Origin of the sequence: Variovorax sp. EL159, from assembly GCF_900100965.1 — a bacterium.
In the GTDB taxonomy this organism is placed as follows: Bacteria; Pseudomonadota; Gammaproteobacteria; order Burkholderiales; family Burkholderiaceae_C; genus Variovorax.
On record NZ_FMUJ01000004.1, the window covers coordinates 1 to 110,728 of the forward strand.

The following is a 110,728-nucleotide window of genomic DNA, read 5'->3' on the forward strand; positions in this document are numbered from 1 at the left end:
TCTTGCGACTTGTTCCGAAGAACTTACGCAATTACCTTCAAACGCCCACGCTTATCGGCTGTAAATTTTTAACGATCACCGAAGCAACTTATCGTTTACTTCGTCTTGCTTGCTGCGATCAGCGAAGCCTTGTAGTCTAACACGATTTTTTAAGTACCGTCAAACTTTTTTCGCTTTCAACATCTTCTTTTTTAGCACCCCGCAATCTTCATTGCGAGACGCTGAAGCTGTTTCAGCGGAGCCTGCTAGTCTAACACGACTTTTAAAGTCTCATCAAACTATTTTCGCTTTCTTCAACTTCTTCCAGCACCCCGCAACTTTCATCGCAAGACGCTGAAGCTGTTTCAGCGAAGCCTTCGATTATGCACTGCTTTTTCAAGCACCGTCAACTTTCGAGGACTTTTTTCTCAACCCGCATGCAGATCAATCCCTAGAGACCTCACCACCTGCACATCACATCGCTGCAATATCTGTCGAGCCCACGATTATCTACTGTTTTTTGAGCCCTGGTCAACTTCCGCCAACTTTTTTCGCTTCGGCACTCCAGCCCCAGAAAACCTCGATCGGGAGACTGCTTCGTCCGCCCTCAGTGCGAGCCTGCCGCCGCCTCGGCCGCACACCCTCTCAGCGAGAGTCCTCCTCGCCAACTAGCAACACAGGCTATTGGAGGATGGCCTCCCAACCAGGCGAAGTCCTCTTGGCATGTTCAGCCTGCAATCCCACACATATATATGGAGGACTCAGCGCTATTACCTGGCCCCTCTCGAAAGAAGGCTCTACATCGCCCCAGTCAGAGCAAGCACAGCAAACAATGAAAAAAGCCGCCCGAAGGCGGCTTTCCGTTGAATGCATCGCTGCTACTTAGTAATAGCGCGAGTTGTTCATGCGGCGCATCGCTTCATACAGCGTGGGCATGCGCACTTCCTGCGAACGGCTGCTCATGCGGGCCACCGCGTCGATCTTGGCGACTTCGGACACCGACACGGTGCCTTCCGACTGTTGGCGCCAAACGGCGGCCTGCAGTTCCTGCATCACGCGCGGATCGCTTTGCGCGGTTTGCAGGAAGCGGGCATCGGCGCGAGCCGAAGCACGACGCTGGGCAGCTGCGCGCCAGGCGGCAGCAAGGCTCGTCTTGCGCACCGAACCCGCGAAGACCGCGAACAAGGCGATGGCGGCAACGCAGAACACGGTCCATGCAGCCAGCAGACCACCTTCGTTCCAGTTCGAAACGAGCGAGTCGGTCACCACCAGCACGGCGGCCGCGATGGCGACGATCAGCAGTGCGATGAGCGGACGGGCGCCGTTGGCACCGGCGCGCGCGGCCTGGATCTGGCCGAAGAGAACCTCGGCGCGATGCACGCCGGAGTGAACAGTAGGTTGGTCAACGTGAACGAAGCTGGTCATGATGCATCCCTCCTGGGACAGTGAAGATCAGTGGTGGCAAAGAGTGCCGATGGGGTGATATTAGGGATTACCCCAGTGTTTTGCCACTTTATCTTTCTGATGTTTATCATTCACAGCACTGATGGACGTCAACTTTCGCACGCTCGACCTCAACCTGCTCCGCGTCTTCGACGAGGTGATGGCAGAGCGCAACCTCACGCGCGCCGCCCGCAACCTGTCGATCACCCAGCCGGCCGTGAGCAACGCACTGCGGCGCCTGCGTGAAGTCCTGGGTGACGAGCTGGTGCGCCGCTCGGGCGCCGGCGTGGAGCCCACGCCGCGAGCGCTGGCCCTGTGGCCAACCGTGCGCGACGCCCTGCGCCAGTTACAGCACACCCTGGCGCCCGGCGAGTTCGATGCCGGCACCGCCGACACCACTTTCCTGCTGGCAATGGCCGACGCCACCGCAGCCGAACTCATTCCGGGCCTCGTGCAGATTGCCGAAAGGGAGGCGCCCGCCATTTCGCTGCGCGTGCTGCCGCTAACGACGCGCGATCCGCGCCGCATGCTGGAGCAGGAAGAGGTCGACATGGCTGTCGGCTACTTCCCGGCGGTGATCGCCAGCCTCGCAGCGCGCGGGCAGTCAGGGGTGGGGGTGGCTTTCGAGACCCAGCGGCTCTACCTGGGCCAATATGTATGCGTGATGCGCCGCGATCATCCATTGGCAGGCGCGCCTTTGACGCTCGACAACTACTGCGCCGCGCGGCACCTGCTAGTGAGCTTTTCGGGGCGACCTTATGGCTTCATCGACCAGACGCTGGGCGCCATGGGGCGCGAACGACGCATCGTGGTGACGGTGAACCAGTTCTTCACGGCAGGCCGGGTCGTGGCCAATTCAGACTTGCTGACCGTGCTGCCGCGCCACTTCGTGACCGTGACCGGCATCGACGATCAGTTGGTGCTGCGCGACTTGCCTTTCGACCAGCCGCCGGTGCATGTGGATGCCGTCTGGCACCGGCGCGCCCAGCACGGGCACGCGCATGAGTGGCTGCGCACCGCGCTATTGCGCTCGGCGGCAGCGGCTTTCGCCGGATCGGTCTTGGGACAGAAAATCCCGCAATAGCCCGAGGCCCTTCATGAAACACCAAGATGCCAGGTTTCGCTTGGCCTCGGGTGTTGCCCCCGGCAGGGGTTGGCGAAGCGACACGAGGTGCGCAACGCCCAGGGGGCGAGAGTCGATTACCTGACGACGCTGAGCCAGGCGCTGGCTGCGGCGCGCAGTTCCTGCGCGTGGTGGGCACCACGGCCGGCGCGAACGTCGGCGCTTTCCATCAGGGCGGCCGCGTGGCTGGCGGGGGCGTCGACGGGCGTGGAGCGGAAGAAACGGGCCACTTGGGCAATGAGGCTGAACATGACAGTGCGCGGCTTTTGGCTGCGCTGGAGTGGTTGATGCTCCAAGATTAAGGGTTATCCCTAATAAAACAAGCCCCGCCTTATGCACTTCATGCATGGGGCAATTCACCTAGACTGGCCCGACGATGAAGCTGCAACTGCTCTCCGACCTGCACCTGGAGTCCCACCCCCACTTCCGTGCCGAGCCCGTTCCGGGCGCCGACATGCTGATCCTGGCGGGCGACATCGGCTCCTACCAGCAAGGCTCCCGCCTCACCGACACCGACTTCGGCCTGGGCCGCTTTTCGCCCCGCAATGGCTGGCCCGTGCCAGTCGTCTACGTGCCGGGCAACCACGAATACGACAACGTCGACTTCGACGAAACCCACGCGCGGCTGCGCACGCTCTGCGAAGAGCTGGACATCCTCTGGCTGGAGCGCGAGACCCGGGTGATCGACGGCATCCGCTTCGTCGGCACCACGCTTTGGGCCGATTTCGACGCGCTGGTCGAGCCCACCGATGGCCTGGCCGAGGCGCTCAAGAAGCGCGGCAAGGCGATGCGAGCCGCCGATTTCTACCTTGAAAAAGCGGCCACCATGCGTAACGGCGAGCTGTTCCTGGCCGCGCAACTGCGCGAACAGGCGCTCGCCTGCCAGGCATGGCTCGAGCAAGCGCTGACCGAGCCCTTCGACGGCACCACGGTCGCCATCACCCATTTCGCACCGAGTCTCGCGAGCGCCGATCCGCGCTATGGCCTGACGCCCGGCACGGCCGGCTTCTGCAATGCGCTCGACGATCTGTTGCCCCACGCCAAGCTGTGGCTGCATGGCCACCTGCACAGCCCCTTCGACTACATGAAGAACGGTTGCCGCGTGGTGGCCAATCCGCTGGGCTACAAGCGCAATGGCGAGCAGGAGGGCTTTCGCCCCGACCTGCTGATCGACGTGCGCTGACCGAACCGCGGCGCCGTAACGGCCCGCAACCTTCCCACCATGCCGGCTGTGTAGACTGCCGCGAGCCCATCCCATCCATCCCCGGAGGAGAGCGCCATGACCTCGCAATCGTCACCCCAACCGCGCCGCACCTTCCTGCAGCACACGGCAGGCGCCGCGGCAGCGGTCGGCATGCTGTCCCTGCTGCCCAAGGCGCTGGCGCAGACACAAATGCAAGCGCCCGATGCCGCCGGCAAGGCGATGGGCCAGCTGTCGATGAGCGAGATGGCGCGCCGCCTCGCGGCCGGCACGCTCAGCAGCAGCCAGTTGGTCGAAGAAGCACTGGCCGCCATCCAGAACCCCTCCGGCGAAGGCGCGCGCACCTTCATCCAGGTGCATGCCGAGTCGGCCCGCACCGCCGCCGCCCGGCTCGACGCCGACCGCAAGAGCGGCCGCGCCGCCGCCTCGCCCATCGCGGGCATCCCCGTCTCACTGAAAGACCTGTTCGACGAAGCCGGCATCACCACGCTTGGCGGCTCGACGGTGCTGATCGGCCAGCCGCCGGCCGCGCGCGATGCGGTCGTGGTCGAGCGGCTGCGGCGCGCCGGCGCGATCATCGTCGGGCGCACCAACACGGTCGAGTTCGCCTACACGGGCCTGGGCATCAACCCGCACTACGGCACGCCGAAGAATGTCTACGACCGCGCGACCGGCCGCATCCCAGGCGGCTCGACCTCGGGTGGCGCCATCTCGGTGGCCGACGGCATGGCGGCCGGCGCGATCGGCACCGACACCGGCGGCTCGCTGCGCATTCCTTCCGCGCTGAATGGGCTGGTGGGCTTCAAGCCGACGCAGCGCCGCATTCCGCTCGACGGCGTGATGCCGCTGTCGACCTCCTTCGATTCCGCCGGGCCGATGGCCTGGACGGTGGAAGACTGCGCCCTGCTCGACGCGGTGCTGGCCGGCGAACTGCCGCGGCCGCTCAAGGTGCCGCCACTGCGCGGCCTGCGCTTCGCAGTGCCCAAGACCTTCTTCCAGGACGACCTGTCGCCCCAGGTCGCCACGGCCTTCGCGGCAGCGCTGTCCAAGCTGTCGGCCGCCGGCGCCACCGTCACCGAGTTGCCGATGGCCGAGTTCGCGAAGGCCCCGACCATCAACCCGCGCGGCATGATCACCGCCGCCGAGGCCTTCACCTGGCACCGCGAGTTCATCAAGACCGGCGCGGCCAAATACGACCCGCGCGTGCTGGCCCGCATCAAGACCGGCGAAACCATCACCGCGCCCGACTACCTGCAGCTGCAGGCGCTGCGCCGCCAGTTCATCCGCTCGATCAACATGGCAGCGGCCGGCTACGACGCGATGCTGATGCCCACCACGCCCGACATCGCGCCCCCGATTGCCGAGGTGCTGAAGGACGACGACACCTATTACCGGATCAACGGCCGCATGCTGCGCAACCCGTCGGTGGTGAACCTGTTCGACGGCTGCGCGCTGTCGGTACCCTGCCACGAGGCGGGCGCGGCGCCGGTCGGCCTGATGGTCGCCGGCATCGGCAACACCGACCACCGGTTGCTGGCGGTCGGCGCGGCGGTCGAGGCGGTGGTGACGCCGCGGCGCGCGTTCAGCAGCTGAAGCGTTTTGCTCAGCGCGCGGCCAGGCCGTCGAAGCAGATCACGAGCACCAGCTCGACGATCTGCTCGTCGCTCTGCTGCCCACCCGCCTTGAGAAAACCGAGCACCGGATCGCAGGCGCGCGCGAACAACGTGTAGAGCACCGCAATCGCCGGCAGCTTCGGGTTCAGCGTGCCATCGGCCTGCGCGGCCTGGATCCAGCCGCCGAGCTGGTCGCTGATCGTCACGAGGCGGTCGAGATAGCCCTTGTTGTTCATGAGCGTGGCGCGCAGGGTCGAGTTCTGGTGCGGCAGCGAAGGCATCTCGCCGGCCAGCTGCACCTGCATAGCCCAACGCACCACGGCGCGCAGCTTGGCGACCGGCGCGTCGGCGGCGGGCACCGACGCCAGAAAGTCCAGCGTGCGCTGCATAACCCGCACCATCGCGGCGGCGGCGAGGTCTTCCTTGCTCGGAAAGTGCTTGTAGAGGCTAGCTTTGGCGATGCCGACCGAGGCGGCGACCTCGTCGACCGTCATCGACTCGAAGCCCTTCTCGGCCAGGAGGCGGTTCGCGGTCTGAACGATGGCCTCCTCGCGGGCCAGCAGCATCTGTTCCTTGAATGAGGTCTTGGCGGGGGCAGCGGCATTCATGCCGGAAATTCTAGTCTTGGGCGTCGCCGACCAGACGAGGCGGATGCCGAAATACCACTCGGTCTTTTACAGACCGATCAGTTGCAACCACCGGACTCAGGCGTTGCGACCCTTCGAGACAAGCCGGATGCCCGGCATCAGCTCCGCCGCCAGCTCCGGCCGCTCCAGCGCGTAGTCGAGGTTCATGCGCGCGATCTCCACGTGCTCCTCGCCCAGCGCCTGCGCGCGCGAACCCTGGCCGCGCTCGATGGCCTGCACCATCGCATGGTGCGTGCGGTGCGCCTGCCGCATCCATTGCTGGCCCTCTTCCATCGACGACTGCATCGGCAGCATCGCGCTCGGCGCGGCGAATGGCTGGCCGCCGAGCATGTCCATCACCCGCTTGAGTGCGAGGTTGCCGCAGCCTTCGAGGATCAGTTTGTGGAAGCGGTCGTTCATCTCGACGTAGGCCGCGTAGTCGTCGATCTCCATGCTGGGCTTGTTGACCGCCCGGTCGCCGTCCTCGAGGCATTCCTTCAGGTCGCGCAGCAGCTGGCGCGAGGCGCCGTCTTCCGCCAGCAGGCGCGCGGCAAAGCCTTCGATCACGCCGCGGACGCGAATGGCGTCGGCCACTTCCTGCGAGGTGAAGCGGCGCATCTGGTAGCCGCCACTGGGCGATTGTTCGATCAGGCCTTCGTGCTCCAGGCTGGCGAGCGCCAGGCGCACCGGCGTGCGCGAGGCTTCGAGTTTCTCGGCGAGCGGGATCTCGGCCAGCCGCTCTCCGGGCACGAATTCGCCCTTGAGAATCAAGTCGCGCAGCTGCACGAGCACGCGGGATTGTTGGGAGTCCATCGGGAGGCGCCAGGGAAGAGGAATGAGCGGATTCTAGGAGACCCGTCCAACACTGCACGCAGCATGTTTACCCTGGCTCGCTTGTTGCATGCATTTCTTCGCAACAAGTGTCAAAAACACACGCTATGCTCAGCGTTTACCCTGAATTTTGGCTTTCCAAGCCCCAATTCGGGGCGAAATCGCAGATGAAAGTTTGACCCGGATCGAGGATCACCAAGACAATGCATACAGTTGCATGCAATGCCTGCAAGCCTCTTTCCAAAGAACCCACGATGGAGCCCGCACGATGATCAGCGCAGAGCAAAACGATTTCATCACCCGCGTCGGACGCGACGCCCCCGCCGGCAAGCTGCTGCGCCGCTACTGGCAGCCGGTGGCCCTGGTCGACGAACTGGCGGGCCCGCGCCCGGTCAAGCCGGTGAAGCTCATGGGCCAGGACTTCGTCCTGTTCCGTGACGAGAGCGGCCAGCTCGGCATGCTCGACCGCGACTGTCCGCACCGCGGTGCCGACCTCGCCTTCGGCCGCCTCGAAAACGGCGGCATCCGCTGCGCCTTCCACGGCTGGCTGTTCGACGCCAAGGGCAACTGCCTGGAAACGCCCGCCGAGCCGCCCACCAGTAAGCTGTGCAGCCGCATCAAGCAGTCGGCCTACCCGGTGGTCGAAAAGAGCGGCGTGGTGTTTGCCTACATCGGCGAGGGCGAGCCCCCGGCCTTTCCCGAGTTCGACTGCTTCGTGGCGCCCGACAGCCACACCTTCGCGTTCAAGGGCCTGTTCGAATGCAACTGGCTGCAGGCGCTCGAAGTGGGCATCGACCCCGCGCACGCCTCGTACCTGCACCGCTTCTTCGAGGACGAAGACACGTCGGAAAGCTACGGCAAGCAGTTCCGCGGCGCCTCGGCCGACTCCGACATGCCCATCACCAAGGTGCTGCGCGAGTACGACCGGCCCGACATCAGCGTGGAACCCACCGACTACGGCTTCCGCCTGAAGGCGCTGCGCAAGCTGTCGGAAGACACCACCCACGTGCGCGTGACCAACGTGGTGTTTCCGCAGGCCTTCGTGATTCCGATGAGCGCCGAGATGACCATCTCGCAGTGGCACGTGCCGGTCGACGACACGCACTGCTACTGGTACGCCATCTTCACCAGCTTCACCGGCCCGGTCGACAAGCAGCAGATGCGCGACCAGCGCCTGAAGCTCTACGAGCTGCCCGACTACACCTCGCGCAAGAACAAGCGCAACAACTACGGCTTCAGCGTCGAAGAGCAGCTGACCGAAACCTACACCGGCATGGGCGACGACATCAACGTGCACGACCAGTGGGCGGTGGAGTCTCAAGGCGCTATTCAAGACCGCACGCGCGAGCACCTGGGCAGCACCGACAAGGGCATCATTGCCTACCGCCGCGTGCTCGTGAAGGCCATCGAAGCCACGCTGGCTGGCGAGACGGCCCCCATGCTGATCGACGCCGCGCAAGCCAGCGCGATGACCGGGCCGCCCTCCATCGACGGCATCGGCCACGTCAGCGACGAAGCCGCCACCGAGACCTACTGGCAAGAGGCCGACCGCGCGCGGCGCCTGAAGTCCGACTGGGCCGCCGCACGGCTCGCCGCCTGAGCACGCACGCCATGAGCAGCAGCAATAACAACAACGGCAGCGGCAACAAGTTCGTCGACCGCTTCGGCCTCTGGTCCGACGACCAGCATGCGCAGGCCCGAGAGCTGGTGCGCCGCATCGACAGCGGCGAGGTCGACGTGGTCCGCTTCGCCTGGCCCGACCAGCATGGCCTGCTGCGCGGCAAGACGCTGGTCGCCAGCGAGGCGCGCTCGGCCCTGTGGGAAGGCGTGAACCTCACCTCCACGCTGCTGGCCAAGGACACCTCGCACAAGACCGTGTTCCCGGTGTTCAGCGCCAATGGCGGCTTTGCCATCGAAGGCCTGCAGGGCGGCGCCGACTTCACCATCGTGGCCGATCCCGCCACCTTCAAGGTGCTGCCGTGGGCGCCCCGCACCGGCTGGGTGCTGTGCGACGCCTACATGGCCGATGGCAAGCCCTGCCCCTTCGCGACGCGGCAGATCCTGCAGCGCGCCGTGCGCCAGATCGACGAGTTCGGGCTCGACTTCATCGCCGGCCTCGAAGTCGAGTTCCACGTCTTCAAGCTCGAAGACGCGCGCATGGGCCTGGCCGATTCGGGCCAGCCCGGCGAGCCGCCGCGCGTGTCGCTGCTCTCGCACGGCCACCAGTACCTCACCGAGCTGCGCTACGACCGCGTCGATGAACTGATGGAGCTGCTGCGTTCGAACCTCATCGCGCTCGGCCTGCCGCTGCGCTCGCTCGAGATCGAATTCGGCCCGAGCCAGTTCGAACTGACCTTCGGCCCTACGGCGGGCGTGATGCCGGCCGACACCATGGTGCTGCTGCGCAGCGCCATCAAGCAGATCTGCCAGCGCGCCGGACTGCACGCCACCTTCATGTGCCGCCCGAAGATTCCGAACGTGATGTCCAGCGGCTGGCACCTGCACCAGTCGCTGCGGCGCAAGAGCGACGGCGTCAACGCGTTCATGCCCCAGGCCGAAGGCCAGGACCTGAGCGACATCGGCATGCACTACCTCGGCGGCCTGAAGGCGCATGCCTGCGGCGCAGCCGCGCTCGCGAGCCCCACGATCAACGGCTACCGGCGCTACCGCCCGTTCTCGCTCGCGCCCGACCGCGCGATCTGGGCACGCGACAACCGCGGCGCGATGCTGCGCGTGCTTGGCGGCATGGGCCAGAGCGCATCGCGCATCGAGAACCGCGTGGGCGAGCCGACGGCCAACCCGTACCTGTACCTCGCGTCGCAACTGTTCTCGGGCCTGGACGGCATCCGCAACAGCATCGACCCCGGTCCCTCCGCCGATGCACCGTACGAAACACCGGCCGAGCAACTGCCGCGCTCGCTCGGCGACGCCCTCGCCTGCCTGCGCCGCGACGAGATGCTCAACAAGCAGATGGGCAAGGTCTTCATCGACTACCTCTGCCACATCAAGGAAGCGGAAATCGCCCGCTTCAACCTCGAAGTCTCGGAGTGGGAACACCGCGAGTACTTCGACATGTTCTGAACGAGCCCCAAGAACAACAATGCCCACGATCCACTACATCCTCAAGGACGGCACCACGCGCGAGGTCGACGCCAAGATCGGCGCCAGCGTGATGGAAACCGCCATCCGCGGCAACGTGCGCGGCATCGACGCCGAGTGCGGCGGCTGCTGCTCCTGTGCCACCTGCCACGTCTACGTGGACGACGCCTTCATCGACCTGCTGCCACCACCGGACGACATGGAGAGCGCGCTGCTCGACGCCGTCGCCTCCGAGCGCAGGTCGGGCAGCCGATTGAGCTGCCAGCTCAGCGTGACCGCGGCCTTCGATGGCCTCACGGTGCGCGTGCCCGATACACAGGTTTGACGGGCGGCTCGGGCATCATCGCCCGCTGCCGCACATCCGGTTACACGACAGCAGCGCCCGACGGGGCGCATTCCATTCCACCTGAAAGGCCCTTTCGAATGACGCCAATGACGATGACCAAGAGAACCATCCTCTCGACCCTGCTGCTGGCGAGCCTCGGCGTATGGGGCACGACCACCGCGCAAGCCGCCGACGAGCCCCTGCGCATCGGCCTCATTGCCACCTACTCCGGCCCTTATGCCGACTACGGCCGCCAGTTCGACGCCGGCATCGCGCTCTATCTGAAGGAGCACGGCGGCAAGGTGGGCGGCCGCACAGTCGAGATCATCAAGAAAGACACCGCCGGCCCCGCGCCCGACGCCGCCAAGCGCATCGCGCAGGAACTGATCGTGCGCGACAAGGTGAGCGTGCTCACCGGCCTGGACTTCAGCCCCAACGCCTATGCCGTGGGCGCCATCGCCACGCAGGCCAAGATCCCGACCCTCGTGATGAACGCGGCGTCGTCGGCCATCACCACCAGCTCGCCGTACGTGGCACGCCTGTCGTTCACCGTGCAGCAGGTCACCGACCCGATGGCGCGCTACATGCTCAAGCAGGGCATCAAGGACGCCTACACCGTCGTCGCCGACTACGCCTCGGGCGTCGACGCCGAGACCGCGTTCAAGAAGACCTTCACCGCCGGTGGCGGCAAGGTCTCGGGCGAAGTGCGCACGCCGATGAACAACCCCGACTTCTCGGCCTACGTGCAGCGCATCAAGGACACCAAGCCCCAGGCCGTGTTCTTCTTCTTCCCCTCGGGCGTGATGCCGCCGGCCTTCCTCAAGGTGTGGAAGGAGCGCGGCATGGAACAGGCCGGCATCAAGCTCTTCGCCACCGGCGAGGCCACCGACGACAGCTACCTCGACGCCACCGGCGACGTGGCGCTGGGCCTGGTCACCAGCCACCACTACTCGTTCGCGCACCCCTCGCCCAAGAACCAGAAGTTCGTGAAAGACTTTGCCGCCGACAACGGCACCAAGCTGCGCCCGAGCTACTTCGCCGTGACCGCCTACGACGCGATGGCCGCCATCGACCTGGCGCTCGCCAAGACCAAGGGCGACACCGGCGGCGACAAGTTCATGGAAGCGCTCAAGGGCCTGAGCTTCGAGAGCCCGCGCGGCCCGATCGAGATCGACCCGGTCACGCGCGACATCGTGCAGACCGTCTACATCCGCAAGACCGAGCGCGTGAACGGCCAGCTGGTGAACGTCGAGTTCGACAAGTTCGACCGCGTGAAGGACCCGGCCAAGGAAGCCGCCAAGTAAACAGCCAGCAAGCAAGCAACCCGGGCCGCAAGGCCCTGGCAGCAGCGACGGGAAATCCATGGGAATCGTGATCTTCGACGGGGTGGCCTACGGCATGCTCCTGTTCCTTATCGGGGTGGGCCTGTCCATCACGATGGGGCTCATGAACTTCGTCAACCTCGCGCACGGCAGTTTCGCGATGGTGGGCGGCTACGCCGCGAGCGTGCTGATGAACCAGTGGGGCGTGGGCTTCGGCCTCTCGCTGGTGGCCGCCTTCGTGGCGGCGGCGCTGGTGGGTGCAGCGCTGGAGTTCGTGTTCTACCGGCGCCTTTACCGCGCGCACCCGCTCGACCAGGTGCTGCTGTCGATCGGCGTGGTGTTCGTCTCGATCGCGGCCTTCACGTATTTCTACGGCCCGACGATGCAGCCCTTCACGCTGCCGCCGGCGCTCGACGGGCAGGTCTCGCTGCTGGGCCTCGAAGTGGGCCGCTACCGGCTCTTTCTGATCGGCTGCGGCGTGGCCGTGCTCATCGCCTTGCTGCTGGGCCTGGGCAAGACCCGCTACGGCGCGATGGTGCGCGCGGCGGTCGACAACCAGCGCGTGGCGGGCGGCACGGGCATCAACGTGCAGCGCCTGTTCTTCTTGACCTTCTCGCTGGGCTGCGGCCTCGCGGGCCTGGGCGGCGCGCTGAGCCTGGGCATGCTGGGGCTGGAGCCGTCGTTCCCGCTCAAGTACCTCGTGTACTTTCTGATGGTGGTGTGCGTGGGCGGTGCGGGCACCGTCACCGGGCCGTTCATCGCGGCGCTGCTGGTCGGCATCGTCGACGTGGCGGGCAAGTACTACCTGCCTGAAACCGGCGCCTTTCTCATCTACGTCTTCATGATCGTCATGCTGCTGGTGCGGCCGAACGGCATCGTGGCGAAGAAGGGGCTCGCATGAAAACCTTCACAGCCTCCCCTGCGCAACTGCGCCTTGCCGAAGCCGTCTTCTGGCTCGCGCTCGCGTCGAGCTTCTTCCTGTTGCCCGACAAGCTCACGCTGATGAGCCAGATCATGATCTTCGGGCTGTTCGCGGTGTCGCTCGACATGGCGCTCGGCTACGCGGGCATCCTCACCGTCGGCCATGCGGCCTTCTTCGGCGCAGGCGCGTACGCGGCGGGCCTCCTGGCCAAGTACGGCTGGAGCGAGCCCTTCACCGGCCTCGTGTTCGCGCTGGTCGTGAGCGGCCTGCTCGGCTATGCGCTGAGCTACCTCGTGGTGCGCGGCGCCGACCTCACGCGGCTGATGATCACCATCGGCGTGTGCGTGCTGCTGTTCGAGGTGGCCAACCGGCTCTCGGGCATCACCGGTGGCACCGACGGCCTGCAGGGCGTGGTCATCGCGCCCGTGCTCGGCCTCTTCGACTTCGACCTCTACGGCAAGACCGCGTTCGGCTACGCCTTTGGGGTTGTGCTCGCGATGTTCCTGCTGGTGCGGCTGGTGCTGCGCTCGCCCTTCGGCCTGGCGCTGCGCGGCATTCACGACAGCCGCAAGCGCATGTCCGCCATCGGCTCGCCGGTGGAAGCGCGGCTGCGCATGGCCTACGCCTTCTCGGCCGCGGTGGCCGGCGTGGCCGGTGCGCTGCTGGCACAGACCACGCAGTTCGTCGGCATCGAATCGATAAGCTTCAACCGCTCGGCCGAGGTGCTCATCATCCTGGTGCTGGGCGGCACCGGGCGCCTGTACGGCGGCATGATCGGCGCCATCGTCTACATGCTGGTGCACGACTGGTTCGCGGACATGAACCCGCAGTACTGGATGTTCTGGCTCGGCATCTTCCTGATCGCGGCCGTCATGCTGGGCCGTGGCGGCATCATGGGCGCGCTGTCGCGCTTCGTTCGCACGGGGAAGGCGCGATGACCGCGAGCACCACCACCACGCACACCCTGCGCACGCAGGGCCTGGGCATCCGCTTCGGCGCCTTCCAGGCGGTGAGCGACGTCAACCTGTCGCTCGAACCCGGCGCGCGGCAGGCGTTGATCGGCCCCAACGGCGCCGGCAAGACCACGCTCATCAACCTGCTGACCGGCGTGTTCAAGCCCACGAGCGGCAGCATCCACATGGGCGGGCGCGACATCACGCGCCTGTCGGGCGACAAGCGCGCCCGCATGGGCCTGGCGCGCACCTTCCAGATCAACACGCTCTTTCCCAGCCTCACGCCGCTGCTGTCGGTGGTGCTCGCGATCAGCGAGCGCGAAGGGCTGGGCGCCACCTGGTGGCGCCCGCTCAGGGGCTGCACGGCGGTGTTCGACGAGGCGCATGCGCTGCTCGGTACGCTCAAGCTCGACAGCCTGGCCGACGTGCCGGTGGCCGAGCTGGCCTACGGCAAGCAACGGCTGCTCGAGATCGCGCTGGCGCTCGCGGCCAAGCCACGCATCCTGCTGCTCGACGAACCGGCGGCCGGCGTGCCCGAAGACGAAAGCGGCGAGCTGTTCGAAGCCATCGCGGCTTTGCCGGACGACATCAGCGTGCTGTTCATCGAGCACGACATGAAGCTGGTGTTCCGCTTCTCGCGCCGCATCTCGGTGCTGGTGGGCGGCCGCATCCTCACCGAAGGCACGCCCGCCGACATCGGTTCCGACCCGCGCGTGCGCGAGGTGTATCTGGGAAGTTCGCATCACCATGTCTGAAGCAGTACTCGCCTTCGACCACGTCACCGCCGGCTACGGCAATGCCGTGGTGCTCGACCGTCTCGACTTTTCGCTGCAGCAGGGCGAAAGCCTTGCCGTTCTCGGGCGCAACGGCGTGGGCAAGACCACGCTGCTCGAAACGCTGATGGGCAACACCCGCGTGATGCAGGGCGCGATCCGCTGGCAGGGTGCGGACATCACGCGCTGGCCCTCGCACCAGCGCGTACGCGCGGGGCTGGGCTGGGTGCCGCAGGAGCGCGAGGTGTTCCCTTCGCTCACCGTCGAAGAAAACCTCACGGTGATCGCGCGGCTGGGCGGCTGGAACTTGAAGCGCGTGTACGACTTCTTTCCGCGCCTGCGCGAGCGGCGCGGCAACTACGGCAACCAGCTGTCGGGTGGCGAGCAGCAGATGCTGGCCATCGGCCGCGCGCTGATGACCAACCCCAAGTTGCTACTGCTCGACGAGCCGATGGAAGGCCTCGCGCCGATCATCGTGGAAGAGCTGGCTGTAGCGATTCGCCGGTTGTGCGAGTCGGAAGGGCTGGCATCGATCGTGGTCGAGCAGCATCCGGTGCTGGCGCTGGAGATGACGCACAAGGCCATCGTGCTGGAGCGCGGCACCGTGGTGCACGCGGGGCCCAGTGCGGCGCTCGCGTCCGACAAGGGCTTGCTCGAAGGGCTGCTAGGCGTGGGGATAGCCGAAGAACAGGCGGCCTGAACAGCCTGTGCGCTGGGCCGTGTGAAGGCTCTTGGGCTTTTGTTCGGGGCGCGTGCGGATGACACCGGGTACTCCCCTCCGCGAATGTCCCCCGGGGCTGCGCCCCTCCTCCTTTATTTCGCTGCGGGGAGCACCCGATGCCATTCGCACTTGGGCACGCTGCCGGTGTGCAGCCGATCAACCAGTGCTCTGACAACGCTCACGCCGTCGGCGTGAGCGCCACCCTGAACAGCAGCGCAATGCGGCCAGCGACGGCCGCACCGACGCAATCAGCTCAGCATCTGCCCACGGCTACCGATCACCGCCACGTCCACGAACTGCCCGCCTTCGCGGTTGGTGCGGCCGTAGTTGATCTTCACGCCACCCAGGTCGAAGTTCTCGATGCTGGCCAGCCCCGACATCACCGACGCGCGCGTGAGCGAGCCGCCCGCGCGGCGCATGCCTTCGGCGAGCACCGCCGCGTTCATGTAGCCCTCGAGGCTGGTGAGCGAGAACTCCTTGACGCCGCTGGCCACCATGTCGGCCTGGTAGCGGCGAACGATCTCGTACTTGGTCGAGTACGGCGACGGCACCACGATCACGAAGCCCAGGCCGCGTGCCAGGTCACCCATGGCCGAGAGCGCGCTCGCCGTGATCGACAGGCCGTAGGCAGAGCTGCTGTTGCCCGCGCCACGCAGCGCCTTCAAGAACACCGGCGCCGTGCCCGCCAGGCCGACCACCACCACCTGCGGCTTGGCCTTGGCGATGGCCTCGGCGGCCGGGCCCACTTCCATGCTGGTGGTGTTGGGCGTGGTCGCGATCACGGCCGGCTCCAGCTTGGCCTTGGCCAGCGCGTTCTTGAACGCCGCCAGCACCGACTGCCCCAGCGGATCGTTCGAGTGCACGAGGCCGATGCGGCTCTGGCCCAGCACGGCCGCCGTGCTCACAAGCTTCTCGACTTCCTGGTCGTAGTTGGCGCGCACCCAGAAGGTGTTGGGCGACGTCTTCTTGCGCAGCGAGATGGTGCCGGTGATCGGGCCCACCACCGCCATGCCGGGCACGGCGTCCATCACCTCGGCCGTCTGGCGCGTGCCGAGCGGGTGCACCAGCGCGAGCACCGAGCTGTCTTTCTCGAAGGCCAGTGCGTTGGCCTTGGCCACTTCGGGCTTGAAGGTGTCGTCGGCCATCACCAGCTCGACCTTGGTGCCGTTGATGCCGCCCGCCTTGTTCAGCGCGGCGAAGAACGCGCTCGAGCCCTGGTACAGCCCCTGGCCGTTGGCCTTCTCGACGCTGCTGTTGTCGAAGGTGGCCCCGACGCGAACCGGCCGGTTCTGCGCCAGCGCCGGAAATCCCAGACCCGCGGCAGCAGCGGTTGCGGCCAGCCCGGTCAGCGCACGGCGACGGCTGGTGGAAAGCGGCGCAATCGATTCGCGCGGCACGGGAACGGTCATGATCGAAGTCTCCAGAAGACGGTGACAAAAGTTCACATTTGAGCTAGAAATGTAACGCGCATTGTGGCATCGGCGATGACAACCCGCAGCCCCCACTGTCCGGCCGGGCCGGCTGCATGCGCGGCTACTTGCCGGCCGGCTTCGATGCCGCCGTTTCCATCGGCGGCATCGCGGCCACATAGGGCGCGTCGGTCAGCGTGCGCAGGAAGGCGCTGATCTCGTCGATCTCCTCATCGCTCAGCGCGGGCGTGCGGCCGGGGCGCCGGTTCATCGGGGTGGAATTGACGTTGATGTTCGCGCGGTAGGCGGCCGGCACGTCGTCGAAGGTGCTCTTGCCGTGGTACCACTTGGCCGGATCGGTCGAGCGCGTGGCATAGAAGGCCACGGCGTCGCGCAGCGTGGTGAACACGCCGTTGTGCATGAAGCTCTGGCGCACCGCCACGTTGCGCAGCCCCGGCGTGCGGAAGTAGCCGCACCACTGGTCGGGCTCGGGCCAGCGCAGTTGCGCGGCCGTGCGGCACAGGCCGTTGTCGAAGCGGCGCGGGTTGCGGTTGGCGGGCAGCGACAGGTTGCGCGGCACCGCGATCGCGTCGTAGCCGAAGTCCGTAAAAAGCGAGCGCTCGGGCCGGCTCGCGGTGTCCGACAGCGTGTGGCACGACATGCAGTTGCCCTTGTCCGGGTTCTTGAACAGCGCCAGGCCGCGCATTTCCTGCGGGCTCAGTGGTGTGCGCTTGCGCAGGTAGTCGTCGAAGCGCGAGCTGAACGGCGCCATCTCGTCGCTCTGCAGAAACGCCTGCAGCGCCAGGCCGATGCCCTTGACCGCGCGCTCCGGGTCGCGCAGCACCTGCGGCCCGAAGGCCAGCGACATCGCGGGCGCCAGGTCGGTGCCGCGCAGCTTGCGCAACAGGCTCTGCGGCGACGTGTTGTTCATCTCGTCAGGATCGAACAGCGGGCCGCGCGCCTGCTCGGCCAGCGTGTCGGCGCGGCCGTCCGCGAAGAGGCCGCCGAAGGGCGACGCGAAGGGTGCGTCGTCGTCCTGGTTGAAGTGCCGCCGGGGCACGTAGCGCACGTACAGCAGCGACGGCGCGGTGCGCGCGCTGAAGTGGCCGGGGCGGCTGCCCTGCGGCGTGCGCGGCCCCGCCAGCGACGGTGCGTTCAGGGTCGAGGTGAAGGCGCGCAGCGGATCATGGCAACTGGCGCACGACGTGCCCTGTGGCTGCGACAGGCGCGCGTCGAAAAAGATCCGCTTGCCCAGCGCGGCCAGCGCCGGGTCTGGCTTGAAGACGGCCTCGGTCGCATCGATGCGCGCGGCGATCTTCGACGTGGCGCCGATGCGTTCGATCACCACGCTCGGCGGCCCGCCGGGGTTGATCTGCACGTTGCTGCTGTCGGACGCGGCGATGGCGCCGCCCATCCACCCGGCGCAGGCGGCCAGCAACGCCAGACCGCCCCCGATCAGGCTTCGCTGGCGCGCCGGGCCACCCATCACGGCGTGAGAAAGCCGGTCTTGTCGCAGGCCACGGTACGGCCGGTCTGCGCGCAGGTGGCCAGCAGCTTGCCCGCCACGGTATAGGCCTTGAAGGTCCAGCCCACGCCAGGCGAGGGCTTGCGCTCCATCAGCATGAAACCGAAGCTGTTGTGGTGCGTGATGCGGTCGATGGTCACGCCCGGCGCGGGCGTGGCGTCGCTGGGCAGCGGGTCGGCCAGCGCCACGTCGAGGTTGTCGCCGCCGTTGCCGGTCACGATGGTGGCCGGGTGGTCGGACGAGAAGTTCAGCGCCTGGAAATCATGCACGTGGCCGTGCAGGGCCACCTGCACGCCGGCCGGGTAATAGGCCTTGGGGTTGAGGCTGCTCATGACCGACTGCAGCGCGAGATTGCCCGGCGCCGGCTTCTGGCCCGCGATCGGCGCGAACGCCAGGATCGGGTGGTGGTTGGTGAACATCGTGGTGGTCATGCCCGGCTTGGCGGCCATCGCCGTCACGGCCTGGAACTGCTTCTGGTAGGCGATGAACTGCGGGTCGTCGGTCTTCAGCGCCGAAGCGCCCGCCTTGGCCGAATCGAACACGATGATCTGCGAGCCGGTGCCCAGCGCGACGGCGTACGGGTCGGCGTAGTTGCCGGTGCTGTCGTTGGCCGGGTCGTTGCACGAGCTCTTGTCGGCGTACGGGCGCGTCTCGAGGAAGCGGGCCCAGCCCTGGCCGGCGCGCGCGCATTCCTCGTGGTTGCCGCGCACCACGATCCACGGTGCCTTCGCCAGCAGCGGCGCGGCGGGCGCGAAGAAGTCGGCCTGCCAGGTGTCCCAGCCGTAGCCCCACGGGCTGTCCTTGCAGCCGGCGATGTCGTTCGGGCAGGCGTTCTCGCGGTAGTGGTAGTCGCCGATGTGCAGCACGAGGTCGGGGTTGAAGCCCGCGCCCGTGGAGGCGATGGATGCGAACGGCCACGCGGTGGTGTCGTTGCAGGGCTGGAAGGCACTGCCGGCCTTCTTGATGCGGCAGCCGGTATCGGCCAGCACCAGCACGCGCTGCGGTTCGGCCTTGGGCAAGGGCAACGTGCGGCTGCCGATGGCGGCCTGCTTCGCGTCGGCCGGCAACGTCGCCTCGCAGGTCGACACTGGGAAGGCGGAAGGCTTCGAGTCGACCGGGTCGCTGGCCGTGGTGCGCAGCGCCATCGTGCCGGCACCGATGCGCAGGGTCATGCGGGTCGTGTTGCCGTCCACCGTCATTTGCGGGCACGCGGCATTGGCATTGGCCGTCGTGGCGGCCGCCGGCGCGTTGTAGCTGGTGATCGCACGCGCGATCACGGCGTTGTTGCCGCCGATCTCGACCCAGGTGGCCTGCAGGTTGGCGTCGGCGCTGGCGGCGTCCGGTTCGGGAGCCGGTGGCGCGGGAGGCGGCGCCGGCGGCGTGACGGCAGCGGGCGGCGGCGGAAGGATCGACAGGTTGTTGCTGCTGCCACCGCCGTTGCAACCCTGCAGGAGCACGGCAGCCGCCAGTCCTGTGAGTGCGGCGAACGAGCGCAGGTGCCGCGAATCGGGCAGGACCCGCGGCAGGGTGAACACGGCGTGCATATCGGAATCCCTCTGGTTGTTGTACGTGGGACGCCGAAATCTAGAGGGGCAATGTGCAAGCCTGATTACAGGCCCGGCTGCGTGAAGCGAGGGCCTTGCGCCACCCTCGCGCGGTGCGTGCGTGCTTGCTTGCCTGCGGCTACAGCAGCTCTTCGCCCACGATGGGCAGCAGCAGCCAGTTCTTGAAGCGCAGCCAGAGAAACTCGCCCGGCTCGTCCTCATGCACGATGTCGCCGCCGGCATCGTCGTACTCCAGCCACTGCACGCGCCGGCCGTCGGGCGCCAGGCGCAGCCGGTAGCCGAGGTTGACGCGGTCGCCGCTCATGAGCTTGTCGTAGTCCTTCACCAGCTCGGGGCTGTCGATGACCACGCCCATCTCGGTGTTGACGGCGGCCGAGCGGTGGTCGAGGTTCATCGAGCCGACGAAGAAGCGGTCGTCGTCGATGATCGCGAGCTTGGCGTGCAGGCGGCTGATCGACTTGCCGAAGTCGCCGAACCGCCCCGAGCGCCCGGTGAGCGTGGGCGCGATCTCGTAGATGGTGACGCCGATCTTCAGCATGTCGGCGCGGTAGCGCTCGTAGCCCGCGTAGGCCAGCGGCTCGTCGGTGGCGCCTAGCGAGTTGGTCACCACGGTGATGCGCCCGCCCTGTGCGATGGCCTTCTTCATCATCGCCATGCCGCGCGCGCCCGGAATGAAATACGGCGAGCCGATCTTGACCTCGCGCTTGGCCGAATTGATGACGCTCAACGCGCCTTCCGTCACGCTGCCCTCGTAGGCCTCCTCGGCCTTGCGCGTGATCTTCTCGGGGTCGTCCACGAACAGCGTGGCCGGGGCCCAGTAGCGCTCGACGTTACCCGCGATGAGCTCCTGCCCCACCGGTGGCTTGTTCAGCACGTCGCGCTGGTGCATGGGCACGTCGGGCACGGCGGTGCGCGCGATGGCGTCGAAGCGCTTTTGCGCCTCTTCCACCGGCATGCGCAGCGGCGCGATGGTCTCGATGGGGCGCACGTGCTCGCTGTTCCAGTAGCGGTCGAAGCCTTCGGACATCTGGCGCACGACCGGCCCGCTGGAGAGCACGTCCATGTCGATGAAGTTCGCCGCCGTGCTGCGCATGAAGTACTCGTTGGCGATGTTGCGCCCGCCCGAGACCGCGAAGCTGTTGTCGGCCACCAGCAGCTTGTTGTGCATGCGGTGGTTGATGCGGCCGAAGTCGGTCAGCGAGAACAGCAGCCGCGCCGACAGCGAATTGGCGCGCGAAGGCAGCGGGTTGAACAGCCGCACCTCGATGTTGGGAAAGGCCGAGAGCGTGCTGAACACCTCGTCCTCGCCGGCCGTGTAGAGGTCGTCCACCAGCAGGCGCACCCGCACACCACGCGCGGCGGCTTCGCGCAGCTCCTTCAGGAACAGCAGGCCGACGTCGTCCTTCTGGATCAGGTAGTACTGCACGTCGAGCGACTTCTCGGCGTGCCGCGCCAGCGAGATGCGGGCGTCGAAGGCAAAGGCCGCCTCGGGCAGCAGCCGGAAGCCCGACAGCGCCGTGGAGCCGCCCGGCGTGCCCTTGAGGGCCAGTTGGCCCAGCTCGGTGTTCGCCACGTCGGTGATGGCCGTGACCACCGGGCGCGGCTGCGGCGGCGGCAGGCTCGCGCATCCGGCCAGCCAGAAAGCGGCTGTGCACAGTGCCAGTGCGGCGAGTCTGCGGACGATGGAAGCGGCGGAAACGGCCATGGGCCGCACTGTAGCTCGCGCCGGCCCGACCGTATTAGCGCCCTATGATCGGCCGCACAAAAAAGGGAAAAGAAACGTGCTCAACGGCTTGTGGCTGGGGTTCTTCGGGGTGGCGGCGATCGCAGCGCTGGGGCGATGGCTGGTCGGCGGCGACCCGGCCGTGTTCGCGGCGCTGGTCGAAAGCCTGTTCACGATGGCGCGGCTGGCGGTCGAGGTTATGGTGCTGCTGTTCGGCACGCTGACGCTGTGGCTGGGCTTTCTGCGCATCGCCGAGGCGGCCGGGCTGGTCGGCTGGCTGGCGCGGCTGCTCGGCCCCCTGTTCCGGCGCCTCATGCCGGGCGTGCCGGCGGGCCATCCGGCGCTCGGCCTCATCACCATGAACTTCGCGGCCAACGCGCTGGGGCTCGACAACGCGGCCACGCCCATCGGCCTGAAGGCCATGCGCGAGCTGCAGCGGCTGAACCCCGACCCGGTCACCGCCACCAACGCGCAGATTCTGTTTCTAGTGCTGAACGCTTCGTCGCTCACGCTGCTGCCCGTCACCATCTTCATGTACCGCGCGCAACAGGGTGCGCACGACCCGACGCTGGTGTTCCTGCCGATCCTGCTGGCCACGAGTGCATCGACGCTGGTCGGGCTGCTGTCGGTGGCGTTCGTGCAGCGCCTGCGGCTGTGGGACCCGGTGGTGCTCGCCTACCTTGTTCCCGGCGCGCTGCTGCTCGGCGGCTTCATGGCGCTGCTGGGCACGCTGTCGGCGGCGGCCATTGCGTCGCTGTCGTCGCTGCTGGGCAACCTCACGCTGTTCGGCGTGATCATCATCTTTCTGCTGGCCGGCGCGATCCGGCGCATCAAGGTCTACGAGTGTTTTGTCGAAGGCGCGAAGGAAGGCTTCGACATTGCGAAGAACCTGCTGCCCTACCTGGTTGCGATGCTGTGCGCGGTCGGTGTGCTGCGCGCTTCAGGCGCGCTCGACTTCGCGCTCGATGGCCTGCGCTGGCTGGTGCAGGCAGGCGGCTTCGACGCGCGCTTTGTCGACGCCATGCCGACCGCGCTGGTCAAGCCCTTCTCAGGCAGCGCGGCGCGTGCGATGCTGATCGAGACCATGAAGAGCCAGGGCGTCGACAGCTTCCCCGCGCTGGTGGCGGCCACCATCCAGGGCAGCACCGAGACCACTTTCTACGTGCTGGCTGTGTACTTCGGTGCGGTCGGCATCCAGCGTGCGCGGCATGCGGTGGCTTGTGCGCTGCTGGCCGAGCTGGCGGGAGTCGTTGCAGCGATCGCTGTCTGCTACTGGTTCTTTGGGTAAGGCGCTCGACGTTGTTCAGGGCGACGCCCACGCCGACGGCGTGCTCCCCTCCGCGAATGTCCCCCGCTTCGCTCCTCCTTTATTTCGCTGCGGGGAGCACACCGTCGACGTGAGCGTTCAGCTCAGTCAGTGAACTGGCACAACACAGCACGGCACGGCACGGCACTGACGAGGCCAGCGCGCGGCGCAGTGCGGAAGCTGCATTTGTTGGCGCTCATCGAGACTTCGTGCCGTGCGACACCGCCACTGCGCTGCGCTCTTCTCTAAAGTGATTGCCCCTGTCACTCAAAACCCCACCAAGGGGACTCGGAAGGCGCGACACACACAAAGCATTGAATGTTTGAAGGCTGCTTGCCTCGCGGCAGGTTGTCGGTGCGAAAGCAGCGATGCAAATGCGAGGTATCAAAAGGCGACGGCCGGGGTGGTTTCAGCACCCCGGCCGTCTAACCAAGTTCGTGCAACTACCTTGGAAGGAACCGCACAAAAATGGCTACCAAGACTATAGCCCGGCCCCGCACGCCGGTAGCTTCCGAAGACAACGCCCAAGACCCGGCGGATCTTCTCGAAAACACCCTCTCTCAACTCGAAGCTCTGCTGTGGGTCTGCCACGGGGAAGACATCGACTGGTGCAGCGGCGAAGGGCCTCGCCAACTGGACAACCTGCTTTGGCTTGCAGCAGAACTGGCGCGCAAGGCCAGGGAGTTTTTTCAGATGAGCGAGAAGGCGCGATGTGGGGCGCTTGAGACCGGCGGTTAGCGGCTGGTCTGCGGGCCGCGTGCTTCGCGGCCCGCTCTGGTGAACGGGTTCTTTCGGATACGACGGCTGAAGCCTTCGTGATGGAGGGAATTCGGTTCGGTTGAGGTTGCCTGTGGGGGTAGGCCTCGGTGGCAGCTATGCGCTCCGTGTTGATCGTCGGCAGACGATGCGAGCGGCTGCTTTGCAGCGGTTGCTGTCAGTCGTTGCTGCGAGATCAACTGACGCTGACTGCCACAAAGCGGCCGTTCCAGGCTGGCTCGAGCAGACGGTGTCGACGCCGATGCAGAACTGCCTTGTCACACCGCACTAGATCTGAACCACCTGGGGATGGTCACTCCCTATGTGGTTATGTTGGAAAGAGGTCGCGCACGCGCGCAAACGGCAGGCCGGTCTCTTCGGCTGCGCACCTTGCTTTCAAAGACGTGGTTGAGCGGCAGCTCGCAGCTGTGCGTTTCCTAGAGGTCGAGGCCGTCCATGCAGACCACGCACTTGCCCTTGCCGAAGGCGGCAAGGCCGTCTTCGGTGAGGCCGCTCTTGCTGACGAACGGGCCGCGGGTCCACACCTCCGTTGGTTCGAGCTTGCCGTGGAGCGTGTGCAGGTCGGCCGCGCCGGTCGGCGCCTCCTGCCACTTGGCCTCCACCAGATAGGTTTCGCCTTGGAGCACGAAGCCATGCGCGCCTCTTTATGATGACCACCACACTATCAAACTAAGGCTTACGCCAATACGGGAGACGACATGAAGGTTGTCCGGCTGACCATCTCGAATTTTCGCGGCATCAAATCGGCTGAACTCCTGTTCGACGGGCACACCTTGATGGTGGGCTCCAACAATGTCGGCAAGAGCACACTCTGCGAAGCACTCGACCTCGTCTTGGGACCGGACCGGCTCAACCGCTTCCCTCCGGTCGATGAGTTCGACTTCTACAACGCTGAATACTTGGCCCCTGCCGCAGAAGAAGGTGCGAAGCGGGTGCCGATTCCGCTTCGGATCGAGGCGGTCCTCATCGAACCCGGCGCCGAGATCGGAGCCAAGTGCGGCGGCAACATCGAGTTCTGGCATGTTGCCGAGCAAAGACTGCTCGGGCCGGGAGAGGCCGACGCCGCCAATCCACCCTATGCCGTCCCCTGTCTGCGGATAGAGACCATCGGCCAATACAACCTCGAGGAAGACGAGTTCGAGGCCCGCAGCTACTTCTCCCATAGTCCCGACGCTCCCCCCGGGGAGCTGACCAAGGTTCCCAAGCCGATCAAGCGGCTGTTTGGTTTCCTCTACCTGCGGGCGTTGCGGACCGGCTCGCGGGCGCTGAGCTTAGAGCGTGGGTCGCTTCTCGACATCATCCTGCGGACCAAGGGCGTGCGCACCAGCCTTTGGGAGAAGAGCATCGAGCGCCTGCGCGGCCTCGACATCGAAGCCGACGCGGCCGAGATCGCGCCGGTTCTGCGATCCGTGGAGAGGCGGCTGGCCCGCTACATCGCATTGGAGTCGCCCGGCAACGCCACCAAGCTGCATGTCTCGGAGCTCACGCGTGAGCATCTGCGCAAGACGATGACGTTCTTCTTGGCGCTGTCGGCGGACCAAGGACACGTCCCATTCCCCCATGCCGGCACGGGCACCATCAACACGCTGGTGCTCGCGCTGCTCTCCTTCATCGCCGATCTCAAGCCCGACACGGTCATCTTCGCCATGGAGGAGCCCGAGATCGCGGTGCCGCCGCACACCCAGCGACGCATCGCCCAATACCTGCTGACCAAGACGACACAGGCCTTCGTGACCTCCCACTCGCCATTCGTGATCGAGAAGTTCGAGCCATCCAAGACACTGCTGCTGGCTCGCAATGCCGGCGTAGTCACGGCGCGAAAGGTCTCCGACGCCACCGGCCTCAAAGACAACGACTACAAGCGCTTCTCTCGCTCCGGCCTGTCTGAATGCATGCTGGGACGAGCAGCCATCGTCGTCGAAGGCGTTACCGAGTTGCATGCGATGCCCGTCGTCGCACGGCGCATGGAAGAGAGCGATCCCAACTTGCAGCCGCTGGACATCGCGGGTGTGGCCTTCTTCGACGCTGATGGCGAGTCGAACATGCCCAAGTTCGGAAAGTTCTTCAAGACGCTGGGGCTACGCACCTTCGCCTTCTATGACCTTGACTACAAAAAGAAGCGCAAGGCCGAGCAGGCGCAGGCTCTGGCGGACAACTTCGAAATCAATGTCGAGCACGCCTACAAGGGCTTCGAAGACCTCGTCGTGGCGGAGGTGCCCGTGAATAGGCTGTGGTCCTTCCTGTCGGGCCTAAAAGCCAATGATGAGAACGGCAACGTTGCCATACCCGATGCGCGCCCGAACGACGACGCGGTCAAGGCCATCGCCAAAGAAGCCCTCGGCGGCAACAAGGGCGCCGGCTGGTCGGCGCGCCTGTTCGAGGAGTGCGAGCTCCACGAGCTGCCGGCCACGGTAACGAAGTTTCTGGCATCAGTATTCGCACTGTTCCCGCCTCCCCCCCCGATCGACGACGACGATGAAGCACCACCCGAACCGGCGGCCGCTGCTGCAGCTCCATGAACGAGCCTTGCAAGCTGCGCGAAAGCGTCATGGCTTGCGAAGGCCATGCCTTGGTCATCGGCGGCCCTGGCAGCGGCAAGACGACGCTCGCTCTGCGCAAGGCGGTCAAGCGGATTCGCGACGGCATGCTTCCGGGTCAGTCGGCCTTGTTCCTGAGCTTCTCGCGGGCGGCAGTGGCGCGCATCTTGGATGCCGCCAAGCTCGAGTCCACCAAAGCCGAACAGGAGCAGCTCTCCATCCAGACGTTCCATTCGTTCTTCTGGGACATCCTCAAAGCCCACGCTTACCTGCTTGGGGCGCCGCATAGGCTCTCGATCTTGCTGCCACACGACGAGAAGGCCCTGTCGGGCGGCCTCGACGACGAAGACGATGGCTGGGACGAGTGGCTCGTCGAGCGTGAGCGGCTGTTTCGCGAAGAGGGGCGGATCGCGTTCGATCTGTTCGCGCCCAATGCGACAGCTCTGTTGGCTCGCAGCTCGCATTTTTTGGCGTCGATCGCCCATCGGCACCCCATCATCATCGTGGACGAGGCCCAGGACACCGGCCAATACGCGTGGCAGTGCATCCAGATGCTCGCGCCACACACGCAGGTGCTGTGCCTGGCAGACCTCGAGCAGCAAATCTTCGACTACCTGCCAGGCGTCGGCCCGGAGCGCGTGATCGCCATTCGGGAGACGTTGAAGCCGCACGAGATCGACCTCGGGACGCAGAACCACCGCAGCCCAGACTCCGAAATCTTGGCGTTCGGCAATGACATCCTGACGGCCAACCCACGCGGCGCGCCCTACAAGGGCGTATCCGCCCTTACCTACCGCCCCGAGAAGCCACCGCCGAACTGGAATCATCTGCTACGCCGAGCCCTCGGGGAGCTCTTGAAATCAATTCGGGCTCAGAGCGACAAGAAGGTGGAGACGGTCGCGATACTGGTCACCAACAACCGCAGTGCGTTGAAGATGTCCAACGCCCTCAACGCGTTGGGGGCCAATGTCGGGAAGCCGGTGCGGCACAAGCTGCTGTTCGACGAGGCCGAAGCGCTGCTGTCAGCCCGTTTCGCGGCCTTTCTGCTGGAACCCAAGGACCTCGCCCAACTGGAGGCCGATGTCGCCACCAGTATGGAAATGATCGCCGCCGCGAGGCGCGCGACGGGACAGGGCCGGAAGGAAGTCGCCAAACTCTTGGAGCAGGCCAACAAAATCAAGGGTGGCAAGGCCCTGAACATCAACATAGCCAACGCGCTGCGCGGCCTGATTTCAGGCTTGGCAGTCAACGATTTCAGCGGCGATCCCGCCGAGGACTGGCTCACGGTCAAACATGAGCTGCGGGCGACCAATCAAGACGAACTCACGCGGGTCGCCGCGCAGTTGGACTTCTTGGTGGCGTTCCGTCGGGGACATCGCATCTCGGCTGCCCTCTCTGATGAATGGCTTCGCGACGGCGCCTACACCAATGCCCGCACCGCCCTCGACTTGGCTCTCGCACAGGAGCAAATCCTCGATGGCGTGGAGCCGCCGATGGGCTTGCAAGTCATGAATTTCCACAAGGCCAAAGGCAAGCAGTTCGACGGAGTCATCCTCGTCCGCGAAGCTCGTCGGACCGGCCCCGCCGTCGAATCATCTTTCGTTTGGCGAGGCGACAATGCCCCGTATCCCAAAAGCCGACGTGTGCTTCGAGTCGGCATCACGCGAGCAAAAGTCCACACGCTCATACTCGATCCGCTTTGGCCGCAATGCCCCCTGCTCAAGGGGCACAAGCTCTAGGGAAAACTCCTCGTCAGTCGGACCGGCACGTGGCGTTATGACGTAGGACGATTGGTGACGGAGTTTTGCACGAAGACCAAGGTCATTCCCTCTTGAGCCGACCGGCTGGCTACAGATTCCGACTGAGAGTTGTCGGTGGCGAGGGGAATCGCTTCGCACGAGGAAGGTCAATGACCGGTTCCGGCAGCCGCGGACATTCGCTTTAGAACGGCGAACGACCGTACCCAGTCTGAAGCGGGCACTGAATACAGTCGTGCCAATGTCGACCGACGCCGATGCCGGCCTTCGGCGTTTCGCTTGCCTAGCGCCCGTCGCTCGCGAATCCACCGCAGCGGTCGAATCGCCAACGCCACAGCCGCGCTCATCGTGCGCAGGGCACCGGGTGCTCCCCGCAGCGAAATAAAGGGGGAGCGAAGCGGGGGATATTCGCGGAGGGAAGTGCCCGGTGTCCTGTGCACGCGCCCCGAACAAGAGCGCCGAAAACCAAACTCAGCCTACTTCCGAGGCTCGACCACAGGAAACATCAGGTCGAAGTTGTCCAGCATGCCGAACAGCTCGCCCAGCTTGGCGCGGTTGCCGTCGATCTTCACCTGCCCCGACTGCAGCGCCTCCGGAAAGGTCGTCTGCTTGAGCGTGATCGCATCGAGCGTGGCCCGGCTCAGCGTGATGGTGGCGTCGGCGCTGGCGGTCTGCTGGTCTTTCAGGTGCGTGAGCGCCGAGTTCTCCAGCGTCAGCACGAACTTCTGGTTCGAGTCGGTGAAGTTCCAGTTGATCACCATCGTCTTGCCCTCCGCCTTGGCCGCGTTCAGCCGCACGCCGAGGAAGTCGAAGAACAGCTCGTTGCTCACCGCCTTGAGCGTGTCGCCGTTCGAGCTGCTGCCGCCTGGAATCTTCGGCACGCCGTTGCGCAGCTCCATCGCGCCCACCAGGTAGGCGCTGCGCCATGTCCCGGCCTCCGACTGATAGCCCATCTGTTCGAGCGCATCGGCACCGAGTTCGCGCGCTGCGCGGTTGGCCGGGTCAGCGTAGACGACCTGGCTCATCGCACTCGCCACCCAGCGGTACTCGCCCTTCTTGAAATCTTCGCGGGCCCGCGCGACCACCGCGTCGGCGCCGCCCATGTACTCCACCGTCTTCTTCGCCTGCGCGACCGGCGGCAGCGGGTTCAGGTTGGCGGGGTTGGCGTCGTACCAGCCCAGGTACTTCTGGTAGACCGCCTTCGCGTTGTGCCGCAGCGTGCCGTAGTAGCCGCGCGCCGACCACTCCTGCTCCAGGCTCGCGGGCATGCGCAGCGTCTCGGCGATGTCGGCCGGGGTGTAGCCCTCGTTGAGCAGGCGCAGCGACTGGTCGTTGATGAACTTGTACATGTCGCGCTGCTTCTTCAGCAGGTCGACGATGCGCGCCTGCCCCGTGGTGGGCCAGTGGTGCTGGGCGATGAGCACGTCGGTCTTGTCGCCGAAGGCCGCGCGCGCCTCGTCGATGTACTTGGCCCACAGGTTGCCGTCGCGCACCTCGGCGCCGCGGATCGTGTAGAGGTTGTGCATGTTGTGCGTCACGTCTTCCGCCATGTTGAGCACGCGGAACTGCGGCAGGTACATGAGCATTTCCGCCGGCGCCTCGGAGCCCGGCACGAGCTGGAACACGATCTCCACGCCGTCGATGGTGCGGCGCTCGGTGGTCTTGTCGATGGTCGAGGTGGGCGCGATCAGCGTCACGCTGCCGCGCGCAAGCGCCTTGCCCAGCCCGGTGTCGACCTGCCCGCGCACGCCCGGCGGCAGCAGCGTGCCGAACTGGTATTGCGAGCGCCGGTTCATCGCGTTGCCCGCGAGGATGTTCTCGGCCACCGCCGTTTCCATGAAGGCCACGGGCGCGATCACCTGCACCTTGCCGGCCGCCACGTCGGCCTCGGTGGTCACGCCCTTCACGCCGCCGAAGTGGTCGGCGTGGCCGTGCGAATAGATCACCGTGCCGACCGGCTTCTTCGGCCGGTGCTGGTAGTACAGCTCGAGCGCGGCGCGCGCGGTCTCGGCGGTGAGCAGCGGGTCGATGACGATGAGCGAGGTGTCGCCTTCGACGATGGTCATGTTCGCCAGGTCGAAGCCGCGCACCTGGTAGACGCGGTCGGTCACCTTGAACAGGCCATGAATGGCATTGAGCTGGGCCTGGCGCCACAGGCTCGGGTTGACCGTGTCAGCCGGCTCGTTCGCCTTCAGGAAGTCGTAGGGCTTCATCGTCCACACGGGACGCGGGCCGGTGCCGGGCACCAGCGCGTCGGGCACGGTGCCGATGAAGCCGCGCGTCGCGTCCTCGAAGTCCTGCCGGTTGGCAAAGGGCAGCGTCTTCGCCATGTCGGCGTTGGCCTTCAGCGTCGCGGGCTCGGGGGGCTTGGGTGCAATCTGCTGTGCGGCGGCGGATGCGGCGCCCAGTGCACAGGCCACGGCAAGCGCCAGGGCGCCAAGAGAAGGAGCGCCTGCCGGCGCGCGGGTCGAACGGTCACGGGTCATCGATGGGCCTGTCTGGGTTGGCTGTTGGGCGGAGAAGATTCATTCTCCGAAGCACAGGAACCATTGGCAAATGCAAAATATGACGTTCCTTTTTAACCAGAACGCAAAATGCAGCTGCGTCAGCTCCAGCACCTCCTGGCCCTTGCCGAGCAGGGCAGCTTCGGTCGCGCGGCGCAGGCGGTGCACCTGTCGCAGCCCGCGCTCTCGCGCAGCATCGACAACCTCGAAGAAGGCTTGCAGGCCCGCCTGATCGATCGCGCCTACGGCACGGTGCGCTTCACGCAGGCCGGCGAACTGGTGCTGGCCCGTGCCCGCGAGCTGCTGGCCGATGCGCAGCAGATCGAGCGCGACGTGCTGCAGCTCGAAGGGCTGGCCATCGGCAGCCTCAACGTGGGGCTCGGCCCATTTGCCGCCGGCATGCTGGGGCGCGTGGCCCTGTCGCTCATGACCCAGCGCCACCCCCAGCTGCTGATGCGCATGGAAGTGGCCGACACCACCACGCTGTGCGAGCGCCTGCACCGGCGCCAGCTCGACCTGTTCATCGCCGACACGCGCGACCTGAAGAAGCCGCCGGGCCTGAAGCTGGTGCGCCTGCCCAACGTGCCGGTGTCGTTCTTCGTGCAGCCGAAGCATCCGTTGCGCAGGCTCAAGCAGGCGACGCTCGAAAAAGCCATGGACTACCCCGTGGCCGGCCCCAACCTGCCGGCCGAGGTGGCGACGCATTTCGACAGGCAGATCAAGCGCACCGACCGCGGCGTCTTCAACGTGGTCTGCGACGACCCCGGTACGTTGCGGCACCTGGCACTGAACGCCAACGCGGTGATCCTTGCGCCCAACGCGCCGGCCCTGAACCCCGAGACCGAATCGCTCGTGCCCCTGCCGATCGCCGGCCTCACGCGCATGCAGACGCACTACAGCCTGGTGACGCTGGCGGGGCGCACACCCTCGGCCGCCGCCACCGTCTATACCCGCCTCGTGACCGAGTTGATGGACCCGGCCCAGCAGCCCGCCGGTCGCTGAGCCAAAATGACCCTCTTGCCTTCCACCGCCCTGCCCTTTCCGTGACCACTCCCCGCCGGGCCCAGCCGCCCACTTTTTCGCCCGACGAGTTTCGTGAAGCGCTCGGCATGTTCGCCACGGGCGTGACCATCGTCACCGCGCGCGCGGCCAACGGCACGCTGGTCGGCCTGACGGCCAATTCCTTCAACTCGGTGTCGCTCGCGCCGCCGCTGGTGCTGTGGAGCCTGGCCCGCGCGGCTGCTTCAATGGCCGCGCTGAGCGCGGGCTCGCACTACACCGTCAACATCCTGGCCGCCAACCAGAAGGCGCTGGCCACGCGCTTCGCCACCAAGGACATCGACCGCTGGGCCGATGTCGAGTTCACCGAAGGGCTGGGCGGCGCGCCGGTGCTGGTGGGCGCCGCGGCCAGCTTCGAGTGCTTCAACCGCAGCCGCTACGACGAAGGCGACCACGTGATCTTCGTCGGCGAGGTCGAGCGCTGCACCCACGACGCCGGCGCCTCGCCGCTGCTGTTCCATGGCGGGCGCTTCTACACGGAACACCCCTTGTGAAGCACGCTGCGCTCATGTCCGTCCTGCTGCTTGCCGCGCAGACCGCCATGGCGCAGGAAGCGGCAGGGCCGCTCAAGCAGAACTGGTTCGACGACCCGTTCTTTCCGGTGTCATCGGGCCTGCCCGCATGCCCGATGCCCGAGGGGCCTTTCTATACCGCCGAAGAGCGGCGCATCCAGATCCACTCGCGGCTGGAGCGCGGCACCAGTTGCTGGCTCGCCGGCAAATGCACCGACAGCAATGCCTACCGCTACGACAAGCCGCTCGCGCCCAAGGTGCGCGCCGCGCTGCAGGCCGTGCCGGGCGTGCGCGGCAGCAGCGTGTGGGTGATGGTGCAGCGCCGCTGGGTCTACCTGCAGGGCTGCGTGCCCAACGCCGCACTGGCCAAGAAGCTCGAACACGCCGCGCGTGCCCTGCCCGACGTCGAGGCGGTGGTGCCCGACCTCATGGTCGGCACCCGCGGCAAGCCGCCGTACCCACTGGCCGACAGATAGGCCCACGACGACAACAACAACCAGACGAATGATCCAGCGCAAGACACACCTCGACTCCCTCGCCATCGGCCTGCTCATCGCCTGTTGCGCGTTCTGGGGCCTCCAGCAGATCCTCATCAAGACCACCGTGACCGAAGTGCCGCCGCTGTGGAAGGCCTCGATCCGCATGGTCGGCGCGACGGTGTTGCTGTGGCTGTGGTGCGTGTGGCGCCGCGTGCCGCTCTTCGAGCGCGACGGCACGCTGTGGCCCGGCCTGCTCGCGGGCCTGCTGTTCTCGGGCGAGTTCGCCGGCATCTACCTGGGCCTGCAGAACACCAGCGCCTCGCGGCTCACGGTGTTCCTGTACACCGCGCCCTTCTGGGTGTCGCTGCTGCTGCCGCGCTGGGTGCCGGCCGAGCGCCTGCGCGGCTTTCAATGGCTGGGCCTGTTCATCGCCTTCGCGGGCGTGGTGCTGGCCTTCAGCGAAGGCTTCGGCCACATGAGTTCGTCGCAATTGATCGGCGATGCGATGGGCCTGGCGGCCGGCATGCTCTGGGGCCTGACCACGCTGACCTTGCGCACCACGAAGCTGGCCACGGCCAGCGCCGAGAAGACGCTGTTCTACCAAGTGGCGGTGACAGCGGCCGTGTGCCCCGTGCTGTCGCTGGTGCTAGGCGAGCACTGGAACTTTGCGTACTCGACCTGGGCCTGGACTTCGATCGGCCTGCAGACGGTGATCGGCGCCTTCGCGAGCTACCTCACCTGGATGTGGCTGCTGCGGCACTACCCGGCCACGCAGATGTCGTCGTTCACCTTTCTCACGCCGCTGTTCGCACTGGTGTTCGGCGTGGTGCTGCTCAAGGAGCCGCTCACGGCGCAACTGATCGTGGCGCTGATCGGCGTGGCGCTGGGCATCGTGCTGGTGAACCGGCGCCCGAACGCACAACGCGCCGCGTGACTCATCGAGTGGTGCACCGCATGACCCCCGCCATGAAATTCCAGCCCATCCTCGACGAGATCGTCGCCACCCTGCGCCCGCAACTCGGCCAGGGCGGCACCGTGGCCAGCTACATCCCGGCGCTGGCGCGCGTCGATGCGCGGCAGTTCGGCATTGCGCTGCGCACCTGCAACGGCGAAGAAGCCGGCGCGGGAGATTTCGAAACGCCCTTCTCGATCCAGAGCGTCTCGAAGCTCTTCACGCTCACGCTTGCGATGCAGCACGTGGGCGACGCGCTGTGGGAGCGCATCGGGCGCGAGCCCTCGGGCAATCCGTTCAACTCGCTGGTGCAGCTCGAGAACGAACAGGGCAAGCCGCGCAACCCCTTCATCAATGCCGGTGCCATCGCGGTGGCCGACCGACTCGTGAGCCAGGCACTGGCCACCGGCGGCAGCGCCAAGGCCGACATCCTCGCGCTGATGCGCAGCCTGTGCGGCGAGCCCATCGGCTTCGACGACGAAGTGGCCCAATCGGAGGCCGACACCGGCTTTCGCAACTTCGCGCTGGCCAACTTCATGAAGAGCTTCGGCAAGCTCGACAACGACGTCGCCACGGTGCTCGACGTCTACTTCCACCAGTGCGCGCTGCGCATGAGCTGCCGCCAGCTCGCACGCGCCGCCGCCTTCCTGTGCCGCGATGGCGCGCACCCCATCGACGGCGAGCCCGAGATCACCGGCGAGCGACAGACCCGGCGCATCAACTCGCTGATGCTGACCTGCGGCACCTACGACGCGGCCGGCGACGTGGCCTTCTCGATCGGCCTGCCCTGCAAGAGCGGCGTGGGCGGCGGCATCGTGGCCGTGGTGCCCGACAAGCTCACACTGTGCGTGTGGTCGCCGGCCCTCGATACGACCGGCAATTCGCTGCTGGGCATGAAGGCGCTCGAGCTGTTCGTCGCGCGCACGGGCCTGTCGGTGTTCTGAGCGTTCAAGCCGCCACGGCTAGGGGCGCGGCGCCAAGGCTGCCCATGCCGTCGAGCGCGGCTTCCACTGCCTCTTCGAGCGGCGTGTGCGGCTCGCGACCGAGGAAGGCCACCAGCTTCGCGTTGTCCATCTGCACCGGCGTGTTCCACAGGTAGCGCATCTCGCGCATTTCGCGGAAGGTGGTGACGAAGGGCGAGGCCAGCGTCACCAACCACCACGGAAAGGCCGACACGCGCGGCGCCTGTGCGCCCGTGCGGCGCACCACCACCTTGCGGATCGCACCGCTCATGCGCGTGCCGTCGGCATCCCAATGGCCGGCCATGTGGAAGCGCGCGAAGGGCTCCAGCCTGTCGCGGCGCGCCAGCAGCTCGACCATGGTGCGGGCCACGTCCGGCAGGTACGACCACTGGTGGCCCGTGTCGGGCCGGCCCGGGTAGCTCACGGCCTTGACCGGTTGCCCCACCTTCAGCAGCCCCTGCGAGAACCAGTTGTTGCCCGGCTTCGGGCCGAAGAAGTCGCCGGCCCGCACGATCAGCACGCGGACCGCGCCTTCACGGCTGGCGTCTTCGAGGCGTTTTTCCATCTCGACCCGGATCGCGCCCTTGCGCGTCACCGGGTGCTGCGGCGAATCTTCCTTCAGCAGCGGCAAGGCATCGGGCCCGAAGTTGTAGACCGTGCCCGGCAGCACGATGGTCGCGCCTTCGGCCTTGGCAGCGGCAATGGTGTTGTCGAGCATCGGCAGCACCAACTGCGCCCAGCCCCGGTAGCCGGGCGGGTTGACCGCATGCACGATGACCGAGCAGCCCTTCGCGGCCCGCCGCACGGCCTGCGCGTCCATCGCGTCGCCGGCGAACCAGGTGATGCCGTCCCGCTTGCCTTCGGCCGCGCCGCGCTGGAGACCCCGCACCTGCCAGCCCGCATCGCACAGCTGGCGAGCCACCTCGCCGCCGATGCCACCCGTGGCGCCCAGAACCAGAACCGTGTCGTTGCGTGCCATGAAATGCTCCAGAACAGTTGTCGATGGGTGAATTCTGGAAGCGGACGGGTTGGATTGGAATTGCCGAACATGAGCCAGCAGCTATACATTTATGCATGACTCCAGACATCGGCTGGGAGCTGTACCGCTCCTTTCTCAGCGTGCTGCGCGAGGGTTCTCTTTCAGGCGCGGCGCGCGCGCTGGGCATCACGCAGCCCACGGCCGGGCGCCATGTGGCCGCGCTCGAAGAAGCGCTGGGCGTGGTGCTCTTCACGCGCTCGCAGGTCGGGCTGCTGCCCACCGACGTCGCGCTGGCGCTGCGCACCCACGCCGAGGCCATGGAAAGCACCGCCGCGTCGCTGGCGCGCGCGGCCACCAGCCAGGGCGAAGGCGTGCGCGGCGTGGTGCGGGTGTCGGCCAGCGAAGTGATCAGCGTCGAGGTGCTGCCGCCCATCGTCGCGCGGCTGCGCGAGGCGCATCCGGCGCTGAAGGTCGAGCTGGTGGCGACCAACCGCGTGCAAGACCTGCTGCGGCGCGAGGCCGACATCGCCGTGCGCATGGTGCGCCCCAGGCAGGAGCAGCTGGTGGCGCGCCGCATCGGGCAGATCGAACTCGGCCTGCATGCGCACCGCGACTACCTCGCGCGCCATGGCACGCCGCGCAAGCTCGAAGAGCTCTCGGGTCATGCGGTGATCGGCTACGACCAGCCTTCGGCCTTCGTGCGCAATGCGGGCAAGGCATTCAAGGGCTTCGGCCGCGACACCTTTTCGGTGCGCACCGACAGCGACCTGGCGCAACTGGCGCTGCTCCGCGTCGGTGCGGGCATCGGCATCTGCCAGGTCGGGCTGGCCCGGCGCAGCGACACGCTGGTGCGCCTCGTGCCGCGCACCTTCTCGATGAAGCTGGAGACCTGGATCACGATGCATGAAGACCTGCGCAACAGCCCGCGCTGCCGCGTGGCCTTCGACGCGCTGGTCGAAGGATTGCAACAGTACGTGGGCGCGGCCGAGGCGGGCAAGCCACAGGGGAAAATAGCCCGCGCACGAACCACAGCACCCGAATGACAGACTCAGCAGACAACAACCTCCCCCTTCAGGAACCCCGCCTCTGGCGCGACGACCTCTGGACCGCCCGCGTCATCAAGAACGAAGAAGACGACGGCTGGGCCGTGGAGATGACCCGCCTGGGCGACCCCGAGCCCGCGCTCGTCGGCCCCTGGACGATGGGCCGCGACAAGAAGAACCCCAAGCCGCTCGACGGCCCCGCCTTCTCGACGCTGGTGAAGACCGCCGCCGAAGTCATCCGCCGCCACGAGCAGCAACTGCACGCCTCGCTCAACAAGAGCGTGACCGTCACCGCGCGCGACGACCGGCGCATCCGCGTGTCGCTGTCCATCGTGCCCGACGAGGACAACCCCTCGGCCACGCTCAGCGCGCACGACGACGAAGACGATGCGGAGCTGGCCAGCGTCAATGTCTCGCCCGCCTTCAGGCTCACGGCGTCCAGCGCCACGGCCTGGATCGAAGCGGACTTCGCACGCCCTCGCTGACGCGCTCTGACCACTCGTTGATCGCATCCACCGGAGACATTGCGCGCGAATAACACACGCCCCGCGCTTTCGCCAATTAGCGAAAAAGCGTATGTTCACGCCGGGGTGAGTTGAGAAGAATCCGCCCCAACGAGCAATCGTTACCAGTCATACGACACCCGCTGCCAGTGCTGCCAGCGAGGCGTCGGGCAATAAAGCCCGAATCGGTTTCAACACCGGTTCGGGCTTTTTTGTTTTTTCGGTCGCAACGAAGCCTTTTCAAAACGGATGCGCGTCATCCGGGGGCGGCGCTTTGCCCGAAGAAAAAGCACTGGCAACGCAGCGTTCGTTTGCAGGAGCCGCGCGGCGGGAGGAGACACCCAAAGCACGGCTTCGAAGGTCGGATGTTCCTGATGACTCGCACAAACACAAAGCAAAGGAATTTGACATGACGAACCCCTTCAACCGCCGCCAGATCGTGAAGACCGGCGGCTCGATGATCGTGCTGGGCGCCGCGGGCAGCGTGGCCCGTCTGGCCGCCGCGCAGGATGGCAATACCGTGAAGCTCGGCCTGCTGCATTCGCTCTCGGGCACCATCGCCATCGCCGAGGCCTCGCTGGTCGATGCCGAAAAGCTCGCCATCGAAGAGATCAACGCCGCCGGCGGCGTGATGGGCAAGAAGATCGAGGCCGTGGTCGAAGACGGCGCCAGCGAGAACCCGGTGTTCGCCGAGAAGGCGCGCAAGCTGCTGGAGCGCGACAAGGTCGCGGCCATCATCGGCTGCTACACCTCGGCCTCGCGCAAGGCGCTGCTGCCGGTGCTCGCGCAGGCCAAGGGCCTGCTGTTCTACCCCACCTACTACGAAGGCCAGGAGCAGGACAAGCGCGTGTTCTATCCCTCGCAGGAGGCCACGCAGTCGGTGATCGCGGCGGTCGAATGGATGGCGCGCGAGAAGGGCAAGAGCTTCTTCCTGGTGGGCTCCGACTACATCTATCCGCGCACCTGCAACAAGATCGCCAAGCCGGCCATCGCCAAGGCCGGCGGCAAGGTGGTGGGCGAGGAATACGCGCCGCTGGGCCACACCGAGTTCTCTTCGATCATCAACAAGATCAAGGCAGCCAAGCCCGACTGCATCTACAGCACGGTGGTGGGCGGCTCCAACGTGGCGCTCTACAAGCAGCTGCGCGCGGCGGGTCTCGACGGCGCCAAGCAGGTGCTGCTGTCGACCGTGGTGTCGGAGAACGAGATCGAAGGCATCGGCAAGGACAACGCCGCCGGCTACTACGCCTGCATGGGCTACTTCCAGAGCATCAAGTCGCCGGCCAACGAGAAGTTCGTGAAGGCCTTCAAGGCCAAGTACGGGCAGGACCGCGTGATCGGCGATCCGATGGAGGTGGCCTACAACTGCGTGTACCTGTGGAAGCTGGCGGTCGAGAAGGCCAAGTCATTCGACGTCGACAAGGTCACGGCCGCCGCGGCCGGCGTGGAGATCGAGGCGCCCGAAGGCACGGTGCGCGTGCACGCCACCAACCACCACGTGTGGAAGAAGGTGCGCGTGGGCCGCGCGCGGCCCGACGGCCAATTCGACATCGTCTGGGAATCGCCGCAGCTGGTCGAGCCCAACCCCTTCCCCAAGGTCTGAGCCGGGCGCCGACATGAATTTCGACATCGCGGTGATGCAGGTCTTCAACGGCGTGAGCCTGTTCACCATCCTGCTGCTGATGGCCATCGGGCTGGCCATCGTCTTCGGCCTGATGGGCGTCATCAACATGGCGCACGGCGAGCTGATGGCGCTAGGCGCCTACATGACCTACCTGGCGGCGCGCTTCTTCGAGTACTTCGCGCCGGGCTGGATGGGCCTGTACCTGTTCGCCGCGATTCCGTTCGCGTTCGGCGTGACCTTCGCATTCGGCTATGTGCTGGAGCGCGGCTTCATCCGCTTCTTCTACGACCGGCCGCTGGACACCCTGCTCGCCACCTGGGGCCTGAGCCTCATGCTGCAGCAGGCCTACCGCTCGATCTTCGGCGCGCAGGAGGTGAGCGTGCCGCTGGCCTCGTGGCTCGCGGGGGCGTGGGAGCCGACGCCGGGCATCCAGCTGCCGCTCACGCGCATCTTCATCGTGGGGCTGACGGCCATCGTCGCCATCGGCGTGTACCTGTTGCTGTACCGCACACCGTGGGGGCTCAAGGTGCGCGCGGTGACGCAGAACCGCGCCATTGCCGGCGCGGTGGGCATCGACACGCACCGCGTCGATGCGATGACCTTCGCGCTGGGCTCCGGGCTTGCGGGCATCGCGGGCGCGGTGTTCACGATGATCGGCTCGACCAACCCCGGCACGGGCCAGCTCTACATCGTCGACTCGTTCATCGTGGTGGTGTTCGGCGGCGTGCAGAGCCTGATCGGCACGGCCCTTTCGGGCTTTGCCATCGCGCAGTCGCAGACCTGGCTCGAATACCTCATGAGCGGCTCGATGGCCAAGGCCACGATATTGCTGCTGGTGATCGCGGTGCTGTACTTCCGGCCCAACGGGCTGTTCGCGACGCGCTCGAGGAGCTGACGGCATGGGCATGAAGAAGCTTTCTCCCCAACGCAGGAGCGACCTCGCCGGCATGGTGGCCGTGCTGTTGCTGCTGGCCGTGGTGCTGCCACTCACGCTCGACCCGTTCCGCCTGAACCTCGTGAGCAAGTACCTGGCCTTCGCGTTCGTCGCGATCGGCGTGGTGCTCACCTGGGGCTACGGCGGCGTGCTCAGCCTGGGCCAAGGCATGTTCTTCGGCCTGGGCGGCTACATGATGGCGATGTTCCTCAAGCTCGAGGCCTCGGCGCCCGAGCTGCCCGACTTCATGGTGTGGAGCAGCGTCGACCAGCTGCCTTCGTGGTGGGTGCCCTTCCACTCGCTGGGCTGGACCGTGGTGGGCATCCTCGCGATTCCGGCGGTGCTGGCGTATGTCTTCTCATACGCGATCTTCAAGCGGCGCGTGAGCGGCGTGTACTTTGCCATCGTCACGCTGTCGCTGGCGCTCACGCTCACCGTGGTGGTGGTCGGCCAGCAGGGCGACACCGGCGGTGCCAACGGCATCACCGATTTCCGCACGCTGCTGGGCTGGGACATCGCGGGCGACGATGCCAAGCGCGTCATGTACTTCATCGAGGTGCTGGCCGTCGCGCTGGTGATGGCGGTGTCGCTCGTGATCGTGCGCAGCCGCTTCGGCAAGATCCTGATCGCCATCCGCGACCGCGAAGACCGCGTGCGCTTCAGCGGCTACAACACGGCACACATGAAGGCCTTCGTGTTCGCGGTGGCGGCAGTCTTGTCGTCCATCGGCGGCGCGTTCTACAGCCTGCAGGTGGGGCTGATCGCACCGGGTGTGATCGGCGTGGTGGCCTCGGTGGAGATGGTCATTTACGCGGCGGTCGGCGGACGACTGTCGATCCCGGGCGCGGTGATCGGCGCGCTGCTCATCGGTTTTCTCAAGTCGTACCTGTCGGAGACCTTTCCCGAAGGCTGGCTGTACTTCCTGGGCGCGGTGTTCATCCTCGTGGTGTGGGCCATGCCGAACGGGCTCGCGGGCCTGGGCGACAAGCTGCTGCGCCGTTCGCGACGCGATGGCGCGGAGGCAACGCCATGAACACGGCGATGACCATGCCCAACAGCGGCATGCCGCAGGCGGCCACCGGCTTCTCGCATTCGAGCGAACAGATCCTGCGCGTCGAAGACCTTACCGTGTCCTTCGACGGCTTCAAGGCCGTGGACGGCCTGAGCCTCTCGGTCGCGCGCAACGAGCTGCGCGTGATCATCGGCCCGAACGGCGCGGGCAAGACCACGCTGCTGGACATGATCTGCGGCAAGACCCGGCCGAGCGCGGGCCGCGTGCTGTTCAACGGCCAGGACCTGGGGCGCCTGAACGAGTACGAGATCGTGCGCGCCGGCGTGGGCCGCAAGTTCCAGACGCCCTCGGTCTACGAAGACCTCACGGTGCTGGAGAACTTCGAGATCTCGCTGCCGCGCATGCACGGCCTGCTGCAGTCGCTGACGTTTCGCCGCACGCCCGCGCTGCGCGAGCGCATCGACGCTATGGCCGAGCAGGTCTTTCTGGCCGAGCGGCTCGGCCATCGCGCCGGGCAACTCAGCCACGGGCAGAAGCAGTGGCTGGAGATCGGCATGTTGCTGATGCAGGAGCCCGAGCTGCTGTTGCTCGACGAACCCGTGGCCGGCATGAGCCCGCGCGAACGCGAGCAGACCGGCGACCTGCTGCGCCGCATCTCGGCGGGCAAGTCGGTGGTGGTGATCGAGCACGACATGGACTTCGTCAAGCGCATCGCGCACCGCGTGACGGTGCTGCACCAGGGGCGCGTGCTGAGCGAAGGCACGGCGGCGCAGGTGCAGGCCGACCCGCGCGTGATCGACGTGTACCTCGGCCATTGAGCGAAGGAGTGATTCAGATGCTCGAAGTCTCCGAACTCAACGTGGCGTATGGCGAGTCGCACGTCATCCGCGATGTGTCGCTGCGCGTTGCGCCCGACGAAGCGGTGGCCATCATGGGCCGCAACGGCATGGGCAAGACCACGCTGCTGAAGTCGCTCATCGGCCTGTTGCCCGCGCGCGGCGGCAGCATCCGCCTGGGCGATGCCGACATCACGAAGCTGCCGAGCTACCAGCGCGTGGCGAAGGGCCTGGCCTTCGTGCCGCAGGGGCGCATGGTGTTTCCGTTTCTCACGGTGGAGCAGAACATCCTCTCGGGTGCCGCGAAGTCGGGCCACCGCACGGTGCCCGACTACCTCTACAAGTTCTTCCCGGTGCTCAAGGACATGAAGCAGCGCCGCGCCGGCAACCTCTCGGGCGGGCAGCAGCAGATGCTGGCGATTGCGCGCGCGCTGATCTCCGAGCCCAAGGTGCTGATCCTCGACGAGCCGACCGAGGGCATCCAGCCTTCGATCATCAAGGAGATCGCGCAGACGATGAACGTGCTGCGCGCCGAGCGCGGCTTCGCCATCGTGGTGTCGGAGCAGGTGCTGAGCTTCGCGCTCGACCTGGCCGACCGCTTTCTCGTCATCGACCGCGGGCGCCTCGTGCACGACGAAGCGCGCGCGACGCTCGACCAGGACAAGGTCCGATCTTTTCTGACCGTGTGACCCCTCTTTCATTTTTTCCTCAACCCCCATCAGGAGCAGCGTCATGAGACATGGTGATATTTCGAGCAGCAACGATTGCGTTGGCGTCGCGGTCGTCAACTACAAGATGCCCCGCCTGCACACCAAGGCCGAGGTGCTGGACAACGCCCGCAAGATCGGCGAGATGCTGGTCGGCATGAAGAAGGGCCTGCCGGGCATGGACCTGGTGATCTTTCCCGAGTATTCGACGCACGGGATCATGTACGACGCGAAGGAGATGTACGACACCGCCGCCGCCGTGCCCGGCGAAGAGACCGCGATCTTCGCGGACGCCTGCCGCCGCGCCAACGTGTGGGGCGTGTTCTCGCTGACCGGCGAGCGCCACGAGGAGCACCCGAACAAGGCGCCCTACAACACGCTGATCCTCATGAACAACAAGGGCGAGATCGTCCAGAAGTACCGCAAGATCATGCCGTGGGTGCCCATCGAGGGCTGGTACCCGGGCGACTGCACCTACGTGAGCGAAGGCCCCAAGGGCATGAAGATGAGCCTCATCATCTGCGACGACGGCAACTACCCCGAGATCTGGCGCGACTGCGCGATGCGCGGCGCCGAACTCATCATCCGCTGCCAGGGCTACATGTACCCGGCCAAGGAGCAGCAGATCCTGGTGTCGAAGGCCATGGCCTTCATGAACAACACCTACGTGGCGGTGGCCAACGCGGCGGGCTTCGACGGCGTGTACTCGTACTTCGGCCACTCGGCGCTGATCGGCTTCGACGGCCGTACGCTCGGCGAATGCGGCGAGGAAGAGATGGGCATCAACTACGCCGAGCTCTCGATGAGCCTGATCCGCGATGCGCGCAAGAACGGCCAGTCGCAGAACCACCTGTTCAAGCTGGTGCACCGCGGCTACACCGGCACCATCAACTCGGGCGACGGCGACAAGGGCGTGGCGGCCTGCCCCTACAACTTCTACACGCAGTGGATCAACGACCCCGAGGGCACGCGCGAGATGGTGGAGTCGTTCACGCGCAGCACGGTCGGCACGCCCGAATGCCCGATCGAGGGCATTCCGAACGAACCCGCGAAGCATCGCTGAGCCGAGGGACCCGCAAACCCATGGACTACGAGATCTTCGACCTCGGCGACGTCGTGCTGCAGCGGGGCGCGACCTTGCGCAACGCAAAGCTCGCCTACAAGACCTACGGCACGCTCAACGCCGACAAGAGCAACGTCATCGTCTACCCGACCTGGTACTCGGGCCAGCACTACGACAACGAATGGCTCATCGGCCCGGGCATGGCGCTCGACCCGGCGAAGTACTTCATCATCGTGCCGAACATGCTGGGCAATGGCCTCTCGTCTTCGCCCAGCAACACGCCCGAGCCCTACAACCTGGCGCGCTTTCCGAACGTCACGCTCTACGACAACGTGACGCTGCAGCACCGGCTGGTGACGGAGAAATTCGGCATCGAGCGCATCGCGCTGGTGGTGGGCTGGTCGATGGGTGCGCAGCAGACCAACCAGTGGGGCTGCCTGTACCCGGACATGGTCCGGCGCATCGCGCCCTTCTGCGGCTCGGCGAAGACGGCGCCGCACAACATCGTGTTTCTCGAAGGCGTGAAGGCGGCGCTCACGGCCGATGCGGCGTGGAACGGCGGCTGGTACGCCACGCCACCGAGCAAGGGCTTGCGAGCGGTGGGCCGCGTGTATGCGGGCTGGGGTTTGTCGCAGCCTTTCTACATGCAGGAACTGTGGCGCGAGCTGGGCTTCAGCTCGCTCGAAGACTTCCTGGTCGGCTACTGGGAGGGCTTCTTCCTGAAGAAGGACGCCAACAACCTGCTCGCGATGCTGTGGTCGTGGCAGAACGGAGACATCAGCGACAACCCGGTGTTCAAGGGCGACTTCAAGAAGGCACTGGGCGCCATCAAGGCGCGCGCGATCGTGATGCCCGCCGAGCGCGACCTGTACTTTCCGGTGGCCGACAACGAATGGGAGGTGTCGCACATGCCGAACGCCGAGTGCCGCCCGATCCCCGGCGTGTGGGGCCACTTCGCGGGCGGCGGCAGCAGCCCCGTCGACACCCGCTTCGTCGATACCGCCCTCAAGGAACTGCTCGCCACGCCATGAACGCCGCCCTCCCCCGCGCAGCCGATCCGCTCGCCAGCTACCGCATCGAGTCCGAGCCCTTCTACCGGCCCGCCGGCAATGAAGTGATGCTCTACGAGCAGGCCTACCGCCACCGCATGCCGTTGATCCTCAAGGGGCCGACCGGGTGCGGCAAGACCCGCTTCGTGGAGCACATGGCATGGTCGCTCGGGCGGCCACTGGTCACGCTGGCGTGCAACGAGGACATGACGGCGTCGGACCTCGTGGGGCGCTACCTGCTCGATGCGAACGGCACGGCCTGGCACGACGGCCCGCTGACGCTGGCGGTGCGCCACGGCGGCATCTGCTACCTCGACGAGGTGGTGGAGGCGCGGCAGGACACCACGGTGGTGATCCATCCGCTGACGGATGCGCGCCGCATCCTGCCGCTCGACAAGAAGGGCGAGCTGGTGCACGCTCACCCCGACTTCCAGCTCGTGGTGTCGTACAACCCCGGCTACCAGAGCAGCGCGAAGGACATGAAGCCTTCGACGCGGCAGCGCTTCGCGGCGCTGGAGTTCGACTACCCCGACAGCACGCTCGAAGCGGAGATCGTCGCGCACGAGGCCGGGGTCGGGCTCGAACTGGCCGCGAAGCTGGTGGCCATTGCGCGCTGCTCGCGCGAGCTGAAGCATCGCGGGCTCGACGAAGGCGTGTCGACGCGCATGCTGATCTATGCGGGCGTGCTCATCCGCGACGGCGTGTCGCCGCGCGACAGCTGCGACATGACGATGACCCGCGCGCTCACCGACGACCCCGACATGGCGAGCGCGCTGCAGGGCTTCGTGGCCGCGCAGTTCGGATGAGCGACGGGCACGCGCTCACGTTCGAGGCGCTGGGCCTGCTCGCGCGTGGGCTGGCCGGTGTCGATGTGGAAGTGCTGCCGCTGACGAAGTTGCCGGCCCGTGCGCCTGCTGCTTCGCCGGACGCGGCACCACGGCCCGCGCGGGCCGTGCTTGCAGCGAAGCGGCTGCTGCTGCCCGAAGGCGGCGATGCCCGCCTGCGCCGTGCGATGGTCGCGCACGCGGTGGCGCACCTGCGGCACTCGGTGCCCGCGCGACCGGCGCGCGCGCTCAAGCCCATGGGCATCGCGGTGGTGTCGGCCATCGAAGATGCGCGCGTCGAGCATCTGCTGTGTCGCGATTTCCCCGGCGTGCATGGCTGGTTCACCGAAGCGCTCGCGCCGGTGCCCGATGCTTCCGACCTGGGCTTTGCTGCGCTCATCGCGCGCATGGACCGCCTGCTGATGCTGCCCGCATGGCAGGACGACAACCACTGGGTCAACAAGGCGCGCCGCCTGTTCGACGAGACCGCGGCCACCGCGGGGCTGGAAGATTACGACGCCTTCCGCGCCATCGCATCGATCCTGGCCAACGACCTCGGCCAGATGCGCGTGCGCTTCGACCCGCAGCACTACGCGGTGCCTGCGCCCTGGCGCGACGACAACAGCTACCTGTGGGATTTCGGCGAGGCCGAAACGCCGCCGGACGACGCCATCGCGCTGCAGCAGTCAGGCGCGCGACCACCACCGCCCGCCGATGCCACCGGCGACGACCACGGCGGCCCGCCACCCGAAGGTGGCGCCGAACTCGAACTGGGCCGCTACAGCTACCCCGAATGGGACCGCAAGCAGGAGCGCCTGCGGCCCGACTGGTGCACGGTGATCGAGAAGCTGCCGGCATGGCAGGGCCTCTCGCCGATGCGTGAACAGTCTGCAGCCAGCAATGAGCGCCTGACCCCGCTCGCCCTGCCGCGCGCGCGCCACCTCGACCGCACCCATCGCCTGCGCCGCCAGTGGGAAGGCGACGACGTCGACCTCAACGCCGCCATCGAAGTGCTGGTCGACCGCCGCCTGCGGCTGCGGCCCGACCCGCGCCTGTTCATGCGCCCCGGCAAGGCGCCGCGCGCGACCAGCGTGCTGGTGCTGCTCGACCTGTCGGAATCGGTGAACGACGCGGGGCAAGGAGGACAAGCGCGCTCGCTGCTCGACATCGAGAAGCAGGCCGCGCTGCTGCTCGCCGCTTCGTCGAATTCGAATGCGCGACAGGGCGCCGACCGGCTGGCGATCCACGGCTTTTCATCCAACACGCGCGACGAGGTTTATTACTACCGTCTGCTCGAATTCGGCAAGCCACTCGAAGCCCCGTCGCGCGCCATGATCGGCGCGGTGCGCGGGCGCTATTCCACGCGCATGGGCGCCGCGCTGCGCCACGCCACCGCACACTTGCGCGCGGAGCCGGCCGGGCAGCGCGCGATCTTGCTGGTGACCGACGGCGCGCCTTCCGACATCGACGTGCACGATGCGCAATACCTGATCGAAGACGCCCGCGCGGCCGTGGCCGAGGCGCGCGAGGCCGGTGTGCGCACCGCCTGCATCGCGGTCGATGGCGCGGCCGATGCGTATGTGCGCCGCATCTTCGGCTGGCGCAACTATTGCATCGCCGACGATGCACGCAGCCTGCCGGTTCGCCTGGCGCGCATGAGCGCACGACTGGCCGCCGCAAACTGAGGAGAATGATGGCTCACACATCCAGGAGACACCCCAGTGGCTGACAAGGACCCCATTCGCGTCGGCATCCTTTACTCGGAAACCGGCGTCACCTCGACCATCGGGCTGTCGCAGCTGCAAGGTGCGCTGCTCGCCATCGAGGAGATCAACGAGGCCGGCGGCGTCGACGGCCGCGAGATCGTGGCCGTGCGCCACGACCCGCAATCGAACCCCGCACGCTATGCCCAGCTGGCCGAAAAGCTGATCGTGCAAGACCGCGTCAACGTGATCTTCGGCTGCTACATGTCGAGCAGCCGCAAGGCCGTGATTCCGGTGATCGAGAAGTGGAACAAGCTGCTGTTCTACCCCACGCTTTATGAAGGCTTCGAGTACTCGGGCAACGTGATCTACACCGGCGCCGCGCCCAACCAGAACAGCGTGCAGCTGGCCGAGTTCATGACCACGAACTTCGGCGCGCGCGTGTACCTGATCGGCTCCGACTACATCTACCCCTACGAGTCGAACCGCATCATGGGCGAGCTGGTGATGCAGCGCCCCGGCAGCGAAAAATTGGGCGAGCGCTACGTGGCGCTGGACGCCACCGAAAAAGACTACCGCGCGATCATGGACGACATCCGCGACAAGCGGCCCGACTTCATCTTCTCGACCGTGGTGGGCGATTCGACCGCGAGCCTTTACCGCGCATACGCCGAAGCGGGCTTCGACCCGAGGGCGATGCCGATCGCGAGCCTCACGACCTCGGAGGCCGAGATCTCGCAGATGGGCCATGGGGTGGCGACGGGGCACTTCACGGCGGCGCCGTATTTCCAGTCGATCGACTCGGCCGCCAATCGGCGTTGCCTGGCGCGGCTGCGCGAGCGTTTCGGCGATGGCTGCGTGCCCAACCTGTGCTGGGAGGCGTCGTACTTCCAGATGCACATCTTCGCCAATGCCTACCGCCAGGCGGGCAGCGATGGCATCGCGGAGATATTGCCGCACATCCTCGGCAGCGAGTTCGATGCGCCGCAGGGGCGCGTGAAGATCGACCCGTCCAACCACCACACCTGCCTGTACCCACGCGTGGGCCGGGTCGATGCGCACGGGCAGTTCACCATCGTGCGGCAGGCGACGCGCGCGGTGTACCCCGACCCTTACCTCGTCACGCATTCGCTGGGCGACTGGACGGCCAAGCTCGACACGCTGGAAGCCTAGGATGAAACCTTGTTCTTCCGTTCGTCGCGTTGTTCGGCTCGGGACGCGTTGGAAGCGCCGCTGTTCAGGGCGCGACCGCGCCGACGGGGTACCTTGCTCCGCGAATGTCCCCCGGCCTGCGGCCTCCTCCTTTATTTCGCTGCGCAAGGCACCCCGCCAGCGCGATCGTTATTCGGAGCAGTGGTTGATCGGCCAGCACGACGAGAGCGCTTCTTGTGCGCAGGGCATCGGGTGCTCCCCGCAGCGAAATAAAGGAGGAGGCCGCAGGCCGGGGGACATTCGCGGAGGGGAGTACCCGGTGTCCTGTGCACGCGCCCTGAACAGCCGTCTTCCAAACAAGAACCCAAGCGGCGCAACCCGGCAGGAGGCCTGAGCGTGGACGGCACAGCGCCCAAAAGACACACCCTGCGGGTCACGCCACCGCAGCTGAAAGAGCTGCGGCTGCTGAAAATCGCGGTGATCCACCCCGACGACGCGGACGGCCGGCAGCTCACGCAGCAACTGCAGCGCATCGGCTGCCAGGTGCAAGCCTTCTGGCCACCGGTGCAGTTCCTGCCTGAAGGCATCGACGTCGCCTTCATGGCGGTGCAGCCCGACTTCATCAACCTGCGCTTCGAGTGGACGCAGAACGAAGATGCGCCCGCCATCATCGCGGTCGTCACCTACGAGAACCCGACCATCGTCGAGGCCGTGCTGGAGATCGGCGCCAAGGCGGTGCTGCCTTCGCCGGTGCGCTCGTTCGGGCTGCTCTCGGCGCTGGTGGTAGCGCGCGAGGCGCACAAGGAAAGCCGCTCGCTCGCACGGCGCCTGCGCAAGGTCGAGGCCAAGCTGCTCGGCGTGCGGCAACTCGCCGAGGCCAAGGCCGTGCTGATGAAGACGCACAACGTGTCCGAGGGCCAGGCCTACGACCTGATCCGCGAACAGGCCATGAGCAAGCGCACCACCATGGAAGAGATTGCCGCCGCCATCGTCAACGCCAGCGAGATTCTTTCGCTGGGCGTGCGCAAGCCCGGCCTGGGCTGAAGACTGCGAACGCCGGGATCAGAGCTGGCAGAAAGTCGTCAGCACCTTCAGCACGCTTTGCGTGGCACCGTCGAGCGTGGCGCGCTGGCGGTGCGCAATGCCCAGGCGGCGCGTGAGCTTCGGCGAAATCGGCAGCACCTGCATGCGCGCGTTCAGCGCCGCGTCGGCGGTCTGCTGCAGCGGCAGCAGCGCGGCGCCATAGCCGGCGGCCACCAGGCTCTGGATCGCGGCGTCGTAGTTCAGCTCGATGCGTGCGCGCGGCGCAAAGCCGGCCGCGGCAAACCATTCCATCGACAGCCGGTACATGTGCGTGGTCGCGTCGTTGAAGATCAGCGGCTGCGCCGCGAGCCATGCCGGCGTGGCGCGCTTGGGCGCCTTCCAGCGCGGCGGCACGAAGGCCATCATGGGCTGGTCGCGCCACGGCGTGACGACCAGGTCACGCTGCGGCGGCTGCGGCATCGCGACCAGCCCGATGTCGAGCGTGCCGGCTGCCAGCCGCGTCATCGCATCGTTGGAGCCGAGGATGCTGACCTCGACGTCGATGCCCGCATGCGCCGCGCCCAGCGCTTCGAGCACCTGCGGCAGCAGGTCGACCACCACGCCGGTCGACGTGCCCAGCCGCACGCGGCCGGTGCGGCCTTCGGCCTGGCGCTTGACGGCATCGACCGCCTCGTCGGTGTCGCGCAGCAGCTTGCGCCCGCGCTCCACCAGTGCCGCGCCGGCCGCGGTGGGCGTGACGCGACGGTTGCCGCGCACCACCAGCGGCGCACCCAGGCGTGATTCGAGTTCGCTGATGTGCAGGCTCACCGTGGGCTGGGCGAGGTGCAGTGCATTGGCTGCCGCCGAGAAGGTGCCCAGGTCGGCAATGGCGATGAGCGTGCGCAGCTGGTAGAGGTTGAGTTGTCGCATCAGGAATGCTGATTGAAGGGTTCAGGAATCTCAACTTCCACAATAGCACGCAGCGCCGGAAGATGAGCGCTCCCCAACCAGGAGCCCATCGTGACCGCGCCGACGCACTCGCCCTTCCCTCAACGCCTGATGCACGCCCTGCGCCGCTGGCGCCGTCGCGTGGCGGAGCGCAGCCGCCACCGGGCGGACTCCGGGCACCTGGCCGGCATGAGCGAACGCGAGCTGCGCGACCTGGGCATCGGGCGCAGCGAAGTGCAGGGGCTGCTGGACCGCCACCGCTGACAAAATCCGGCGCATTTCTTCAGGGAACGCGCCGGTTTTGAGGTTCAATTCGGGGCGTGCCCACACTCGCAACCCCCGCCCCTCTTTCCATCGAACTCACCTCGCCGCAATCGGTCAATGGTCGGCGCGCGGCCTTCCAGTCGCTCTGGCTGCTGGTGCGCATGCAACACGCGCACGACGCCGAAGGCGGCCTCGTGCGGCTGGCCGACCTGCGCGGCGAGGTCTCCGACGCAAGCACGCTGCGCATGGTCGTGAGCCGCGCGTTCCGCGACTTCAAAGCGTGGGACATCGAAGTCGGCTGGGGCGAAGACACGCAGCGCGAGCCGCGCTTCCTGAATGCCGAGCGGCGCAGCCAGGGCCCCTTCTGGCTGCCGGCCGCCGAGGCGAAACGCGTGCGCATGCTGGTTGGCGGCCGCGCGGCGACGGCAGCCGAAGTCGCGTCCTTCCTCGGTCTGCGCGCCCGCAAGGCCCGTGCGGCGGCGCCCGGCACGCCACCGCCCGACGCGGTGCATCTGCAGGACGCCGCCTTCTGGAAGCAGCTGGTCGCCTCGCAGCAGGCGGCGCGGCAGGGCCGGCTCATGGCGCCGGTGGCGGGCAGCGGCAACGCGAGCGGCCAGCCGGCGAGCGCGCTCGAATCGATCCGCCTGGCCGGCACGCTGGCCGCCACCGATTTCCAGCGCGCGCTGGTCACGCTCAACGAGGCGATGCTGTGGCGCCGCCTCGGCGACAACGAGCAGGCGCGCCGCCGCCTGCAGGCACTGAAGAAGCAGCGCCTGGCCCATCACGTGGCGGGCAACGATTACCTGGGCGCGATGGAATGCATCGTCGCGGCCTGGTGCGCCTACACGGCGCGCGACCTGCCGCTGGCGCAATCGCTGCTGGGCGGCATGGCCGACGACGCGGCGCGCGGGCTGGTGCTGCGGCATCACCCCGACGTGCGCTTCGAGTGGTGCAACCTGTGGGCGCTGGTGTGCCGCTCGCGCGCGCTCGGCATCTCTGCCGACGACAAGCCCGCCGCGGCCACGCTCGCCGAAGAGTCGCTGCGCCGGTTCGGCGAAGCACTGGCGGCCGCCTTCGAATCGCACTCCTTCGATGCGGCGCAGCACGTGGCCGCCAACATGGGCATGGCGGCGTGGCTGTTCGACCGCGTGGGGTTGAGCGACCTGCCCGCGCTCTCGCACGACGGCAACGCCGACACCACGCGCCGCGCCGTGCAGTGGATCGCCTTCAGCGAATGGCTGTGCGGCCACACCGACGGCCAGGGCCGCTCGGCCTGGAACGCCATCTACCTGATGCGCATTGCGCGCGGGCACTGCCGGCCCGAATCGCAGCCCACGCTCGCGCAGTTCCGCGCGCAGAAGCCGCTGGACCCGCCCGCGGTCTCGAAGCTCGCCGGCCCGCTGGCCGATGCCTTCGACGACGCGCACTGGCCCACGCGCTGGGTCGACGTGGCGCAGGCGCGGCTGGCCGACCACCAGGCGGGGCGCCGCCGCTACCCGGGCCTTCAGCATTGCAGCCTGTTGTTCGAGCACGCCTGGTATGCGGCGCATGCGGGCGAGCTGAAGGCGGCCGAGCAGTCGTTGGGGCTGCTGCGCGAAGCGCTGCCCGAACTGGTGCCGAGCGACCGCGCCTACTTCACCGAATCGTGGAACGACACGCTGCCGGCCGAACTGGTGCTGGAGGCCAAGCCGCCGCGGCGGCCGGCGGCACGCAAGAAGACCGCGCCACGCGCGCGCTAGACCGGGGTTCAGCAGCATGGCCAACAACAACCACAACGAGCACGACAACAACAACGCCAACGCCCACGCGCCCATCGACCTCGCGGCTCACCGCGAGCGCCGGGCCCGGCTGCAGCAACAACAGCAGCGCGCTGCCGCACGGGCGCGGCGCGATGGCGGCTCGCCCGCGGCAGACCCGGGCCCCGACGAGGTGCCCTGCATCCGCTGCAAGGAGCCTGTCTACGGCCATGCGCTGCGCTGCCCGCACTGCGGCGTGCATTTCAGCGGCGGTGCCGACGCCTTCGCGCCCAAGGAAGGGATGCCGCTGCGCACGAAGATGATGATCGCGCTGGTCGCCCTGGCGCTTCTTCTCGCGGGGCTGAGCGACGACATCGCGGCCTGGTTGTACTAGTCAGCGCGGCGCGGTCGGGGCGCCGGTCGACTTGCGCACCACGAGTTCCGGCCGCAACACCACGGTCGATGCGGACATCGAGCGCCCGTCGATCTCTTCGAACAGCATCTCGGCCGCGCGCCAGCCCAGCTCACGGTGCGGCAGGCGGATGGTGGTGAGCGGCGGATCGACCATGTCGACCAGCGGCATGTCGTTGTGGCCCGTCACCGAGATGTCCTTCGGCACGCGCAGGCCTGCCGTGCGCAATGCGTCGTAAGCACCGAGCGCCACGAGGTCGTTGCAGCACACCACCGCCTGCGGCGCCGGCCCCGCCTCGAGCATCTGCTGCATGGCGACGGCACCGGCCTCGCGGCTGTAGCTCGCGCACTCGACCACGCGGAACGGCTTCATGCGGTGGTCGCGCAGCGCCTGCTCCACGCCCAGGCGTCGGCCCACGCCGGTCGGGATGTTCTGCGGCCCCGCCAGGTGCGCGATGCGCTTGTGCCCCAGCCCCACGAGGTGATCGACCGCGAGCTTCATCGCGAGCCGGTCGTCGCTCACCACGGCGGGCAGGCGGCCGGTTTCGTCGGCGCGGTTGACCAGCACGGCCGTCATGCCGGCCTTGGTGACGAAGTCGACCAGCGGATCGTCGCGCGTGGCGGTGGCGAGGATCACGCCGTCGACGCGCTGCGCCAGCATGCGTTCGAGCACCGGGCGCGCCAACGCGTGGTCGACCACGTTGGTCACGAAGACGAAGTAGCCGCGCGCCGCCGCGCTGGCCTCGATGCCTTGCAGGATCGGCGGGAACACCGCGTTCGTGATGTCGGGCACCAGCACGCCGATGGTGTGGGTGCGCCCGGTGCGCAGGGCCGAGGCCGCGCGGTTGGGCCGGTAGCCCAGGCGCTGCGCCGCCTCTTCGACCACGCGCAGCACTTCCTCGCTGATCAGTGACCGCTTCTCGGGGCTGAGCGCCCGCGAGACGGTCGACACATGCACGCCGGCGGCGTTGGCGACGTCGCGGATGGTGACGGGAGAGGCAGTGGCGGAAGGCGGATTGGGCTTCATTGGTGCAAACGATTGTCGCCGAGGCTTGTGCCTGACGGTGGCTCTACCTCATTCATGGGTACCGAACCCCTCCATTTTACTTTTCGGAGATTTGGACTAATATCGTGCAAACGATTGCATAAACCACCCCATGAACATCGCCACCTCCCCCGACTCGGTGCTGGGCTTCACGCTCGACGCCATGAAGCGCACGCCCGACCCTCGGCTGCGCACCGTGATGGAAGCGCTCACGCGCCACCTGCATGCCTTCGTCCAGGAGGTGAAGCTGACCGAGGAAGAGTTCGAGCAGGCGCTCGAATTCATCGTCGCCATTGGTCACGCCACCGGCGAGACCAAGAACGAGGTGGTACTGGCGGCCGACATCCTCGGCGTGTCCACCGTGGTGGCGCTGCAGAACAACCAGGACCCGCAAGGCGAATCGCCGGCCGCGCTGCTGGGCCCCTTCTGGCGCGCGAACTCGCCGGCCTGCGCGGCGGGCGACAACATCGCGCGCTCGGGCACGCCGGGCATTCCGCTGGAAGTGACGGGCACGGTGCGCGACGGCAAGGGCCAGCCAATGGCCGATGCCACGGTCGACGTGTGGCAGGCCTCGCCCGTGGGCCTGTACGAAAACCAGGACCCGTCGCAGGACGACATGAACCTGCGCGGCCGTTTCACCACCGATGCGCAGGGGCGCTTTCACTTCTTCAGCGTGCGGCCGGCCGGCTACCCGGTGCCGACCGATGGCCCCTGCGGCGTGCTGCTGCGCGCGCAACGGCGCCACCCCAACCGGCCCGCGCACCTGCACTTCATGGTGAGCAAGCCGGGGCACAAGGTGCTGATCACGCAGGTGTTCGCCGATGACGACGAGAACCTGGAAAGCGACCCCACCTTCGGCGTGACGCAGCGGCTGATCGGCCGCTTCGCCCTCGCGCCCGATGGCAAGACCGCCACGCTGCAGCACGACTTCCAGCTCGAACCGGGCGAGATGAAGTTCCCCCGCCCCCCGATTCCCTGATTCCACAACTCCACGTCATCCCATGAGCTTCAATCCTGTCTCCCGACTCGACGGCAAGGTTGCCGTCATCACCGGCGGCCTTGGCGCCATCGGCTACGCCACGGCCACGCGCCTGGCCGCGCTCGGCGCCACCTGCGTGCTGCTGCATCGCAAGGGTGACGATGCGGCTGCGCGCGCCGCCGCCCTGCCCCGCGCCCACGGACAGCGCCACGGCGCGATCCGCGCCGACATCGTCGACACGCCCAGCCTGAACGCGGCCGCCGCCGAGGTGAAGGCCACGCACGGGCGCTGCGACATCCTGGTCAACAGCGCGGGGCACACGCAGCCCGTGGCGGCGGGCGATCTCGATGCGCTGACCGACGAACTCATCGACGACATCGTGCGCGCCAACTTCCGCGGGGTGTTCGCAACCATCCGCGCCTTCGCGCCGATGCTCAAGGCCAGCGGCGACGGGCTGGTGGTCAACATCTCGTCGATCGCGGGCTTCACGGGCGTGGGCAGCAACCTGGCTTATGTCGCGGCCAAGGCCGGGCTCGACGTGGTCGGCGATGCGCTGGCCAAGGCGCTCGCGCCGGCGGTGCGCGTGGTGTCGGTGTCGCCGGGCGCGGTCGAGTCGGGCTTCGTGCCGGGCCGCGGCACGGAGTTCGCAAGCAAGATGGCGAGCACCACGCCGCTGGGCCGCATCGGCAAGCCCGACGACGTGGCCGCCACGGTCGAGGCGCTCGCGACGACGATGCGCTTCGTCACCGGCACGCGCATCGTGGTCGATGGAGGGCGCCACCTGTGAGCACCGGCAAGACCCTCATTACCTGCGCCGTCACGGGCAACCTCGTGAAGCCCGAGCAGACGCCGCACCTGCCGATCACGCCGGTGCAGATCGCCGACGAATGCCTGGTCGCCGCCGAAGCCGGCGCGGCGCAGGTGCACATCCACGTGCGCCACCCCGAGACCGGCAAGCCCTCGATGGAAATCGACCTGTACCGCGAGGTGGTCGAGCGCATCCGCCGCGAGAACCGCGAGCTGATCATCAACCTCACGACCGGCCCCGGCGGGCGCTTCATTCCGAGCGAGGACGACCCCAAGATCGCCGCGCCCGGCACGACGCTGCTGCCGCCCGAGAAGCGCGTGGAGCACATCGCGCTCATCCGGCCCGACGTGTGTTCGCTCGACCTGAACACCATGAACTCCGGCCCCGACGTGGTGATGAACACGCCGAAAAACGTGCGCCGCATGGCGAAGGTGATCCGTGAAGCGGGCGTGAAGCCCGAGCTGGAGATCTTCGATTCGGGCGACATCAACCTCGCGCTCGACCTCATCGCCGACGGCACGCTCGACGGCCCCGCGATGTGGACCTTCGTGCTCGGCGTGAAGTACGGCTTTGCGCCCACGCCCGAGACGCTGCTTTACGCCCGCAACATGCTGCCGCGCGGCGCCTTCTGGAGCGCCTTCGGCATCGGCCGCATGGAGTTCCCCATCGTCGCGCAGGCCTGGCTGCTGGGTGGCCACGTGCGGGTGGGCATGGAAGACAACATCTACCTCGAGAAGGGCGTGCTGGCCCAAAGCAACGCGCAACTCGTGGCGAAGGCGCGCGACATCCTGCAAAGCCTGGGCGGCGAGATCGCCAACCCGCGCGAGGCCCGCGCGATGCTGGGCTTGCCCGACGCACACACCGTGCAAGGAGCGAAACGATGAGCGTCGCAGCCATGCACCCCGTTCACACCTCGCGCGCGCTGCGCGTGCACGAGAAGGCCGCCAACCTCGATGCGCTGAAGCTCGAAGCCGCGCCGCAGGCCGAACCCACACCGCCGCCCGGCCACGCCGTGGTGCGCATCGCAGCAGCAGCAGTCAACCCGAGCGACGTCAAGGCAACGCTGGGCCTCATGCCGCAGGCGGTCTGGCCCCGGACGCCGGGCCGCGACTTCGCGGGCACCGTCGTGAGCGGGCCCACCGAATGGATCGGCCGCGAGGTCTACGGCTCGGGCGGCGACAACGGCATCACGCGCGACGGCTCGCATGCGCGCTACCTCGTGTTGCCCGAAGCCGCATTGCGCGCCAAGCCCCGTGGCATTTCGATGGACGAGGCCGGTGCGGTGGGCGTGCCCTTCGTCACCGCTTATGAAGGCTTTCGCCGCAGCGGCATGCCGCAGGCCGGGCAGACGGTGCTGGTGCTCGGCGCCAACGGCAAGGTCGGGCAGGCGGCCGTGCAGCTTGCGTCGCAGGCCGGCGCGCGCGTGATCGCGGTGCAGCGCCATGCCGGGCCCTACGCGGGCTTTGCGAGCGGGCCGGTGGACACGATCGATGCACGCCACCACACCGACGTGGCCGCGCGGGTGCGCGAGCTGACGGACGGGCGCGGCGCGCACATCGTCTACAACACCGTGGGCAGCGCCTACTTCGAGGCCGCCAACAAGGCGATGGCCAAGGGCGCGACGCAGATCTTCATTGCCACGCACGACCGCGCGGTGCCCTTCGACATCTTCGCGTTCTACCGCGGCATGCACACCTTCGTGGGCATCGACTCGCTCGCGATGGACTGCGTGGCCTCGACCGCGCAGCTCGACGCGATGCGCGAGGGCTTCGAGCGCGGCACGCTCAAGCCCTTTCCGGTCGCGCGCCACTTCACGCTCGACGAAGCCATGGACGCCTACCGGCTGGTGCTGTCGGGCAGCACCGACCGCGTCGTGCTGCGGCCCTGAACCCACGAAGGACAACCGCCATGCATGTGACCCGTTTCAACGAAGCGCCGCACTACGAGGCGCCCAACCATTTCGACATGCGCTGCCTGCGCCTGCAGGGCAAGGAAGCCGGCCCCTCCACGCAGATGTGGATGGGCATGAGCCAGATCCTGCCGGGCGGCCACACCGGGCTGGACGGCTCGCCGATGGAAAAGCTGTACCTCGTGCTCGAAGGCCAGCTGCACGTGGTCGGCGAACTCGACGGCGCACATGAAGAAGAAGTGCTCGGCCCCTACGACAGCTGCCGCTTCGCGCCCGGCGAAAAGCGCCAGCTCGAAAACCGCAGCAACCGGCCGGTGCTGGTGGCGCTGGTGATGCCGAACGCGCCACCGCCGTAGCGGCCTCCCCTCTTTCTCTTTCGGTCATTCATCGCCCAACGAAACAAATCAACGGAGACAAGACGCATGAAGAAGACTTTCACCTGGAGCCGCCGGCAGACGCTGGCCGTGGCCGCGGCATTCGTCGCCGCATCCACGCTTGGTGGCGCGCACGCGCAGGGCAACTGGCCGGGCACACAGCCGATCAAGCTGGTCGTGCCCTTCACGGCGGGCAGCGGCACCGACATCGTTGCGCGGCTGGTGGCCGAGAAGCTCGGCCCGGTGCTGGGCACCAGCGTGATCGTGGACAACCGGCCCGGTGCGGGCGGCACGCTCGGTGCGGCGATCACGGCCAAGGCGCCGGCCGATGGCTACACGCTGCTGGTGCACTCGGCCGGCCACCTCGTGAACCCGTGGATCTACAAGGGCCTGTCGTACGACACGCTGAAAGACTTCACCGGGATCACGCCCATGGCCAGCCTGCCCAACGTGCTGGTCACCGCGCCCGCGCACTTCGCGAACGTGAAAGACCTCGTGGCGCAGGTCAAGGCCAAGCCGGGCCACTTCAACTACGGCTCCGCCGGCAACGGCTCGGCCACGCACATGAACGCCGAGGTGTTCCGCCTTGCGGCCGGCATCGATGCGCAGCACGTGCCCTTTCGCGGCACGCCCGAGGCCATGACCGAGGTGATGGCCGGGCGTGTCGACTGGTTCTTCGCGCCGATGGTGTCGGCCCTGCCGCTGATCCAGACCGGCAAGCTGCAGGCGCTGGCGGTCGGCACGGGCAAGCGCTCGGCGGCGCTGCCCAACGCACCCACGACGGTGGAGGCCGGCGTGCCGGGCTCGGAATACCTGTTCTGGGTCGGGCTCTTCGCACCCGCGAAGACGCCGCAGCCGGTGGTCGACCGCCTGCAGGCCGAGGTCGCGAAGATCATGCTGTCGCCCGAGCTGAAGGAGCGGCTGGAAAAGCTCGGTGCCGAGCCCTTCACCATGCCTTCGGCGCAGTTCAACAAGTTCATCGTCGAAGAGACCGGCAAGGCGCGGCAGGTGGTCAAGGCCGCGAACATCAGGGTCGACTGACGCCCTCCGGGGCCGGGGCCAATACCTGGCGAACCCGCTCGCGCAACACCGGCAGCACGTCGCGCTCGAACCACGGGTGGTGCTTGAACCAGCCCGTGTTGCGCGGCGAAGGATGCGGCAGCGGCACGACGCGCGGCCCGTAGTCGGCGAAGGCCTCGACCGTTTCGGTGACGCTGCCGCGCGCGGTCTTGCCCAGCAGGTGGTGCTGCGCGTACTGGCCGATGGGCAGGGTCAACTCGACATTCTTGAGCTCGGCGAACAGCCGTGCGTGCCAGAGCTGTGCGCATTCCTTGCGCGGCGGCAGGTCGCCGCTCTTGCCGCGGCCCGGGTAGCAGTAGCCCATCGGCACGATGGCGATCTGCGTCGCGTCGTAGAACAGGTCGCGGTCGATGCCGAGCCAGCGGCGCAGCAGGTCGCCGCTCCGGTCGTTCCAAGGCACGCCGGTCTGGTGCACGGTCAGGCTCGGGGCCTGCCCGACGATCAGCAGCCGTGCCGTGCGGCTGGCCTGCACGATGGGCCGCGGGCCCAGCGGCAGATGCGCTGCGCAGGCGCGGCAGTTGCGGATCTCGGTGAGAAGAAGATCCACCGGGGTTTCTTCGGCGCGGCCGGCTACTGCGCGAACGGACGGAAGAAGGCGTTGAGCTCGGTGCCCGGCGCGGCATCCGCAAAGCCGTCGAAGCGGCCTTCTTCCGACAGCGTGCGTGCGGCGCGCATGAAGCCGCCCCATGCCGCACGCGCGAGCCCGCCGCCGACGCTGACGCGGCGCACGCCCAGCTCGGCGATGTCCTTCATCGTCAACTCGCTGGCCGCGCCGACCAGCAGGTTGACCGGCTTGCCCCCGGCGGCCGCGACCACGGCGGCGATCTGCTCGCGGGTCTTGATGCCGGGCGCGTAGAGACAATCGGCGCCGGCATTCGCATAGGCCTTGAGCCGGGCGATGGCGTCGTCGAGATCGGGGCGACCGGCGAAGAAGTTCTCGGCGCGGCCGACCAGCAGCACGTCGGCGCCGCTGGCGTCGATGGCCTTGCGCGCGGCGCGCATGCGCTCGACCGCGACGTCGATGGAAAAGAGCGGATCGGCGGCGTTGCCCGTCGAGTCCTCGATCGACAGGCCCGCCACGCCGGTCTCGACCGCGAGCCGCACGCTTTCGGCCACGCCCTGCGCATCGGCGGCAAAGCCGTTCTCGAAGTCGGCGTTCACCGGCAGGTCGGTGGCGGCCACGAGTTCGCGCAGGTGGTCGAGGATCTGGTCGCGCGACAGCGCACCGTCGGCATGGCCGCGCGACCATGCAAAGCCCGAGCTGGTGGTGGCCAGCGCCTTGAAGCCCAGGCCTTCGAGGTAGCGTGCGCTGCCGGTGTCCCAGGGGTTCGGGATGACGAAGCAGCCTTGTGCATGGAGCGCGCGGAAGTCGGCGCGTTTCTGGGCGATGGAGCGGGTCATGGGGGCCTCATCTTTCTGAGTCGGGGGCGACGGGGGCCCCGCATTCTGACGCAGCGGCACAAAGCCGCGCAGGGCACAGGCAATGCCCCTCAGCACTCCACCACGTTCACCGCGAGGCCACCGAGCGAGGTCTCCTTGTAGGTCGACTTCATGTCCTCGCCGGTCTGCTTCATGGTGCGGATCACGGCGTCGAGCGACACATAGTGGCTGCCGTCGCCGCGCAGCGCCATGCGTGCCGCGTTGATGGCCTTCACGGCCCCCATCGCGTTGCGCTCGACGCACGGAATCTGCACCATGCCGCCGACCGGGTCGCAAGTCAGGCCCAGGTTGTGTTCCATGCCGATCTCGGCGGCGTTCTCGACCTGCGCCGGCGTGGCGCCGAGCACCGCAGCGAGTGCACCGGCAGCCATCGAGCAGGCCACGCCCACTTCGCCCTGGCAGCCGACCTCGGCACCCGAGATCGATGCGTTGGCCTTGTAGAGCATGCCGATGGCCGCGGCCGTGAGCAGGAAGTCGACGATGCCGTCGTCACTCGCCTGCGGCACGAAGCGCTGGTAGTAGTGCATGACGGCGGGCACCACGCCGGCCGCGCCGTTGGTGGGCGCGGTGACGACACGGCCGCCGGCCGCGTTCTCCTCGTTCACCGCCATCGCGAAGGCGTTGACCCAGTCCATCACCGCGAGCGGATCGGCCGCGCCGGCCTGCGCCAGCAGCTCGCGGTTCAGCTCGGGCGCACGGCGGCGCATGCGCAGCGGGCCGGGCAGCGCGTGCGCCGCCAACGGGTTGTCGATGCCGAAGCCGCGCTGCACGCACTGCTGCATCACGCCCCAGATGCGCAGCAGGCCGCTGCGCACTTCGGCCTCGGGCCGCCACACGCATTCGTTGCGCATCACCAGCGCCGCGACCGACAGGCCGCTGGCGCGGCATTGCGCCATGAGTTCGTCGCCGGTCGAGAAGGGATGCGGCACGGCGGAAGCCGCAGCCACCGTCGCGGCCACCGCCTGCCCGCCTTCGACGACGAAGCCGCCGCCGACCGAGAAATACGTGCCCTCGGCCAGCGTGCCGCCATCGGCCGCGAAGGCGGTGAAGCGCATGGCGTTGGGGTGCTCGGGCAGCGACTCTTCGCCGCGAAAGGCGATGTCGCGCACGCGATCGAAGGCGATGGGCGTGGTGCCCAGCAGGCTCAGCTGGCCGGTGCGGCGCAGCGCGTCGAGGCGCGGCTGCACGGTCTCGGGCCGCACCGTGTCAGGCGCGTCGCCGAAGAGGCCGAGGATCACGCCCTGGTCGGTGGCATGGCCGTGGCCCGTGGCGCCGAGCGAGCCGAACAGGTCCACATGCAGTCGCGCCACCTGCGCGAGCACGCCGCGTGTTTCGAGCGACCGCGCGAACATCAACGCCGCGCGCATCGGCCCGACGGTGTGCGAACTGGACGGCCCGATGCCGATCTTGAAGATGTCGAAGGCTGAGAGCATCAGCGCATCATGCGGCCGGCAGCTGCTGTTTGACCAGTGCCACCCAATAGGCGGCGCCCAGCGGCAGGATGGCGTCGTTGAAGTCGTAGTACGGGTTGTGCACGTTCGGATCGTTCGGGCCCTCGCCCGCGCCGATGCCGATGTAGGCACCCGGGCGCTTCTGCAGCATGAAGGCGAAGTCTTCCGAGCCCATGGCCGGTGGAATGTCGGTCTTGACCTGGGCGCGCTCGACCAAGCTGGCGGCGGCGGCAATGGCGGCATCGGTCTCGGTGGGCGTGTTGACCACGCCGGGATAGCCGCGGCGGTAGTCGAGCGCCACCTTGGCGCCGTGCGTCTGCGCCACGCCATCGCAGATCTGCTGCATCGCGGCCTGGGTCTTGTCCTGGATTTCGGGGTCGAGCGTGCGCACGGTGCCGCGCAGCACCACGGTTTCGGGAATCACGTTCCAGGTGTCGCCGCCGTGGATCTGCGTGACGCTGACCACGGCCGAATCGGTGGCGCCGGTGCGGCGGCTCACGATGGTCTGCAGGGCATTGACGAGCTGGGCCGACACCACCACCGAGTCGATGCCGGTCTCGGGCATGGCGCCGTGGCTGCCCTTGCCGGTGATGACGATCTCGAAGGTGTCGAGAAAGGCCGTCATCGTGCCCTTGCGGATCGCGAACTGGCCGCGCGGCAGGCTGGGGAAGTTGTGCATGCCGTACACGGCATCGGCGGGGAACTGGTCGAACAGGCCTTCGTCCACCATCACGCGACCGCCGCCTTCGTTCTCTTCGGCCGGCTGGAACACGAACTGCACTGTGCCCTTGAAGGGCTTGTGGCGCGACAGGTGTTCGGCCGCGCCCAGCAGCATGGCGGTGTGGCCGTCATGGCCGCAGGCGTGCATCTTGCCGGCGCACTTCGAGGCGTGCGGCTGTGTGCCCAGCTCCTGCATGTTGAGCGCGTCGAGGTCGGCACGCAGCGCGATGCTCGGGCCTTCGCCGTTCTTCAGCGTGGCCACCACGCCGGTGCCGGCCAGGCCGCGATGCACCGGCAGGCCCATCAACATCAGCGCGTTGGCGACGACGTTGGCGGTGCGATGCTCCTCGAAGGCGGTCTCGGGGTTGGCGTGGATGTCGCGGCGCCAGCCGAGCATGCGCTCGCGGGTGTCTTCGGCAATTTCGGGTTCGCGGTACATGGCGGTCTCTCTCGTGGTCGTGGGGTCAATGGAAGAATTCGGCGATGACGGTCGCGCCGAGAAAGGTACCGGCCGTGGCGGTGAGCGACACCACCACGATGCGCCAGCCCAGTTGGCGGAACACCGGCAGGTCTTTCGCGACGGAGAAGCCGGCCAGCGCCAGCACCGGCGTGGTGAAGGCCAGGAAGTTGAGCTTGGCGGTCAGCGCGATCAGCGCGTCGGAGAACGGAAACAGGCCCGGAATGCCGACCACCGTTGCCACCACCGACAGCACCAGCACCATCGGCAGGCGCGGCACGAGGCGCTTGATGCCCTCGACCACCAGCGCGATCGCCACCACCGCGGCCATGCCTTCGAGCGACACCAGCATCGGCACCTTGTAGGTCAGCGAGTTGCCGATGAGCACGCCGCCGCCCACCACCGCCCAGGCGATGAACGTGTCGCGCATCGGCATGGCACCACCATGCGACGGCAGGCCCGCCTGCGTGCCCTGCGGCATGGCGCCCGTGTCGGAAGCACCCTGCGCGCCGCGCTTCGACAAACGGCCCAGCACCGGTTCGAGCTTGCCGTAGAGCCACGAGCACAACGGCAGCGACAGGAACAGCGTGAAGTAGAAGCCGACCACGGTGGTCAGCAGGTTCGACGCGGCCGCGATCGCGGTGAGCTGCGGCAGCATCTCGGCCGGCTGCTGCGCGGCGATGGCGCCCAGCGCCGCGGCCATCAGGCTGCCCGAACCCACGCCCGCGCCCATGGCCAGCGAACGTGGATCGAAGATGTGCAGGCTGGCGATGAAGCCCGCCAGCACCGCGATGAACAGCGCGCCCAGCACGGTGCCGGTGATGTACTCGGCCAGCACGCCGCGGCCTTCGGGCGAGGCCATGCCGTACTTCTCGCCAATGATCACGAGGTTGCCCTCGCGGCCCACCGAGAAAGTGGCGCCCACGGCTTCGCGCTTGATGCCCAGCAGCAGCGCCAGCGGCAGGCCGAGGGCCAGCGTGCCGAGGGCATGGCCGAACTCCTGGAACAGCAGCGCCCAACCCGCCTGCTTGACCTGCGGCAGCGCCGCGCCCACCGTCAGGCCCAGTTTCACGACGAACAGCAGCAGGCCCGCATTGAGCAGGCCACCCGCAAACGACTGCTGCGCAGGCGCCACGCGCACCACGCCCGGCACGCGGCGCTGCGCGATGCCCCAGACCGCCGCGATCAGCAATGCCCACAGCATCGGCAGCAGCGCCACCTTGCCGGGCCCGACGCTGAATTGCACCGGGCCGATGAGTTCGGCCACCGCCACGATGGCGAGGGTCACGAGCGCGAGCCTGAGTTTTCCCGAGGCGGTCGCCGGGGCCATGGTGTCGAGCGTGGAGGCGGCAGAGGTCATGTGTGGGGGCTTCTTCTGGCGAGGTGCCGGCGAGTTTCGGGCTGCAGAGCACTTGCATCAATGACAGCAAATGAGGATATTTGGTGCATTGAATGCAACACTCGAAGCACCCGCCATGGACGACAAACTCGACACCCGCCGCGTGCGCTACTTCATCCAGGTGCTCGAAAGCGGCTCGGTGCGCGGCGCCGCCGACGTGCTCGACATGGACCCTTCCGCCGTCAGCCGCGCCATCGGCATTCTTGAAAAGGAATGCGGCGTGCCGCTGCTGGAGCGCCACGGCCGCGGCGTGGTGCCCACCGACGCGGGCCAGATGCTGGCCGGCTACGTGCGGCGCCAGCAGAACCAGAAGCAGCACCTGCTGGCGCAGATGGACAGCATCCGCAAGATCGAGCGCGGCCACATCGACATCGTGGCGGGCGAAGGCTATGTCGACTGGTTGATGCGCCACAGCCTGCGCGACTTCATGACCACGCATCCGAAGATCACCATCGACCTGGACGTGGCCAGCACCGACGAGATCGTGCGGCGCATCGTCGAGGAGCGCGCCCACATCGGCATGCTGTTCCAGCCGCCGAAGGACGAGCGGCTGACCTCGCACCAGTCGCATGCGCAGCCCATCCAGACGATGGTGCCGGCCTCGCACCCGCTCGCGCGGCTCGGCCGCCCGCTCAAGCTGGCCGACCTGCTGCCCTACCCGGGCGCCACGCTGCACCGCAACTTCGGCGTGCGCCAGCACATCGAGGCCGCCGAGATCAGCGAAGGCGTGCGGCTGCCCGCGCTGCTCACCACCACGTCGTTCAGCGCGCTCGGGCATTTCGTGTCGGCCGGGCTGGGCTACACGCTGGGCACGCGGATCTCGCTCACACCCAACGCGGACAACACCACGCTGGTCGAGCTGCCGATGAAGAACCCGCTGCTGTCGCAGGGGCGCTCGCACATCGTCTCGCGGCATGGCCGCATGCTGTCGCCGGCGGCAGCGGCGCTGCTGCGGCAGATCGTGACCGACATGCGCCGCTATGCCGACCTGGCGACGGGGAAAGAAAAGCGAGCGGCCCCGCGCGCACGCGGCGTGGCCGCCTGAGCGTTGCGCACCGGGGCCTTTCGGTGTTCTGATCGGCCCCCATGTCCTACGTCATTCCGCTTTTCATCCATCTGCTCTGCGCCGCCTTCTGGGTCGGCGGCATGGCGACCATGCACTTCGCGGTGCGCCCCGCTGCCGTCGCCACGCTGGAGCCGCCCTTGCGCCTGCGCATGATGGCCGCGACGCTGCGGCGCTTCTTCGTCGGCGTGGACGCGTCCGTCACGCTGCTGTTCCTGAGCGGCGTGGGCATGATCATGGTGACCGGCGGCTTTCGCGCGATGCACTGGCGCATCGAAGCCATGATGAGCATCGCGATCGTGATGGCCGCCATCTATGTCTACATCCGCGCCTCGGTGTTCCGGGCGCTGCGGCGCGCGGTGGAAGAAAGCGCCTGGCCCAAGGCGGCTTCGCTGCTCAACACGGTGCGGCAGCTGGTGGGCATGAACCTGGTGCTGGGCGTGGTGGTGTTCGGGGTGGCGACCATCGGGCGCGCGGGCTGAGCCGGCGCGCGCCCTTCTCCAGACGCCCGGCACACTGGTGTGCGCCGGGTGGCAGTGGCGATAACGACGACGTTCAAGCCAGTTGCAGATCGACCTCGATGTTGCCGCGCGTGAGCTTGGAGTACGGGCAGGTCTGGTGCGCCGTGTCGATGATGGCGCGTGCGGTGTCGCGCTCGATGCCGGGCAGGCTCACGCGCAGGCGCGCCTGCAGGAAGTACGAACCGTCGGTGTTGGCCAGGTCCACTTCGGCATCGACCGCGAGGTCGGCGGGCAGCTTGATCTTCAGCTTGCCGGCCGCCAGGCCCATGGCACCGATGAAGCAGGCCGACCAGCCGGCCGCGAACAGCTGCTCGGGGTTGGTGCCGGCGCCCGAGGTGCCGGGCGGCGACAACTGGATGTCGAGGCGCCCGTCGTCGCTGCGCGATGCGCCGTCGCGTCCGCCCGTGGTGTGGGTCTTGCCGGTGTAGAGGATCTTTGCGGTGGAGCTCATGGAGATTCCTTGCAGGGGTGGCCCGCCAGCAGGGGTCTTTCCTGCTGCACGGGGTCGCCGGGATGGCGATGCATGGATTGAATCCGTGGGCTGTATCCGCGATGTGTCGAGCCGGGTGCACTTTTGCGTGCGCATGTGTGCGGCGGGCGGCCAGACACACTGGCGTACAAAAACCCGATGCGCGGCAAGCCGGGCGGCGGCGAATCAGTGCGCCACACCCTTGAGTTCGACGCTGTTGCCGTCCGGGTCGCTGAGGTAGATCGACGGGCCGTTGCCTTCGGCGCCGAAGTTGTTCTGCACCTCGCCGTGCACCGGCACACCGTGCTGCGCCATGCGCGCGCGGATCGCGGCTTCGTCGAAGGGTTCGATGCGCAGGCAGAGGTGGTCGACGTTGCGGCCTTCCACGCCTGCCAGCGCGCCGCCCTGCTTTCCCAGCGGGCCGTCGGGCGTGACGAGGTCGATCAGGCTGGCACCCGCGCGCAGGTGCACGAGCCCCAGGTCGTCGCGGCGCTTTTCGACGGTGCAGCCCAGCACGTCGCAGTAGAAGGCGATCGATCGATCGACGTCTTTCACGCGCAGCACGACATGGTCGATGCGCAGCACCGAGAACGGTGGGCGCATCGGGCTCGTCATGCCATCGACCTTTTCTTCAGACGACGCCGGCCGAACGCAGGGCCTCGAAGCGCGTGGCGTCGATGCCCATTTCGGCCAGCACTTCCTGCGTGTGCTGGCCCAGCGCCGGCGGTGCATGGCGCAGCACCGGCGGCGTGGCCGTCAGGCGCAACGGGCTCGCCACGCCGGTGATGCTGGCAATGCCGTCGCCCGCATCGCGCGGCAGCGTGACCGCCAGGCCGCGCGACTTGACCTGCGCATCGTCGAAGGCCTGCGCGATGTCGTTGATGGGGCCGCAGGGCACGGCCTTGTCTTCGAGCAGCGTGACCCAGTCGGCGGTGGTGCGGGTGCGGGTGAGCTCTTCCATCATCGGAATGAGCACGCCGCGGTGCTTCACGCGCAAGGTGTTGGTGGCAAAGCGCGCGTCGGCCGCCCACTCTGCGTGGCCGGCCGCTTCGCAGAAACGCGCGAACTGGCCGTTGTTGCCGATGGCCAGCAGCATCGATCCGTCTTGCGTCGGAAAGTCCTTGTAGGGCGCCAGGCTCGGGTGCGTGTTGCCCTGGCGCTGCGGTGCCTTGCCGGTGTTGAGGAACGCGCTCGCCTGGTTGGCGAGGATGGCCATGCCCACGTCGAGCAGCGCCATGTCGATGTGCTGGCCTTCGCCGGTGCGGTCGCGCACCTGCAGTGCGGCCAGTATGGCGGTGCTGGCGTACACGCCGGTGAACAGGTCGGTGAGCGCCACGCCCACGCGCAGCGGGCCGCCGCCGGGCACGTCGTCGGGGCGGCCGGTGATGCTCATCATGCCGGTCATGGCCTGGATCATCAGGTCGTAGCCCGCGCGCTCGGCATACGGGCCGTCGTGGCCAAAGCCGGTCACGCTGCAGTAGATGAGGCGCGGGTTGGCCGCGCGCAGGCTCTCGTGGTCGAGGCCGTATTGCTTCAAGCCACCGGTCTTGAAGTTCTCGACCACGATGTCGGCCTGCGCCGCCATCTGCTTGAGCAGCGCCTGCCCGTCGGGCGTGGCCATGTCGATGGTGACCGAACGTTTGTTGCGGTTGCAGGACGTGAAGTAGCTGGCCTGGTCGGTGTCGTTGCCGTTCGCGTCCTTGATGAACGGCGGGCCCCAGGTGCGGGTGTCGTCGCCCACGCCGGGGCGCTCGATCTTGACGACGTCGGCCCCCAGGTCCGCGAGGATCTGCGTGCACCACGGGCCCGCGAGCACGCGGGACAGATCGAGGACCTTGATGCCGTCCAGGGCTGCGGGCTTGGTGCTCATGCGCTCGTTCAGTTGGCGAAAGCGGCGATGCCGGTGATGGCGCGGCCCAGGATGAGCGCGTGGATGTCGTGCGTGCCTTCGTAGGTGTTGACCACTTCGAGGTTCACCAGATGGCGGGCCACGCCGAACTCGTCGCTGATGCCGTTGCCGCCCATCATGTCGCGCGCCAGGCGGGCGATGTCCAGGGCCTTGCCGCAGTTGTTGCGCTTCATGATCGAGGTGATCTCGACCGAGGCCGTGCCTTCGTCCTTCATGCGGCCCAGGCGGAGGCTCCCTTGCAGGCCCAGCGTGATCTCGGTCTGCATGTCGGCCAGCTTCTTCTGGATGAGCTGGTTGGCGGCGAGCGGGCGGCCGAACTGCTTGCGGTCGAGCGTGTACTGGCGGGCGCGGTGCCAGCAGTCTTCGGCGGCGCCGAGCGCACCCCACGAGATGCCGTAGCGGGCGCTGTTCAGGCAGGTGAACGGGCCCTTCAGGCCCTGCACTTCGGGGAAGGCGTTTTCTTCGGGGCAGAACACGCCGTCCATCACGATCTCGCCGGTGATGCTGGCGCGCAGGCCGACCTTGCCGTGGATCGCGGGGGCCGAGAGGCCCTTCATGCCCTTCTCGAGCACGAAGCCGCGGATCGGGCCGACCGTGCCGCTTTCGCTGACTTCCTTGGCCCACACGACGAACACGTCGGCGATGGGCGAATTGCTGATCCACATCTTGGCGCCGCTGAGCGAGTAGCCGCCCGGCACCTTCTTGGCACGCGTGACCATGCTGCCGGGGTCGGAGCCGTGGTCGGGTTCGGTCAGGCCGAAGCAGCCGATCCATTCGCCGGTGGCGAGCTTGGGCAGGTACTTCTGCTTTTGCGCTTCGGTGCCGAATTCGAAGATCGGCACCATCACCAGCGAGCTTTGCACGCTGGCCATCGAGCGGTAGCCCGAATCGACGCGCTCGACTTCGCGGGCGATCAGGCCGTAGGCCACGTAGTTGAGGCCGGGGCCGCCGTACTGCTCGGGGATCGTCGGGCCGAGCAGGCCGAGCGCGCCCATTTCGCGAAAGATGGCGGGGTCGGTCTCACCGGTGCGGAAGCCCTCGATGACGCGGGGCGCCAGGCGCTCCTGGCAGTAGGCATTGGCCGCGTCGCGGATCATGCGTTCTTCGTCGGTCAGTTGCTGGTCGAGAAGAAGGGGATCGTCCCAGTGGAATTGCGCTTTGGCGGCCATGTGCTGTCTCCGGAAAGAGGGGAAAAAGAGAAAAGAGGGGGATGGCCTCGATCCTAGCCACGCGAGGGAACGGGTGCAAACGATGAATCCTCACCCAGATATGCGTTCGTAGAATGTCTTGCAAGATGTTCGAGCCGTTCTTTCATTGGTAAGACTGCTCCTCCATACATACACCCGAGGCATACATGCGCCGCAAGATTCCACCCCTGCAAACCCTCGTGTGCTTCGACGCCGCCGCGCGCCACGAGAGCTACACCCGCGCCGCGCAGGAACTCGCGCTCACGCAGAGCGCGGTGTCGCGCCAGATCGGCACGCTCGAAACCTTCCTGGGCGTCGCCCTCTTTCGCCGCACGCGGCACGGCGTGGCGCTCACCGCGAGCGGCGCGGCCTATGCAAGGCAGATCACCAAGCGGCTCGAAGCGATGGAGCGCGACACGCTCGATGCGATGGCGCACCAGGGCGAAGGCGGTTCGCTCTCGCTGGCGGCCGTGCCCACCTTCGCCACGCGCTGGCTGATGCCGCGGCTGAAGGGATTCGCCGCGCTGCAGCCCGACGTGGTGGTGCACATCGAGACGCGCACCCGCCCCTTTCTCTTTGCCGATGCGGAATTCGATGCGGCGCTTTATGCCGGCACGCCCGCGCAGGTCGAGAACTGGGCCGGCACGCATGCGTTGCTGCTGATGCATGAAGACGTGGTGCCGGTGTGCAGCCCGTCGCTGTTGCCGCGCGGCAAAGCCGTGGCGCCGGCGGCCATCGCGAAGATGCCGCTGCTGCAGCAAAGCACACGGCCCGACGGCTGGCGCCAGTGGTTCGACGCGCAGCAGGTCGATGCGCCCAATGCGCGCGGCGGGCCGCGCTACGAGCTGTTCTCGATATTGGCCGCCGCCGCCTCGCACGGCCTGGGCGTGGCGCTGATGCCGACGATGCTGGTGGCCGACGAACTGGCGCGGGGTGAACTGGTGGTGGCGTGCCCACGGCCGCTGTCAGGCGAGCGCAACTACTACCTCGTGACACCGGAGCGCGCCGACCAGCGGCCGCTGCTGAAGTTCTTCAGCGACTGGCTGCTGGCGCAGGCGCGGCAGGGCTGACGCGCTGCCCTGCCCTCTGAATGCCTGGCGGCCGAGAACGATTCCGGACGCCATGCGCATCAGCCCTTTGCGGGCCGGACGCCTTCCCGGGCATAGGCCTCGATCAACGCGGGAAAGGCGTCCATCGCGGGCAAGGCGCCAAAGCTGTGCTTCGCGAGCGTCGTGGCCCAGGGCAGCTTCTCGTCGGTCCAGGTTTCGACGAAGGGCTCTACCCATGCGTGCCGGTCGAGCATCGACGACCGGAGGTTGACGAAGTAGTCCATGCCTTCGGTGCGCGTGAACATCCAGCTCTTGCAGTGCGGGCAGAAGAAGTGGTGCGAGTCGCCGTGCAACCCGCCGATGACGGGCTCGCCCGACACCACCTCGAAGCCCTGCGCGGGAATGGCGAGCGAGAGCGAGAAGGCGCTCGCGCTCATGGTCTGGCAGCCGGTGCAATGGCACGCCATCGACAGCAGCGGCGGCGCGGTGATGCGCAGGCGCACCTGGCCGCAGCGGCAGCCGCCGGACCAGGGGAGTTGCCAGCCGTCGGCTGGGTCAGGGGATGAATTCGAGGTGCTCATGGGGTGCTCTGGCTCTGTGGTTGTTGCGGCGGTGGCGTGGCCTTCTTGGGCCGCGAGGCGCGTGGCGGTTTGAAGGGGCCGGCGACTTTTTCGAGCCAGGGGTCGCACACGGCCCGCAGTTCCGGGTCCACATCGAACTGGGGGTCTCGCGCGTCGAAAAGAACCGATCTTTTCGCCTGCGCCCGCACCAGCGCGAATGCATTCTTTTCAGAGCGGCTGTTGTCGAACATGAGCGTCATGTTCGCGATCTGCGTCGCGTGCCCGACCGCGGCCTGCGTGCGCGGAAACCGCTCGATGAGCTTCTTGTGCTCCACGCCGTGGCCGCCCTGCTGCTTGCGGGTGCTCACGCGAAAGACGGACATGTCGACCGAGACGAGCCCCACGAACAGCAGGACGACGAAGTAGCCCGCCGCCTGCATCGCGCGGATGTCGTCGGCCTTCGACGCATGGCCGCCGCCGGGCAATGGCTTCCAGTGGGAAAAGACCGTCTCGAATGCGAACGGCATGCGCTGGTCCATCACGAGGCTCTTGAAGGCGCGCACGCCTTCCTGCGACAGGACCTGCCATTTCTCGTCGTCATCGCGCAGGCGCTGGGCCCATGCGGGGATGTGGCCGGTGCGATGGTCGGCGTCGGGCAGGATGGACATCATCATCCGGTCCGCATTGATCAGCGGCATCTGCAGCGACGCCGCCAGCCGCGAGTACCAGAGGGTGGACTTGCCCGACCCGTTGTGGCCGGCCAGCACGAAGGCCACCGGACGCGGGCCGCGCGTCTGCTCCAGCAGCTTGTCGAGCTTCGGGGGACGGCGGCTCACGCCTTGCTCGCGCGGAACCTGCCTTCGACCAGCCGGCCGATGACCTTCGTGCCATCGGCGGCCTCGCGAACGACCCGGGTCGGGTCTTGCGGGTAGGCGTAGTAGGCGAATATCTTGGCCGCGTTGGGCCCGCGAAAGACGTCCGCCCTGTCGATGCCCGGCTTGTTGAGCGCGCGGGCCGCCTTCTTCAGCAGCACCGTCGTGTTGTCCTCGGGGCGAACGACCGGGCGAGGCGCCTTGCCGACCTTGACCAGTTCCATACCCCGCCCCAGCGTCGCGACCGACCGGCCCTGGACCAGTGGCCCTTTCGCGCTGTCGCGTGCGGTAGTTTTTTCGCGTGTCATGCGTGAATGATCGCTCAAAACGGCGGTTGGCGACTCGTGTGGACGTGGCCGTTTTGCCCCGCGGAAAAGAGCGGCGCCCCCTGCGTCCTTCGGAAACCCTTGTCCGGAAACGGCGAGCGGCGCGCGGCCGGAGGCAAGACACTGCAGTCATGACAACCCCCGCTTCCCACATCGAGGCCCTCGACTGGCCCGAGATCGAGACTGCGCTTGCCACGCGCGGCTGCGCCACCACCGGCCCGCTGTTCACGCCGAAGGAATGCGCCGCGCTCGCCGCGATGTACGACCAGCCCGCGCGCTTTCGCAGCCGCGTGGTCATGCAACGCCACGGCTTCGGCCAGGGCGAGTACCAGTACTTCGCGAACCCGCTGCCGTCATCGCTCGCCGCGTGGCGCAGCGCGCTGTACGAGCGCCTTGCACCACTGGCCAACGCCTGGGCCGCGGCTATGGGCCAGCCCGCCGACTACCCGGCGGACCATGCCGCCTACCTCGCGCGCTGCCACGCGGCGGGCCAGTTGCGCCCCACCCCGCTGCTGCTGCGCTACGACGAGGGCGACTACAACTGCCTGCACCAGGACCTGTACGGCGACCTGCAGTTTCCGCTGCAGCTCACCGTGCTGCTGAGCGATCCGCGCGAAGACTTCACGGGCGGCGAGTTCGTGCTGACCGAGCAGCGCCCGCGCATGCAGTCGCGCGCGGAAGTGGTGTCGCTCGCGCAGGGCGAGGCGGTGATCTTCGCGGTCAACCAGCGGCCGGTGACGGGCACGCGCGGCACCTACCGCGTGACGATGCGGCACGGCGTGAGCCGCGTGCGCTCGGGGCGGCGGCACACGCTGGGCATCATCTTTCACGACGCGCGCTGAGCGCCGCTTTCTTCAGAAGACAGCAGTGCGCGCAAGCCGTGAAGGCCATTGCGCGCAACGCCCCGGTCAGGGCTTGACTCGCGGAACGTTCACGTGGAACGGCCCCTGCAGCGCGGGCAGTGCCTGCGCAAAGCGCTCGCGGTCGACCGGGGGCAGCGTGGCCGCATAGGCCGTCACGTAGGCCTCGATCCGTTCACGGAACTCGATGTCGGCGGCGCGGGTGCGCGCCAGCGCGGCATCGATCGCCGGACGGTTGGGCACGGGCGCCGACAACAGGCGCGAGGCCTCCAGGCGGGCTTCGCGGCTGGATCGCGTCAGCCCGGCGTTGTCGCGCAGCAGTTCGCGCAGGCCGCTGCGGAAGGCCTGGCGTTGCGCGGGCGACAGGCCGTCGGCGGCGGCGGGCAGGCTCCGCGCCTTGGCCGGCGCGGCACCGTCCGCCGAGGCTTGCGCGGCCGGCCTGTCATGGTGCCGCGCGTGCTGGTCGCTCCACAGGAACCAGGCGCTGCTTGCGATGCCGCCGGCGAGGAATACGTTGAGCAGGAGGGACACCAGCGTCCAGTTGATCCCGCGTTGGGGTCGTTCGTCGTTCACTCGTCGCTCCAGTCTGCAGTGTTGCCGGCATCGAAAGTCGTGGCGGCCCAGTCCCTGTCCATTCCCGTCGGGCGCCCTGGCGGCGCGATGGCCGACAGGGCAAGGCCGAACACCAGCGCGCCGGCGGCGGCGGTGCCCACGAGGCCGACGCCCGCGGCCCACGCGCCAGCCCCCCACCATTCGCCAAGCCAGCGCCCGACGCGCCCGCGCTTCGCGCCGTGGGCGGGCGCGCCGGCCAGCGCGGCCTGAATAAGAGCTGCGCTTGGAGACGCGACGGCGCTGGCGTCCAGCAACGCATCGAGCTCCGCGGCGCGCGCCAGGATCGTCCGGGCCGAGGCGTCGCGTTCGAGCAGCGCCTGCGCATCCGCACGCTCGGCGTCCGGCCAGCGGCGCAGCTCGGCCCCCCAGGCATCGGCGAGTTCTTCAAAGCGTTCGGGCGTCATGGTCGGGTCTCCATCAGTTCTGCGCGCAGGTTGCGGCGCGCACGCGCAAGCAGGCTCTCGAGCGCATCGATAGAAATGCACATGAGCTCGGAGATGTCCGCGTGGGACAGTTCCTGGTAGTACTGAAGCACGATGGCTTCGCGCTGGCGGGCGGGCAGCCGCGCCAATGCGGATGCGACACGCTGGTCGCGCTGCGCATGGCCACAGTGCTGTTCCGGCGTCGGGGCCGCGTCCGCATGGTCCGGCAGCGCATCCACGGCCTGCTCGTGACGGGCCGCGCCTCCGCGCAGCCGGTCATAACAGAGATTGAGCACGACGCGGTGCAGCCAGGTGTCGAAGTGGGCTTCTCCGCGCCGCCATTTCGGGGCCTGCTTCCAGATGCGGACAAACGCCTCCTGCGTGACCTCTTCGGCTTCACCGCGCCGCCCGAGCAGACGCTGGGCCAGCGCCAGCAGGCGCGGCAGCTTGCGCGCCACCAGTTCGCGCGCCGCCTGCGGCTCGTTGCGGCCGAGGCGCTGCAGCAGGTCCTCGTCGGGGTCGTGTGAGTCTGGATCAGCCACTGGACAAGACCGGTTGGAGATCGGGGCGTTGCGGGGCGGCGAACAGGTTCAAGGCGGATGCCCCGGTTGGCCGTTCGGCGGATTCTCCGCCTTCGCCTCGCGCTGCACCGGCATGCGGCCGGCCATGGCGATGCGCAGGATCGGCACCGGTTGGAAGGCCATGCCGGGCGCGAGATGCGCGAACACCGGCACGGGCAGCGGCCCGACCGATGCCAGCCAGGCGAGGCCGATGACAAGAATCACGGATCTCGGGTCCATGGGCGTCTGCGTCGACAGGAAGACAACACGACAGCACGCCGGATCAACGCCACCCGCGATGCCAGCCGTAGTGGGGGTGATACCAGCCCCAGCCATAGTGGACGTGGTAGTGCCACACATAGCCGGGCCCCGGGATCGCATAGGTCGGCCGGACGTAGACCACACCCGCCGGTGCGACGTAGACGGGCCGGGCCACCACCACACGCGGCGCCACGTAGACAGGTCGGGCAACGACCACGGGCGGTGGAACGACGACGACGGGCTGGGCCTGCGCGGGCACCGCCGTCGCGAGAACGCCGATCAGGGCCAGCAGGCTGGCACCGAGGGCCGGAAGAAGGCTTTTCGTTTTCGATTTCATGGATGAACCCTGTTGGTCATGGGAAGCAAACGCAGGACGAGACGGCCCGGCCATCAGTACCACCCGCGATGCCAGCCGTAGGTCGGGTGGTGCCAGCCCCAGCCGTAATGAACGTGGTAGCGCCACACATAGCCTGGCGCGGGCATCGCGTAGGTCGGCGCGACATAGGCCACGCCGGCCGGCGCAACGTAGGCCGGGCGGATGGTGGCGGGCGCGACCACGCAACCGGTCAATACAAACGCGGAGACGGTCGCGACGACAAGGGACGAGCGGAGGAACAGCGGAAAAACTCCTTGGAGCGCAGAAACAGCGCAATGCTTGAACGGAGGCAGTCGCCGGAATCCGTCGCTCGATCTGCAAATTTTTTTCGGATGACCGATCCGAAGGCCTGTGCCGGTCGTCAACAGCTCAAAGCACCGGGAAGCAGTGCCAACCCCATCGCATCCGCGTGCCCGGCCAAAGCCGGGAGCCCCTTCAGGCTGTGCAATACCGCACACAAAGCCGAAGTCGAGCGAAAATCGCGCCCACATCCGGCGCCCACCAGGATCCCCGACACCAACGATCGGGGCCGTGGGCCCACCGGATGTCGACCCGCGGCCGTACCGCAGCGGGTGCGTTCGAGTGGTCGTCAGGGAGCTGTATGAACATCAACTCGTCCGGAAATCCGGGTGTGGCGGGAGAGCCGCCGTTTGAATTTGCCGCCGCGGGGGCCTCGTCACCCATCGCGGCGCTGGCCGTGCCGCCGGGGCGATCTCGCCGCTTCAGGGTGGACGTGGGCACCATCGTCAGTGCCGTGGCCCTGGCCCAGTCGCTGATGCTGGTCTCGCTGGGCTATTGGGGCTCGCAGCGGCTGGTGTCGCGCATCGGGGTCTCGGCGCACAAGGCCAACCACGACCGCACCGAGGATAAGGTGCTGGCCTTCCTCAAGAAGGCCGAGTCGGTCGTCGATGCGGTGGCCAGCGCCCCCAGCCTGCAACCCGCGGGCGAGCAGGTCGACAAGACGTCGGAGCTCCTGTGGACGCTGCTGGAGCAGTCACCCGAACTCGACAGCATCTACGTGGCCAACGACGCGGGCCAGATGCTGATGGCCCTGCGCTACCCCACCCCCGCCATGCGGCACATCGCGCGCGGCCCCGACTTCACGACCGAGACCTGGCACTACAAGCTGCCGCTGGAGGCCGAGGCCGACGCGCAGAGCCGCTACGCCACGCAGCGCATCGAGGCCTACCGCAGCAACTACGACCCGACGAAGCGCGGCTGGTTCGTGCAGGCCGGCGCGGCACTGGGCCCGGTGTGGACCAAGCCCTATGTGTTCGCCGCCGCGCAGGAGCTGGGGGTGACCTACGCGCAGCCCAGCCGCCGCAGCTACGCTGGCGGCAGCTCGCAGGCGCTGGTGGTGGCCGGCGACGTGTCGCTGGGCCGGCTGTCGGAGTTCGTGCGGCTCTTCAGCAGCGACGGCTCCGGCGACAGCGCCCTCTTGAGCGCCGACTTCCAGGTGCTCGCGCGCAGCGACATGCCCGGCGTCCTGCATCGGCTGGAGGCGCCGACGGGCGTGCTCGGTGCGCTGCACGACCACATGGTGGCCGCGGGCACGGCGGGCACCGGCGCCGACACGGACTTCGCCTTCTCCTACGACGGGCGGCACTACCTGGTGCAGACCTCGCGGATACCCGCCACCGGCTGGCAGCTGGTGAGCTGGGTGCCCGAAGACATGCTGCTGGGCGGCCTGCGGCGCGCGGTGCTGTGGTCGCTGCTGCTGGCGCTGGCGTTCCTGGCGCTGGCGCTGTTCCTGTCGCTGAAGCTGTCGAAGCTGGTGACGTCGCCGGTCGAGAACCTCTCGCACATCGCACGCCGCATCGGCATGCTGGAGCTGGACAACCTGCCGCGCGAACCCAGCCGCGTGCTGGAGATCCAGCACCTGGACCAGGCGCTCGACGATTCCGCGCGCAGCCTCAAGGCCTTCAGCAAGTTCGTGCCGGTGGACGTGATCAACCAGCTGATCGACGAGGGGCACGCGCTCGCGCCGAGCGGATCGCCGCGCCGCGTGACGGTGATGTTCACCGACGTGGAGGGCTTCACCTCGATCTCGGAGTCGCTCGACACCGACGTGCTGGTCGGCATGCTCACCGAGTACTTCAACCTGGCGGCGGGCGTGTTCACACGGCACGGCGGCGTGATCGACAAGTTCATCGGCGACGGCATCATGGTGCTGTGGGGCGCGCCCGCGGACCTGAAGGACGCGGAATACAAGGCCTGCCTTGCCGCGCTCGAACTGCACGTGGGCATGAGCGAGCTCAACCGCAAGTGGCGCACCGATGGCCTGCCCGAGTTCCGCACGCGCATCGGCATGCACACGGGCGTGGTGATCGCGGGGATCCTGGGCTCGAACGACCGGTTGTCTTACACGGCGTTCGGCGACGTGGTCAACGTGGCCAGCCGCATCGAAGGCATCAACAAACAGTTGGGCACGCAGATGCTGATGTCGGAGGTCACCTTCGAGGGGCTGAAGGGCCGGTTGTGCACGCGGCGCATCGAAGAGCTGGTCGAATTGCGCGGCCGGCAGACGCGCATGGTGCTCTACGAGCTGCAAACGTCATAGGCTCTCCCCCAGGCTTCGCGCACTTCGTGTCGCTTCTCCAACCCCCTTCCGGGGGCAACACCTGAGGCCCGGCAAAGCCGGTTCCTCGGTGTTCCGCGAATGAATATCCCGCCGATCAGCGCGGCGCCTGGGTCACGCGCACCAGCATCAGGTTGGCGGTGGTGCCGTTGCCCTGCGTGAGCACCGAGTACTGCGTGTCGTTAATGAACAGCAGTTGGTCGCCACGCGAGATGCGCGCCGACACCGCGTAGCGCATACGCGGGTCGATGCGCGCGGGGTCCACGGTCAGCTCGTAGGCCAGGGGCGGCTGCTTGCCGTTGGCCTTGAAGCGCTGCTCGGCGAGGGTCACCGAGGGTGCGTCCATGCGCGACACGTCGAGCAGTTGCACCACGACCTCGGCCGAAGGATCGAGCGCGATGCGCTCGCGGTAGGCCACCGTGCCGGTCACGCGCAGTGGCGCGGCGCCAGCCGATGGGGCTGGCGTCGACGAAGGCGACGCGCAGGCGCTCAACAAGGAGGCGCCGGCAACGGCGGAAAGCATCAGGAGGCTGGTACGTCTTTTCATGCGCCCCATTATGCGGAGGCACGCTGTGCGGCGAAAGCCACATACCAATCCAGGCTTCCGGGGTTTGCCATGGCCTCGCGGTTGACCACCTTCTCGATCGGCTGGCCCAGCAGCAGCTTCTTGATCGGCAGCTCCTGCTTCTTGCCCGAGAGCGTGCGCGGGATCTCGGCCACCTGGAAGATGTCGTTGGGCACGAAGCGCGGCGACAGCGAGGTCTTGATCGCGTTGTTCAGCCGCGCGCGCATCGCGTCGTCGAGCGCCACGCCGGGGCGCAGCACGACGAACAGCGGCATGTAGCTGTCGCGGCCCAGGTATTCGAGATCGACCACCATCGAGTCGAGTACTTCGGGCAGCCCCTCGACCGCGCTGTAGATCTCGCTGGTGCCCATGCGCAGGCCCTGGCGGTTGATGGTGGCGTCGCTGCGGCCGTAGATGATGCAGCCGCCGTCTTCGCCGATCTTGATCCAGTCGCCGTGGCGCCATACGCCGGGGTAGGTGTCGAAGTAGCTCGACAGGTAGCGCGCGTTGCCTTCGTCGCCCCAGAAGTACAGCGGCATCGACGGAATGGCCTTGGTGCACACCAGCTCGCCGACCTCGCCGATGACGGGCTGGCCCTGTTCGTTCCAGGCCTCGACCGCGTGGCCGAGTTCGCGGCATTGCATCTGGCCGGGCACTTCGGGCAGGTCGCGATGGCCACCGACGAAGGCGCCGCAGAAGTCGGTGCCGCCGGAGATGTTGCACCACCACACCTCCTTCGAGCCCGCATCGAGGATCTGCTTCGAGCCCCAGCGCTGCACCTCTTCGGGCAGCGGCGAGCCGGTGCTGCCGAGTGCGCGCACGCGCGAGAGATCGCCGCAGTCCTTCGCGACAAGGCCCGCCTTCATGCAGTTGGTGAAGTAGGCCGCGCCCGCGCCGAAGAAGGTGACCTTGTGCCGCGCGACAAAACGCCACAGCACGCTCCAGTCGGGCTTCTCCTTGCTGCCCGCCGGGTTGCCGTCGTAGATGCAGATGGTGGCGCCGAAGGCCAGGCCCGAGAGCTGCGAGTTCCACATCACCCAGCCGGTGGAGCTGTACCAGTGGTAGCGCTCGCCGAAGTTGTTGGCGCCATAGCTTGCGCCCACGTCGTTGTGCAGGCCGCAGGCATGCATGGTGAGGATGATGCCGCCCTGCCCGTGCACGATGGGCTTGGGCAGGCCGGTGGTGCCGCTCGAATAGACGATCCAGATCGGGTGGTCGAAGGGCAGCCACTCGGGCTCGAAGGCGGCCACCTCTGCGTCGTTGCGTGCGATGGCCTGCGTCCATTCGACATCGTGCGGCACCGCGCTCGCGGCGAACGGCGACTTCACGAGCAGCAGCTTCTGCACGCTGGGCAACTGGCCGCGCAGCTCCTGCAGCACCGCGCTGCGGTCGAGCGGCTTGCCGCCGTAGTGCACGCCGTCGACGGCGATCAGCACCTTGGGCTCGATCTGGCGAAAGCGGTCGGTGACGGCGGCGGTGCCCATGTCGGGCGCGCACACGCTCCAGATCGCGCCGATGCTGGAGCACGCGAGAAAGGCCACCATGGTCTCGGGCACGTTGGGCATGTAGGCCGCGACGCGGTCGCCGCGCTGCACGCCGAGCGACTTGAGCGTGAGCGCCACCGCAGCCACCTGGCGGCGCAACTCGGGCCACGACAGCTCGCGCACTTCGCCGAGTTCGTTGTCGCTCACGATGGCCGGCATGCCGGCGGCGTGGGCCACATCGGCGTGGCGCAGCACTTCGCGCGCGTAGTTGACCTGGGCACCGGGGAACCAGCGCGCGGTGGGCATGCGCGGCTGCGCGAGCACGGCGGTGTGCGGCGTGGGCGAGCGCAGGCCGGCGTAGTCCCAGATGCTCTGCCAGAAGGCATCGAGCTCGGTGACCGACCAGCGCCACATCGCGTCGTAGCTGTCGAACGAGAGGCCGCGCGTGTCGCGCAGCCAGTTTTGATAGAGGCGGATCTGGGGGATGTTGGGGGCGGACATGCACCGAGCGTAGCGCTGCGAACGAGCGTGCTCAATCGGGGTTGACCTCAGGGTTTGTACGTGTGTTCAATAATTTTGTACAAGCGTTCAATACGCCCCCATGAACGTCCGTACGCCGACCGTCAAACGCGCTGCCTCCCGCGCCGCGGCCATCACCGCCGAGGCCGCGCGGCCCGACCGCAAGCAGGCCATCCTGCTGGCGGCCGAGAAGCTCTTCGCACAGCACGGCTACCACGTGGTGACGATCCGCCAGATCGCCGAAGAAGCCGGCGTGCCGCTGGCGCTGGTGGGCTACTACTACGGCCAGAAGCACGAGCTGTTTCACGCGATCTTCGAGCACTGGAGCCACACCGTCGAGGCGCGGCTCGCAGGGCTGGCCGCAGTGGACATCGACCCCGACGACACGCGCACGCTGCCGCGCATCATCGAAGCCTTCACCGCGCCCGTGCTGACGCTGCGCGCCAGCTCCGAAGGCGAGTACTACGCACTGCTGGTGGCCCGCGAGCTGTACCACGCCACCGAAGAAGCCGACCGCGTGCTGCGCGCCTACTTCGACCCGCTGGCCGAGGCGTACATCGATGCGCTGCACCTCGCGCTGCCGCACGCCACGCGCGGCCAGGCCGCCTGGGGCTACCAGTTCGCACTGGGCTCGCTGCTGCACCACCTGAACGACAGCCGCATCGAACGGCTCTCGCGCGGCGAGAACACGCGCGCCGACCCCGCCGTGGCGCCGATGCTGGTGAACTTCATCGTCGGCGGCCTGCGCGCCGCGCTGCCACGGCCCAAGACCCCACGCGCGAACAAAACCACCCCCAGGAGACAAAAGCCATGATGAAAAGACGCACCCTGCTGTCGGTGCTCGCGGCCGCATCGGCCAGCGCCGCACTGCCCTCGCGCGCGCAGCAGTCCAACCCGAAGATCGTGTTCGGCTACACGGCGGTGACCGACTTCGCCTCTGTCTTCGTGGCGGCCGAAGAGGGCTACTTCAAGAAGCGCAGCCTCGACGTCGAGCTCAAGTTCATTCCGCTCAACTCCACCATTCCTGCTGCACTGCAATCCGACTCGCTGCAGATCGGCGGGCCCACGCCTTCGGTCTTCCTGCAGGCGGTCGACGGCGGGCTCGACCTGGTGCTGGTGGCCGGCGGCGGCCTCACCTCGAAGACGATCACCGGCTTCGGCCTCGTGGCGCGTGCGGGCTCGGGCATCAAGAGCGCACAGGACTGCGTCGGCAAGAAGATCGGCGTGCCGGGCCTGGGCGCCTTCCTGCACGTGACCTTTCGCGCGTGGTTGAAAGACAGCGGCGTGGACTACCGCAAGGTCAACTTCGTCGAAGCCGCATTCCCGCAGCATGCCGACCTGCTGCGCGGCGGCTCGGTCGATGCGGTGGTGTCGGCCGATCCGTTCATGAGCCGCATCACCGAGAGCGGCGCGGGCTATGTGGCCTCGTACTACTCGACCTTCCTGCCCGAGAACAACCAGACCATCGTGCATGCCGCCAAGCGCGAGTGGGTCGCGAAGAACCCGGCGACCGCACGTGCCTTCCGCGAGGCGCTGGTCGAATCGGCCGCCTTCATCCAGCAGCCGAAGAACGACGCGAAGGTGCGCGCGAGCATCGGCAAGTACATCAAGCTGCCGCCCGAAGTGCTGGCCAAGGTGCAGGTCTCGCCACCGGGCCCGGTCGTCACCGACAAGCAGCTGGGCTACTGGACCGGGCTGATGAAGGAGCAGGACATGCTCAAGACCCCCATCGACGTCGCAAAGCTGATCGCCAAGTGATCGCCGCACCCGCTCCCGTCGTCGCACGCGCCGCGCTGTCGACCGGTGCGGCCCTTCATCCGCCAGCCAGCACCACGATGCCCGCCACACCCTTTCTGCGCTTCGACGGCGTGACCATCCGTCTCGGCGGCCGCGAGATCTTGTCGCCCACTTCCTTCGACGTGGCACGCGGCGAGTTCGTCTGCATCGTCGGCCCCAGCGGCTGCGGCAAGACCACGCTGCTGCGCGCGGCCAGCGGCCTCGTCACGGCCAGCGCCGGCGAGGTGCGGCGCAACGGCGTGAAGATGACCGAGCCGTCGCGCGAAGTGGCCTTCGTGTTCCAGGACTACGGCCGCGCGCTGCTGCCTTGGCGCACGGTGGAAGGCAATGTGAGCCTGGCGCTCGAAGCCGCCGGCGTGCCCGTGGCCGAACGTGCGCCGCGCATCGCCGACGTGCTGGGCAAGGTGGGCCTGGCGAAGCACGCGCACAAGTTTCCGGTGCAGCTGTCGGGCGGTATGCAGCAGCGCGCGCAGATCGCCCGCTGCCTCGCGCAGAAGCCCGAGCTGATGATGATGGACGAGCCCTTCGGCGCGCTCGACGCACTCACGCGCCAGAGCCTTCAGGACGAGCTGGCGCGGCTGGTGCGCGACGACGGGCTCACGGTGCTGTTCGTCACGCACGATCTCGAAGAGGCCATCTACCTGGGCGACCGCGTGATCGCGCTGCAGGCCAACCCCGGGCCGGGCCGGCCCAGCCTGGCGCGGATGATCGACGTGAAGATCCCGCGCCCGCGCGACCAGCTCACGACGAAGGAGCATCCCGAATACCTGCAGTTGCGGCGTGAGCTGTTCGCCTTCATCGAGCAGGGCCATGACTGAGAACCGCCTCTTGCGCTGGCTGCGGCCGTGGGTGTTCCCTGCCCTGCTGGTCGGCGCCTTCGAGTGGTACGCGCGGCGCGCGGCCGCATTGGGCAGCGATGCGATCGCGCCGCCGAGCGCTGCCGTCAAGGCCTTTGTCGGTGCGGCCCTCGACGGTTCGCTGTGGCAGGCGACGGGCTTCACGCTCGGCACCGCCGCGCTCGGCCTGCTGCTGGGCGCGGTGCTCGGCATTGCGCTGGGGCTGCTGCTTGGCCTCTCGCGCCGCGCGGCGCAACTGGGCGCGATGTCGATCGAGGTGCTGCGGCCCGTGCCGTCCGTTGCGTTGATTCCTTTGGCGATGCTCGGCTTCGGTTTCGGCGTGCGCATGGAACTGGCGATCGTCGCCTTCGCCACCTTCTGGCCGCTGCTGGTGCTGGTGCAATCGGCCGTGCAGCAGATCGAGCCCCGCTTGCTCGAAGTGAGCCGCGTGCTCGGCCTGACGGCACGCGAGCGGGCTTTCAAGATCGTGCTGCCGGCCATCGTGCCGCGCCTGTTCGTCGCGCTGCGGCTCGGCGTGGCGGTGGCGCTGGTGGTCGCGGTCACTGTGGAGATCGCGGCCAACCCCAACGGCATGGGCTACGCGATGATGATTGCGCAACAGAGCTTCGACCCCGCGCTGATGCTCGCGTGGCTGGGATGGATCGGCGTGGTGGGCTTCGCGGTCAACGCGGGCATGCTGCTTTTGCAGCGCGTGGTCGCGCGGCGCATGGGGGTGTTGTCATGAACGGCAACGACCGCAGCCGCTTCGGCATGAACTGGCTCGGCTCGTTCGCCGTGCTGTGCGCGCTGATTGCGCTCTGGTGGATCGCGAGCAACGCCGGCTGGGTCAGCCGCGTGTTCCTGCCCACGCCGCAAGCCACCTTCGCGAGCCTGCTCGAAGGGCTCAACCTTGCTGGCGATTCTGGCAACGGCGAGTTGCTCGCCTTCACGCAGGCAACGGTGGGCCGCATGGTCGAGGGCTGGCTGCTGGCTTCGTTGTTCGGCGTGGTGCTGGGCGCGGCCATCGGCGTGTCGCCGGCGGTGCGCGCGTGGGTGCAGCCCACGCTCGAGTTCATTCGCCCGTTGCCCGCGTCGGCGCTGCTGCCGCTGGCCATTTCGATCTTTGGCCTGAACCCCGGCATGGTGCTGTTCGTGGTGGCCTTCGGCGCGATGTGGCCGGTGCTGCTGGCCACGGTGCACGGCTTCGCGGCGGTGGAGCCGCGCCTGTCGGAAGTGGCGCGCTGCCTGCAGATGTCGCGCGCCGCGTACATCTGGAAGATGGGCCTGCCCAATGCCATGCCCGACATCCTGGCCGGCATGCGGCTCGCGTTGACCATCGCGCTGATCGTCGCGGTGGTGGGCGAAATGATCGCCTCACAGAACGGGCTGGGCCAGGCCATCCTGCTGGCGGCTCGCGCCTTTCGCGCCAGCGATCTCTTTGCCGGCATCGTGCTGCTCGGGCTCATCGGCTTCGCGAGCAATGCACTGTTGGCCTTTGCAGAAAAGCGGCTGCTGCGCTGGCAGCACCCCTGATTCCTTCACACCGACAACCACACACCCCACAAGGAGCCCCGCCATGCCACGCAAGTTCGTCGACCTCTCGATCTTTCTCGAAAACGATGTGCTGTCCGACCCGCCCGCCTTCGCGCCGAAGATCCAGTACTTCACGCACGAGCAGACCTACGAGCAGATCGAGCCCTTCTTTCCGGGCCTGAAGAAAGAAGACCTGCCCGACGGCGAAGGCTGGGCGGTGGAGCTGGTGCAGCTGTCGACGCACAACGGCACGCACCTCGATGCGCCCTATCACTTTCACTCGACCATGGACAAGGCGCTGGGCGAGAAGAAGCCCGCCATCGCCATCCACGACGTGCCGCTCGAATGGTGCTTCCAGCCGGGCGTGAAGCTCGACTTTCGCCACTTCGCCGACGGCTACGTGGTCACGGCCGACGACGTCGAGGCCGAGCTCAAGCGCATCGGCCACACGCTGAGCCCATTGGAGATCGTGGTGGTCAACACGCGTGCCGGCTCGCGCTATGGCAACCCCGACTACGTGTCGGCCGGCGCCGGCATGGGCTACGAAGCCACCATGTACCTGCTGGAGCGCGGCGTGCGCCTCACCGGCACCGACGCGTGGAGCTGGGACGCGCCCTTCGTGCACACCGCCAAGAAGTACGGCGAGACGCACGACGCCTCGCTGATCTGGGAAGGCCACAAGGCCGGCCGCGACATCGGCTACTGCCACATCGAGAAACTGCACAACCTCGAAGTGCTGCCGCCCACGGGCTTCTTCATCAGCTGCTTTCCGCACAAGATCCGCGGCGCATCGGCGGGCTGGACGCGCGCGGTCGCGATCTTCGACGACGCGCTGATGGCGTCGGTCTGAACGCACGAACGAATGAACGAATCGAACAGCGAAAGACACCGCCCATGATCGCGCTCAACCACACGCACGACGCCAGCGCCCGCAGCTGGGTCGAATCGGCCAACGTCGCAGGCACCGACTTTCCGATCCAGAACCTGCCCTATGCGATGTTTCGCCGCATCGGCAGCCCCGAGCCGTTTCGCGGCGGCGTGGCCATCGGCGACCAGGTGCTCGACCTGGCGGCGCTGGCCACGAGCGCGCATGTCGACGGGCTCGCGCTCGATGCGGCGCGCGCGGCCGCGCAGCCGGCGCTGAACGACTTCTTCGCGCTCGGCGCGCCCGCATGGCAGGCGCTGCGCCACGCGGTCTTCGCGCTGCTGCGAAGCGACGCACCGGCGGCCACGGTGCACGAACTGCGCAGCCGATGCCTCGTGTCGCAGGCCGAGGTCGAATACACCGTGCCCGCGCGCATCGGCGACTACACCGACTTCTACACGTCGATCGACCATGCGCTGAACATCACGCGGCTGTTCAACCCAGAAGGCGACGTGACGCCGAACTTCCGCTGGATTCCGACCGCGTACCACGGGCGCGTGTCGACCATCGGCGTGAGCGGGCAGCGCTTTCACCGGCCGATGGGGCAGACGATGGCGCCCGGCGCCAAGGCGCCCACGTACCACGCCTGTGCGCGGCTCGACTACGAGCTCGAGCTCGGCGTGTGGATCGGCGAAGGCAACGCGGCCGGCGAGCCGATTCCGCTCGAACGCGCGGAAGAACACATCTTCGGCATCTGCCTGCTCAACGACTGGTCGGCGCGCGACATCCAGTTCTGGGAGATGGCACCGCTCGGGCCATTCCTTGCGAAGAACTTCGCGACAACGATCTCGCCGTGGATCGTGACGATGGAAGAGCTCGCGCCCTATCGCCAGGCCTGGACCCGCCCGGCCGATGAGCCCCAGCCGCTGGCCTATCTGGAGAACGCTGAAAACCGCGAGAGCGGTGCGATCGACATCCGGCTCGAAGTCTGGCTCGAAAGCGAGAAGGCGCGCCAGGACAAGAGCGGCCCTTCGCGCCTGTCGGGCACCAGCTTCAGGCACCAGTACTGGAGCGTGGCGCAGATGGTGGCGCACCACACGATGGGCGGCTGCAAGCTGAACCCGGGCGACCTGTTCGGCAGCGGCACGATCTCGGGCCCCGGCCCTGGCGAAGCCGGCGCGATCATCGAACTGACGCGCGCGGGGCAGACCCCCGTCGCGTTGGCGAATGGTGAACAGCGCGGTTTTCTGGAAGACGGCGACGCCGTGCTGTTGCGCGGCTGGTGCGAAAAACCCGGACATGCGCGCATCGGGTTCGGGGAAAGCCGGGGGACGGTGTTGGCGGCGAAGGGCTGACGCAGCCGCAAAACCACACAGGCGGTTGACGCCGCCGTAAACACTATTTACAGTCCGACTCCTTCGCGGATCTGTCCGCACAGATTCGACACCCATTCACACACACCTGCCGTCTTCATCGTGAACCCCACGCCGGTCATCGCCATCGCCCACAACGCCTGCCCCACATCGGGCAGAGCGTTCGCGCGCGGCGCGGCCTATCAGGGCGCGATCAATCAGCAGGACCATCACGCCACACCGGGCGGAGGCGGCGCGTAGCGCGCACACCTCTTCGACTCTCTTTCTTCAGAGGCCCGGCAACCGAATGGTTCCGGGCCTCTTTTCATTTTTCGTCACCATCATTCATCACCACAGGGAGAAAACAACCATGCGCAAACTTGCCACCGTCCGCACCGTCGACACCATCCGCCCGATCCCCGGCGCCGATGCGATCGAATGCGCGGTTGTCGAAGGCTGGACCGTCGTCATCAAGAAGGGCGAGTTCGCCGTCGGCGACCGGGGCCTGTTCTTCGAGATCGACGCGTTCCTGCCGCTCGACGACCCGCGCTTCGCCTTTCTGGAGAAGTCCGCGATCACCTGGAACGAGCGACGCGGCGTGCGGCTTCGCACGATGAAGCTGCGCGGCCAGATCTCGCAAGGGCTGATCCTGCCGCTGTCGCAGTTCGCCGAGATCGACGCGCTGGCACTGGCCGATCCGGCGCTGCGTCAACGTGATTGGGCTGCGCTTTTCGGCGTCGAGAAATGGGAGCCTGTGATCCCCGCGTGCCTGTCGGGCGAGGTGGAAGGCGCATTCCCGTCCTTCATCGCCAAGACCGACCAGGAACGGATCCAGAACCTGCCCGAGGTTCTTGCCGCGGGCGACGCGCATGTGTTCGAAGTCACGGTCAAGCTCGACGGATCGAGCATGACCGTGTTCCACAACGCAGGCGCGCTCGGGGTCTGTGGCCGCAACTGGCAGCTGCGCGAAACGGCCGGCAACAGCCTGTGGCGCGTGGCGCGGCAAGACCGCCTGCTCGAAGCCTTGGCGACGCTGGGTCGCAACGTGGCGCTGCAGGGCGAGATCATCGGCGAGGGCATCCAGGGCAACCCGGAAAAGCTGCGCGGCCAGGCGTTCCACGTCTTCGACGTGTTCGACATCGACCGGAGCAGCTACTGCGGCATGGAAGAGCGCAGTGCCCTCCTCGACCTTCTGCGCGAGCTGGGGGCAACGGTTCGCACCGTTCCGCTGCTCGAAGTGACCACGCTCGATCGCTTCGGCGGATCGATGGCCGAGGTGCTGGCGTTCGCCGAGGGGCCGTCGCTCAACCCGGCCTGCGCCCGCGAAGGCCTGGTGTTCAAGCGGCTGGACGGCGGGTTGTCTTTCAAGGCGATCTCGAACAGCTACCTGCTGAAGCATTCGGACCGTTGAGCCAGGCGCCATGGGCGTGCAAGGCGCCCAAAGAAAAAGGCCACCGGTGAGGTGGCCTTTTTCATGCGATTTGGAGCGGGAAAAGAGTCTCGAACTCTCGACCTCAACCTTGGCAAGGTTGCGCTCTACCAACTGAGCTATTCCCGCGTGACAAGCCTCGAATTATAGGGGAATTTTTGGCTCATTTTTCCGACCCCGCACATCAAAGGCGTTTTGTGGCGATGTCCTCCCCGTCTTGAGGGAGTGCGGGCTCGATCTTGCCCTCTGGAAATCAGGCGCCGAACACCAGCGAACGATGCACCGCCACGCCCGCGAGCACCCCGTCGGAAGACGCGCGCGTGGCGTTCTGGAACGGCATCGCGATGTCGCCCGCGGCGTACACGCCCGGTACCGTGGTGGCCTTGAACGCATCGGTGCGGACCATCGGGCCGAAGGGGCCGTCGTCGATGGCGCAACCGAGCTGCTCCGCGAGCGGGCTGCCCATGCGCGGCTGCGGCGCCACATACAGCGCGTCGATGGGCAGCAGCCGGCCGTCGTCGATGCGCACGCCCGCAAGATCGGGCGCCGAGCCTTCGAGACCGACGACACGCCCCGGCTCGATGGTCACGCCGCGCGACTGCAGCTTCTGGCGCGTCTCGCCGTCGACTGCATCGGCGTTGCCATTCAGGAAGAGCGTGGTCGGCCCCCATTCGGCGATGAGCAGCGCGTGGTCGGGCGGCATCGGGGCAGCGAAGAGCACGCCCAGTCGCCGGTCGCTGAACTCGTAGCCGTGGCAATAGGGACAGTGCAGCACGCTGGTGCCCCAGCGCTCGCGCACACCGTCGATGTCGGGCAGGCCGTCCTGCACGCCGAAGGCCAGCAAGAGGCGGTCGGCCGACAGCGGCGCGTCGCGGCCCTGCAGCGACACCGTGAAGCCGCCCGCGCCATCGGCCTTCGCGGCAACGGCGCTGCCCTCGACGAAAGTGACGGACGGATAGGCCAGCACCTTGGCGCGCGCCTGGGCAATCATCTGCAGCGGCGGCACGCCGTCCTGCCCGAAGAAGCCGTGCGACTGCGCAGTGAAGCGGTTGCGCGGCGCGCCGGCGTCCACCACGCACACCTTCTTGCGCGCGCGGGCGAGTTGCATCGCAGCGGAAAGGCCGGCAAAGCTGCCGCCCACGACAAGAGCGTCATAGCGCATGTTCAATGTCCTTCAAGGTGAGGCCGCCGCCCGTCATGCGGCGATGAAAGTCTTTGGAAAGATCGGCCAGCGTGATGCTGTTGAAGCGCTTGAGCAGCAGGGCCTCGGCCTCGTCGCAGACGCCGTCGAGCGCCGCGTTCACGGCCTGCTCGACCGCGCACCCCGGGTTTTCGGTGCGGTTGCCCATGGCCAGCAGCGCAGGCGCGCCGACCGCGTTGTGGATGTCGCCCAGCGTCACGCGGGACAAGGTGCACGACAGCACCCAGCCGCCGCCGTGGCCCTTGGCCGAACTCACGAACCCGGCCTGCCGCAGGCCGGCCATGACCCGGCGCACGACGACGGGGTTCGTGTGCATCGCCTTCGCCAGGGTTTCGGAAGTGACGGGGCCATCCATCTCGGCCATGTGCAGCAGCACGTGGAGAACGGCTGAAAGCTTGCTGTCTCGTTTCATGCAACATTATTAGTTGCGTGTGTTTGACATGGCGGCTCACGGGGTTTTTCCGCATCCACCTCAAGTCGCCCCGCTGCTACGAGAATCCATCCGGTCGCCCGTCGCTCAACGCCATGACATCTGCCCCCGCCACCCTGCTCGACGCCGCCCTGCGCGGCGTCCTGCTGGCATTGCTGTTCGTGCTCGCCGTGGTGCTGGCGCGCGACCGCCCTCGCCTGCCGGCCGCGCGTGCGGGCGTGGCGTTGACCCTGGGGCTGGGCATCCAGGTCATCGGCGCCACGCCGTTGTTCGAGGCGCTGGTGCCGCGCCTCTGGCAAGCGCCGCTGGTCGCCGTCTCGGTCGGCAATGCGGTGCTGTTCTGGGTGTTCGTGCAGGCGCTGTTCGACGACGACTTCGTGCTGCGCCCCCGGCACGTGATCGCGTGGCTCGCGGTCGCGGCGCTGGCGGCGCTCAATTGCGCGGTCGTGGCCGGCAGCGCCTCGGTGCTGGCGCCGATCACGCTGGGCCTGCAGCGCGCGGTGCCGCTGGTGTTTGCCGTGCTCGCAGCGATGGCCGCGGCGTCGCAGTGGCGCGCCGACCTGGTGGAGGGGCGCCGGCGGTTGCGCGTGTTCATCGTGGTGACGGGCGTCGGCTACAGCATCGGGATGCTGGTCGTGCGCCTGGCATCGCCGCGCGGGCAGTTGTCGCAGCTGTCGGCCACGGCGGATGCGGCGATGCTGTTGCTGATCGTGGCGGTCGTCGCGTGGCGGATGCTGCGGCTGGCGGGGTCGGAGCTGTTCCCGGCCGCGCTTGGGCACGTGGCGATTCCGGTCGCCGCGCCAGACGCGCCACCGGGCTCGATCGCGCTGGCCAATGAACGCATGCCGCCCGAAGAAGCTGCCACGCCCGCCGCGGCCGAGCCTTCGCCCCCACCGCATCCCGCACCTGAACCGGCACCCACGCCAAGCCCCGACGCCGAGCCCGACCCCGCCGAAGACCGCCTCGCCGAATCCCTGCAGCGCGCGATGGCCGTCGACCGCGCCTACCGCAGCGAAGACCTGAGCATCGCCAGCCTCGCCGCACGGCTGGCGGTGCCCGAGTACCGGCTGCGGCGGCTCATCAACCAGCGCCTGGGCCATCGCAACTTCAACGCCTTCGTCAACGGCTTCCGGCTGGCCGAGGCAACGGCCGCGCTGGCCGATCCGCTCAAGCGCGAACTGCCCGTCCTGACCATCGCGCTGACGGCGGGCTTCCAGTCCATCGGCCCGTTCAACCGCGCCTTCAAGACCGCCACCGGCCTCACGCCCACTGAATTCCGCAGGCAAAAGCTGGCCGAATCCTGAAATCGGCCAGCCGAAAGCCGCGTTTGCGGCTTTCGGCAAGACGTGGCGGGCACGCCGCGGCATCGTCCGTGTCGCCGGGGGCATGGGCCTTCGATGACAAGGAGTTCGATCCGCCATGCGACGCTTTTCTTTTCTCTTCTTCTGGCCCGTGGCGCTGCTGCTGGCCTTTCTTTCGGGCCCGGCGCGGGCGGCGATGGGTCTGGCGGAAATTCCCGCGACCGCCACCGACGGCCCGGTCACGGTCTTCTACCCGTCGAGCGACGCGGCGCAGCCGACCCGGCGCGCGCGCTTCATGCTGGACGTGGCAGTGCAAGGCACGCCCGTTCGCGGCAACGGCCGGCTGGTCGTGGTCTCGCACGGTTCGGGCGGTGCGCCGTGGGTGCATGCCGACCTGGCACGCAGCCTGGTCGATGCCGGCTTCATCGTCGCCATGCCCGAGCACCGTGCCGACAACTACAAGGACGACAGCGACCCCGGCCCCGACAGCTGGACGATGCGGCCGGCCGAGGTGTCGCGCGCCATCGATGCGGTGGGGCGCGATGCGCGCTTCGCGCCGCTGCTCCAGCTCGACAAGGTCGGTATGTACGGCATGTCGGCCGGCGGCCATACAGCGTTGAGCCTGGCCGGTGGACGCTGGTCACCCGCCGCGTTCAAGCAGCACTGCGAAGCAGACCTGGAGGCGGACTTCCAGTCCTGCGTCGGCCTGATCACGCGGCTGACGGGCGGCATGCTCGACGGCATCAAGAAGTGGGGCGCGCTGCTCGTGATCGGCCACCGCTTCCAGGACGCCACGCCGCGCGAACACGACGACCCGCGCATCGCGGCCATCGTGGCGGGCGTGCCCGCTGCGGCGGATTTCGACATGGCCTCGCTGGCCGCACCGCGCGTGCCGCTGGGCCTGATCACCGCGCGGCAAGACAGCTGGCTGATCCCGCGCTTTCACAGCGACCGCGTGCTCGCGGCCTGCCTGCCGCGCTGCGAACTGATCGCCGACATGCCGACGGGCGGGCACGGCGCGTTGCTGTCGCCACCGCCGCCCGGACTCACAGGGCTGATCGGCGACATGCTCAATGACCCGCCGGGCTTCGACCGCGCCAGCGTGCTGCCGGAAGTGAATCGCAAGACCACGGCGTTCTTCAATATGCACCTGCTGCCCTGAGCCGGGGAAAGGCGCGGAGCAAACGCGCGAGCCCGCGTTCCGGACGACGGACCTGTCCCACATGCGTGGACGACAGTCGCGCACACGGCGACATGCGCCGAACCCCTCAGGGTGAGACCCGAACTGGCCCCAAGCCGGTTCGTTGATCAGTGACCATTCAACGAAAGGAACCGTCACACATGAAGCAACAACACATTGCATCGATCGTCTCCAGCGCCTTGCTCGCAGGCCTTCTGGCCATGAGCGGCGCCGCCCAGGCGCAGAACGCCAGCGTGGGCGTCGGCGTGAACGCCGATGTCAACGCATCGGGTGCCGTCAAGGCCGCGCCAGCCCAAGGCAACGCAGGCGCGGGTGCCGGGGCAGCCGCGGGCGGATCCACCCATACCAATGGCAGCGCAGGCAACGCGGCGAGCGGGCTCGGCGGCACAGTGGGTGGCGTGGTCGGCGGCGCAACAGGTGCCGTGGGCAATGCAACCAACACCGTCAGCGGGGCCACCGGGGCCGTGGGTGGCGCGACCGGCGCAGCCAGCGGTCTCACGAACACCGTGGGCGGCACCCTGAACAGTGCGACCGGGGCCGTGGGCTCGGTCGGCGGCGCCGTGAAGCCAGCGGGCACCGGCGTTGGCGCCAAGGCCAAGGGCTCGAGCGCCGTGGACATCACGAAGTAATCTCCGCCGGCAAGAAAAGGAAAACCCGCAGCGCTCGCGCGTTGCGGGTTTTCTGCTTCGCGTCAGGCGGTGGCCTGCAGCCTGAACAAGCTGGTGACTTCCACATCCAGCACCATCAGCTCGCGCTGGTTGAAGAGCCGCCAGCGCCACAGCAATATGCCCAGCGTGGGCCGCTTCTCGGAGCGCCGCACCTCGATGACGTCGGCCACGAGCCGCAAGGCGTCGTCGGGCCGCACCGGATTCGGCCAGCGCACATGCTCGAGCCCCGGCGATGCGAAAGATTCCGAGCCCGCGAGCGCCGCCTCGACCACGAGCCGCATCGCAATGGAACAGGTGTGCCAGCCGCTGGCGATCAAACCGCCGAAAGGGCTTTCGGCAGCGGCTTCGGGGTCGGTGTGAAACCACTGCGGGTCGTAGGCCCGCGCGAATTGCAGCAGCTCGGCTTCGGTGAGCACGTAGGGGCCAGCTTCGATGACCTGGCCCGCGTGGAAGTCGGCGAACTTCATTCGCCGCAGCTTAGTACGTTTCGAGGTGCAGGCGGCCTTCGCGTTTGAGAGCGGCGCCCACGGTGTCCCAATCGAGCCCCGCATCCTTCGCCACATCGCGCAGCGCAAGCACCACGCCTTCTTCCATGCTCTTGAGGCCGCACACATAGAAGTGGCTGCTGCCGTCCTTCAGCAGCGCGGCCAGGTCGGCGGCACGCTCGCGCATGAGGTCCTGCACGTAGCGCTTGGGCTGGCCCGGCGTGCGCGAGAAGGCAAGGTTGATATCGATGAAGTCTTTCGGCAGCGACTGCAGCGGGCCGAAGTACGGCAGCTCCTGCTGCGTGCGCGCGCCGAAGAACAGCATCAGCTTTCCGCCTTCGAACTTGCCGCTCTTGCGCAGGCGGCGACGCCATTCGGTCATCGCGCGCATGGGGGCGCTGCCGGTGCCGGTGCAGATCATCACGATGTGCGACTTGGGGTGGTTCGGCATCAGGAACGAGGCGCCGAAGGGCCCCACCACCTGCACCGTGTCGCCCACCTTCAGGTCGCAGACGTAGTTGGAGCACACGCCGCGCACCGGGTCGCCCTCGTGGTCCTCGGTCACGCGCTTCACGGTGAGCGAGACGTTGTTGTAGCCGGGCCGCTCGCCATTGCGCGGGCTGGCCACCGAGTACTGGCGCGCATGGTGGCGCTTGCCGATGGCATCGACGCCCGGCGGCACGATGCCGATGGACTGGCCTTCGAGCACCGGGAACGGCACCACGCCGAAGTCGAGCACGATGTGGTGCGTCTCGCTGTCGAAGCCGGCCTCGGTGCAATTGAAATTGCCGACCACGGTGGCGGTCGTCGGGGTCTTCGGCGGAAAGAGGTTGGTGTACGCGTGCGCGGCCGACCACGGCGGCACGGTCGCGCCGTACTGCGCGGAATTGAAGAAGACGGCTTCGGCGGGCTCGATGGCCGCCTGGGCTTGCGCCTGCGTCAGTGCGGGCGCGGCCGCTGCCGGGTCGCCGGCCGCCGCGGCGGAAACGCCCGCGGCCTCGAGCTGCTCGGGCGTCAGCTCGGCGGGCAGTTCGTCCCAGGTGAGCTGCTCTTCGATGGTGTACGCACGCACCAGCGGCATGGTGCGCCAGTTGTCGATCGAGCCAGTCGGGCACGGCGAGATGCAGGCCATGCAGCCGTTGCAGACGTCGGCGCGCACAACATAGTTGTTGTCGTCGTGCGTGATCGCGTTGACGGGGCAGGTGGCCTCGCAGGTGTTGCAGCGGATGCAGATCTCGGGGTCGATCAGGTGCTGCTTGATGACTCCGGCTTCAACGGCCATGTCCATGTTGTTCTCCTAGAGCCCTCCCCCTCTGGGGGAGGGTTGGGTGGGGGCAAGCGGCGCTTGTCGTGGTCACGCTGCGGTGCCCCCATCCCTGCCTTCCCCCAGAGGGGGAAGGAGCAATACCTCAATACCCATCAACCGAAACGCACGTACTCGAAATCGACCGGCTGGCGGTTGATGCCCATCACCGGCGGCGAGATCCAGCCGGCGAACTTGCCCGGCTCCACCACGCGGCCCATCAACGATGCCACGAAAGCGAAGTCTTCGGCGCTCGGCAGCCATTCGTCGCGCTTGGCGGCCCATTCGACCTCGTTCACCACGCGGCCTTCGGGCGACATCTTGATGCCGGCGAGCGCGCCGATCTGGCGGTTGAAGGCCTTGTGCGGCACGACCAGGCGGGTCGGGATGCCGGCCTTTTCCAGCACCTTGTTCCAGCGGCCGACGCCGGCCACCGAGTCCTTGATGAAGTCGTCGCGCAGCACTTCGTTGAGCGCGTTGAGCATCGGCACGTCCTTCTCGACGAGCTGGCCGTCCTTCACCTCGAGCACCTTGTAGGTCTGGCCCTTGAGGATGTGGTCGTCGGTGCGCTTGCCTTCTTCATAGCGGCCCTTCAGGCCCGAGCTGTAGAAGATGGCGGCGTTGCTCGACTGGTCGGCGCCGAACAGGTCGATGGTCACGCTGTAGTGGAAGTTCAGGTAGCGCTGGATGGTGCCCAGGTCGATGCAGCCCGCCGCGCGGATCTTCTGCACGTCGTCGGTCTTCAGCTCGTTCATGACCTGCGCGGTGCGCGCGATGACGCGCGACACGCCGCTCTCGCCCACGAACATGTGGTGCGCCTCTTCGGTCAGCATGAACTTCGTGGTGCGCGCCAGCGGATCGAACGCGCTTTCGGCCAACGCCGAAAGCTGGAACTTGCCGTCGCGGTCGGTGAAGTACGTGAACATGAAGAACGCGAGCCAGTCGGGCGTGCGTTCGTTGAAGGCACCCAGGATGCGCGGGTTGTTCTCGTCGCCCGAGGTGCGCTGCAGCAGCGCCTCGGCTTCTTCGCGGCCATCGCGGCCGAAGTGCTTGTGCAGCAGGTAGACCATCGCCCACAGGTGGCGGCCCTCTTCCACGTTGATCTGGAACAGGTTGCGCAGGTCGTACATCGACGGTGCGGTCAGGCCCAGGTGGCGCTGCTGCTCGACCGACGCGGGCTCGGTGTCGCCCTGCGTCACGATGATGCGGCGCAGGTTGGCGCGGTGCTCGCCGGGCACGTCCTGCCAGGCCTTCTCGCCCTTGTGGTCGCCGAAGTGGATCTCGCGGTTCGCATCGCCCGGATTCAGGAAGATGCCCCAGCGGTAGTCGCGCATCTTCACGTGGCCGAACTGCGCCCAGCCCTGCGGGTCGACGCTCACGGCCGTGCGCAGGTACACCTCGTGGTTGATCGAGCCTTCGGGGCCCACGTCGTCCCACCAGTTGATGAAGTTGGGCTGCCAGCCTTCGAGCGCGCGCTGCAGCGTGCGGTCTTCGCCGAGGTTGACGTTGTTGGGGATCTTCTCGCTGTAGTTGATCGTGCTCATCGTTGTTCCTTGGGTTGTGCGGACTGCCAGTTCTCAGACGCGGTTCATGTCGAAGCCGGCTTTCTGGCCGGTGCCATAGACCTTGAGCGCACCCTTTTCGCCGACGGCGTTGGGGCGGTTGAAGATCCAGTTCTGCCAGGCGGTGAGCCGGCCGAAGATGCGGGTGGCCATGTTTTCCTTGCTGGCAAAGCGCAGGTTGGCTTCGAGGCCGGTGAGCGCGTCGGGCGACATCGCGGCACGCTCTTCGATGGCGATGCGGATCTCGTCGTCCCAGTCGATGTCGTCGGGGGCGGCGGTGACGAGGCCGAGCTTCAGCGCTTCGTCGGCGTCGAGTGGCTTGCCGGCCGCCGCGCGTGCGGCTTCGAGCGGCGCGGCTTCTTCATAGAAGCGACGTTGCAGGCGGCTCTGGTCGTTCACCATCGGGAAGAAGCCGAAGTTGAATTCGTTGAGCGTGAGCTTGGGCGCACGCTCGGCGTCGTCGGGCAACGCGAGCATGTAGCTGCGGTCGGCGGCAAAGGCCAGTTCGGCCAGCATGCCGGCAAAGCACGAACCCGCTTCGACCAGCGCAAAGAGGCTGCGCGAAGAAACATCGAGGCGCGCCAGCGTGCGGCGCAGCGCGCCGATGGTTTCGCGCACCAGCCAGTGGTCTTTGTTGGCGAGCATCACGGCGTCGGATGCGAGCACGGCAGCGGCATCGCCTTCGGTCTTGAGCAGCCAGGTGCCGATGTCGAGTTCGTTGGTGCGCAGGTTGAGGATGGCGTCGTCGAGCTCGCGGCACACAGCGAGCGGCCACCACGCGGCGCCCGCAGCTTCGATGGCGGCAATGTCGGCCGGCTGCGTACCGGTGGGCGCCTTCACGGTGATCGTGGCGGTGCGCTTGCTGCGGTCGATCTGCACGTTGACGTGCGAGTAGGCGATGCCGTCGGCGCTGTCAGTGCGTTCGAGGCGCGTGAGCACCACGCCCTTGCCGCTCGCGGGGCGGTCGCTGCCGGCGGCGAGTTGCGAAGCACGGTCCTGCACGGCGGCGGCGAATTGCGCGGGCTTGGCCACGGCATCGACGAGGCGCCAGTCGACCGCGCGCTGGCCACGAACGCCTTCGACGCTGGTGCAGAAGATGTCGGCGAGGTCATGACGCACGTGGCGCTTGTCGGTCACGCGGGTCAGGCCGCCGGTGCCGGGCAGCACGCCGAGCAGCGGCACCTCGGGCAGCGAGACGGCGGAGGAGCGGTCGTCCACCAGCAAGATCTCGTCACAGGCCAGTGCCAGTTCGTAGCCGCCGCCGGCGCAGGCGCCGTTCACGGCCGCGAGGAACTTCAGGCCCGAGTGCTTCGACGAGTCTTCGATGCCGTTGCGCGTTTCATTGGTGAACTTGCAGAAGTTGACCTTCCACGCATGGCCCGAGACGCCGAGCATGAAGATGTTGGCGCCCGAGCAGAAGATGCGATCCTTGCCGCTGGTGACGATCACGCTGCGCACTTCGGGGTGCTCGAAGCGCACGCGGTTGAGCGCGTCGTTCAGCTCGATGTCCACGCCCAGGTCGTAGCTGTTGAGCTTGAGCTTGTAGCCGGGGCGGATGCCGCCGTCTTCCGCGATGTCGAGCACGAGGCGTGCAATGGCGCCGTCGAAGCTCAGCGACCAGTGGCGGTACTGGCCGGGCTCGGTGCGGTAGTCGACGCGCGGGGGCGCCTGGAGCGTGGTGGTGTCGGTCATGCGGAAGTCTCCTGTGGGGCAGTGTTCGGAAACCGTGAACAGGAAAGATAATGCACTTTCTTGCTCCGATGACATGCATCATGCTGCATGCAAACAGGCAAGTCAATGCCTGTAGCGCTTTTTTTCAGATTTCGCTGGTGGTCTGAGCACGAGGGCTCGGGGTTTTGATGCGGGGTCATTCGGGGTGCGTGCACAGGACACCGGGTACTCCCCTCCGCGAATGTCCCCCGGCCTGCGGCCTCCTCCTTTATTTCGCTGCGGGGAGCACCCAGTGCCCTGTGCACAGTGGGCGCGGCTGTCGTGCCGGCCGATCAACCTGCGCTCTGAACAACGCTCACGCTGGCGGGGTGCCTTGCGCAGCGAAATAAAGGAGGAGGGGCGAAGCCCCGGGGGACATTCGCGGAGCAAGGCACCCCGTCGGCGTGAGCGCCGCCCCGAACAGCAGCACCTCAACGACAAACAGAGCAGACAGTCAGGCGCCCAACCCCATCGACTGGCGGGCCACCGCACGCAAGGCCTGGAAGCTCTGCGCCAGCGTCTTGCCGCTGGTGTCCACCGACAGATCGGCCTTTGAATAGAAGGCTGCACGGCCATTCAGGATGCGACGCAGGTCTTCCATCGCTTCCTTGCTGGCCGCCATCGGACGCGTGTCGCCCTGCGCGGCGACGCGGCCCATGTGCTCTTCGGGCGCGGCCTGCAGCCACACGGTGGTGCAGTGCGCAAGCAGTTCGTTGAAGGTGGCCGGGTCGGAGACGATGCCGCCCGGCGTGGCGATCACCACCTCGCTGTAGATCTGCACGGCCTCTTCAAGCGCGCGGCGCTCGTAGCGGCGGTAGGCGTTGGTGCCGTACAGGTCGTGAATCTCGCGAACGCTGCAGCCGGCGAGTTTTTCGATCTCGCGGCTCAGCTCGATGAAGGGAATCTCCAGGTCTTCGGCCAGCATCTGCCCCAGCGTCGACTTGCCCGCGCCGCGCAACCCCACGAGCGCGATGCGGCGGTGCCGCGCCGGATCGACAGAGGCCGTGCCCAACAGTTCGCCGAGCGCCACGCGCACGCGGCGCAGGTCGGTTTCGCTGCGGTTCTCGAGCAGCTCGCGGATCAGCAGCCACTCGGGCGAACTGGTCGTCACGTCGCCCACCAGCTCGGCCAGCGAGCAATGCAGCGCGCCGGCCACCTGCTGCAGCACCAGGATCGAGGCATTGCCGATGCCGTATTCGAGGTTGGCCAGGTGGCGCTCCGACACGTCGGCCGCAATGGCCACCGCCTTGCGCGTGAGGCCGCGCTGCGCGCGCAGGTTGCGCACGCGATCGCCCAGCGCCGCGAGCAGCGGGTTCCTGGCCTCCCCGGCCGGTGCGGTGGCGCCGGCGTTGCCGCCATTGCCGTCTTCTGGCGCGGTGGCCAGCACCGCTACATGCTCATTCATGCAATTCCTCGTTCTTCGCCGGGATTGTGCGCGCTCAGGGTAAACACCATATATGCACTATATTGCTTGACACTGATTGTCTCGCTGCTTATTGTTCGGCCACAAGCAAGATACTGCACGCGCAGCGATCCTGCAAGGTAGTTCATAAGTTCATGGCCCGCCACAGGGCCCTGGATGTTCGCCCAGCCAGCCTCCACCAAGAAGCCCGCCACGATGTCCGACAGCAGCAACAGCAGCCCCACCGCCACCACGAACGGCAAGCCCGCATTTCACCAGTTGATTGCCGGCCTGACCGCCGAGATCGCCGGCAAGCCGCTGGACGGCGCGCTCGACCAGTGGCTCAACGCCACGCACGGCGCGGGCAGTGCGCGCTTCGAGCAGCTGCGCCAGGCCTGCATCGGCGGCGTGGCCGAAGGCTGGCTGTGCGACCGCGAAGGCGGCGGCATCAAGTACGGCCGGGCCTTCAAGGCCGAAGACGCACTGCACCGTTTCTCGGTCGACGTGGTCGACATGCAGGACATCGCCGGCCCGCATCACACGCATCCGAACGGCGAGATCGACCTGATCATGCCGCTCGACGACAGCGCCGACGCCACCTTCGATGGCCGCCCCGCGGGCTGGTGCGTCTACGGCCCCGGCACCGCACATCGCCCGACCGTGGCGCACGGCCGCGCGCTCGTTCTCTATCTCCTGCCCGAAGGGCAGATCAAGTTCACCCCATGACCGAGCTTCTTTCCAACTACGTCGCCGGCCGCTGGCAAAGCGGTTCGGGCGCCGGCACGCCCCTGTTCGACCCGGTGCTCGGCACCGAACTCGTTCGCGTCGACGCTACCGGGCTCGATCTGCCGGCCGCCTTTGCCTTTGCGCGCGAACAGGGCGGCAACGCGCTGCGCGCCCTCACCTATCGCCAGCGTGCCGGCCTGCTCGGCGCGATCGTGAAAGTGCTGCAGGCCCACCGCGATGCGTACTACGAGATCGCGACCGCCAATTCAGGCACGGTGAAGAACGACTCGGCCGTTGACATCGACGGCGCGATCTTCACGCTCGGCCAGTACGCCAAGTGGGGCGATGCGCTCGGCGACGTGCGCGCGCTGCGTGATGGCGACGCCGTCAAGCTCGGCAAGGAGCCGGTGTTCCAGTCGCAGCACCTGCAGGTGCCAACGCATGGCGTGGCGCTGTTCATCAACGCCTTCAACTTCCCTTCGTGGGGCCTGTGGGAAAAGGCCGCGCCCGCGCTGCTGTCGGGCGTGCCGGTGATCGTGAAACCCGCCACGGCCACCGCGTGGCTCACGCAGCGCATGGTCAAGGACGTGGTCGATGCGGGCGTGCTGCCTGCCGGTGCGCTCTCGGTCATCTGCGGCAGTTCGGCCGGATTGATGGATGCGTTGCAGCCCTTCGACGTGGTCTCGTTCACCGGCTCGGCCGAGACGGCTGCGGTGATCCGCTCGCATGCCGCCGTGGCCCGGCATTCGGTGCGCGCGAACATCGAGGCCGACAGCCTCAACAGCGCCCTGCTGCTGCCCGGTGCCGCGCCCGGCAGCGAGGCCTTCAACCTGCTCGTGCGCGAAGTGGTGCGCGAGATGACGGTGAAGTCGGGCCAGAAGTGCACCGCCATCCGCCGCATCCTGGTGCCGGCCGAGGTGTACGACGCGGCGGCCGAAGCCATCGGCGCCAAGCTCGCGGGCATCACCGTCGGCAACCCGCGCAACGAGAGCGTGCGCATGGGTTCGTTGGTGAGCCGCGCCCAACTGAACGCGGTGCGCGAAGGCCTCGACGCGCTGGCCGCGCAGACCACCGTGCTGCACGACAGCCGCAACAAGCCGCTGGTCGACGCCGACCCGGTCATCGCCGCCTGCATCGGCCCGGTGCTGCTGGGCGCGCGCGATGCCGATGCGGCGCAGCGCGTGCACGACGTGGAAGTGTTCGGCCCCGTCGCCACGCTGCTGCCGTACCGCGATCTCGCGCACGGCATTGCGCTCGCGCATCGCGGCCAGGGTTCGCTCGTGACGTCTCTCTATGGCAGCGACGACGCGGCGCTGGCGCAGGCCGCGCTGGCCGTCGCGCCAAGCCACGGCCGCGTGCATGTGATCTCGCCTGAAGTGGCACAGGCCCACACCGGCCACGGCAACGTGATGCCGATGTCGATGCATGGCGGCCCCGGCCGCGCGGGCGGCGGCGCCGAACTCGGAGGCCTGCGCGCGCTGGACTTCTATCACCGCCGCAGTGCCGTGCAGGCGAGCCCCGGCGTGATCGCCGCGCTCGGCCTCTAGAACAAACGAAGACCCGGCCGAAGGAGACAAGAACCATGACCCTGCCCGCACGATTCAACTTCGCCGAACACCTGTTCGCCCTCAACCGTGGCCGCGCCGAGCGCACCGCCTACATCGACGATCGCGGCACGCTGGGCTACGGCCAGCTCGAAGACCGCGCGCGCCGCCTCGCCGCCGCGCTGAAGGCCGCCGGCGTGCGCCGCGAAGAACGCGTGCTGCTGCTGATGCTCGACAGCAGCGACTGGCCCGTGAGCTTTCTCGGCTGCCTCTACGCCGGCATCGTGCCGGTGGCCGTCAACACGCTGCTCACGCCCGACGACTACGCCTACATGCTCGACCACAGCCGCGCGCAGGCCGTGCTGGTGTCGGGCGCGCTGCTGCCGACGTTGCAGGACGCGATGGCGCGCGGCGGCCATGAAGTGCACACGCTGATCGTGTCGCAACCCACCGGCCCGTTGCCCGAGGGCGCCAAGGAATTCGAGGCCGCGCTCGCCGCCGCCGAGCCGCTGGCCGCGCCTGTCACCACGGCATCGGACGACCCGGGCTTCTGGCTGTATTCCTCCGGCTCCACCGGCAAGCCCAAGGGCACCGTGCACACGCACACCAACCTGTGGTGGACGGCCGAGTTGTACGGCAAGCCGGTGCTGGCGCTGACCGAAGACGACGTGTGCTTCTCGGCCGCCAAGATGTACTTCGCGTATGGCCTGGGCAATGCGCTGACCTTTCCGCTGTCGGTCGGCGCTACGGTCGTGCTGATGGCCGAGCGGCCCACGCCCGATGCCACCTTCCGCCGTTGGGTGGAGCACAAGCCCACCGTGTTCTTCGGTGCGCCCACGGGCTTCGCGGGCATGCTCGCATCGCCGAAGCTGCCATCGCGCGAAGCGGTGGCGCTGCGCATGTGCTCATCGGCCGGCGAGGCGCTGCCCGGTGAGATCGCGCAACGCTTCAAGGCGCAGTTCGGCTGCGAGATCATCGATGGCATCGGCTCGACCGAGATGCTGCACATCTTCATCTCCAACCGGCCCGGCGACATCCGCTACGGCACCACCGGCAAGCCGGTGGACGGCTACGAGGTCGAGCTGCGCGGCGAAGACGGCCGCCCGGTGCCCGATGGCGAAGTGGGCGACCTCTACATTCGCGGCCCCAGCTCGGCGCTGATGTACTGGACCAACCGCGAGAAGTCGCGCGAGACCTTCCAGGGCGGCTGGACCAAGAGCGGCGACAAGTACACGCGCGACGCCGACGGCTACTTCACGTATGCGGGCCGCAGCGACGACATGCTGAAGGTCAGCGGCATCTACGTGTCGCCGTTCGAGGTCGAGGCGACGCTGATGCAGCACCCGGCCGTGCTCGAAGCCGCGGTGATCGGCAAGGAAGACGGTGAAGGCCTGACGAAGACCAAGGCGTTCGTGGTGTTGAAGGACGGCGGCGCGGTGACGGAGGAAGAGCTGAAGGCCTTCGTGAAGGAACGCCTGGCGCCGTACAAGTACCCGCGGTTTCTGGAGTTCGTGGCGGAGCTGCCGAAGACGGCGACGGGGAAGATTCAGCGGTTCAGGTTGCGTGAACGGGAGAAGCAGGCATGAGTTGGCCGGCGTCTTTTTCTTCCTCCCTCCCCCTCTGGGGGAGGGTCGGGGTGGGGGCATCGGCCTTCGCACACGCACAGCTTTTTCAAGCGCCGCTTGCCCCCATCCCAGCCTTCCCCCAAAGGGGGAAGGAGCAACGGCCGGGAGCCACGCGATGAGCACAACGGACTTCGCCACCATCACCTGGCGCAACCGCCCCGTACAGATCGAATGCCAGTGGCTCTCCCCCGAGCGCACCGGCGCGCCTTTGATCGTCTTCCTCCACGAAGGCCTCGGCTCCATCGCGATGTGGAAGGACTTCCCCGCGCAGGTCTGCAACGCCGCCAACGCGCGCGGCCTTGTCTTCTCGCGCCCCGGCTACGGCCGCTCCACCCCGCGCGCCGACGACGAGATCTGGGACGTCGACTTCATGCACCGCCAGGCGCATGAAGTACTGCCCGCGCTCTTCGCCGCACTGAAGCTCGGCGACGAAAAGCCCTGGCTCTTCGGCCACAGCGACGGCGGCTCCATCGCGCTGCTGTATGCCTCGCGCTTCCCCGAAAAAGTCGAAGGCCTCGTGGTGCTCGCGCCGCACATCTTCGTGGAAGACAAGACCGTCGCGAACATCGAGATCGCCCGCACCGCGTACCTGAACACCGACCTGCCGAAGAAGCTCGGCCGCTACCACGACAACGCCGACTCCGCCTTCTGGGGCTGGAACCGCATCTGGCTGCATCCGCCCTTTCGCCAATGGAACATCGAGGCCGAACTCGACGCCATCCGCTGCCCGGTGCTGGCCGTGCAGGGCATCGACGACGAGTACGGCACGCTGGCGCAGATCCGCGGCATCGCGGCGCGCGTGGGTGGTACTTGCGAGCTGCTCGAAATCCCTGAATGCGGGCATTCCCCACATCGCGATCAGCCGGAACGTGTCACCGTCGCAACCGCTTCTTTCATCACCAAAAACAGGAGACAAACACCATGACCACCCCCACCCCGGTTCGCACCGCGCGCCTTGCGCTGACCGCCCTCGCCTTCGCGGCCGCCTTGTGCGGCACGGCAGGCGCGCAAGGCACCGGCAAGCTCAAGGTCGGCCTGATGCTGCCCTACAGCGGCACCTACACCGCGCTGGGCGTGGCCATCGAGAACGGCTTCAAGCTCTATGTCGACGAGCAAGGCGGCAAGCTCGCCGGCCGTGAGATCGAATACTTCAAGGTCGACGACGAGTCCGACCCGGCCAAGGCCACCGACAACGTCAACAAGCTCATCAAGCGCGACAACGTCGACGTGATCGTCGGCACCGTGCACTCGGGCGTGGCGATGGCCATGGCCAAGGCCGCCAAGGAAAGCGGCACCGTGCTGATCGTGCCGAACGCCGGCGCCGACGCCGTCACGGGCCCGATGTGCGCGCCCAACATCTTCCGCAGCTCGTTCAGCAACTGGCAGCCGGCCTACGCCATGGGCGAAGTCGCGGCCAAGCAGCAGGGCAAGAAGAAGGTCATGACGATCACCTGGAAGTACGCGGCCGGCGAAGAGTCGGTCAACGGCTTCAAGGAAGGCTTCGAGAAGGCCGGCGGCAAGGTCGACAAGCAGCTCACGCTGCCCTTCCCCAACGTGGAGTTCCAGGCGCTGCTGACCGAGATCGCGGCGGCCAAGCCCGATGCGGTGTATGCCTTCTTCGCGGGCGGCGGCGCGGTGAAGTTCGTCAAGGACTACCAGGCCGCAGGCCTGAACAAGACCATCCCGCTGTACGGCCCCGGCTTCCTGACCGACGGCACGCTCGACGCGCAAGGCGAATCGGCACAAGGCATGCTGACCACGCTGCACTACGCCGACGGCCTGAACACCGCGCGCGACAACGCCTTCCGCGTGGCCTATGCCAAGTCGTTCAAGCTGCAACCCGACGTGTACGCGGTGCAGGGCTACGACGCGGCGCAGATGCTGGGCGTGGGCCTGAACGCCACCAAGGGCGACATCTCGAAGAAGGCCGAGTTCACCAGCGCCATCGAGAAGGCGAAGATCGACAGCCCGCGCGGCGCGTTCACGGTGAGCAAGTCGCACAACCCGGTGCAGGACATCTACCTGCGCAAGGTCGAAGGCAAAGAGAACAAGCTGGTGAGCACCGCGATCAAGGGTCTGGCCGACCCGGCTCGCGGCTGCCGGATGTAAACGAGGCTCTCCCCCAGGCTTCGCGCACTTCGTTTCGCTGCGCCAACCCCTTTGCAGGGGCGACACCTGCGGCCCGGCACAGCCGGTTCCGCGGTGTCTCCCGCAGTGCATCTCCTTCTTGACGATCCCGCCCTGAGAGAACCTCCAACGTGGATTTCGGAACCTTCCTCGTCCAGTGCCTGAACTCGGTTCAGTACGGGCTTTTGTTATTTCTCGTGGCCTCGGGGCTGACGCTGATCTTCGGGATCATGGGCGTCATCAACCTTGCCCACGGCAGCTTCTACATGATCGGCGCGTACATGGCGTTCGCGCTCGCGCCGCTGTTCGGCGACCAGTTTTTGCTGATGCTGGTGGCCGGCGTGGTGCTGGCGGCCATCTTCGGCTACCTGCTCGAATGGGCCTTCTTCAGCTACCTCTACCAGCGCGACCACCTGCAGCAGGTGCTGATGACCTACGGGCTCATCCTGGTGTTCGAGGAGCTGCGCTCCATCCTCGTAGGCAACGACGTGCACGGCGTGAAGGTGCCGGCATGGCTCGACGGCAGCTTCGCGCTGGGCAGCGTCATGAGCTACCCGTGGTATCGCCTCTTCGCGTCGGCCGCCTGCATCGTGCTGGCGGTGGGCCTGTACTTCGTGGTCAACCGCACGCGCCTGGGCATGATGATCCGCGCCGGCGCCAGCAACCGCGACATGGTGCGTGGCCTGGGCATCGACGTGAAGCGCCTGTACCGCATCGTGTTCGCGGCCGGCGTGGCGCTCGCGGCGCTGGCCGGCATGATCGCGGCGCCGATGTCTTCGGTGTATCCGAACATGGGCGCGAGCGTGCTCATCATCTGCTTCGTGCTGGTGGTGATCGGCGGCATCGGCTCTATTACCGGCGCGCTGCTGGCCTCGCTGCTGGTGGGCTTCGTCGACACCTTCGGCAAGGTGTTCTTCGCGGACCTGAGCGGCATCGGCATCTACCTGCTGATGGCCATCGTGCTCATCTGGAAGCCCGAAGGGCTGATGGGGAGGCGGCCATGAGAAAGAGCGCGCTTCTCGTGCCGCTGCTGTGCGCCGTGCTCATCGGTGTGGCGGGCCCGTTGATGGGCAACTACATGTCCGACTTCGTCGTGAAGATCATGATTTTGTCGATCTTCGCGCTGAGCCTCGAACTGCTGGTCGGCATGACCGGCCTCGTGAGCCTGGGCCATGCGGCCTTCTACGGCATCGGCGCGTACGTCACCGTGCTGGCCTCGGGCAGCGAAGGCGGCAACTTCGCGCTGCTGCTGCCGCTGGCCATGGGCGCGGCGGCGCTGTATGCGCTGTTCGTCGGCGCATTGAGCCTGCGCACGCGCGGCGTGTACTTCATCATGGTGACGCTGGCCTTTGCGCAGATGGCCTTCTTCGTGTTCCACGACACCAAGGTCGGTGGCGGCAGCGACGGCATCTACATGTACGTGCGGCCCGCCATCGGCGCGCTCGACCTGGAGAACCGCTCGGTGCTGTTCTACGTGGTGCTGGCTTCGCTGGTGTTCACCTACGGGCTGCTGGCACTGATCCGTCGCTCGCGCTTCGGTGCGGCGCTCGCGGGCATCCGCGTGAACGAGCAGCGCATGCGCGCGGCGGGCTTCGCGGTGTACGGCTACAAGCTCGCGGCCTTCGTGCTGGCGGGTGCGCTGGCCGGGCTCGCGGGCTTTCTGCTGGCCTCGCGCGACGGCGTGGTCAACCCCGAGCTGATGGCCTGGCACAACTCGGGCGAGGTGCTGCTGATGGTGATCCTGGGTGGCCTTGGCCATCTGCGCGGCGCGGTGATCGGTGCGATCGCATTCACGCTGCTGAAGGAAATCTTCTCGACGCATGCGGTGATGGGCCCGCTGGCCGACCACTGGCAACTGACGCTGGGCATCGCGATCATCGTGTTCGTGGCCTTGCTGCCGAAGGGGCTGATCGGGCTGGTGCAGCGGCTGTCGCCGAAGGGGGCTGCATGACCTGCTCCCTCTGCCTGTCTTTCTCCCTCCCCCTCTGGGGGAGGGCCGGGGTGGGGGCAAGCGGCGCCACCATCGAGCGCTCTGCCCGCCCCCATCCCCACCTTCCCCCAAAGGGAGAAGGAGCAAAACCATGAGCACCTCCGCACTGCTTTCCGTTGAAAACCTCACCCGCCGCTTCGGCGGCCTCACCGCCGTCAACGCCGTCACGCTCGACCTGCACGTCGGCGAAGTCCACGCGGTGATCGGCACCAACGGCGCCGGCAAGTCCACGCTCATCAACATGCTCTCGGGCGAGATCGAAGCCTCCGAAGGCCGCATCGCGCTCGATGGCGTCGACATCACCGGCCGCGCGCAATCGCGCCGTGCCCGCGACGGCGTGGGCCGCAGCTACCAGCGCACCACCATCTTTCCGGAGTTCAGCGTGCACGAGAACTGTCGCCTCGCCGCGCAGGCCGCCACCGCAAAGCCATGGGCGATCTGGCAGTCGTCGCAACGCTGCGCCACCAGCAATGCATCGGCCGATGCGGCACTCGAAGCCGCAGGCCTGTCGAACGAGGCGCTGCGCATCGCCGGCACGCTCAGCCACGGCGCGCAACGCCAGCTCGAAGTGGCGATGTGCCTGGCCACCCACCCGCGCGTGCTGCTGCTCGACGAGCCGCTCGCCGGCATGGGCGCCGAAGAAACCGACCGCATGCTCACGCTGCTCGTGCGGCTGAAGGCCACGCACGCCATCCTGCTGGTGGAGCACGACATGGACGCGGTGTTCCGCATTGCCGACCGCATCACCGTGATGGTGAACGGCACCGTCATCGCCACCGGCGACCCGGCCTCGATCCGCGAGAACCCCGAAGTGCGCACCGCCTACCTGGGCGAGGAAAAACACTGACATGCTGCTCGTTCGCGACCTCAACACCTACTACGGCAACAGCCACATCCTGCGCGGCGTGCACGCCGGCATTCCGGCGGCCACCTCGGTCGGCCTGCTCGGACGCAACGGCATGGGCAAGACCACGCTGATCCGCACGGTGATGGGCTATGTGCGCCCCGCTTCGGGCGAAGTGCAGGTCGACGGCCGCACCGTCACCGGCCTGCCGCCCGAGAAGATGGCGCGTCTGGGCATCGGCTACGTGCCCGAAGGGCGCGGCATCTTCCCGAACCTGTCGGTGCGCGAGAACCTCGTGATGAGCGAGCGCGCAGGCATCGACGGCAGGCGCGAGTGGACCTTCGACCGCGTGATGGCGACCTTTCCGCGGCTGGCCGAGCGGCTCTCGCATGGTGGGCAACAACTGTCGGGCGGCGAGCAGCAAATGCTGTCCATCGGCCGTGCGCTGATGACCAACCCGCGTCTGCTGATCCTCGATGAAGCCACCGAAGGCTTGGCGCCGCTGATCGTGGCCGAGATATGGCGCGTGATCAGCGAGATCCGCAGCACCGGCATCGCGACGCTGATCGTGGACCGCGACTACCGCAAGGTGCTGGCGCATACCGACCTGGCGGTGGTGATGGAGAAAGGGCAGATCGTGCGGCATGGGGCGTCGGCGGAGTTGTTGGCGGAGCCGGAGGTGCTGGAAGAGCTGTTGGGGGTTTAAGGTTTCGCGTTGTATTTGTCACGTTGACTGAGCGCGCCATGCGGGCGACTCTGGTCACGCGGGATCGGGCTGCGTAGAGTCGCTCAACCCAATAAGGAGGGAAGTGAATGCTCAAGATCATCAAACAGGTCAGCCTCATTCGAGCGACCAACCCGGCTCATGGAAACATCCAGACCTTCCTGGAGCAATTGGTGGTGGAAGTGGTGGCAAGCAACTACCGCTACTTTCTCAACGAACACCTGATCAATTCGGTTTCCGATGACAGACAGCCTGAAGCCCGTTGCTGGCCTCCGTTGCTCGCGAACGAGCGCCAGGTTTCCGGGCTCTTCGCCAACGCGCTGTCTTCCGTCTGTCCGGTGTCGCGCCCGGAGTTCGCGATTCTTCGCCCCGGCGTAGCGGGCAAGCGTGGAAAGGTCGGCGCGGACCGCAACGGACGCGTCGACTTCTTTGCGACCTACGGCAAGCGGAGCCTCGCGTTGGAGTTGAAGCAGATCTCGATTTCCCCCTTGGGCGACGCCGCCGTCAGGCGCGGACTCACTGCACGCTGGAAGAGTGTGGAACGGCAATCGGCGGAGGTGCTGACGCATCTATGTGCCTACCGGGACTACTATCCGCATCCGACGTCGGTCGGGCTTATGGTGATCCGTGTAAGCAGAAAAGTTTCTTCGAAAAGAAAGCCCGAGACCGCGCGCTCCGAAGCCGCCGAGCAAATGCCCTCTGTCCTGCAGCGTGTCCGGCAAAGCATCAAGCCGGACTTTCTTGCGCACTACGTGCCGCCCCTCGAAATGCAGACCTGCTTGGAGGGAGGCGAGAACGAAAACGAGTACCGGGTCTTTCCCGGCATCATCTTTGCCGCTGTAGTTCACGGCCAGCAACCTGCCAAGAAGAAAAAGCGCTAATGCGCCAAGATCATTTGGCATCGGCCCGGCCGTGATGGACAGGGCGCGCGCACCAACCCGAGCAGGTCACCGCACTTGCACGATCCCGGCAATGACGGCGCGCGCCGCCAGCGCCTGCTTCACCGGCAGCAACGGCCAGACGTGGACCATGCCCGTGGCCTCGTGCATCTCGACATGCACGCTCTGCGCCGCGGCACGGTCGCGCAGTGCCCGACAGTCCGCCAGCAACAGGTCGCGCGTACCGATGAAGACCGTGAGCCGGCCCAGCCCCTGCAGCGCACCATGCAACGGACTCAGGTGCGGCAGGGCCGGATCCTCGTCGCCGGCCCACCAGCGCCCCGCTTGCGCCAACCCTGGGCGGGCCAGCCATGGGTCGTCGGCTTCGAGCGGGGGAATGGCCGGGTTCGACACGGTGAGATCGAGCCATGGCGAGATGAGCACGATGTCGCGCGGCTGCGGCAGGCCCAGCTCGGCAAAGCTCTGCGCCAGTGCGAGCGCGAGGCCACCGCCCGCCGAATCGCCCATCAGCACCAGTTGCCGAGCGTCGTGCGCGGCGGCCAGCGCGCGGTAGACCTCGTTCACCATCGCATAGGCCCGCAGGTAGGTGTGCTCGGGCGCGAGCGGAAAGATCGGCACGTGCGCCGTGCAGCCGGTGGTCTCGACCAGCTCCGCCATCAGGCGCCAGTGAAAGGGCGATATTTCGGCCACGTGCGCGCCGCCGTGCAGGTACAGGAGTTGCACCGCTCCCGCACCGGACAGCGGCGCCAGGGTGTAGCAATCATGGCCATCCACCTGCCGCTTGCCGATCGCACAGCGCTTGCGCACCGAGGCGGGCGGTTCGGCGCTCGCGGCCTTGCGGTCGTGGGCCACGGCCGCGCGCAGGCCTTCGACGCTTTCGAAACGCCGACGACGGCCCAGGAGCTTCAGCAATGCGAGGAACAAGGGCCAGGGCAATGTCATGAAGGTGCCGCCGTGTCGTTGGGTTGTTTCGTCACTCGATGAACCGCCGCAGCCCTTCAAGATCGATCACGGTGATGCCCCCGTATTCGATGCGCAGAAAGCCCGCTTCCTTCAACCGGTTCAGCGCCGCATTGCACCGCTGCCGCGACACGCCCGAGAGGTTCGCGATCTCTTCCTGCGAGGTCTGCAGGTGCGGCTCGCTGCCGGGATGCAGCCACGGATGGAACAGGCCTGCCAGCGCGCGCGCCACCTGGCTGTCGGCATCGAGCAGCCGGTGCGCCGCGTAGCTGCCCATGAACCAGTGCAGCCGCTCGTTGATCTGCTGCAGCAGGAAGTGGTCGAACCCGCGCTGCGTGCGGTGCAGCCACTCGAAGGTTTCCAGCGGCAGCTGGGCAACGCGGCTCGGCCGCAGCGCGATGATGTCGGCCGAGCGCGGCAGCGCGCGCAGCAGCGTGCCTTCGCCAAACCAGCTGCCCACCGACAGGCCGCCCAGCGTCACCGAGCGCCCGTCGCTGGAGGTGATCGACCACTTGAGCAAGCCCTCCAGCGTGCCGTACCAGTGCGCGGG

Annotated in this window: 110 protein-coding genes and 1 tRNA gene (1 of these 111 cut by a window edge); 68 read left to right on the top strand and 43 right to left on the bottom strand. The window is 67.5% G+C overall.

What is annotated here, in order from left to right:
* Window positions 1-861: 861 nt before the first annotated feature.
* On the bottom strand, window positions 862-1,404 hold the full coding sequence (locus tag BLQ28_RS17050; protein ID WP_093241817.1) for a hypothetical protein: 543 nt from the start codon (window positions 1,402-1,404) through the stop codon (window positions 862-864).
* A 121-nt stretch (window positions 1,405-1,525) separates the two neighbouring features.
* Between BLQ28_RS17050 and BLQ28_RS17055 the strand changes: the two genes are divergently transcribed.
* Entirely contained in the window at window positions 1,526-2,506 is a 981-nt protein-coding gene (locus BLQ28_RS17055; protein ID WP_093241820.1) for a LysR family transcriptional regulator, read from the top strand.
* Between the two features lie 116 nt (window positions 2,507-2,622).
* Here BLQ28_RS17055 and BLQ28_RS33010 read toward each other — a convergent pair whose 3' ends face one another.
* On the bottom strand, window positions 2,623-2,796 hold the full coding sequence (locus BLQ28_RS33010) for a hypothetical protein (protein WP_176801149.1): 174 nt from the start codon (window positions 2,794-2,796) through the stop codon (window positions 2,623-2,625).
* Between the two features lie 125 nt (window positions 2,797-2,921).
* Here BLQ28_RS33010 and BLQ28_RS17060 point away from each other — a divergent pair, with 125 nt between their 5' ends.
* Together BLQ28_RS17060 and BLQ28_RS17065 are read left to right on the top strand one after the other, a co-directional pair.
* Window positions 2,922-3,728 carry a metallophosphoesterase gene (locus tag BLQ28_RS17060; protein WP_093241823.1) on the top strand — a complete coding sequence of 269 codons (807 nt, stop codon included), beginning with the start codon at window positions 2,922-2,924 and terminating at the stop codon, window positions 3,726-3,728.
* A 240-nt stretch (window positions 3,729-3,968) separates the two neighbouring features.
* Entirely contained in the window at window positions 3,969-5,339 is a 1,371-nt protein-coding gene (locus BLQ28_RS17065) for an amidase (protein ID WP_371126694.1), read from the top strand.
* A gap of 10 nt (window positions 5,340-5,349) precedes the next feature.
* On the opposite strand, the gene BLQ28_RS17070 is transcribed toward BLQ28_RS17065, so the two are convergent.
* Window positions 5,350-5,967: a TetR/AcrR family transcriptional regulator gene (locus tag BLQ28_RS17070; protein WP_176801150.1), complete on the bottom strand. Its 618-nt coding sequence runs from the start codon at window positions 5,965-5,967 to the stop codon at window positions 5,350-5,352.
* A 96-nt stretch (window positions 5,968-6,063) separates the two neighbouring features.
* A complete protein-coding gene (locus BLQ28_RS17075; protein ID WP_093241828.1) occupies window positions 6,064-6,798 on the bottom strand; it encodes a GntR family transcriptional regulator in 735 nt (244 codons plus the stop codon).
* 286 nt (window positions 6,799-7,084) lie between these two features.
* On the opposite strand from BLQ28_RS17075, the gene BLQ28_RS17080 reads away from it, so the two are divergent.
* From BLQ28_RS17080 to BLQ28_RS17115, 8 genes are all read left to right on the top strand, one after another.
* On the top strand, window positions 7,085-8,416 hold the full coding sequence (locus BLQ28_RS17080; RefSeq protein ID WP_093241830.1) for an aromatic ring-hydroxylating dioxygenase subunit alpha: 1,332 nt from the start codon (window positions 7,085-7,087) through the stop codon (window positions 8,414-8,416).
* A gap of 11 nt (window positions 8,417-8,427) precedes the next feature.
* Window positions 8,428-9,897, top strand: coding sequence for a glutamine synthetase family protein (locus BLQ28_RS17085; RefSeq protein WP_093241833.1), 1,470 nt, complete (start codon window positions 8,428-8,430; stop codon window positions 9,895-9,897).
* Window positions 9,898-9,916: 19 nt separating this feature from the next.
* On the top strand, window positions 9,917-10,240 hold the full coding sequence (locus BLQ28_RS17090) for a 2Fe-2S iron-sulfur cluster-binding protein (RefSeq protein WP_093241835.1): 324 nt from the start codon (window positions 9,917-9,919) through the stop codon (window positions 10,238-10,240).
* 107 nt (window positions 10,241-10,347) lie between these two features.
* Complete coding sequence (locus BLQ28_RS17095) at window positions 10,348-11,544, top strand: ABC transporter substrate-binding protein (RefSeq protein ID WP_093241838.1); 1,197 nt, start codon at window positions 10,348-10,350, stop codon at window positions 11,542-11,544.
* Between the two features lie 58 nt (window positions 11,545-11,602).
* Entirely contained in the window at window positions 11,603-12,463 is an 861-nt protein-coding gene (locus BLQ28_RS17100) for a branched-chain amino acid ABC transporter permease (RefSeq protein WP_093241840.1), read from the top strand.
* Window positions 12,460-13,422 carry a branched-chain amino acid ABC transporter permease gene (locus BLQ28_RS17105; protein WP_093241844.1) on the top strand — a complete coding sequence of 321 codons (963 nt, stop codon included), beginning with the start codon at window positions 12,460-12,462 and terminating at the stop codon, window positions 13,420-13,422. The genes BLQ28_RS17100 and BLQ28_RS17105 overlap by 4 nt, the downstream gene beginning before the upstream one ends.
* On the top strand, window positions 13,419-14,192 hold the full coding sequence (locus BLQ28_RS17110) for an ABC transporter ATP-binding protein (protein WP_093241847.1): 774 nt from the start codon (window positions 13,419-13,421) through the stop codon (window positions 14,190-14,192). Before BLQ28_RS17105 ends, BLQ28_RS17110 begins: the two co-directional genes overlap by 4 nt.
* Window positions 14,185-14,910, top strand: coding sequence for an ABC transporter ATP-binding protein (locus BLQ28_RS17115; RefSeq protein WP_093241849.1), 726 nt, complete (start codon window positions 14,185-14,187; stop codon window positions 14,908-14,910). Before BLQ28_RS17110 ends, BLQ28_RS17115 begins: the two co-directional genes overlap by 8 nt.
* 269 nt (window positions 14,911-15,179) lie before the next feature.
* On the opposite strand, the gene BLQ28_RS17120 is transcribed toward BLQ28_RS17115, so the two are convergent.
* From BLQ28_RS17120 to BLQ28_RS17135, 4 genes are all read right to left on the bottom strand, one after another.
* Entirely contained in the window at window positions 15,180-16,340 is a 1,161-nt protein-coding gene (locus BLQ28_RS17120) for an ABC transporter substrate-binding protein (RefSeq protein ID WP_093241852.1), read from the bottom strand.
* Window positions 16,341-16,464: 124 nt separating this feature from the next.
* Window positions 16,465-17,826 carry a cytochrome-c peroxidase gene (locus tag BLQ28_RS17125; RefSeq protein ID WP_093241854.1) on the bottom strand — a complete coding sequence of 454 codons (1,362 nt, stop codon included), beginning with the start codon at window positions 17,824-17,826 and terminating at the stop codon, window positions 16,465-16,467.
* On the bottom strand, window positions 17,826-19,409 hold the full coding sequence (locus BLQ28_RS17130) for a metallophosphoesterase (RefSeq protein WP_256327341.1): 1,584 nt from the start codon (window positions 19,407-19,409) through the stop codon (window positions 17,826-17,828). Before BLQ28_RS17130 ends, BLQ28_RS17125 begins: the two co-directional genes overlap by 1 nt.
* A gap of 139 nt (window positions 19,410-19,548) precedes the next feature.
* Window positions 19,549-21,135 (bottom strand): phospholipase D family protein, encoded by a 1,587-nt coding sequence (locus tag BLQ28_RS17135; protein ID WP_093241857.1) that lies wholly within the window; start codon window positions 21,133-21,135, stop codon window positions 19,549-19,551.
* A 76-nt stretch (window positions 21,136-21,211) separates the two neighbouring features.
* On the opposite strand from BLQ28_RS17135, the gene BLQ28_RS17140 reads away from it, so the two are divergent.
* The gene (locus tag BLQ28_RS17140) at window positions 21,212-22,441 is read left to right on the top strand and encodes a nucleoside recognition domain-containing protein (protein ID WP_093241859.1); all 1,230 of its coding nucleotides are present in this window, start codon (window positions 21,212-21,214) and stop codon (window positions 22,439-22,441) included.
* Between the two features lie 486 nt (window positions 22,442-22,927).
* Window positions 22,928-23,197 carry a hypothetical protein gene (locus BLQ28_RS17145; RefSeq protein WP_093241862.1) on the top strand — a complete coding sequence of 90 codons (270 nt, stop codon included), beginning with the start codon at window positions 22,928-22,930 and terminating at the stop codon, window positions 23,195-23,197.
* A gap of 455 nt (window positions 23,198-23,652) precedes the next feature.
* On the opposite strand, the gene BLQ28_RS17150 is transcribed toward BLQ28_RS17145, so the two are convergent.
* The gene (locus BLQ28_RS17150) at window positions 23,653-23,862 is read right to left on the bottom strand and encodes a hypothetical protein (RefSeq protein ID WP_218121942.1); all 210 of its coding nucleotides are present in this window, start codon (window positions 23,860-23,862) and stop codon (window positions 23,653-23,655) included.
* Window positions 23,863-23,934: 72 nt separating this feature from the next.
* On the opposite strand from BLQ28_RS17150, the gene BLQ28_RS17155 reads away from it, so the two are divergent.
* Window positions 23,935-25,755, top strand: coding sequence for an ATP-dependent nuclease (locus tag BLQ28_RS17155; RefSeq protein WP_093241864.1), 1,821 nt, complete (start codon window positions 23,935-23,937; stop codon window positions 25,753-25,755).
* Window positions 25,752-27,512 (top strand): UvrD-helicase domain-containing protein, encoded by a 1,761-nt coding sequence (locus tag BLQ28_RS17160; RefSeq protein ID WP_093241867.1) that lies wholly within the window; start codon window positions 25,752-25,754, stop codon window positions 27,510-27,512. Before BLQ28_RS17155 ends, BLQ28_RS17160 begins: the two co-directional genes overlap by 4 nt.
* Before the next feature lie 494 nt (window positions 27,513-28,006).
* On the opposite strand, the gene BLQ28_RS17165 is transcribed toward BLQ28_RS17160, so the two are convergent.
* Entirely contained in the window at window positions 28,007-30,016 is a 2,010-nt protein-coding gene (locus tag BLQ28_RS17165) for an alkyl/aryl-sulfatase (RefSeq protein WP_093241869.1), read from the bottom strand.
* Between the two features lie 108 nt (window positions 30,017-30,124).
* On the opposite strand from BLQ28_RS17165, the gene BLQ28_RS17170 reads away from it, so the two are divergent.
* From BLQ28_RS17170 to BLQ28_RS17190, 5 genes are read left to right on the top strand one after another with little or no spacing between them, the layout of a single operon-like run.
* A complete protein-coding gene (locus BLQ28_RS17170; RefSeq protein ID WP_093241872.1) occupies window positions 30,125-31,036 on the top strand; it encodes a LysR family transcriptional regulator in 912 nt (303 codons plus the stop codon).
* 41 nt (window positions 31,037-31,077) lie between these two features.
* Window positions 31,078-31,587, top strand: a complete 510-nt coding sequence (locus BLQ28_RS17175) for a flavin reductase family protein (RefSeq protein WP_093241874.1) — start codon at window positions 31,078-31,080, stop codon at window positions 31,585-31,587.
* Between the two features lie 14 nt (window positions 31,588-31,601).
* Window positions 31,602-32,081 (top strand): BON domain-containing protein, encoded by a 480-nt coding sequence (locus tag BLQ28_RS17180; RefSeq protein ID WP_093243374.1) that lies wholly within the window; start codon window positions 31,602-31,604, stop codon window positions 32,079-32,081.
* Window positions 32,082-32,109: 28 nt separating this feature from the next.
* The gene (locus tag BLQ28_RS17185; protein WP_093241876.1) at window positions 32,110-33,018 is read left to right on the top strand and encodes a DMT family transporter; all 909 of its coding nucleotides are present in this window, start codon (window positions 32,110-32,112) and stop codon (window positions 33,016-33,018) included.
* Between the two features lie 32 nt (window positions 33,019-33,050).
* A complete protein-coding gene (locus tag BLQ28_RS17190; protein ID WP_093241878.1) occupies window positions 33,051-33,980 on the top strand; it encodes a glutaminase in 930 nt (309 codons plus the stop codon).
* Window positions 33,981-33,984: 4 nt separating this feature from the next.
* Here BLQ28_RS17190 and BLQ28_RS17195 read toward each other — a convergent pair whose 3' ends face one another.
* On the bottom strand, window positions 33,985-34,977 hold the full coding sequence (locus BLQ28_RS17195; protein ID WP_093241881.1) for an NAD-dependent epimerase/dehydratase family protein: 993 nt from the start codon (window positions 34,975-34,977) through the stop codon (window positions 33,985-33,987).
* A 95-nt stretch (window positions 34,978-35,072) separates the two neighbouring features.
* Here BLQ28_RS17195 and BLQ28_RS17200 point away from each other — a divergent pair, with 95 nt between their 5' ends.
* The 13 genes from BLQ28_RS17200 to BLQ28_RS17260 all read left to right on the top strand — a co-directional run bounded on the left by BLQ28_RS17200 (window position 35,073) and on the right by BLQ28_RS17260 (window position 48,471).
* A complete protein-coding gene (locus BLQ28_RS17200) occupies window positions 35,073-36,020 on the top strand; it encodes a LysR family transcriptional regulator (protein ID WP_093241883.1) in 948 nt (315 codons plus the stop codon).
* Window positions 36,017-36,505 carry a hypothetical protein gene (locus BLQ28_RS17205; RefSeq protein WP_093241886.1) on the top strand — a complete coding sequence of 163 codons (489 nt, stop codon included), beginning with the start codon at window positions 36,017-36,019 and terminating at the stop codon, window positions 36,503-36,505. The genes BLQ28_RS17200 and BLQ28_RS17205 overlap by 4 nt, the downstream gene beginning before the upstream one ends.
* Window positions 36,506-36,932: 427 nt before the next feature.
* Entirely contained in the window at window positions 36,933-38,126 is a 1,194-nt protein-coding gene (urtA, locus tag BLQ28_RS17210) for an urea ABC transporter substrate-binding protein (protein WP_093241889.1), read from the top strand.
* Window positions 38,127-38,139: 13 nt separating this feature from the next.
* Window positions 38,140-39,042, top strand: coding sequence for an urea ABC transporter permease subunit UrtB (urtB, locus tag BLQ28_RS17215; protein ID WP_093241891.1), 903 nt, complete (start codon window positions 38,140-38,142; stop codon window positions 39,040-39,042).
* Window positions 39,043-39,046: 4 nt separating this feature from the next.
* Complete coding sequence (urtC, locus tag BLQ28_RS17220; protein WP_256327342.1) at window positions 39,047-40,114, top strand: urea ABC transporter permease subunit UrtC; 1,068 nt, start codon at window positions 39,047-39,049, stop codon at window positions 40,112-40,114.
* A 29-nt stretch (window positions 40,115-40,143) separates the two neighbouring features.
* On the top strand, window positions 40,144-40,911 hold the full coding sequence (gene urtD / locus BLQ28_RS17225) for an urea ABC transporter ATP-binding protein UrtD (protein ID WP_093243376.1): 768 nt from the start codon (window positions 40,144-40,146) through the stop codon (window positions 40,909-40,911).
* A gap of 17 nt (window positions 40,912-40,928) precedes the next feature.
* Window positions 40,929-41,618 carry an urea ABC transporter ATP-binding subunit UrtE gene (gene urtE / locus BLQ28_RS17230; protein ID WP_093241894.1) on the top strand — a complete coding sequence of 230 codons (690 nt, stop codon included), beginning with the start codon at window positions 40,929-40,931 and terminating at the stop codon, window positions 41,616-41,618.
* A gap of 43 nt (window positions 41,619-41,661) precedes the next feature.
* Complete coding sequence (locus BLQ28_RS17235; RefSeq protein ID WP_093241896.1) at window positions 41,662-42,699, top strand: aliphatic amidase; 1,038 nt, start codon at window positions 41,662-41,664, stop codon at window positions 42,697-42,699.
* Between the two features lie 20 nt (window positions 42,700-42,719).
* Window positions 42,720-43,730: an alpha/beta fold hydrolase gene (locus BLQ28_RS17240; RefSeq protein WP_093241898.1), complete on the top strand. Its 1,011-nt coding sequence runs from the start codon at window positions 42,720-42,722 to the stop codon at window positions 43,728-43,730.
* Complete coding sequence (locus BLQ28_RS17245; RefSeq protein ID WP_093241901.1) at window positions 43,727-44,554, top strand: CbbQ/NirQ/NorQ/GpvN family protein; 828 nt, start codon at window positions 43,727-43,729, stop codon at window positions 44,552-44,554. Before BLQ28_RS17240 ends, BLQ28_RS17245 begins: the two co-directional genes overlap by 4 nt.
* The gene (locus BLQ28_RS17250) at window positions 44,551-46,257 is read left to right on the top strand and encodes a nitric oxide reductase activation protein NorD (RefSeq protein WP_093241903.1); all 1,707 of its coding nucleotides are present in this window, start codon (window positions 44,551-44,553) and stop codon (window positions 46,255-46,257) included. The genes BLQ28_RS17245 and BLQ28_RS17250 overlap by 4 nt, the downstream gene beginning before the upstream one ends.
* Before the next feature lie 36 nt (window positions 46,258-46,293).
* Entirely contained in the window at window positions 46,294-47,448 is a 1,155-nt protein-coding gene (locus tag BLQ28_RS17255; RefSeq protein ID WP_093241906.1) for a transporter substrate-binding domain-containing protein, read from the top strand.
* Window positions 47,449-47,823: 375 nt separating this feature from the next.
* Complete coding sequence (locus BLQ28_RS17260; protein ID WP_093241908.1) at window positions 47,824-48,471, top strand: ANTAR domain-containing response regulator; 648 nt, start codon at window positions 47,824-47,826, stop codon at window positions 48,469-48,471.
* A gap of 18 nt (window positions 48,472-48,489) precedes the next feature.
* Here BLQ28_RS17260 and BLQ28_RS17265 read toward each other — a convergent pair whose 3' ends face one another.
* Window positions 48,490-49,380, bottom strand: coding sequence for a LysR family transcriptional regulator (locus BLQ28_RS17265; protein ID WP_093241911.1), 891 nt, complete (start codon window positions 49,378-49,380; stop codon window positions 48,490-48,492).
* Window positions 49,381-49,470: 90 nt separating this feature from the next.
* Between BLQ28_RS17265 and BLQ28_RS17270 the strand changes: the two genes are divergently transcribed.
* Genes BLQ28_RS17270 through BLQ28_RS17280 form a run of 3 tightly spaced genes read left to right on the top strand, consistent with a single transcriptional unit; the run spans window position 49,471 to window position 51,792 of the window.
* Window positions 49,471-49,662 carry a hypothetical protein gene (locus BLQ28_RS17270; RefSeq protein WP_093241913.1) on the top strand — a complete coding sequence of 64 codons (192 nt, stop codon included), beginning with the start codon at window positions 49,471-49,473 and terminating at the stop codon, window positions 49,660-49,662.
* Between the two features lie 56 nt (window positions 49,663-49,718).
* Window positions 49,719-51,401, top strand: coding sequence for a hypothetical protein (locus BLQ28_RS17275; protein WP_093241916.1), 1,683 nt, complete (start codon window positions 49,719-49,721; stop codon window positions 51,399-51,401).
* A gap of 16 nt (window positions 51,402-51,417) precedes the next feature.
* A complete protein-coding gene (locus BLQ28_RS17280) occupies window positions 51,418-51,792 on the top strand; it encodes a hypothetical protein (RefSeq protein WP_093241918.1) in 375 nt (124 codons plus the stop codon).
* Here the strand turns inward: BLQ28_RS17280 and BLQ28_RS17285 are convergent, their stop codons facing one another.
* Window positions 51,793-52,836 carry a LacI family DNA-binding transcriptional regulator gene (locus BLQ28_RS17285; protein ID WP_093241921.1) on the bottom strand — a complete coding sequence of 348 codons (1,044 nt, stop codon included), beginning with the start codon at window positions 52,834-52,836 and terminating at the stop codon, window positions 51,793-51,795.
* 130 nt (window positions 52,837-52,966) lie between these two features.
* On the opposite strand from BLQ28_RS17285, the gene BLQ28_RS17290 reads away from it, so the two are divergent.
* The 6 genes from BLQ28_RS17290 to BLQ28_RS17315 all read left to right on the top strand — a co-directional run bounded on the left by BLQ28_RS17290 (window position 52,967) and on the right by BLQ28_RS17315 (window position 57,965).
* Complete coding sequence (locus tag BLQ28_RS17290; RefSeq protein ID WP_093241923.1) at window positions 52,967-53,833, top strand: dioxygenase family protein; 867 nt, start codon at window positions 52,967-52,969, stop codon at window positions 53,831-53,833.
* Window positions 53,834-53,855: 22 nt separating this feature from the next.
* A complete protein-coding gene (locus BLQ28_RS17295) occupies window positions 53,856-54,620 on the top strand; it encodes an SDR family NAD(P)-dependent oxidoreductase (protein WP_093241926.1) in 765 nt (254 codons plus the stop codon).
* Window positions 54,617-55,525, top strand: coding sequence for a beta-keto acid cleavage family enzyme (locus BLQ28_RS17300; protein WP_093241928.1), 909 nt, complete (start codon window positions 54,617-54,619; stop codon window positions 55,523-55,525). Before BLQ28_RS17295 ends, BLQ28_RS17300 begins: the two co-directional genes overlap by 4 nt.
* Window positions 55,522-56,529, top strand: coding sequence for a quinone oxidoreductase family protein (locus BLQ28_RS17305; RefSeq protein ID WP_256327343.1), 1,008 nt, complete (start codon window positions 55,522-55,524; stop codon window positions 56,527-56,529). The genes BLQ28_RS17300 and BLQ28_RS17305 overlap by 4 nt, the downstream gene beginning before the upstream one ends.
* Window positions 56,530-56,549: 20 nt before the next feature.
* Entirely contained in the window at window positions 56,550-56,906 is a 357-nt protein-coding gene (locus BLQ28_RS17310; RefSeq protein WP_093241931.1) for a cupin domain-containing protein, read from the top strand.
* Between the two features lie 66 nt (window positions 56,907-56,972).
* The gene (locus tag BLQ28_RS17315) at window positions 56,973-57,965 is read left to right on the top strand and encodes a Bug family tripartite tricarboxylate transporter substrate binding protein (protein ID WP_093241933.1); all 993 of its coding nucleotides are present in this window, start codon (window positions 56,973-56,975) and stop codon (window positions 57,963-57,965) included.
* On the opposite strand, the gene BLQ28_RS17320 is transcribed toward BLQ28_RS17315, so the two are convergent.
* The 5 genes from BLQ28_RS17320 to BLQ28_RS17340 all read right to left on the bottom strand — a co-directional run bounded on the left by BLQ28_RS17320 (window position 57,952) and on the right by BLQ28_RS17340 (window position 63,432).
* Window positions 57,952-58,551: a uracil-DNA glycosylase family protein gene (locus BLQ28_RS17320; RefSeq protein WP_093241936.1), complete on the bottom strand. Its 600-nt coding sequence runs from the start codon at window positions 58,549-58,551 to the stop codon at window positions 57,952-57,954. The genes BLQ28_RS17315 and BLQ28_RS17320 overlap by 14 nt on opposite strands.
* A 23-nt stretch (window positions 58,552-58,574) precedes the next feature.
* Window positions 58,575-59,405 carry an isocitrate lyase/PEP mutase family protein gene (locus BLQ28_RS17325; protein WP_093241937.1) on the bottom strand — a complete coding sequence of 277 codons (831 nt, stop codon included), beginning with the start codon at window positions 59,403-59,405 and terminating at the stop codon, window positions 58,575-58,577.
* Between the two features lie 89 nt (window positions 59,406-59,494).
* Window positions 59,495-60,880: an L-serine ammonia-lyase gene (locus BLQ28_RS17330; protein ID WP_176801174.1), complete on the bottom strand. Its 1,386-nt coding sequence runs from the start codon at window positions 60,878-60,880 to the stop codon at window positions 59,495-59,497.
* Between the two features lie 4 nt (window positions 60,881-60,884).
* Window positions 60,885-62,054: a M20 aminoacylase family protein gene (locus BLQ28_RS17335; protein WP_093241942.1), complete on the bottom strand. Its 1,170-nt coding sequence runs from the start codon at window positions 62,052-62,054 to the stop codon at window positions 60,885-60,887.
* 25 nt (window positions 62,055-62,079) lie between these two features.
* On the bottom strand, window positions 62,080-63,432 hold the full coding sequence (locus tag BLQ28_RS17340) for a DUF3100 domain-containing protein (RefSeq protein ID WP_093241945.1): 1,353 nt from the start codon (window positions 63,430-63,432) through the stop codon (window positions 62,080-62,082).
* A gap of 115 nt (window positions 63,433-63,547) precedes the next feature.
* Between BLQ28_RS17340 and BLQ28_RS17345 the strand changes: the two genes are divergently transcribed.
* Together BLQ28_RS17345 and BLQ28_RS17350 are read left to right on the top strand one after the other, a co-directional pair.
* Window positions 63,548-64,516, top strand: coding sequence for a LysR family transcriptional regulator (locus tag BLQ28_RS17345; protein ID WP_093241947.1), 969 nt, complete (start codon window positions 63,548-63,550; stop codon window positions 64,514-64,516).
* Window positions 64,517-64,557: 41 nt separating this feature from the next.
* Window positions 64,558-65,016, top strand: coding sequence for a CopD family protein (locus tag BLQ28_RS17350; protein WP_093241950.1), 459 nt, complete (start codon window positions 64,558-64,560; stop codon window positions 65,014-65,016).
* Window positions 65,017-65,089: 73 nt separating this feature from the next.
* Here the strand turns inward: BLQ28_RS17350 and BLQ28_RS17355 are convergent, their stop codons facing one another.
* The 4 genes from BLQ28_RS17355 to BLQ28_RS17370 all read right to left on the bottom strand — a co-directional run bounded on the left by BLQ28_RS17355 (window position 65,090) and on the right by BLQ28_RS17370 (window position 68,602).
* Window positions 65,090-65,506, bottom strand: coding sequence for an organic hydroperoxide resistance protein (locus tag BLQ28_RS17355; protein ID WP_093241952.1), 417 nt, complete (start codon window positions 65,504-65,506; stop codon window positions 65,090-65,092).
* Window positions 65,507-65,710: 204 nt separating this feature from the next.
* The gene (locus BLQ28_RS17360) at window positions 65,711-66,139 is read right to left on the bottom strand and encodes a VOC family protein (RefSeq protein ID WP_093241955.1); all 429 of its coding nucleotides are present in this window, start codon (window positions 66,137-66,139) and stop codon (window positions 65,711-65,713) included.
* Between the two features lie 16 nt (window positions 66,140-66,155).
* Window positions 66,156-67,394 (bottom strand): CaiB/BaiF CoA transferase family protein, encoded by a 1,239-nt coding sequence (locus tag BLQ28_RS17365; protein WP_093241957.1) that lies wholly within the window; start codon window positions 67,392-67,394, stop codon window positions 66,156-66,158.
* A gap of 8 nt (window positions 67,395-67,402) precedes the next feature.
* Window positions 67,403-68,602 (bottom strand): acyl-CoA dehydrogenase, encoded by a 1,200-nt coding sequence (locus tag BLQ28_RS17370; protein ID WP_093241960.1) that lies wholly within the window; start codon window positions 68,600-68,602, stop codon window positions 67,403-67,405.
* A 185-nt stretch (window positions 68,603-68,787) separates the two neighbouring features.
* Between BLQ28_RS17370 and BLQ28_RS17375 the strand changes: the two genes are divergently transcribed.
* Entirely contained in the window at window positions 68,788-69,690 is a 903-nt protein-coding gene (locus BLQ28_RS17375) for a LysR substrate-binding domain-containing protein (protein ID WP_093241962.1), read from the top strand.
* A gap of 59 nt (window positions 69,691-69,749) precedes the next feature.
* On the opposite strand, the gene BLQ28_RS17380 is transcribed toward BLQ28_RS17375, so the two are convergent.
* From BLQ28_RS17380 to BLQ28_RS17390, 3 genes are read right to left on the bottom strand one after another with little or no spacing between them, the layout of a single operon-like run.
* The gene (locus BLQ28_RS17380; RefSeq protein WP_093241964.1) at window positions 69,750-70,250 is read right to left on the bottom strand and encodes a GFA family protein; all 501 of its coding nucleotides are present in this window, start codon (window positions 70,248-70,250) and stop codon (window positions 69,750-69,752) included.
* The gene (locus BLQ28_RS17385) at window positions 70,247-71,065 is read right to left on the bottom strand and encodes a zeta toxin family protein (protein WP_093241966.1); all 819 of its coding nucleotides are present in this window, start codon (window positions 71,063-71,065) and stop codon (window positions 70,247-70,249) included. Before BLQ28_RS17385 ends, BLQ28_RS17380 begins: the two co-directional genes overlap by 4 nt.
* The gene (locus BLQ28_RS17390) at window positions 71,062-71,409 is read right to left on the bottom strand and encodes a hypothetical protein (protein ID WP_256327344.1); all 348 of its coding nucleotides are present in this window, start codon (window positions 71,407-71,409) and stop codon (window positions 71,062-71,064) included. The genes BLQ28_RS17385 and BLQ28_RS17390 overlap by 4 nt, the downstream gene beginning before the upstream one ends.
* Window positions 71,410-71,558: 149 nt before the next feature.
* Between BLQ28_RS17390 and BLQ28_RS17395 the strand changes: the two genes are divergently transcribed.
* Window positions 71,559-72,269, top strand: a complete 711-nt coding sequence (locus tag BLQ28_RS17395; protein WP_093241969.1) for a 2OG-Fe(II) oxygenase — start codon at window positions 71,559-71,561, stop codon at window positions 72,267-72,269.
* Window positions 72,270-72,335: 66 nt separating this feature from the next.
* Here the strand turns inward: BLQ28_RS17395 and BLQ28_RS17400 are convergent, their stop codons facing one another.
* The 6 genes from BLQ28_RS17400 to BLQ28_RS17420 are packed head-to-tail and all read right to left on the bottom strand — an operon-like array spanning window position 72,336 to window position 74,760.
* Window positions 72,336-72,860 (bottom strand): periplasmic heavy metal sensor, encoded by a 525-nt coding sequence (locus tag BLQ28_RS17400; protein WP_176801152.1) that lies wholly within the window; start codon window positions 72,858-72,860, stop codon window positions 72,336-72,338.
* Complete coding sequence (locus tag BLQ28_RS33015; protein ID WP_176801153.1) at window positions 72,857-73,303, bottom strand: hypothetical protein; 447 nt, start codon at window positions 73,301-73,303, stop codon at window positions 72,857-72,859. Before BLQ28_RS33015 ends, BLQ28_RS17400 begins: the two co-directional genes overlap by 4 nt.
* Window positions 73,300-73,863, bottom strand: a complete 564-nt coding sequence (locus BLQ28_RS17405) for an RNA polymerase sigma factor (RefSeq protein WP_093241974.1) — start codon at window positions 73,861-73,863, stop codon at window positions 73,300-73,302. The genes BLQ28_RS33015 and BLQ28_RS17405 overlap by 4 nt, the downstream gene beginning before the upstream one ends.
* Window positions 73,864-73,911: 48 nt before the next feature.
* Window positions 73,912-74,121 carry a hypothetical protein gene (locus BLQ28_RS17410; protein ID WP_143012505.1) on the bottom strand — a complete coding sequence of 70 codons (210 nt, stop codon included), beginning with the start codon at window positions 74,119-74,121 and terminating at the stop codon, window positions 73,912-73,914.
* Window positions 74,122-74,164: 43 nt separating this feature from the next.
* Entirely contained in the window at window positions 74,165-74,479 is a 315-nt protein-coding gene (locus tag BLQ28_RS33515; RefSeq protein WP_371126683.1) for a hypothetical protein, read from the bottom strand.
* Window positions 74,480-74,532: 53 nt separating this feature from the next.
* Entirely contained in the window at window positions 74,533-74,760 is a 228-nt protein-coding gene (locus BLQ28_RS17420) for a hypothetical protein (protein WP_093243385.1), read from the bottom strand.
* Between the two features lie 359 nt (window positions 74,761-75,119).
* Here BLQ28_RS17420 and BLQ28_RS17425 point away from each other — a divergent pair, with 359 nt between their 5' ends.
* Window positions 75,120-77,078, top strand: a complete 1,959-nt coding sequence (locus tag BLQ28_RS17425; RefSeq protein ID WP_093241979.1) for an adenylate/guanylate cyclase domain-containing protein — start codon at window positions 75,120-75,122, stop codon at window positions 77,076-77,078.
* A gap of 115 nt (window positions 77,079-77,193) precedes the next feature.
* On the opposite strand, the gene BLQ28_RS17430 is transcribed toward BLQ28_RS17425, so the two are convergent.
* Window positions 77,194-77,643, bottom strand: a complete 450-nt coding sequence (locus BLQ28_RS17430) for a YbaY family lipoprotein (RefSeq protein WP_256327345.1) — start codon at window positions 77,641-77,643, stop codon at window positions 77,194-77,196.
* A gap of 8 nt (window positions 77,644-77,651) precedes the next feature.
* Entirely contained in the window at window positions 77,652-79,646 is a 1,995-nt protein-coding gene (locus BLQ28_RS17435) for an acetoacetate--CoA ligase (RefSeq protein WP_093241984.1), read from the bottom strand.
* Window positions 79,647-79,746: 100 nt separating this feature from the next.
* On the opposite strand from BLQ28_RS17435, the gene BLQ28_RS17440 reads away from it, so the two are divergent.
* The 8 genes from BLQ28_RS17440 to BLQ28_RS17475 all read left to right on the top strand — a co-directional run bounded on the left by BLQ28_RS17440 (window position 79,747) and on the right by BLQ28_RS17475 (window position 87,458).
* A complete protein-coding gene (locus BLQ28_RS17440) occupies window positions 79,747-80,478 on the top strand; it encodes a TetR/AcrR family transcriptional regulator (protein WP_093241987.1) in 732 nt (243 codons plus the stop codon).
* The gene (locus tag BLQ28_RS17445; RefSeq protein ID WP_093241989.1) at window positions 80,475-81,422 is read left to right on the top strand and encodes an ABC transporter substrate-binding protein; all 948 of its coding nucleotides are present in this window, start codon (window positions 80,475-80,477) and stop codon (window positions 81,420-81,422) included. The genes BLQ28_RS17440 and BLQ28_RS17445 overlap by 4 nt, the downstream gene beginning before the upstream one ends.
* Complete coding sequence (locus BLQ28_RS17450) at window positions 81,419-82,279, top strand: ABC transporter ATP-binding protein (RefSeq protein WP_093241992.1); 861 nt, start codon at window positions 81,419-81,421, stop codon at window positions 82,277-82,279. Before BLQ28_RS17445 ends, BLQ28_RS17450 begins: the two co-directional genes overlap by 4 nt.
* Window positions 82,272-83,042: an ABC transporter permease gene (locus tag BLQ28_RS17455; protein WP_093241994.1), complete on the top strand. Its 771-nt coding sequence runs from the start codon at window positions 82,272-82,274 to the stop codon at window positions 83,040-83,042. Before BLQ28_RS17450 ends, BLQ28_RS17455 begins: the two co-directional genes overlap by 8 nt.
* Window positions 83,039-83,830, top strand: a complete 792-nt coding sequence (locus tag BLQ28_RS17460; protein WP_093241997.1) for an ABC transporter permease — start codon at window positions 83,039-83,041, stop codon at window positions 83,828-83,830. The genes BLQ28_RS17455 and BLQ28_RS17460 overlap by 4 nt, the downstream gene beginning before the upstream one ends.
* Window positions 83,831-83,873: 43 nt before the next feature.
* Complete coding sequence (locus BLQ28_RS17465) at window positions 83,874-84,680, top strand: cyclase family protein (protein WP_093241999.1); 807 nt, start codon at window positions 83,874-83,876, stop codon at window positions 84,678-84,680.
* Window positions 84,681-84,724: 44 nt separating this feature from the next.
* On the top strand, window positions 84,725-86,050 hold the full coding sequence (gene fahA, locus BLQ28_RS17470; RefSeq protein WP_093242002.1) for a fumarylacetoacetase: 1,326 nt from the start codon (window positions 84,725-84,727) through the stop codon (window positions 86,048-86,050).
* Window positions 86,051-86,417: 367 nt separating this feature from the next.
* Window positions 86,418-87,458, top strand: coding sequence for an RNA ligase (ATP) (locus BLQ28_RS17475; RefSeq protein WP_093242004.1), 1,041 nt, complete (start codon window positions 86,418-86,420; stop codon window positions 87,456-87,458).
* A 71-nt stretch (window positions 87,459-87,529) separates the two neighbouring features.
* On the opposite strand, the gene BLQ28_RS17480 is transcribed toward BLQ28_RS17475, so the two are convergent.
* From BLQ28_RS17480 to BLQ28_RS17490, 3 genes are all read right to left on the bottom strand, one after another.
* Window positions 87,530-87,605: transfer RNA gene (locus BLQ28_RS17480), tRNA-Gly, on the bottom strand.
* 124 nt (window positions 87,606-87,729) lie between these two features.
* Window positions 87,730-88,638 carry an NAD(P)/FAD-dependent oxidoreductase gene (locus tag BLQ28_RS17485; RefSeq protein ID WP_093242007.1) on the bottom strand — a complete coding sequence of 303 codons (909 nt, stop codon included), beginning with the start codon at window positions 88,636-88,638 and terminating at the stop codon, window positions 87,730-87,732.
* Window positions 88,628-89,089 carry an RrF2 family transcriptional regulator gene (locus BLQ28_RS17490; protein WP_093242009.1) on the bottom strand — a complete coding sequence of 154 codons (462 nt, stop codon included), beginning with the start codon at window positions 89,087-89,089 and terminating at the stop codon, window positions 88,628-88,630. The genes BLQ28_RS17485 and BLQ28_RS17490 overlap by 11 nt, the downstream gene beginning before the upstream one ends.
* Before the next feature lie 113 nt (window positions 89,090-89,202).
* Between BLQ28_RS17490 and BLQ28_RS17495 the strand changes: the two genes are divergently transcribed.
* The 3 genes from BLQ28_RS17495 (at window position 89,203) to BLQ28_RS17505 (ending at window position 92,238) form a co-directional block, all read left to right on the top strand.
* The gene (locus tag BLQ28_RS17495) at window positions 89,203-90,411 is read left to right on the top strand and encodes an AraC family transcriptional regulator (RefSeq protein WP_093242011.1); all 1,209 of its coding nucleotides are present in this window, start codon (window positions 89,203-89,205) and stop codon (window positions 90,409-90,411) included.
* Between the two features lie 115 nt (window positions 90,412-90,526).
* Entirely contained in the window at window positions 90,527-91,570 is a 1,044-nt protein-coding gene (locus BLQ28_RS17500) for an alpha/beta hydrolase family protein (RefSeq protein ID WP_093242013.1), read from the top strand.
* Window positions 91,571-91,749: 179 nt separating this feature from the next.
* On the top strand, window positions 91,750-92,238 hold the full coding sequence (locus tag BLQ28_RS17505; protein WP_093242016.1) for an adhesin: 489 nt from the start codon (window positions 91,750-91,752) through the stop codon (window positions 92,236-92,238).
* 62 nt (window positions 92,239-92,300) lie between these two features.
* On the opposite strand, the gene BLQ28_RS17510 is transcribed toward BLQ28_RS17505, so the two are convergent.
* The 5 genes from BLQ28_RS17510 to BLQ28_RS17530 all read right to left on the bottom strand — a co-directional run bounded on the left by BLQ28_RS17510 (window position 92,301) and on the right by BLQ28_RS17530 (window position 98,742).
* Complete coding sequence (locus tag BLQ28_RS17510; RefSeq protein WP_093242018.1) at window positions 92,301-92,744, bottom strand: MaoC family dehydratase; 444 nt, start codon at window positions 92,742-92,744, stop codon at window positions 92,301-92,303.
* Between the two features lie 10 nt (window positions 92,745-92,754).
* Window positions 92,755-94,050, bottom strand: a complete 1,296-nt coding sequence (gene boxA / locus BLQ28_RS17515) for a benzoyl-CoA 2,3-epoxidase subunit BoxA (protein ID WP_093242021.1) — start codon at window positions 94,048-94,050, stop codon at window positions 92,755-92,757.
* A gap of 131 nt (window positions 94,051-94,181) precedes the next feature.
* A complete protein-coding gene (boxB, locus tag BLQ28_RS17520) occupies window positions 94,182-95,609 on the bottom strand; it encodes a benzoyl-CoA 2,3-epoxidase subunit BoxB (RefSeq protein WP_093242023.1) in 1,428 nt (475 codons plus the stop codon).
* Window positions 95,610-95,642: 33 nt separating this feature from the next.
* The gene (gene boxC / locus BLQ28_RS17525) at window positions 95,643-97,319 is read right to left on the bottom strand and encodes a 2,3-epoxybenzoyl-CoA dihydrolase (RefSeq protein WP_093242026.1); all 1,677 of its coding nucleotides are present in this window, start codon (window positions 97,317-97,319) and stop codon (window positions 95,643-95,645) included.
* Window positions 97,320-97,791: 472 nt separating this feature from the next.
* The gene (locus BLQ28_RS17530; protein WP_093242028.1) at window positions 97,792-98,742 is read right to left on the bottom strand and encodes a helix-turn-helix transcriptional regulator; all 951 of its coding nucleotides are present in this window, start codon (window positions 98,740-98,742) and stop codon (window positions 97,792-97,794) included.
* Between the two features lie 213 nt (window positions 98,743-98,955).
* On the opposite strand from BLQ28_RS17530, the gene BLQ28_RS17535 reads away from it, so the two are divergent.
* The 10 genes from BLQ28_RS17535 (at window position 98,956) to BLQ28_RS17580 (ending at window position 109,200) form a co-directional block, all read left to right on the top strand.
* On the top strand, window positions 98,956-99,465 hold the full coding sequence (locus tag BLQ28_RS17535; protein WP_093243387.1) for a 4-hydroxylaminobenzoate lyase: 510 nt from the start codon (window positions 98,956-98,958) through the stop codon (window positions 99,463-99,465).
* Complete coding sequence (locus BLQ28_RS17540) at window positions 99,462-101,012, top strand: 3,4-dehydroadipyl-CoA semialdehyde dehydrogenase (protein ID WP_093242031.1); 1,551 nt, start codon at window positions 99,462-99,464, stop codon at window positions 101,010-101,012. The genes BLQ28_RS17535 and BLQ28_RS17540 overlap by 4 nt, the downstream gene beginning before the upstream one ends.
* 35 nt (window positions 101,013-101,047) lie before the next feature.
* Window positions 101,048-102,595: a benzoate-CoA ligase family protein gene (locus tag BLQ28_RS17545; protein WP_093242033.1), complete on the top strand. Its 1,548-nt coding sequence runs from the start codon at window positions 101,048-101,050 to the stop codon at window positions 102,593-102,595.
* 154 nt (window positions 102,596-102,749) lie between these two features.
* Window positions 102,750-103,559 (top strand): alpha/beta fold hydrolase, encoded by an 810-nt coding sequence (locus tag BLQ28_RS17550; RefSeq protein ID WP_093242035.1) that lies wholly within the window; start codon window positions 102,750-102,752, stop codon window positions 103,557-103,559.
* The gene (locus BLQ28_RS17555; RefSeq protein ID WP_093242038.1) at window positions 103,556-104,743 is read left to right on the top strand and encodes an ABC transporter substrate-binding protein; all 1,188 of its coding nucleotides are present in this window, start codon (window positions 103,556-103,558) and stop codon (window positions 104,741-104,743) included. Before BLQ28_RS17550 ends, BLQ28_RS17555 begins: the two co-directional genes overlap by 4 nt.
* A gap of 149 nt (window positions 104,744-104,892) precedes the next feature.
* A complete protein-coding gene (locus BLQ28_RS17560) occupies window positions 104,893-105,765 on the top strand; it encodes a branched-chain amino acid ABC transporter permease (protein ID WP_093242040.1) in 873 nt (290 codons plus the stop codon).
* Window positions 105,762-106,712, top strand: coding sequence for a branched-chain amino acid ABC transporter permease (locus tag BLQ28_RS17565; protein WP_093242043.1), 951 nt, complete (start codon window positions 105,762-105,764; stop codon window positions 106,710-106,712). Before BLQ28_RS17560 ends, BLQ28_RS17565 begins: the two co-directional genes overlap by 4 nt.
* Window positions 106,713-106,842: 130 nt before the next feature.
* Window positions 106,843-107,598 (top strand): ABC transporter ATP-binding protein, encoded by a 756-nt coding sequence (locus tag BLQ28_RS17570; RefSeq protein ID WP_093242045.1) that lies wholly within the window; start codon window positions 106,843-106,845, stop codon window positions 107,596-107,598.
* 1 nt (window position 107,599) lies between these two features.
* Window positions 107,600-108,301: an ABC transporter ATP-binding protein gene (locus BLQ28_RS17575; protein ID WP_093242048.1), complete on the top strand. Its 702-nt coding sequence runs from the start codon at window positions 107,600-107,602 to the stop codon at window positions 108,299-108,301.
* Between the two features lie 107 nt (window positions 108,302-108,408).
* The gene (locus BLQ28_RS17580; RefSeq protein ID WP_093242051.1) at window positions 108,409-109,200 is read left to right on the top strand and encodes a hypothetical protein; all 792 of its coding nucleotides are present in this window, start codon (window positions 108,409-108,411) and stop codon (window positions 109,198-109,200) included.
* A gap of 66 nt (window positions 109,201-109,266) precedes the next feature.
* On the opposite strand, the gene BLQ28_RS17585 is transcribed toward BLQ28_RS17580, so the two are convergent.
* Window positions 109,267-110,160, bottom strand: a complete 894-nt coding sequence (locus tag BLQ28_RS17585; protein ID WP_093242053.1) for an alpha/beta hydrolase fold domain-containing protein — start codon at window positions 110,158-110,160, stop codon at window positions 109,267-109,269.
* Between the two features lie 31 nt (window positions 110,161-110,191).
* Window positions 110,192-110,728, bottom strand: partial view of a Crp/Fnr family transcriptional regulator gene (locus BLQ28_RS17590; RefSeq protein WP_093242056.1) — the 3' portion only. Its footprint extends 171 nt past the window's final position; the window shows 537 of its 708 coding nt (coding positions 172-708); its start codon lies off the right edge, out of view; it ends in the stop codon at window positions 110,192-110,194.

Excerpts from the sequence above, each read along its gene's own strand:
- BLQ28_RS17050 (WP_093241817.1), bottom strand. The coding sequence starts at position 1,404 with ATGACCAGCTTCGTTCACGTTGACCAACCTACTGTTCACTCCGGCGTG.
- BLQ28_RS17055 (WP_093241820.1), top strand. The coding sequence starts at position 1,526 with ATGGACGTCAACTTTCGCACGCTCGACCTCAACCTGCTCCGCGTCTTC.
- BLQ28_RS33010 (WP_176801149.1), bottom strand. The coding sequence starts at position 2,796 with ATGTTCAGCCTCATTGCCCAAGTGGCCCGTTTCTTCCGCTCCACGCCC.
- BLQ28_RS17060 (WP_093241823.1), top strand. The coding sequence starts at position 2,922 with ATGAAGCTGCAACTGCTCTCCGACCTGCACCTGGAGTCCCACCCCCAC.
- BLQ28_RS17065 (WP_371126694.1), top strand. The coding sequence starts at position 3,969 with ATGGGCCAGCTGTCGATGAGCGAGATGGCGCGCCGCCTCGCGGCCGGC.
- BLQ28_RS17070 (WP_176801150.1), bottom strand. The coding sequence starts at position 5,967 with ATGAATGCCGCTGCCCCCGCCAAGACCTCATTCAAGGAACAGATGCTG.
- BLQ28_RS17075 (WP_093241828.1), bottom strand. The coding sequence starts at position 6,798 with ATGGACTCCCAACAATCCCGCGTGCTCGTGCAGCTGCGCGACTTGATT.
- BLQ28_RS17080 (WP_093241830.1), top strand. The coding sequence starts at position 7,085 with ATGATCAGCGCAGAGCAAAACGATTTCATCACCCGCGTCGGACGCGAC.
- BLQ28_RS17085 (WP_093241833.1), top strand. The coding sequence starts at position 8,428 with ATGAGCAGCAGCAATAACAACAACGGCAGCGGCAACAAGTTCGTCGAC.
- BLQ28_RS17090 (WP_093241835.1), top strand. The coding sequence starts at position 9,917 with ATGCCCACGATCCACTACATCCTCAAGGACGGCACCACGCGCGAGGTC.
- BLQ28_RS17095 (WP_093241838.1), top strand. The coding sequence starts at position 10,348 with ATGACGATGACCAAGAGAACCATCCTCTCGACCCTGCTGCTGGCGAGC.
- BLQ28_RS17100 (WP_093241840.1), top strand. The coding sequence starts at position 11,603 with ATGGGAATCGTGATCTTCGACGGGGTGGCCTACGGCATGCTCCTGTTC.
- BLQ28_RS17105 (WP_093241844.1), top strand. The coding sequence starts at position 12,460 with ATGAAAACCTTCACAGCCTCCCCTGCGCAACTGCGCCTTGCCGAAGCC.
- BLQ28_RS17110 (WP_093241847.1), top strand. The coding sequence starts at position 13,419 with ATGACCGCGAGCACCACCACCACGCACACCCTGCGCACGCAGGGCCTG.
- BLQ28_RS17115 (WP_093241849.1), top strand. The coding sequence starts at position 14,185 with ATGTCTGAAGCAGTACTCGCCTTCGACCACGTCACCGCCGGCTACGGC.
- BLQ28_RS17120 (WP_093241852.1), bottom strand. The coding sequence starts at position 16,340 with ATGACCGTTCCCGTGCCGCGCGAATCGATTGCGCCGCTTTCCACCAGC.
- BLQ28_RS17125 (WP_093241854.1), bottom strand. The coding sequence starts at position 17,826 with ATGGGTGGCCCGGCGCGCCAGCGAAGCCTGATCGGGGGCGGTCTGGCG.
- BLQ28_RS17130 (WP_256327341.1), bottom strand. The coding sequence starts at position 19,409 with ATGCACGCCGTGTTCACCCTGCCGCGGGTCCTGCCCGATTCGCGGCAC.
- BLQ28_RS17135 (WP_093241857.1), bottom strand. The coding sequence starts at position 21,135 with ATGGCCGTTTCCGCCGCTTCCATCGTCCGCAGACTCGCCGCACTGGCA.
- BLQ28_RS17145 (WP_093241862.1), top strand. The coding sequence starts at position 22,928 with ATGGCTACCAAGACTATAGCCCGGCCCCGCACGCCGGTAGCTTCCGAA.
- BLQ28_RS17155 (WP_093241864.1), top strand. The coding sequence starts at position 23,935 with ATGAAGGTTGTCCGGCTGACCATCTCGAATTTTCGCGGCATCAAATCG.
- BLQ28_RS17160 (WP_093241867.1), top strand. The coding sequence starts at position 25,752 with ATGAACGAGCCTTGCAAGCTGCGCGAAAGCGTCATGGCTTGCGAAGGC.
- BLQ28_RS17165 (WP_093241869.1), bottom strand. The coding sequence starts at position 30,016 with ATGACCCGTGACCGTTCGACCCGCGCGCCGGCAGGCGCTCCTTCTCTT.
- BLQ28_RS17170 (WP_093241872.1), top strand. The coding sequence starts at position 30,125 with ATGCAGCTGCGTCAGCTCCAGCACCTCCTGGCCCTTGCCGAGCAGGGC.
- BLQ28_RS17180 (WP_093243374.1), top strand. The coding sequence starts at position 31,602 with ATGTCCGTCCTGCTGCTTGCCGCGCAGACCGCCATGGCGCAGGAAGCG.
- BLQ28_RS17185 (WP_093241876.1), top strand. The coding sequence starts at position 32,110 with ATGATCCAGCGCAAGACACACCTCGACTCCCTCGCCATCGGCCTGCTC.
- BLQ28_RS17190 (WP_093241878.1), top strand. The coding sequence starts at position 33,051 with ATGAAATTCCAGCCCATCCTCGACGAGATCGTCGCCACCCTGCGCCCG.
- BLQ28_RS17195 (WP_093241881.1), bottom strand. The coding sequence starts at position 34,977 with ATGGCACGCAACGACACGGTTCTGGTTCTGGGCGCCACGGGTGGCATC.
- BLQ28_RS17200 (WP_093241883.1), top strand. The coding sequence starts at position 35,073 with ATGACTCCAGACATCGGCTGGGAGCTGTACCGCTCCTTTCTCAGCGTG.
- BLQ28_RS17205 (WP_093241886.1), top strand. The coding sequence starts at position 36,017 with ATGACAGACTCAGCAGACAACAACCTCCCCCTTCAGGAACCCCGCCTC.
- urtA (WP_093241889.1), top strand. The coding sequence starts at position 36,933 with ATGACGAACCCCTTCAACCGCCGCCAGATCGTGAAGACCGGCGGCTCG.
- urtB (WP_093241891.1), top strand. The coding sequence starts at position 38,140 with ATGAATTTCGACATCGCGGTGATGCAGGTCTTCAACGGCGTGAGCCTG.
- urtC (WP_256327342.1), top strand. The coding sequence starts at position 39,047 with ATGGGCATGAAGAAGCTTTCTCCCCAACGCAGGAGCGACCTCGCCGGC.
- urtD (WP_093243376.1), top strand. The coding sequence starts at position 40,144 with ATGCCGCAGGCGGCCACCGGCTTCTCGCATTCGAGCGAACAGATCCTG.
- urtE (WP_093241894.1), top strand. The coding sequence starts at position 40,929 with ATGCTCGAAGTCTCCGAACTCAACGTGGCGTATGGCGAGTCGCACGTC.
- BLQ28_RS17235 (WP_093241896.1), top strand. The coding sequence starts at position 41,662 with ATGAGACATGGTGATATTTCGAGCAGCAACGATTGCGTTGGCGTCGCG.
- BLQ28_RS17240 (WP_093241898.1), top strand. The coding sequence starts at position 42,720 with ATGGACTACGAGATCTTCGACCTCGGCGACGTCGTGCTGCAGCGGGGC.
- BLQ28_RS17245 (WP_093241901.1), top strand. The coding sequence starts at position 43,727 with ATGAACGCCGCCCTCCCCCGCGCAGCCGATCCGCTCGCCAGCTACCGC.
- BLQ28_RS17250 (WP_093241903.1), top strand. The coding sequence starts at position 44,551 with ATGAGCGACGGGCACGCGCTCACGTTCGAGGCGCTGGGCCTGCTCGCG.
- BLQ28_RS17265 (WP_093241911.1), bottom strand. The coding sequence starts at position 49,380 with ATGCGACAACTCAACCTCTACCAGCTGCGCACGCTCATCGCCATTGCC.
- BLQ28_RS17280 (WP_093241918.1), top strand. The coding sequence starts at position 51,418 with ATGGCCAACAACAACCACAACGAGCACGACAACAACAACGCCAACGCC.
- BLQ28_RS17285 (WP_093241921.1), bottom strand. The coding sequence starts at position 52,836 with ATGAAGCCCAATCCGCCTTCCGCCACTGCCTCTCCCGTCACCATCCGC.
- BLQ28_RS17290 (WP_093241923.1), top strand. The coding sequence starts at position 52,967 with ATGAACATCGCCACCTCCCCCGACTCGGTGCTGGGCTTCACGCTCGAC.
- BLQ28_RS17295 (WP_093241926.1), top strand. The coding sequence starts at position 53,856 with ATGAGCTTCAATCCTGTCTCCCGACTCGACGGCAAGGTTGCCGTCATC.
- BLQ28_RS17305 (WP_256327343.1), top strand. The coding sequence starts at position 55,522 with ATGAGCGTCGCAGCCATGCACCCCGTTCACACCTCGCGCGCGCTGCGC.
- BLQ28_RS17310 (WP_093241931.1), top strand. The coding sequence starts at position 56,550 with ATGCATGTGACCCGTTTCAACGAAGCGCCGCACTACGAGGCGCCCAAC.
- BLQ28_RS17315 (WP_093241933.1), top strand. The coding sequence starts at position 56,973 with ATGAAGAAGACTTTCACCTGGAGCCGCCGGCAGACGCTGGCCGTGGCC.
- BLQ28_RS17325 (WP_093241937.1), bottom strand. The coding sequence starts at position 59,405 with ATGACCCGCTCCATCGCCCAGAAACGCGCCGACTTCCGCGCGCTCCAT.
- BLQ28_RS17335 (WP_093241942.1), bottom strand. The coding sequence starts at position 62,054 with ATGTACCGCGAACCCGAAATTGCCGAAGACACCCGCGAGCGCATGCTC.
- BLQ28_RS17340 (WP_093241945.1), bottom strand. The coding sequence starts at position 63,432 with ATGACCTCTGCCGCCTCCACGCTCGACACCATGGCCCCGGCGACCGCC.
- BLQ28_RS17345 (WP_093241947.1), top strand. The coding sequence starts at position 63,548 with ATGGACGACAAACTCGACACCCGCCGCGTGCGCTACTTCATCCAGGTG.
- BLQ28_RS17350 (WP_093241950.1), top strand. The coding sequence starts at position 64,558 with ATGTCCTACGTCATTCCGCTTTTCATCCATCTGCTCTGCGCCGCCTTC.
- BLQ28_RS17355 (WP_093241952.1), bottom strand. The coding sequence starts at position 65,506 with ATGAGCTCCACCGCAAAGATCCTCTACACCGGCAAGACCCACACCACG.
- BLQ28_RS17360 (WP_093241955.1), bottom strand. The coding sequence starts at position 66,139 with ATGACGAGCCCGATGCGCCCACCGTTCTCGGTGCTGCGCATCGACCAT.
- BLQ28_RS17365 (WP_093241957.1), bottom strand. The coding sequence starts at position 67,394 with ATGAGCACCAAGCCCGCAGCCCTGGACGGCATCAAGGTCCTCGATCTG.
- BLQ28_RS17370 (WP_093241960.1), bottom strand. The coding sequence starts at position 68,602 with ATGGCCGCCAAAGCGCAATTCCACTGGGACGATCCCCTTCTTCTCGAC.
- BLQ28_RS17375 (WP_093241962.1), top strand. The coding sequence starts at position 68,788 with ATGCGCCGCAAGATTCCACCCCTGCAAACCCTCGTGTGCTTCGACGCC.
- BLQ28_RS17380 (WP_093241964.1), bottom strand. The coding sequence starts at position 70,250 with ATGAGCACCTCGAATTCATCCCCTGACCCAGCCGACGGCTGGCAACTC.
- BLQ28_RS17390 (WP_256327344.1), bottom strand. The coding sequence starts at position 71,409 with ATGACACGCGAAAAAACTACCGCACGCGACAGCGCGAAAGGGCCACTG.
- BLQ28_RS17395 (WP_093241969.1), top strand. The coding sequence starts at position 71,559 with ATGACAACCCCCGCTTCCCACATCGAGGCCCTCGACTGGCCCGAGATC.
- BLQ28_RS33015 (WP_176801153.1), bottom strand. The coding sequence starts at position 73,303 with ATGACGCCCGAACGCTTTGAAGAACTCGCCGATGCCTGGGGGGCCGAG.
- BLQ28_RS17410 (WP_143012505.1), bottom strand. The coding sequence starts at position 74,121 with ATGGACCCGAGATCCGTGATTCTTGTCATCGGCCTCGCCTGGCTGGCA.
- BLQ28_RS33515 (WP_371126683.1), bottom strand. The coding sequence starts at position 74,479 with ATGAAATCGAAAACGAAAAGCCTTCTTCCGGCCCTCGGTGCCAGCCTG.
- BLQ28_RS17425 (WP_093241979.1), top strand. The coding sequence starts at position 75,120 with ATGAACATCAACTCGTCCGGAAATCCGGGTGTGGCGGGAGAGCCGCCG.
- BLQ28_RS17430 (WP_256327345.1), bottom strand. The coding sequence starts at position 77,643 with ATGAAAAGACGTACCAGCCTCCTGATGCTTTCCGCCGTTGCCGGCGCC.
- BLQ28_RS17435 (WP_093241984.1), bottom strand. The coding sequence starts at position 79,646 with ATGTCCGCCCCCAACATCCCCCAGATCCGCCTCTATCAAAACTGGCTG.
- BLQ28_RS17440 (WP_093241987.1), top strand. The coding sequence starts at position 79,747 with ATGAACGTCCGTACGCCGACCGTCAAACGCGCTGCCTCCCGCGCCGCG.
- BLQ28_RS17445 (WP_093241989.1), top strand. The coding sequence starts at position 80,475 with ATGATGAAAAGACGCACCCTGCTGTCGGTGCTCGCGGCCGCATCGGCC.
- BLQ28_RS17455 (WP_093241994.1), top strand. The coding sequence starts at position 82,272 with ATGACTGAGAACCGCCTCTTGCGCTGGCTGCGGCCGTGGGTGTTCCCT.
- BLQ28_RS17460 (WP_093241997.1), top strand. The coding sequence starts at position 83,039 with ATGAACGGCAACGACCGCAGCCGCTTCGGCATGAACTGGCTCGGCTCG.
- BLQ28_RS17465 (WP_093241999.1), top strand. The coding sequence starts at position 83,874 with ATGCCACGCAAGTTCGTCGACCTCTCGATCTTTCTCGAAAACGATGTG.
- fahA (WP_093242002.1), top strand. The coding sequence starts at position 84,725 with ATGATCGCGCTCAACCACACGCACGACGCCAGCGCCCGCAGCTGGGTC.
- BLQ28_RS17475 (WP_093242004.1), top strand. The coding sequence starts at position 86,418 with ATGCGCAAACTTGCCACCGTCCGCACCGTCGACACCATCCGCCCGATC.
- BLQ28_RS17485 (WP_093242007.1), bottom strand. The coding sequence starts at position 88,638 with ATGCGCTATGACGCTCTTGTCGTGGGCGGCAGCTTTGCCGGCCTTTCC.
- BLQ28_RS17490 (WP_093242009.1), bottom strand. The coding sequence starts at position 89,089 with ATGAAACGAGACAGCAAGCTTTCAGCCGTTCTCCACGTGCTGCTGCAC.
- BLQ28_RS17495 (WP_093242011.1), top strand. The coding sequence starts at position 89,203 with ATGACATCTGCCCCCGCCACCCTGCTCGACGCCGCCCTGCGCGGCGTC.
- BLQ28_RS17500 (WP_093242013.1), top strand. The coding sequence starts at position 90,527 with ATGCGACGCTTTTCTTTTCTCTTCTTCTGGCCCGTGGCGCTGCTGCTG.
- BLQ28_RS17505 (WP_093242016.1), top strand. The coding sequence starts at position 91,750 with ATGAAGCAACAACACATTGCATCGATCGTCTCCAGCGCCTTGCTCGCA.
- BLQ28_RS17510 (WP_093242018.1), bottom strand. The coding sequence starts at position 92,744 with ATGAAGTTCGCCGACTTCCACGCGGGCCAGGTCATCGAAGCTGGCCCC.
- boxA (WP_093242021.1), bottom strand. The coding sequence starts at position 94,050 with ATGGACATGGCCGTTGAAGCCGGAGTCATCAAGCAGCACCTGATCGAC.
- boxB (WP_093242023.1), bottom strand. The coding sequence starts at position 95,609 with ATGAGCACGATCAACTACAGCGAGAAGATCCCCAACAACGTCAACCTC.
- boxC (WP_093242026.1), bottom strand. The coding sequence starts at position 97,319 with ATGACCGACACCACCACGCTCCAGGCGCCCCCGCGCGTCGACTACCGC.
- BLQ28_RS17530 (WP_093242028.1), bottom strand. The coding sequence starts at position 98,742 with ATGAATGAGCATGTAGCGGTGCTGGCCACCGCGCCAGAAGACGGCAAT.
- BLQ28_RS17535 (WP_093243387.1), top strand. The coding sequence starts at position 98,956 with ATGTCCGACAGCAGCAACAGCAGCCCCACCGCCACCACGAACGGCAAG.
- BLQ28_RS17540 (WP_093242031.1), top strand. The coding sequence starts at position 99,462 with ATGACCGAGCTTCTTTCCAACTACGTCGCCGGCCGCTGGCAAAGCGGT.
- BLQ28_RS17545 (WP_093242033.1), top strand. The coding sequence starts at position 101,048 with ATGACCCTGCCCGCACGATTCAACTTCGCCGAACACCTGTTCGCCCTC.
- BLQ28_RS17550 (WP_093242035.1), top strand. The coding sequence starts at position 102,750 with ATGAGCACAACGGACTTCGCCACCATCACCTGGCGCAACCGCCCCGTA.
- BLQ28_RS17555 (WP_093242038.1), top strand. The coding sequence starts at position 103,556 with ATGACCACCCCCACCCCGGTTCGCACCGCGCGCCTTGCGCTGACCGCC.
- BLQ28_RS17565 (WP_093242043.1), top strand. The coding sequence starts at position 105,762 with ATGAGAAAGAGCGCGCTTCTCGTGCCGCTGCTGTGCGCCGTGCTCATC.
- BLQ28_RS17570 (WP_093242045.1), top strand. The coding sequence starts at position 106,843 with ATGAGCACCTCCGCACTGCTTTCCGTTGAAAACCTCACCCGCCGCTTC.
- BLQ28_RS17575 (WP_093242048.1), top strand. The coding sequence starts at position 107,600 with ATGCTGCTCGTTCGCGACCTCAACACCTACTACGGCAACAGCCACATC.
- BLQ28_RS17580 (WP_093242051.1), top strand. The coding sequence starts at position 108,409 with ATGCTCAAGATCATCAAACAGGTCAGCCTCATTCGAGCGACCAACCCG.
- BLQ28_RS17585 (WP_093242053.1), bottom strand. The coding sequence starts at position 110,160 with ATGACATTGCCCTGGCCCTTGTTCCTCGCATTGCTGAAGCTCCTGGGC.